At 70.7% G+C, this 112,853-nt stretch carries 105 protein-coding genes and 3 pseudogenes; 67 read left to right on the forward strand and 41 right to left on the reverse strand.

Going from position 1 to position 112,853, the window contains the following annotated elements; genetic code table 11:
• Positions 1 to 13: 13 nt before the first annotated feature.
• Positions 14 to 361 carry a hypothetical protein gene (locus tag JGS39_RS40480; RefSeq protein WP_236063063.1) on the reverse strand — a complete coding sequence of 116 codons (348 nt, stop codon included), beginning with the start codon at positions 359 to 361 and terminating at the stop codon, positions 14 to 16.
• A gap of 186 nt (positions 362 to 547) precedes the next feature.
• Here JGS39_RS40480 and JGS39_RS40485 point away from each other — a divergent pair, with 186 nt between their 5' ends.
• The gene (locus JGS39_RS40485) at positions 548 to 760 is read left to right on the forward strand and encodes a hypothetical protein (protein ID WP_236063065.1); all 213 of its coding nucleotides are present in this window, start codon (positions 548 to 550) and stop codon (positions 758 to 760) included.
• A gap of 82 nt (positions 761 to 842) precedes the next feature.
• Here the strand turns inward: JGS39_RS40485 and JGS39_RS01500 are convergent, their stop codons facing one another.
• Positions 843 to 1,262, reverse strand: coding sequence for a winged helix-turn-helix transcriptional regulator (locus JGS39_RS01500; RefSeq protein ID WP_219566725.1), 420 nt, complete (start codon positions 1,260 to 1,262; stop codon positions 843 to 845).
• A 100-nt stretch (positions 1,263 to 1,362) separates the two neighbouring features.
• Between JGS39_RS01500 and JGS39_RS01505 the strand changes: the two genes are divergently transcribed.
• The 4 genes and pseudogenes from JGS39_RS01505 (at position 1,363) to JGS39_RS01520 (ending at position 3,890) form a co-directional block, all read left to right on the forward strand.
• Positions 1,363 to 2,220 (forward strand): alpha/beta fold hydrolase, encoded by an 858-nt coding sequence (locus tag JGS39_RS01505; RefSeq protein WP_219566726.1) that lies wholly within the window; start codon positions 1,363 to 1,365, stop codon positions 2,218 to 2,220.
• A gap of 33 nt (positions 2,221 to 2,253) precedes the next feature.
• Positions 2,254 to 2,544 (forward strand): annotated as a pseudogene (locus JGS39_RS41805) (Tn3 family transposase); the annotation flags it as partial.
• A gap of 25 nt (positions 2,545 to 2,569) precedes the next feature.
• Positions 2,570 to 3,292: a hypothetical protein gene (locus tag JGS39_RS01515; protein ID WP_219566727.1), complete on the forward strand. Its 723-nt coding sequence runs from the start codon at positions 2,570 to 2,572 to the stop codon at positions 3,290 to 3,292.
• A complete protein-coding gene (locus JGS39_RS01520; RefSeq protein WP_236063066.1) occupies positions 3,279 to 3,890 on the forward strand; it encodes a Fic family protein in 612 nt (203 codons plus the stop codon). Before JGS39_RS01515 ends, JGS39_RS01520 begins: the two co-directional genes overlap by 14 nt.
• A gap of 327 nt (positions 3,891 to 4,217) precedes the next feature.
• On the opposite strand, the gene JGS39_RS01525 is transcribed toward JGS39_RS01520, so the two are convergent.
• Positions 4,218 to 6,068 (reverse strand): serine hydrolase domain-containing protein, encoded by a 1,851-nt coding sequence (locus JGS39_RS01525; RefSeq protein ID WP_219566728.1) that lies wholly within the window; start codon positions 6,066 to 6,068, stop codon positions 4,218 to 4,220.
• A gap of 183 nt (positions 6,069 to 6,251) precedes the next feature.
• Between JGS39_RS01525 and JGS39_RS01530 the strand changes: the two genes are divergently transcribed.
• The 4 genes and pseudogenes from JGS39_RS01530 to JGS39_RS40495 all read left to right on the forward strand — a co-directional run.
• Complete coding sequence (locus tag JGS39_RS01530; protein WP_219566729.1) at positions 6,252 to 7,361, forward strand: NAD(P)H-dependent flavin oxidoreductase; 1,110 nt, start codon at positions 6,252 to 6,254, stop codon at positions 7,359 to 7,361.
• The gene (locus tag JGS39_RS01535; RefSeq protein ID WP_219566730.1) at positions 7,358 to 8,899 is read left to right on the forward strand and encodes an acyl-CoA synthetase; all 1,542 of its coding nucleotides are present in this window, start codon (positions 7,358 to 7,360) and stop codon (positions 8,897 to 8,899) included. Before JGS39_RS01530 ends, JGS39_RS01535 begins: the two co-directional genes overlap by 4 nt.
• A 106-nt stretch (positions 8,900 to 9,005) precedes the next feature.
• Complete coding sequence (locus JGS39_RS01540) at positions 9,006 to 9,248, forward strand: hypothetical protein (RefSeq protein WP_219566731.1); 243 nt, start codon at positions 9,006 to 9,008, stop codon at positions 9,246 to 9,248.
• Positions 9,218 to 9,439, forward strand: a pseudogene (locus tag JGS39_RS40495) (ionic transporter y4hA); the annotation flags it as partial. The gene JGS39_RS01540 and the pseudogene JGS39_RS40495, both read left to right, overlap by 31 nt.
• A gap of 5 nt (positions 9,440 to 9,444) precedes the next feature.
• On the opposite strand, the gene JGS39_RS01545 reads toward JGS39_RS40495, so the two are convergent.
• Complete coding sequence (locus JGS39_RS01545; protein WP_219566732.1) at positions 9,445 to 11,862, reverse strand: penicillin acylase family protein; 2,418 nt, start codon at positions 11,860 to 11,862, stop codon at positions 9,445 to 9,447.
• 150 nt (positions 11,863 to 12,012) lie between these two features.
• On the opposite strand from JGS39_RS01545, the gene JGS39_RS01550 reads away from it, so the two are divergent.
• Positions 12,013 to 13,512, forward strand: a complete 1,500-nt coding sequence (locus JGS39_RS01550) for an acyl-CoA synthetase (RefSeq protein WP_219566733.1) — start codon at positions 12,013 to 12,015, stop codon at positions 13,510 to 13,512.
• Positions 13,513 to 13,529: 17 nt separating this feature from the next.
• On the opposite strand, the gene JGS39_RS01555 is transcribed toward JGS39_RS01550, so the two are convergent.
• Both JGS39_RS01555 and paaK read right to left on the reverse strand, forming a co-directional pair.
• Positions 13,530 to 14,321, reverse strand: coding sequence for an SAM-dependent methyltransferase (locus tag JGS39_RS01555; RefSeq protein ID WP_219566734.1), 792 nt, complete (start codon positions 14,319 to 14,321; stop codon positions 13,530 to 13,532).
• 147 nt (positions 14,322 to 14,468) lie between these two features.
• Positions 14,469 to 15,764 carry a phenylacetate--CoA ligase PaaK gene (gene paaK / locus JGS39_RS01560; protein WP_219566735.1) on the reverse strand — a complete coding sequence of 432 codons (1,296 nt, stop codon included), beginning with the start codon at positions 15,762 to 15,764 and terminating at the stop codon, positions 14,469 to 14,471.
• A 179-nt stretch (positions 15,765 to 15,943) separates the two neighbouring features.
• On the opposite strand from paaK, the gene JGS39_RS01565 reads away from it, so the two are divergent.
• Positions 15,944 to 17,467 carry an alpha/beta fold hydrolase gene (locus tag JGS39_RS01565; RefSeq protein WP_219566736.1) on the forward strand — a complete coding sequence of 508 codons (1,524 nt, stop codon included), beginning with the start codon at positions 15,944 to 15,946 and terminating at the stop codon, positions 17,465 to 17,467.
• A 23-nt stretch (positions 17,468 to 17,490) separates the two neighbouring features.
• On the opposite strand, the gene JGS39_RS01570 is transcribed toward JGS39_RS01565, so the two are convergent.
• Positions 17,491 to 19,125 (reverse strand): FAD-dependent oxidoreductase, encoded by a 1,635-nt coding sequence (locus tag JGS39_RS01570; RefSeq protein ID WP_219566737.1) that lies wholly within the window; start codon positions 19,123 to 19,125, stop codon positions 17,491 to 17,493.
• A 263-nt stretch (positions 19,126 to 19,388) separates the two neighbouring features.
• Here JGS39_RS01570 and JGS39_RS01575 point away from each other — a divergent pair, with 263 nt between their 5' ends.
• The 7 genes from JGS39_RS01575 (at position 19,389) to JGS39_RS01605 (ending at position 24,712) form a co-directional block, all read left to right on the forward strand.
• The gene (locus tag JGS39_RS01575) at positions 19,389 to 20,510 is read left to right on the forward strand and encodes a SchA/CurD-like domain-containing protein (protein ID WP_219566738.1); all 1,122 of its coding nucleotides are present in this window, start codon (positions 19,389 to 19,391) and stop codon (positions 20,508 to 20,510) included.
• Positions 20,511 to 20,586: 76 nt separating this feature from the next.
• Entirely contained in the window at positions 20,587 to 21,021 is a 435-nt protein-coding gene (locus JGS39_RS01580) for a cupin domain-containing protein (protein WP_219566739.1), read from the forward strand.
• Positions 21,018 to 22,286, forward strand: coding sequence for a beta-ketoacyl-[acyl-carrier-protein] synthase family protein (locus JGS39_RS01585; protein WP_148018246.1), 1,269 nt, complete (start codon positions 21,018 to 21,020; stop codon positions 22,284 to 22,286). The genes JGS39_RS01580 and JGS39_RS01585 overlap by 4 nt, the downstream gene beginning before the upstream one ends.
• Positions 22,283 to 23,524, forward strand: a complete 1,242-nt coding sequence (locus tag JGS39_RS01590; protein ID WP_219566740.1) for a beta-ketoacyl synthase N-terminal-like domain-containing protein — start codon at positions 22,283 to 22,285, stop codon at positions 23,522 to 23,524. Before JGS39_RS01585 ends, JGS39_RS01590 begins: the two co-directional genes overlap by 4 nt.
• Before the next feature lie 37 nt (positions 23,525 to 23,561).
• Entirely contained in the window at positions 23,562 to 23,819 is a 258-nt protein-coding gene (locus JGS39_RS01595) for an acyl carrier protein (protein WP_219566741.1), read from the forward strand.
• Between the two features lies 1 nt (position 23,820).
• The gene (locus JGS39_RS01600; protein ID WP_219566742.1) at positions 23,821 to 24,300 is read left to right on the forward strand and encodes an SRPBCC family protein; all 480 of its coding nucleotides are present in this window, start codon (positions 23,821 to 23,823) and stop codon (positions 24,298 to 24,300) included.
• A gap of 79 nt (positions 24,301 to 24,379) precedes the next feature.
• The gene (locus tag JGS39_RS01605) at positions 24,380 to 24,712 is read left to right on the forward strand and encodes a TcmI family type II polyketide cyclase (protein WP_148018250.1); all 333 of its coding nucleotides are present in this window, start codon (positions 24,380 to 24,382) and stop codon (positions 24,710 to 24,712) included.
• A gap of 65 nt (positions 24,713 to 24,777) precedes the next feature.
• Here the strand turns inward: JGS39_RS01605 and JGS39_RS01610 are convergent, their stop codons facing one another.
• The 3 genes from JGS39_RS01610 to JGS39_RS01620 all read right to left on the reverse strand — a co-directional run bounded on the left by JGS39_RS01610 (position 24,778) and on the right by JGS39_RS01620 (position 28,721).
• Positions 24,778 to 25,839, reverse strand: a complete 1,062-nt coding sequence (locus JGS39_RS01610; RefSeq protein ID WP_219566744.1) for a methyltransferase — start codon at positions 25,837 to 25,839, stop codon at positions 24,778 to 24,780.
• A gap of 35 nt (positions 25,840 to 25,874) precedes the next feature.
• Positions 25,875 to 26,951 (reverse strand): right-handed parallel beta-helix repeat-containing protein, encoded by a 1,077-nt coding sequence (locus JGS39_RS01615; protein WP_219566746.1) that lies wholly within the window; start codon positions 26,949 to 26,951, stop codon positions 25,875 to 25,877.
• A gap of 144 nt (positions 26,952 to 27,095) precedes the next feature.
• Positions 27,096 to 28,721 (reverse strand): acyl-CoA synthetase, encoded by a 1,626-nt coding sequence (locus tag JGS39_RS01620; protein WP_219566748.1) that lies wholly within the window; start codon positions 28,719 to 28,721, stop codon positions 27,096 to 27,098.
• A 165-nt stretch (positions 28,722 to 28,886) separates the two neighbouring features.
• Between JGS39_RS01620 and JGS39_RS01625 the strand changes: the two genes are divergently transcribed.
• The 8 genes from JGS39_RS01625 to JGS39_RS01660 all read left to right on the forward strand — a co-directional run bounded on the left by JGS39_RS01625 (position 28,887) and on the right by JGS39_RS01660 (position 36,818).
• The gene (locus tag JGS39_RS01625; RefSeq protein ID WP_219566750.1) at positions 28,887 to 29,687 is read left to right on the forward strand and encodes a crotonase/enoyl-CoA hydratase family protein; all 801 of its coding nucleotides are present in this window, start codon (positions 28,887 to 28,889) and stop codon (positions 29,685 to 29,687) included.
• A gap of 16 nt (positions 29,688 to 29,703) precedes the next feature.
• A complete protein-coding gene (locus JGS39_RS01630; RefSeq protein ID WP_219566752.1) occupies positions 29,704 to 30,645 on the forward strand; it encodes a Zn-ribbon domain-containing OB-fold protein in 942 nt (313 codons plus the stop codon).
• Positions 30,646 to 31,698 carry a thiolase family protein gene (locus JGS39_RS01635; RefSeq protein WP_219566754.1) on the forward strand — a complete coding sequence of 351 codons (1,053 nt, stop codon included), beginning with the start codon at positions 30,646 to 30,648 and terminating at the stop codon, positions 31,696 to 31,698.
• Entirely contained in the window at positions 31,691 to 32,857 is a 1,167-nt protein-coding gene (locus tag JGS39_RS01640) for a thiolase family protein (RefSeq protein ID WP_219566756.1), read from the forward strand. The genes JGS39_RS01635 and JGS39_RS01640 overlap by 8 nt, the downstream gene beginning before the upstream one ends.
• 111 nt (positions 32,858 to 32,968) lie before the next feature.
• A complete protein-coding gene (locus JGS39_RS01645; protein ID WP_219566759.1) occupies positions 32,969 to 33,208 on the forward strand; it encodes a DUF397 domain-containing protein in 240 nt (79 codons plus the stop codon).
• Positions 33,209 to 33,310: 102 nt separating this feature from the next.
• The gene (locus tag JGS39_RS01650) at positions 33,311 to 33,718 is read left to right on the forward strand and encodes an ACT domain-containing protein (protein WP_219566760.1); all 408 of its coding nucleotides are present in this window, start codon (positions 33,311 to 33,313) and stop codon (positions 33,716 to 33,718) included.
• Between the two features lie 84 nt (positions 33,719 to 33,802).
• Entirely contained in the window at positions 33,803 to 34,303 is a 501-nt protein-coding gene (locus JGS39_RS01655) for a hypothetical protein (protein WP_018550733.1), read from the forward strand.
• 133 nt (positions 34,304 to 34,436) lie between these two features.
• The gene (locus JGS39_RS01660; protein ID WP_236063068.1) at positions 34,437 to 36,818 is read left to right on the forward strand and encodes a glycoside hydrolase family 95 protein; all 2,382 of its coding nucleotides are present in this window, start codon (positions 34,437 to 34,439) and stop codon (positions 36,816 to 36,818) included.
• On the opposite strand, the gene JGS39_RS01665 is transcribed toward JGS39_RS01660, so the two are convergent.
• Positions 36,794 to 39,007, reverse strand: a complete 2,214-nt coding sequence (locus JGS39_RS01665) for a terpene synthase family protein (protein ID WP_219566764.1) — start codon at positions 39,005 to 39,007, stop codon at positions 36,794 to 36,796. The genes JGS39_RS01660 and JGS39_RS01665 overlap by 25 nt on opposite strands.
• A gap of 403 nt (positions 39,008 to 39,410) precedes the next feature.
• Between JGS39_RS01665 and JGS39_RS01670 the strand changes: the two genes are divergently transcribed.
• On the forward strand, positions 39,411 to 40,742 hold the full coding sequence (locus tag JGS39_RS01670) for an N-acetylmuramoyl-L-alanine amidase (protein ID WP_219566766.1): 1,332 nt from the start codon (positions 39,411 to 39,413) through the stop codon (positions 40,740 to 40,742).
• Positions 40,743 to 40,840: 98 nt separating this feature from the next.
• On the opposite strand, the gene JGS39_RS01675 is transcribed toward JGS39_RS01670, so the two are convergent.
• The gene (locus JGS39_RS01675; protein ID WP_219566768.1) at positions 40,841 to 41,980 is read right to left on the reverse strand and encodes an aminoglycoside phosphotransferase family protein; all 1,140 of its coding nucleotides are present in this window, start codon (positions 41,978 to 41,980) and stop codon (positions 40,841 to 40,843) included.
• 231 nt (positions 41,981 to 42,211) lie between these two features.
• Between JGS39_RS01675 and JGS39_RS01680 the strand changes: the two genes are divergently transcribed.
• Positions 42,212 to 43,708, forward strand: a complete 1,497-nt coding sequence (locus JGS39_RS01680) for a DNA-binding protein NsdB (protein ID WP_219566769.1) — start codon at positions 42,212 to 42,214, stop codon at positions 43,706 to 43,708.
• Between the two features lie 95 nt (positions 43,709 to 43,803).
• Here JGS39_RS01680 and JGS39_RS01685 read toward each other — a convergent pair whose 3' ends face one another.
• Positions 43,804 to 45,264 (reverse strand): PP2C family protein-serine/threonine phosphatase, encoded by a 1,461-nt coding sequence (locus JGS39_RS01685; protein ID WP_219566771.1) that lies wholly within the window; start codon positions 45,262 to 45,264, stop codon positions 43,804 to 43,806.
• Between the two features lie 324 nt (positions 45,265 to 45,588).
• Positions 45,589 to 45,882 (reverse strand): alpha-amylase inhibitor, encoded by a 294-nt coding sequence (locus JGS39_RS01690; protein WP_219566773.1) that lies wholly within the window; start codon positions 45,880 to 45,882, stop codon positions 45,589 to 45,591.
• 218 nt (positions 45,883 to 46,100) lie between these two features.
• On the opposite strand from JGS39_RS01690, the gene rpmG reads away from it, so the two are divergent.
• Positions 46,101 to 46,265, forward strand: a complete 165-nt coding sequence (rpmG, locus tag JGS39_RS01695) for a 50S ribosomal protein L33 (RefSeq protein ID WP_148018267.1) — start codon at positions 46,101 to 46,103, stop codon at positions 46,263 to 46,265.
• Between the two features lie 67 nt (positions 46,266 to 46,332).
• Complete coding sequence (locus JGS39_RS01700; RefSeq protein WP_219566775.1) at positions 46,333 to 46,596, forward strand: type B 50S ribosomal protein L31; 264 nt, start codon at positions 46,333 to 46,335, stop codon at positions 46,594 to 46,596.
• A 216-nt stretch (positions 46,597 to 46,812) separates the two neighbouring features.
• Here JGS39_RS01700 and JGS39_RS01705 read toward each other — a convergent pair whose 3' ends face one another.
• The 3 genes from JGS39_RS01705 to JGS39_RS01715 form a co-directional block, all read right to left on the reverse strand.
• Positions 46,813 to 47,490, reverse strand: a complete 678-nt coding sequence (locus JGS39_RS01705) for a YoaK family protein (RefSeq protein ID WP_372456124.1) — start codon at positions 47,488 to 47,490, stop codon at positions 46,813 to 46,815.
• A gap of 98 nt (positions 47,491 to 47,588) precedes the next feature.
• Positions 47,589 to 48,962, reverse strand: a complete 1,374-nt coding sequence (locus JGS39_RS01710) for a cryptochrome/photolyase family protein (protein WP_219566777.1) — start codon at positions 48,960 to 48,962, stop codon at positions 47,589 to 47,591.
• A gap of 68 nt (positions 48,963 to 49,030) precedes the next feature.
• Entirely contained in the window at positions 49,031 to 50,560 is a 1,530-nt protein-coding gene (locus tag JGS39_RS01715) for an SDR family oxidoreductase (protein WP_219566778.1), read from the reverse strand.
• Positions 50,561 to 50,784: 224 nt separating this feature from the next.
• Here JGS39_RS01715 and JGS39_RS01720 point away from each other — a divergent pair, with 224 nt between their 5' ends.
• The 6 genes from JGS39_RS01720 (at position 50,785) to JGS39_RS01745 (ending at position 54,597) form a co-directional block, all read left to right on the forward strand.
• Positions 50,785 to 51,510: a VanZ family protein gene (locus JGS39_RS01720; protein WP_372456125.1), complete on the forward strand. Its 726-nt coding sequence runs from the start codon at positions 50,785 to 50,787 to the stop codon at positions 51,508 to 51,510.
• Positions 51,511 to 51,646: 136 nt separating this feature from the next.
• Positions 51,647 to 52,429 (forward strand): DUF4389 domain-containing protein, encoded by a 783-nt coding sequence (locus JGS39_RS01725; protein ID WP_219566782.1) that lies wholly within the window; start codon positions 51,647 to 51,649, stop codon positions 52,427 to 52,429.
• Positions 52,430 to 52,470: 41 nt separating this feature from the next.
• Positions 52,471 to 52,986: a DinB family protein gene (locus JGS39_RS01730; RefSeq protein WP_219566784.1), complete on the forward strand. Its 516-nt coding sequence runs from the start codon at positions 52,471 to 52,473 to the stop codon at positions 52,984 to 52,986.
• Positions 52,987 to 53,014: 28 nt separating this feature from the next.
• Entirely contained in the window at positions 53,015 to 53,527 is a 513-nt protein-coding gene (locus tag JGS39_RS01735) for a GNAT family N-acetyltransferase (RefSeq protein WP_219566786.1), read from the forward strand.
• Positions 53,528 to 53,661: 134 nt separating this feature from the next.
• Positions 53,662 to 54,108 carry a nitroreductase family deazaflavin-dependent oxidoreductase gene (locus tag JGS39_RS01740; RefSeq protein WP_219566788.1) on the forward strand — a complete coding sequence of 149 codons (447 nt, stop codon included), beginning with the start codon at positions 53,662 to 53,664 and terminating at the stop codon, positions 54,106 to 54,108.
• A 90-nt stretch (positions 54,109 to 54,198) separates the two neighbouring features.
• Positions 54,199 to 54,597, forward strand: coding sequence for a DUF6221 family protein (locus JGS39_RS01745; protein WP_219566789.1), 399 nt, complete (start codon positions 54,199 to 54,201; stop codon positions 54,595 to 54,597).
• Positions 54,598 to 54,700: 103 nt separating this feature from the next.
• Here the strand turns inward: JGS39_RS01745 and JGS39_RS01750 are convergent, their stop codons facing one another.
• Positions 54,701 to 54,889, reverse strand: coding sequence for a DUF6381 family protein (locus JGS39_RS01750; protein WP_219566791.1), 189 nt, complete (start codon positions 54,887 to 54,889; stop codon positions 54,701 to 54,703).
• Positions 54,890 to 55,043: 154 nt separating this feature from the next.
• Here JGS39_RS01750 and JGS39_RS01755 point away from each other — a divergent pair, with 154 nt between their 5' ends.
• On the forward strand, positions 55,044 to 55,517 hold the full coding sequence (locus JGS39_RS01755; RefSeq protein ID WP_219566793.1) for a carboxymuconolactone decarboxylase family protein: 474 nt from the start codon (positions 55,044 to 55,046) through the stop codon (positions 55,515 to 55,517).
• Between the two features lie 66 nt (positions 55,518 to 55,583).
• Entirely contained in the window at positions 55,584 to 55,916 is a 333-nt protein-coding gene (locus tag JGS39_RS01760) for an NIPSNAP family protein (protein ID WP_219566795.1), read from the forward strand.
• Between the two features lie 42 nt (positions 55,917 to 55,958).
• Here JGS39_RS01760 and def read toward each other — a convergent pair whose 3' ends face one another.
• On the reverse strand, positions 55,959 to 56,618 hold the full coding sequence (def, locus tag JGS39_RS01765; protein WP_219566797.1) for a peptide deformylase: 660 nt from the start codon (positions 56,616 to 56,618) through the stop codon (positions 55,959 to 55,961).
• Between the two features lie 110 nt (positions 56,619 to 56,728).
• Here def and JGS39_RS01770 point away from each other — a divergent pair, with 110 nt between their 5' ends.
• Complete coding sequence (locus JGS39_RS01770) at positions 56,729 to 57,280, forward strand: winged helix-turn-helix domain-containing protein (RefSeq protein WP_219566799.1); 552 nt, start codon at positions 56,729 to 56,731, stop codon at positions 57,278 to 57,280.
• A 44-nt stretch (positions 57,281 to 57,324) separates the two neighbouring features.
• Here the strand turns inward: JGS39_RS01770 and JGS39_RS01775 are convergent, their stop codons facing one another.
• Both JGS39_RS01775 and JGS39_RS01780 read right to left on the reverse strand, forming a co-directional pair.
• Entirely contained in the window at positions 57,325 to 57,753 is a 429-nt protein-coding gene (locus tag JGS39_RS01775) for a pyridoxamine 5'-phosphate oxidase family protein (RefSeq protein ID WP_219566801.1), read from the reverse strand.
• Positions 57,744 to 58,160, reverse strand: a complete 417-nt coding sequence (locus JGS39_RS01780; protein WP_219566918.1) for a MerR family transcriptional regulator — start codon at positions 58,158 to 58,160, stop codon at positions 57,744 to 57,746. The genes JGS39_RS01775 and JGS39_RS01780 overlap by 10 nt, the downstream gene beginning before the upstream one ends.
• 52 nt (positions 58,161 to 58,212) lie before the next feature.
• On the opposite strand from JGS39_RS01780, the gene JGS39_RS01785 reads away from it, so the two are divergent.
• Positions 58,213 to 59,328, forward strand: coding sequence for an alkene reductase (locus JGS39_RS01785; RefSeq protein WP_219566803.1), 1,116 nt, complete (start codon positions 58,213 to 58,215; stop codon positions 59,326 to 59,328).
• Positions 59,329 to 59,383: 55 nt separating this feature from the next.
• Here the strand turns inward: JGS39_RS01785 and JGS39_RS01790 are convergent, their stop codons facing one another.
• Together JGS39_RS01790 and JGS39_RS01795 are read right to left on the reverse strand one after the other, a co-directional pair.
• Positions 59,384 to 60,022: a DUF1707 SHOCT-like domain-containing protein gene (locus JGS39_RS01790; RefSeq protein ID WP_219566804.1), complete on the reverse strand. Its 639-nt coding sequence runs from the start codon at positions 60,020 to 60,022 to the stop codon at positions 59,384 to 59,386.
• 85 nt (positions 60,023 to 60,107) lie between these two features.
• Positions 60,108 to 61,760: a penicillin-binding transpeptidase domain-containing protein gene (locus tag JGS39_RS01795; protein ID WP_308120114.1), complete on the reverse strand. Its 1,653-nt coding sequence runs from the start codon at positions 61,758 to 61,760 to the stop codon at positions 60,108 to 60,110.
• A gap of 214 nt (positions 61,761 to 61,974) precedes the next feature.
• Between JGS39_RS01795 and JGS39_RS01800 the strand changes: the two genes are divergently transcribed.
• Both JGS39_RS01800 and JGS39_RS01805 read left to right on the forward strand, forming a co-directional pair.
• Positions 61,975 to 62,847 (forward strand): LysR family transcriptional regulator, encoded by an 873-nt coding sequence (locus JGS39_RS01800; RefSeq protein ID WP_219566920.1) that lies wholly within the window; start codon positions 61,975 to 61,977, stop codon positions 62,845 to 62,847.
• A gap of 23 nt (positions 62,848 to 62,870) precedes the next feature.
• Positions 62,871 to 63,758, forward strand: coding sequence for a serine hydrolase (locus JGS39_RS01805; protein ID WP_505391873.1), 888 nt, complete (start codon positions 62,871 to 62,873; stop codon positions 63,756 to 63,758).
• 91 nt (positions 63,759 to 63,849) lie between these two features.
• On the opposite strand, the gene JGS39_RS01810 is transcribed toward JGS39_RS01805, so the two are convergent.
• Positions 63,850 to 64,557, reverse strand: coding sequence for a DUF2470 domain-containing protein (locus tag JGS39_RS01810; protein WP_219566810.1), 708 nt, complete (start codon positions 64,555 to 64,557; stop codon positions 63,850 to 63,852).
• Between the two features lie 310 nt (positions 64,558 to 64,867).
• Here JGS39_RS01810 and JGS39_RS01815 point away from each other — a divergent pair, with 310 nt between their 5' ends.
• The 3 genes from JGS39_RS01815 (at position 64,868) to JGS39_RS01825 (ending at position 66,902) form a co-directional block, all read left to right on the forward strand.
• Positions 64,868 to 65,389 carry a hypothetical protein gene (locus JGS39_RS01815; protein WP_219566812.1) on the forward strand — a complete coding sequence of 174 codons (522 nt, stop codon included), beginning with the start codon at positions 64,868 to 64,870 and terminating at the stop codon, positions 65,387 to 65,389.
• A gap of 281 nt (positions 65,390 to 65,670) precedes the next feature.
• On the forward strand, positions 65,671 to 66,333 hold the full coding sequence (locus JGS39_RS01820; protein WP_219566922.1) for a class F sortase: 663 nt from the start codon (positions 65,671 to 65,673) through the stop codon (positions 66,331 to 66,333).
• A gap of 149 nt (positions 66,334 to 66,482) precedes the next feature.
• On the forward strand, positions 66,483 to 66,902 hold the full coding sequence (locus JGS39_RS01825) for an SRPBCC family protein (protein ID WP_219566814.1): 420 nt from the start codon (positions 66,483 to 66,485) through the stop codon (positions 66,900 to 66,902).
• Between the two features lie 51 nt (positions 66,903 to 66,953).
• Here JGS39_RS01825 and JGS39_RS01830 read toward each other — a convergent pair whose 3' ends face one another.
• A complete protein-coding gene (locus JGS39_RS01830; RefSeq protein WP_219566816.1) occupies positions 66,954 to 67,196 on the reverse strand; it encodes a hypothetical protein in 243 nt (80 codons plus the stop codon).
• A gap of 197 nt (positions 67,197 to 67,393) precedes the next feature.
• Between JGS39_RS01830 and JGS39_RS01835 the strand changes: the two genes are divergently transcribed.
• Positions 67,394 to 68,122 (forward strand): DUF4232 domain-containing protein, encoded by a 729-nt coding sequence (locus JGS39_RS01835; protein WP_219566818.1) that lies wholly within the window; start codon positions 67,394 to 67,396, stop codon positions 68,120 to 68,122.
• Between the two features lie 18 nt (positions 68,123 to 68,140).
• On the opposite strand, the gene JGS39_RS01840 is transcribed toward JGS39_RS01835, so the two are convergent.
• Positions 68,141 to 69,358, reverse strand: coding sequence for a PucR family transcriptional regulator (locus JGS39_RS01840; protein ID WP_219566819.1), 1,218 nt, complete (start codon positions 69,356 to 69,358; stop codon positions 68,141 to 68,143).
• Positions 69,359 to 69,497: 139 nt separating this feature from the next.
• Between JGS39_RS01840 and JGS39_RS01845 the strand changes: the two genes are divergently transcribed.
• From JGS39_RS01845 to JGS39_RS01860, 4 genes and pseudogenes are all read left to right on the forward strand, one after another.
• Positions 69,498 to 71,027 carry a long-chain-fatty-acid--CoA ligase gene (locus tag JGS39_RS01845; protein WP_219566821.1) on the forward strand — a complete coding sequence of 510 codons (1,530 nt, stop codon included), beginning with the start codon at positions 69,498 to 69,500 and terminating at the stop codon, positions 71,025 to 71,027.
• Positions 71,028 to 71,196: 169 nt separating this feature from the next.
• Positions 71,197 to 72,069, forward strand: a complete 873-nt coding sequence (locus JGS39_RS01850; RefSeq protein WP_219566823.1) for an alpha/beta hydrolase family protein — start codon at positions 71,197 to 71,199, stop codon at positions 72,067 to 72,069.
• 114 nt (positions 72,070 to 72,183) lie between these two features.
• A complete protein-coding gene (locus JGS39_RS01855) occupies positions 72,184 to 73,590 on the forward strand; it encodes a carboxylesterase/lipase family protein (protein ID WP_219566825.1) in 1,407 nt (468 codons plus the stop codon).
• A gap of 759 nt (positions 73,591 to 74,349) precedes the next feature.
• Positions 74,350 to 75,848, forward strand: a pseudogene (locus JGS39_RS01860) (pectate lyase family protein).
• Between the two features lie 58 nt (positions 75,849 to 75,906).
• Here the strand turns inward: JGS39_RS01860 and helR are convergent.
• The 6 genes from helR to ligD form a co-directional block, all read right to left on the reverse strand.
• Entirely contained in the window at positions 75,907 to 78,051 is a 2,145-nt protein-coding gene (helR, locus tag JGS39_RS01865; protein ID WP_219566924.1) for an RNA polymerase recycling motor ATPase HelR, read from the reverse strand.
• A gap of 341 nt (positions 78,052 to 78,392) precedes the next feature.
• Positions 78,393 to 78,809 (reverse strand): helix-turn-helix domain-containing protein, encoded by a 417-nt coding sequence (locus tag JGS39_RS01870; protein ID WP_371930459.1) that lies wholly within the window; start codon positions 78,807 to 78,809, stop codon positions 78,393 to 78,395.
• Between the two features lie 133 nt (positions 78,810 to 78,942).
• Positions 78,943 to 79,353, reverse strand: coding sequence for a VOC family protein (locus JGS39_RS01875; protein ID WP_219566829.1), 411 nt, complete (start codon positions 79,351 to 79,353; stop codon positions 78,943 to 78,945).
• A 91-nt stretch (positions 79,354 to 79,444) separates the two neighbouring features.
• Complete coding sequence (locus tag JGS39_RS01880; protein ID WP_219566831.1) at positions 79,445 to 79,969, reverse strand: GNAT family N-acetyltransferase; 525 nt, start codon at positions 79,967 to 79,969, stop codon at positions 79,445 to 79,447.
• A gap of 53 nt (positions 79,970 to 80,022) precedes the next feature.
• Positions 80,023 to 80,826: a methyltransferase domain-containing protein gene (locus JGS39_RS01885; protein ID WP_219566833.1), complete on the reverse strand. Its 804-nt coding sequence runs from the start codon at positions 80,824 to 80,826 to the stop codon at positions 80,023 to 80,025.
• A 78-nt stretch (positions 80,827 to 80,904) separates the two neighbouring features.
• Positions 80,905 to 81,873: a non-homologous end-joining DNA ligase gene (gene ligD, locus JGS39_RS01890; RefSeq protein ID WP_219566835.1), complete on the reverse strand. Its 969-nt coding sequence runs from the start codon at positions 81,871 to 81,873 to the stop codon at positions 80,905 to 80,907.
• Between the two features lie 457 nt (positions 81,874 to 82,330).
• On the opposite strand from ligD, the gene JGS39_RS01895 reads away from it, so the two are divergent.
• Both JGS39_RS01895 and JGS39_RS01900 read left to right on the forward strand, forming a co-directional pair.
• On the forward strand, positions 82,331 to 85,729 hold the full coding sequence (locus tag JGS39_RS01895) for a CARDB domain-containing protein (RefSeq protein ID WP_219566837.1): 3,399 nt from the start codon (positions 82,331 to 82,333) through the stop codon (positions 85,727 to 85,729).
• Positions 85,730 to 85,916: 187 nt separating this feature from the next.
• Positions 85,917 to 87,956 (forward strand): prolyl oligopeptidase family serine peptidase, encoded by a 2,040-nt coding sequence (locus JGS39_RS01900; RefSeq protein WP_308120116.1) that lies wholly within the window; start codon positions 85,917 to 85,919, stop codon positions 87,954 to 87,956.
• A gap of 44 nt (positions 87,957 to 88,000) precedes the next feature.
• On the opposite strand, the gene JGS39_RS01905 is transcribed toward JGS39_RS01900, so the two are convergent.
• A complete protein-coding gene (locus JGS39_RS01905; RefSeq protein WP_219566841.1) occupies positions 88,001 to 88,459 on the reverse strand; it encodes a nuclear transport factor 2 family protein in 459 nt (152 codons plus the stop codon).
• Positions 88,460 to 88,588: 129 nt separating this feature from the next.
• Positions 88,589 to 89,269, reverse strand: a complete 681-nt coding sequence (locus tag JGS39_RS01910) for an ArsR/SmtB family transcription factor (protein WP_219566844.1) — start codon at positions 89,267 to 89,269, stop codon at positions 88,589 to 88,591.
• 65 nt (positions 89,270 to 89,334) lie between these two features.
• Here JGS39_RS01910 and JGS39_RS40500 point away from each other — a divergent pair, with 65 nt between their 5' ends.
• The 5 genes from JGS39_RS40500 to JGS39_RS01940 all read left to right on the forward strand — a co-directional run bounded on the left by JGS39_RS40500 (position 89,335) and on the right by JGS39_RS01940 (position 94,597).
• Positions 89,335 to 91,191 carry an isocitrate lyase/PEP mutase family protein gene (locus JGS39_RS40500; protein WP_236065682.1) on the forward strand — a complete coding sequence of 619 codons (1,857 nt, stop codon included), beginning with the start codon at positions 89,335 to 89,337 and terminating at the stop codon, positions 91,189 to 91,191.
• 21 nt (positions 91,192 to 91,212) lie between these two features.
• Positions 91,213 to 92,046, forward strand: a complete 834-nt coding sequence (locus JGS39_RS01925) for a M20/M25/M40 family metallo-hydrolase (protein WP_308120119.1) — start codon at positions 91,213 to 91,215, stop codon at positions 92,044 to 92,046.
• 85 nt (positions 92,047 to 92,131) lie between these two features.
• The gene (locus JGS39_RS01930) at positions 92,132 to 92,683 is read left to right on the forward strand and encodes a YciI family protein (RefSeq protein WP_219566846.1); all 552 of its coding nucleotides are present in this window, start codon (positions 92,132 to 92,134) and stop codon (positions 92,681 to 92,683) included.
• 228 nt (positions 92,684 to 92,911) lie between these two features.
• Positions 92,912 to 94,009, forward strand: a complete 1,098-nt coding sequence (locus JGS39_RS01935) for a serine hydrolase domain-containing protein (RefSeq protein WP_236063086.1) — start codon at positions 92,912 to 92,914, stop codon at positions 94,007 to 94,009.
• 138 nt (positions 94,010 to 94,147) lie between these two features.
• Positions 94,148 to 94,597, forward strand: a complete 450-nt coding sequence (locus tag JGS39_RS01940) for a spore-associated protein (protein WP_219566850.1) — start codon at positions 94,148 to 94,150, stop codon at positions 94,595 to 94,597.
• Between the two features lie 155 nt (positions 94,598 to 94,752).
• On the opposite strand, the gene JGS39_RS01945 is transcribed toward JGS39_RS01940, so the two are convergent.
• Positions 94,753 to 95,643, reverse strand: a complete 891-nt coding sequence (locus JGS39_RS01945) for an LLM class F420-dependent oxidoreductase (RefSeq protein ID WP_219566851.1) — start codon at positions 95,641 to 95,643, stop codon at positions 94,753 to 94,755.
• 64 nt (positions 95,644 to 95,707) lie between these two features.
• Entirely contained in the window at positions 95,708 to 96,547 is an 840-nt protein-coding gene (locus JGS39_RS01950; protein ID WP_236063087.1) for a GH25 family lysozyme, read from the reverse strand.
• A 263-nt stretch (positions 96,548 to 96,810) separates the two neighbouring features.
• Between JGS39_RS01950 and JGS39_RS01955 the strand changes: the two genes are divergently transcribed.
• Positions 96,811 to 97,329 carry a GNAT family N-acetyltransferase gene (locus JGS39_RS01955; protein ID WP_236063077.1) on the forward strand — a complete coding sequence of 173 codons (519 nt, stop codon included), beginning with the start codon at positions 96,811 to 96,813 and terminating at the stop codon, positions 97,327 to 97,329.
• Positions 97,330 to 97,464: 135 nt separating this feature from the next.
• On the opposite strand, the gene JGS39_RS01960 is transcribed toward JGS39_RS01955, so the two are convergent.
• Together JGS39_RS01960 and JGS39_RS01965 are read right to left on the reverse strand one after the other, a co-directional pair.
• Positions 97,465 to 98,190, reverse strand: coding sequence for a class I SAM-dependent methyltransferase (locus tag JGS39_RS01960; RefSeq protein WP_219566853.1), 726 nt, complete (start codon positions 98,188 to 98,190; stop codon positions 97,465 to 97,467).
• A gap of 128 nt (positions 98,191 to 98,318) precedes the next feature.
• Positions 98,319 to 99,398: a hypothetical protein gene (locus tag JGS39_RS01965; protein WP_308120121.1), complete on the reverse strand. Its 1,080-nt coding sequence runs from the start codon at positions 99,396 to 99,398 to the stop codon at positions 98,319 to 98,321.
• 308 nt (positions 99,399 to 99,706) lie between these two features.
• On the opposite strand from JGS39_RS01965, the gene JGS39_RS01970 reads away from it, so the two are divergent.
• From JGS39_RS01970 to tpg, 5 genes are all read left to right on the forward strand, one after another.
• Positions 99,707 to 99,910, forward strand: coding sequence for a cold-shock protein (locus JGS39_RS01970; RefSeq protein WP_136326921.1), 204 nt, complete (start codon positions 99,707 to 99,709; stop codon positions 99,908 to 99,910).
• A gap of 129 nt (positions 99,911 to 100,039) precedes the next feature.
• Positions 100,040 to 100,999: an SDR family NAD(P)-dependent oxidoreductase gene (locus tag JGS39_RS01975; protein WP_219566857.1), complete on the forward strand. Its 960-nt coding sequence runs from the start codon at positions 100,040 to 100,042 to the stop codon at positions 100,997 to 100,999.
• An 84-nt stretch (positions 101,000 to 101,083) separates the two neighbouring features.
• The gene (locus tag JGS39_RS01980; RefSeq protein ID WP_219566859.1) at positions 101,084 to 101,452 is read left to right on the forward strand and encodes a type 1 glutamine amidotransferase family protein; all 369 of its coding nucleotides are present in this window, start codon (positions 101,084 to 101,086) and stop codon (positions 101,450 to 101,452) included.
• A gap of 153 nt (positions 101,453 to 101,605) precedes the next feature.
• Positions 101,606 to 103,765 (forward strand): telomere-associated protein Tap, encoded by a 2,160-nt coding sequence (gene tap / locus JGS39_RS01985; RefSeq protein ID WP_219566861.1) that lies wholly within the window; start codon positions 101,606 to 101,608, stop codon positions 103,763 to 103,765.
• A gap of 3 nt (positions 103,766 to 103,768) precedes the next feature.
• Complete coding sequence (gene tpg, locus JGS39_RS01990; RefSeq protein WP_219566863.1) at positions 103,769 to 104,323, forward strand: telomere-protecting terminal protein Tpg; 555 nt, start codon at positions 103,769 to 103,771, stop codon at positions 104,321 to 104,323.
• A gap of 51 nt (positions 104,324 to 104,374) precedes the next feature.
• On the opposite strand, the gene JGS39_RS01995 is transcribed toward tpg, so the two are convergent.
• Positions 104,375 to 104,629 (reverse strand): hypothetical protein, encoded by a 255-nt coding sequence (locus JGS39_RS01995; RefSeq protein ID WP_219566865.1) that lies wholly within the window; start codon positions 104,627 to 104,629, stop codon positions 104,375 to 104,377.
• Between the two features lie 314 nt (positions 104,630 to 104,943).
• Here JGS39_RS01995 and JGS39_RS40505 point away from each other — a divergent pair, with 314 nt between their 5' ends.
• Positions 104,944 to 105,051: a DUF6131 family protein gene (locus JGS39_RS40505; protein WP_236063091.1), complete on the forward strand. Its 108-nt coding sequence runs from the start codon at positions 104,944 to 104,946 to the stop codon at positions 105,049 to 105,051.
• A 331-nt stretch (positions 105,052 to 105,382) separates the two neighbouring features.
• Here the strand turns inward: JGS39_RS40505 and JGS39_RS02000 are convergent, their stop codons facing one another.
• Positions 105,383 to 106,288 (reverse strand): NAD-dependent protein deacetylase, encoded by a 906-nt coding sequence (locus tag JGS39_RS02000; RefSeq protein ID WP_219566867.1) that lies wholly within the window; start codon positions 106,286 to 106,288, stop codon positions 105,383 to 105,385.
• 358 nt (positions 106,289 to 106,646) lie between these two features.
• On the opposite strand from JGS39_RS02000, the gene JGS39_RS02005 reads away from it, so the two are divergent.
• The 3 genes from JGS39_RS02005 to JGS39_RS02015 all read left to right on the forward strand — a co-directional run bounded on the left by JGS39_RS02005 (position 106,647) and on the right by JGS39_RS02015 (position 108,495).
• Positions 106,647 to 107,474, forward strand: a complete 828-nt coding sequence (locus tag JGS39_RS02005; RefSeq protein ID WP_219566869.1) for a class I SAM-dependent methyltransferase — start codon at positions 106,647 to 106,649, stop codon at positions 107,472 to 107,474.
• A gap of 125 nt (positions 107,475 to 107,599) precedes the next feature.
• Complete coding sequence (locus tag JGS39_RS02010; RefSeq protein WP_219566871.1) at positions 107,600 to 107,980, forward strand: VOC family protein; 381 nt, start codon at positions 107,600 to 107,602, stop codon at positions 107,978 to 107,980.
• A gap of 59 nt (positions 107,981 to 108,039) precedes the next feature.
• A complete protein-coding gene (locus JGS39_RS02015; RefSeq protein ID WP_219566873.1) occupies positions 108,040 to 108,495 on the forward strand; it encodes an SRPBCC family protein in 456 nt (151 codons plus the stop codon).
• 66 nt (positions 108,496 to 108,561) lie between these two features.
• On the opposite strand, the gene JGS39_RS02020 is transcribed toward JGS39_RS02015, so the two are convergent.
• A complete protein-coding gene (locus JGS39_RS02020; RefSeq protein WP_219566875.1) occupies positions 108,562 to 112,467 on the reverse strand; it encodes a glycoside hydrolase family 2 TIM barrel-domain containing protein in 3,906 nt (1,301 codons plus the stop codon).
• Between the last annotated feature and the right edge of the window lie 386 nt (positions 112,468 to 112,853).

The raw sequence follows: 112,853 nt of genomic DNA on the forward strand, positions 1-112,853 counted from the left end.
CGAGAAACAGTGCCTAGGGCACCTCGTCGCTGAGCATCGCCCCCTGGGTCGATCTGACGGTGGTCGCCGGCGTGCTCGGCCTGGTGGCCGCCACCGCGTGGGCGAGTGCCTGGCGGGCAGGCAGGCTGCGTACGGTCGACGCGCTCGCCGTCGGGCGCACCGCATAGGCGGGGCGCGGCCGGTGGGCGGCCCGCGCGGCCGGACGCCTGCCCTTGGCGCCGCCTGTCGCTCTGGGCCTGCCCCGGCCCTTCGCACGGCCCGCCCGCGCGCCGGCCATGGGCGCGGCGATCCTGTTCGGCACCGTCGCCGCCACGTTCACCGTGGGGATGGGCGCCTCGCTCGGCCAGGTGATGAAGGCCAAGGCCCACGCCGCAGCCGATGTCGTCGTGCCCGCACCCCTGACGGACTTCGGACCCAAGGCCCCGGAAGCCCCGGTATCTCCGGCCCGGACAAGCAGTCCAAGGCGGATCCCGTCGCGGTCGCCGCGGCCATCGAGTCCGCCGAGGGAACCCGGAACCACTACCGCGCCGCGACGGTGCGGGCGACCGTGTCCCGCCTGACCGGCACCATCGACGTGATCGTTTTCACCGGCGACGCCTCCTGGGGACTCCGTCTTCCCGATTCCGTCATCGCCGCATACCACGGGGCTCAGTTGCTTCCGCTCGCACTCGGGGGCCTGCTCATCGCCGCCCTGGGCGCGCTCCTGTCTGCCGCCTGGGCCGCCGGGTCCCGGACCGTCACGGCCCTGCGGATCGAATAGGAGGGCCGGGTTCCGAGACCGCGTCCGTTGCCGGAGCCGACCGCGTGGAGATCTCGAAGCGAGCGCGGGGCCGGGACCCCGGCTATGCCTCCTCGGTCTCCCCGGCCTCCTGGTCCACGGCGTAGTTGGCGCGGTCGATCTCGGCCATATGCTCCTCCGCCCAGGTCCGCAGCCCTGCAAGCACGGCCTCCAGGGACAGCCCGAGACCGGTGAGCCGGTAGAAGACCCGCGGCGGCACGGTCGGTTCGACCCGGCGCGACACCAGCCCGTCGCGGGTCAGGCTCCGCAGCGTGACGGACAGCATCTTCTGCGAGACGCCGGGCATCCGGCGCCTCAGCTCCGCGAAGCGCACCTCTTCCGGTGCGGCATCGGCGAGCGTCCTGACTGCCATGGAAGTCCATTTCGTACCCAGGCGGTCCAGCAACTGCCGCGTCGGGCACTGGGGATCGAACAGATCGCCGCGTACCCCGTGCTGGGCGGCCCGGGGTCCTGGGGTGGTCACCTGTGGCTCACCACCTTCCCTCAAAGTGCCGTCTGGGCAACGGCCGGACAGTTACCTATCGTTCTGTGGTCACCAATGGTAACCACCCCAAGGATCCGTCATGCCCGTCACCACCGCACACCACCTGCGCCGCATCGCAACGAACGGCGTCGAACTCGACGTCGCAATCGCCGGGGACGGACCCGCGGTTCTGCTGCTGCACGGCTTCCCGCACACCTGGCAGCTCTGGAGCGGCATCATGGGCCGGCTGTCCGGGCAGTACCGGGTCATCGCCCCCGACCTGCGAGGCTTCGGTGCCAGCGAACGTGCCGTCGACGGCTACGACGCGGGTACCCTCGCCGCCGACGCCGAAGGGCTGCTCGACGCACTCGGTGAGACCTCGGCAGCCGTGGTCGGCATCGACGCCGGCGCCGCTCCCGCCGCCATGCTCGCGCTGCGCCGGCCCGGCCTCGTCCGGCGCCTGGTCGTGATGGAGGCGCTGCTCGGCCGTCTGCCCGGAGCGGAGAGCGCGTTCGCGGGCGGTGCCCCGTGGTGGTTCGGCTTCCACGACGTCCCCGGACTCGCCGAGACCGTCCTGGCGGGCAACGAAGCCCCGTACATCGAATGGTTCCTCGACTCCGGCACGCTCGGGCGGGGCGTACCCGAGGACATCCGTGCGGCCTTCGTCCACGCGTACACGGGGAGCGAGGCCCTGCGCTGTGCGTTCTCCTACTACCGGGCCCTGCCCACCAGCGCGCAGCAGTTCCAGGACGCCGTCGCCACGGCCCGGCTCACGATGCCCACGATGGCCATCGGCTCGCACCCCGTCGGCACCGCGCTCGAACGTCAGCTCCGCCCCATCACCGACGACCTGACCGGACATCATCTCCAGGACTGCGGCCACATCATCCCCCTCGACCGCCCGCACGACTTGCTCGCGCTCCTTGCCCCGTTCCTCTCCGCCGATCCGCCGCAGTGACCGGACCGGACCGGAGCGGAGCCGAAGCCGAACGGGGCGGTCGGCGGCATCGCCCACCACCACGTCCCGGACCCGAGCATCGCGCTGTTCACGCACTTCGTACCGTGCGGAGCGCGGGAGGCCGTCTACAACATGGAGGGCCTGCTCAAGAACACCTCCGAGGTCCGCCCGACACCTCGCGCAGGTCTCCCCGTACCTGGCCGAGCACATCGGACAAGCCGACGCGGTCCGGAAAACCGTTCGCGGTCCCGGGGTATTGAGCCGAGACTGACGGGTCGATCACATCGGACAGGAAGAGTGACCAGCCCTGACGTACAACCGTGACACCCTGCCCTTCCCCGACAACCGTGTGCCCCGCGCCCCCTACGAGGAAATCTGGAACTGGGATGAATTCGACCCGGCCCGCCACTCGTTCGCCTGGGACGAGGATGAGGAAGCCCGGCTTTGCTCGCTGGTCCGCGAATGGGTGCCGCCCGTGCTCTCCGGTATGGCCGGCTGGTGGCAGGCAGAACACTGGTGCGAGAGTCAGGTGAATGCGATCATCCGGGAGCGATACGGCTCCTGGGCGTGGGGGTGGAGCTGGTGCTACCGCGACGGCGGGCCCATCGGCAACTGGGGCGGCGGGTCGAGCTCGGTGACGACCCCGGACGAGACCGCGGAACGCGTCGTGGCCGCGCTGTTGGAGTGGCGGGTGTGGTTGGAGCGAATGGCCCAGCGTTTCGCCGAACTGGCCCCGCCGCCGGACGCCTCACCCGAGGATCGCAGCTGGCACCTGGAGCGGGCCTGCGTCCGCCTCGTGACCCACACGCTGGACTCGGGCGCGGACAACGCCTGGCGCGGCCAGACCTCGATCGTCCTGGTCTGGTTCCTGACCAGCGCCGGCGTGGACCGAACCGGGGCCGCGCAAGCAGTGGAAAACGCGATCGGCGGCCGGTTCGAGAGCTGGGTCTACCCGAAACGGACGCTGATCGAATCCGTCGGCGAGGATCTGGCCGTCGGCCTCACCGGCCACGCCCCGTACCAGGACCACCGTGACAGGACGGTTCTGGAGGAACTCCATGACCGCTACTGACAGCCTTTCGGCCTGGCTGCGCGTGCGCCGCGAGGTCGACTGGCAACACGCACCGGCCCTGCGGCGGATCCTGCCCGACCGCGATGGGTTCCGATCCTGGTGTGAGGGACCGGTGCGCCGGCGCGACCCGATTCGCGCCGGGCGTCTGCTCGCCGCACACACCCTGGCCCGAGAAGATGCCGCACGCGAGAGCCCGCTGGACTTCGCCCTGCTGGCCGGTTGGCAGCGCGAAGTCCTCGCTGCGCCAGAGGCACCGTTCCGCGTGAGCGACGCCTATGCGAAGGCCGGCCGCGAGCGCTACGGTCTGACCTCCCACACGCAGGACGATTTCGATTGCTGCCTGCGCGGGACGACCGACCAGGACCTCCCACTGGCGGCGCGCGCGGCCCGTGCCTACCTCGATGTGGCGTTCTTCCACCCCTTCACCGATGGCAATGCCCGCGCCGCGCTGTTGACCTTGGTCCATGTTCTGGCGCGGGAGGACATCGTCCTTCCTGAGGTCGGCCCTCTCCAGACCATCCGCTACGCGGATGATCCGGCCGGTGCCGCCGACCTCGCCACTCTCATCGGGATGCTCAACCGCCTCCACCGGCGCTGAAGCCCGGCGAGAGCACCGACAGCTCCACCGACGACTCCCGCCGGGCTCCAACAGACCATCTTCTGTTCCTGCGTCTGTTCCTGCAGGACCTGATCGCCATGGCCGGCGAGCTCCGCAAGCGGGAGACCGGCTTCACCTCGCTGCACGAGCGCCTCGACACCACCACCGGCGGCCGGCTCGTGTTCCACGACTGCGCCGCGCCGGCGGAGTTCATCCGGGAGCTGATCGTCTCCGGCACCCGGCGAGGGCCTTGCCGCCGCCCGGGCGCGCGGCAAGGCCGGCGGCCGGCCAACCGTTGTCGGGCTGGACCCCTTCCTCGGGTACCGGTCAGTTCGCGGATGCAGCCCAGCCGTTCGCCTCGATGCGCCGGGCGTCGGACGGCCGGCCCTCGTCGAAGACCGTACGGCCACCGGCCTCGACCTTGATGGCGTCCACGTACACCCCGCGGCCGACGTACAGCTGATCGGTGGCGTACCGCCAGCGCAGCCGCAACTCCCGGCCGCCCCACTGTGCGAGGTCCGCCTCCAGACGGTGCCATACCCGGCCCGACCAGCCGGACACCGAGCCCGTCGGATGCGGCTCGGGCTGCTGCTGCCCCTTCGGCGAGGCCGGACCGGTGGTGAACGGGACCGGCTGCCAGGTGGTCCCGTCGTCCGTGGAGGCCTCCAGGAAGAGGAAGTCGGAACCTGGCTCGGTGTCCCACCACAGCGCGCAGCTCAGCCGGGCCCGTGCGGCGGCGAGCGGCAGCGGCGGGAGCGCCAGGGTGGCCGACGAGGCGTTTGCCAGGCCGGAGAACCACGCCGTACGGCCCCGGGCGGGCCGGACCGCGACCGCCCGGGCCATCTGGTTGGCGGTGGCGACACGCGGTGCGCTGCCGGAGCGCCAGCTGCGCACCGGGTGCACGGAGTTGCCCAGCACGATCAGGAACGAGTCCGTGGTCGGGTCGAGCACCAGGCTGGTGCCCGTGAAGCCGGTGTGGCCCGCGGTGCGGGGGGTGGCCATCGCCCCCATGTACCAGTGCTGGTAGAGCTCGAAGCCGAGGCCGTGCGCGTCACCGGGGAACGCGGTGTTGAAGTCCGTGAACAGCAGGTCGACCGATGCTGCGGAGAGGATCCTCGCGCGGCCGTAGACCCCGCCGTTGAGCAGGGTGCGGGCGAGGATCGCCAGGTCCCAGGCGCAGGAGAAGACCCCGGCGTGGCCCGCGACACCGTCCAGACTGTAGGCGTTCTCGTCGTGCACCTCGCCCCAGACCAGTCCGCGCTCCAGTCCGGACCAGGGGAGCCGGGCGTCCTCGGTCGCGGCGATCTTCGGCTTCCAGGAGGCCGGCGGGTTGTAGCGAGTGCGGTGCATCCCGAGCGGAGCGGTGATCTGCTCGCGGAGCAGTACGTCCTCGGTCAGTCCGGTGATCTTCTCCAGTACCAGCTGGAGCGAGATCAGGTTGAGGTCGGAGTAGAGGTATGCCGTGCCGGGCGGGTTCGCCGGTACCTCGTTCCAGATCAGCTCCAGCTTTCCCTCGCGGGTGGGCGCCTTGTAGAGGGGGATCCAGGCGCGGAAACCCGAGGTGTGCGTGAGCAGCTGACGGATGGTGATGTCCTGCTTGCCGCCGCCGGCGAATTCGGGGAGGTAGGAGGCGACGGGCGCCTCCAGCTCCAGCTTGCCGCGTTCGATCTGCTGCACGGCCAGGATCGACGTGAACAGTTTCGACACCGACGCCAGGTCGAAGACGGTGTCCTCGGCCATGGCGATCTGCTGGTCGGCCGGGAGCTCCACGCCGGTGTCGGTCTTCTCGTCGTACGCCGCATAGCGCACCGCCTTGCCGATCGGCCGGTGCAGCGCCACCGTTCCGCCCCGCCCTGCGAGCAGGACGGCGCCCGCGTACCACGGGTGCTTGGGGGAGTCGGCGAGATACTTCTCCGCCTCGGTGACGAGTTGGTCGAGCGGCTCCTGAAGCAGTCCCGCACGGGCGGCGGACCCGCGCCGCAGCGTCGGCCTGCCCTGCCCCGACGGCGCCCCCGCCGTGGTCCCTCTGCTCATGTCCGACGACCCCGCCCCCGACTCCGTGGCAGACGCCACCGTCGCGAACGGGATGGGCGCCAGGGCGAGTGCGCCGCCCAGGGCCAGCATCCCACCGCCCAGCCTCCGCCGGCTGATGCCCCCGCCCGCCGTGTCCTCGGTCATCCGGAACCCCTTCCCCATGTCGTGAAAGTAACTTTCGAAATATCTTCCGAGACTGAAACTTCCTGCCGAAGCAGAGAGTACTGTCACCCCCCGCCGTCCCGTAGGCCCCGGGATCACAAAGAATCTGACACTGCATCAGAAAATCTCTTCCCTCGGTTGTCTGACTGCGGCATCCTGCCGCCCATGGAGACGGAGCTGAGTCAAAAACTGGGGATCGAGCACGCCATCTTCGGCTTCACGCCGTTCCCGGCGGTGGCCGCGGCCATCACCCGGGCCGGTGGATTCGGCGTACTCGGCGCGGTCCGCTACACCGCACCCGACGACCTCGCACGCGACCTCGACTGGATGCAGGAACACACCGACGGCAAGCCCTACGGTCTCGACGTCGTCATGCCCGCGAAGAAGGTGGAGGGCGTGAGCGAGGCCGATGTGGAGGCGATGATCCCGCCCGGCCACCGGCAGTTCGTCCGGGAGACCCTCGCCAAACACGGCGTCCCCGAACTCGCCGAGGGCGAGGCGTCGGGCTGGCGCATCACGGGCTGGATGGAGGAAGTCGCCCGCAACCAGCTGGATGTGGCGTTCGACTACCCCATCAAGCTGCTCGCCAACGCGCTGGGCTCACCGCCCGCCGACGTGGTCGCCCGCGCCCACGACCAGGACGTCCTCGTCGCCGCGCTCGCCGGAAGCGCCCGGCACGCCCGCCATCACGCGGACGCGGGCATCGACATCGTCGTCGCCCAGGGATACGAAGCGGGCGGCCACACCGGCGAGATCGCCTCCATGGTTCTCGTCCCGGACGTCGTCGACGCCGTGGGGCCGCTCCCGGTTCTCGCCGCGGGAGGCATCGGCAGCGGTGAACAGATCGCCGCGGGGCTCGCCCTGGGCGCACAGGGCGTCTGGCTCGGCTCCCTCTGGCTCACCACCGAGGAGGCCGACATGCACTCCCGGGCCCTGACCGCCAAGCTCCTGGCCGCGGGCTCCGGCGACACCGTCCGCTCGCGCGCCCTCACCGGCAAACCCGCGCGCCAGCTCCGTACCGAATGGACCGACGCCTGGGACGACCCGTCGGGTCCCGGCACCCTGCCCATGCCGTTGCAGGGGCTCCTGGTCGCCGAGGCCGTGTCCCGAATCCAGAAGTACGAGACGGGCGCCCTGCTCGGCACACCCGTCGGCCAGATCGTCGGCCGGATGAACACCGAACGCAGCGTGCAGGCCGTTTTCGACGACCTGACCAGCGGCTTCGAACGAGCCATCGACCGGATCAACCGCATCGCCGGACGGAGTGCCTCATGAACCAGCCGCCCAACGGCTTCTGGGCCCAGGCCACCGCCGACCCCGACCGCACGGTCCTGATCGCGCCCGACGGCGGGACGTGGACGGCGGGGCGGCTGCACGCCGAGGCCAACCGCATGGTCCACGGACTGCGCGCGGCCGGACTCGAAGAGGGCGACGCCTTCGCGGTCGTCCTGCCCAACGGCGTCGAGTTCCTCACCGCGTACCTCGCCGCCTCGCAGGCCGGCTTCTACCTCGTGCCCGTGAACCATCACCTCGTCGGGCCTGAGATCGCCTGGATCGTCTCCGACTCCGGCGCCAAGGTGCTCATCGCCCACGAACGCTTCACCGAGGCCGCGACCGCCGCCGCCGACGAGGCGAAACTGCCCGTGAGCCACCGCTACGGCGTCGGTGCGGTCGACGGCTTCCGCCCGTACGCCGAACTGCTGGAGAACCGGCCGGTGTCGCCCCCGGAGGGCCGCACGCTCGGCTGGGTCATGAACTACACCTCCGGCACCACCGGCCGGCCGCGCGGCATCCGCCGCCCGCTGCCCGGCAAGCTTCCCGAGGAGAGCTACCTCGGCGGCTTCCTCGGCATCTTCGGGATCAAGCCGTTCGACGGCAACGTCCACCTGGTCTGCTCGCCGCTCTACCACACGGCCGTGCTCCAGTTCGCGGGCGCCGCCCTGCACATCGGCCACCCTCTCGTCCTGATGGACAAGTGGTCGCCCGAGGAGATGCTGCGGGCGATGGACACCCATCGCTGCACCCACACCCATATGGTCCCCACCCAGTTCCACCGTCTGCTCGCCCTCCCCGACGAGGTCCGGCAGCGGTACGACGTCTCGGCGATGCGCCATGCCATCCACGGCGCCGCCCCCTGCCCCGACCACGTCAAACGGGCCATGATCGACTGGTGGGGCCGGTGCGTCGAGGAGTACTACGCGGCCAGCGAGGGAGGCGGCGCCTTCGCGACCGCCGACGACTGGCTGAAGAAGCCGGGCACCGTCGGCCGGGCCTGGCCGATCAGCGAACTCGCGGTCTTCGACGACGACGGCAACCGGCTCGGCCCGGGCGAGCTCGGCACCGTCTACATGAAGATGAGCACCGGCGGCTTCAGCTACCACAAGGACGAGGGCAAGACGCGGAAGAGCCGCATCGGCGACTTCTTCACCGTCGGTGACCTCGGGATCCTGGACGAGGACGGCTATCTCTTCCTCCGCGACCGCAAGATCGACATGATCATTTCCGGCGGGGTGAACATCTACCCCGCCGAGATCGAGAGCGCCCTGCTCAGCCACCCCGCGGTCGCCGACGCCGCCGTCTTCGGCATCCCGCACGCCGACTGGGGCGAGGAGGTCAGAGCGGTCGTCGAAGCCGCCGAGGGACACGAGGCGGGTGACGAGCTCGCCGCCGAGATCCTCGGACACTGCGACGGGCTGCTCGCCGGGTACAAACGACCCAAGACCCTCGGCTTCATCACGACGATGCCCCGCGACCCCAACGGCAAGCTGTACAAGCGACGGTTGCGCGAGCCGTACTGGGAGGGGCACAGCTGACGGCCCGGTGCACGACAGAGAGCGGATCGGATCGTGGAGCTCGCTCCGGGCGTCCCTCCCGGCGAGCGGCGAGCGGCGCGCGGCCCGCTCCGGCAGCGTATGGCCCATGAACGCGAGCGCGACGGTCCGGTCACCGGCGACCCGGTGGACCGTGGTCGTACCGCTGGTCGCCGCGCTCGCGCCGGTGTTCGGCTGGGGTCGTGAGCTCCCGCCGTTCGCCGCGGCGGTGGTCGCCCTCTGTCTCTGCGGCGCCGTCCTGGCCGCGGTGCACCACGCCGAAGTGGTCGCCCACCGTGATCGAGGCGGCGCTCATCGCCACTCGGCTCGGCCACGACCAGCATCGGCCTGACGATCCCGGCCATCGCGCTCGCCTCGATCTGGCTGTCAGGACCGCTCCACCTCGGGCTGAGCGCCACGCATATGGTGCTGCTCGCGCTGACCGTGGTGGTCGGCGCGCTGGCCGTTGTACCCGGGCGCGCCACGCTGCTCCAGGGCGGCGCGCACCTGTCGGTCTTCGCCGCGTTCGTCTTCCTCGCGATCAGGCGTCAGTGGTGCTCGCGCACCCGCACCACCTTCAGGGCGGGCGAACGCGCGATGTCCTTCTCGCAGAACCGCGACGTCACCCAGCGCTCACCCGAGTACAGCTCGGTCTGATCGCTGTAGTGGCGCGACGCCGGGTTCGACGACTGTGCGTACGTGAGCAGGGTGCGCGCCACGGGGCAGGGGCCGCCGTCCCAGCCGACCGCCTGGATGTAGCTGGAGCCCGTCGAGATGTCCGTGTACCCCCCGGCTGCCGCGTCCCACACACCCTCGGTCTTGTTCCAGATGCCCAGGGCCTCCGTACCGCCGCCGATCGGGATGCGCCGCGCACCGCGCAGCACGGACTGGTGCTCACCCAGCGGTGCGTCGAGCGCGATCCCCGCACCCCTCAGTTCGGCCACCGCGTCGGCGAGGGCGGTGAGGACGCCCGGAGCCGCGGTGTCGAGCGTGTTCGGCGTGCCGACGGGATCGGCCGGGGAGAACGGCACCTTCCACAGTGCGGACGCCGGCACGGCCACCGCCCTGCGCCAGAAACGGTCGAAGAGCAGCGCGCCCCGGCTTCCCGTGTCCACCTTCCGGTCCCAGTCGCGCAGCACCGGGCAGGCCGCCGACACGTCCACCGGTGAGCCCGTGCTCCCGGGCGTCGTGCCACCGGGCAGCGCAGCGCAGGCACCTGCCAGATCGGCCGCGGCCAGGTCACCGGCGGGCGCCCGGTTCGCGAACTGCTGCGCCTGCAGATCGGCGACGGTCAGCCGGCCGCCTTCCGCCATCGCGGAGACGTCCTCGACGGCGCCGCGGGTCCGCATGGAGCGCGGGGTGCCGACTGTCCCGAAGACGCGTTCGTACCCGGTCAGCGGCGTGTCGGCGTTGGTCAGCCAGGCGCTGTCGTTGGAGTTCTCGACGTACGGCGCGTTCTCCACGGTGGGCATCCGGCCCGGGCCGAAGATCCCGGGCTGTACGGCGTCCGGGTCCGACCCCGGCGCGCAGTCGCTCCGCGAACCGTCCAGCACGGCGAGCCCCGATGTCGGGTAGGTGGCCCTGCCCAGCGGCGTCGAGCAGCGCTGCGCGAGCTCGTCCGTGATCCTCGGCAGCACCTGCGACTGGGAGAAGAGCGTGTGCCCCGTGGAGTCGGCCGCGATCGTGTTGACCCACGGCAGCCCCTGCGTACGGCGCAGCGCCTCCTTGATGCCGGCGGTGCTGTGGGCCTTGCTGAACCCGAGCGCGGTGTCTCCCGAGCGGAGGTTCACCGCGTTCGGGTCGCCCAGCGCGTACGCGGTCGTCCGCGTCCAGGGCAGCGGCAGACCCGCACCGAGCGACGTGACGACGGGACCGTAGCGGGTCCACCACTGGGTGCGCGTCACCTTCCGGCCGTCCCCGACGTCGACGGAGACCGTGCGCTGCGTCATCCGCTCCGGCTTCCCGTCCACCACGTACACGGCCGGATCGGCCGGATCGAGGGTCAGCTGATGCAGGTTGAGGGTGACGCCCGTGGCGACCGTGTGGCTCCACGCCACGTGCGCGTTGTGCCCGATCGACATGGTCGCCGAGCCCAGCAGCGAACCGCCCGCCACGTTCAGTTCTCCGGGGATCGTCTGCTGGGACTGCCAGAACCGTCGTCCGCCCTGCCAGGGGTAGTGCGGGTTGCCGAGCAGCAGCCCGCGCCCGCCCGCCGTCGTACTGCCGCGGAACGCCACGGCGTTGGACCCCATGTCCGCGTTCTGCGTCGACAGCAGCCGTGCTGCCGCGTCGGCCGCGTCGTCGGGCGAGGGGGGCGTGGGAGCCGGGGCCGGTGTGGCGGCGGGCGGCTCTGCGGCCGTGATGCCGTCGATACCCCGGCCCTGGCCCCCGAGCACGGAGAGCGCGAAGGCACGCTCCGTGACGTCGAGCGTGGTCACCGGGCGAACCCAGCGGGCGCCCCGGCAGGCGGGGTCGGTGATCCGGTTCTGCGCCAGCCAGGCGTTGTAGCCGGCCGCCCAGCCCCGCTGGAGTTCCTTCGTGGCCCGGCTCGGTCCGGCGGGGGCGGGCACCTCCAGAAGCTTCTCCACGGTGCGGCTGTCGCGTACCCCGCGGAAGAACAGGTCGCTGGACAGGTTCTTGGTCGCCGAGGACAGCGAGCCGTCCGGCGCCGCGTCCGGTCCGAAGTACCGGGACCGCTCCCCGCGCAGCGTGACGAAGCCGTCGGCGAGCGTGCACACCTGGTCGGCGGCCTGAGCCCAGCCGTTGCCGAAGCCCAGATTCGCGTAGTCCTTCGCCACGATGTGCGGAATGCCGTACTCGGTGTAGCGGATAACGGCGGACAGTCCGCCGCCCGACGGATGGTGGGAACGGGTCGTGTGCGCCGAGGCCGGTGGCAGTGACGCCGACACGGTGAACAGCGCGAGACCGGATACGGAGAGAATCCTCAGACGGTTCCGGAGGGGCAACGGTCCTCCCAACTCTGCGGGTGCGAAAGACGGTTACTCAGGAGTTCGAGATGGCAGGGGCAACTCAGCCAGCACTCCCGTACGTCTGTCAACATCCCGGCCGGAATCCGGACCCTTGACCCCGGCGGCCAGGCCGCACAGGATCACGCCATGACCGGTGTACGCAGCAGCACAGTCGACGGCGTCGTGACCCGCAGCGCACGGCGCACCCCCGAGCGGACCGCCCTGCGGTACGCCGACCGGGCCTGGACCTACCGCGGGCTCGACGAGGCGGTCGGCACCGCGGCCGCCGTCCTCATGGACGGCCACGGACTGCGCCCGGGGGACCGGGTCGCCTCGTACGCCCACAACTCCGACGCGTACCTGATCGCGTACCTCGCCTGCGCCCGGGCCGGGCTCGTCCATGTGCCGGTCAACCAGAACCTCACCGGCGAGGACCTCGCGTACATCCTGAGCCAGTCCGGCAGCTCCCTGGTGCTCACCGACCCGGACCTCGCCGGCCGCGTCCCGCCGGGGTACGCCGTACGGCCGCTGCGCGACGCCACCGGCTCGCTCCTGGCCGAACTCGATACCCCGCGCCCGTTCACGTCCGCGCACGAACCGGCGGCGGACGACCTCGTCCAGCTGCTGTACACCTCCGGCACGACCGCCCTGCCCAAGGGCGCGATGATGACGCACGGAGCCCTCGTCCACGAGTACGTCAGCGCCGTCACCGCCCTTGATCTGCGCGCCGGCGACCGGCCCGTGCACGCCCTGCCGCTCTACCACTCCGCGCAGATGCACGTGTTCCTGCTGCCCTACCTCGCGGTCGGCGCCGAGAACACCGTCCTCGACGCGCCGGACGCGGGCCGGATCTTCGACCTCGTCGAGTCGGGGCAGGCCGACAGCCTCTTCGCCCCGCCGACCGTCTGGATCGGTCTCGCCAACCACCCGGACTTCGCGGTCCGGGACCTCGGAGGTCTGCGCAAGGCGTACTACGGGGCGTCGATCATGCCCGTCCCGGTACTGGAACGCCTGCGCGCCCGCCTTCCGGATCTCGCGTTCTACAACTGCTTCGGCCAGAGCGAGATCGGCCCCCTCGCCACCGTCCTGGGCCCGGACGAGCACGAGGGCCGGATGGACTCCTGCGGCAGGCCCGTCCTCTTCGTCGAGGCGAAGGTGGTCGACGAGAACGGCGAGGACGTCCCCGACGGTACGGCAGGCGAGGTGGTCTACCGTTCGCCCCAGCTGTGCAGCGGCTACTGGGACAAGCCGCAGGAGAGCGCCGAGGCGTTCCGCGACGGCTGGTTCCACTCCGGCGACCTCGCCGTCCGTGACGCGGAGGGCTACTTCACCGTCGTCGACCGGGTGAAGGACGTCATCAACTCCGGCGGCGTCCTGGTCGCGTCCCGCCAGGTGGAGGACGCGCTCTACACCCACCCCGCCGTGGCCGAGGCGGCCGTCGTCGGACTGCCCGACGAGCGCTGGATCGAAGCCGTCACCGCCGTCGTCGTGCTGCGCGGGGACGCGACCGAGGCCGAACTGATCGACCACGCCCGCGAGAAGCTCGCCCACTTCAAGGCCCCGAAGAGGGTCGTGTTCGTGGACGGCCTCCCGCGCAACGCCAGCGGAAAGATCCTCAAGCGGGAGCTCCGCGACCGCTTCGCCTGAGCGAGCCGGCCCGGTTCCTACCCGCGGACGCGGGCGACACCGACATGGAAGCTGTCGGTGGCGTCCCTGCTCTCCGGAACAGCCGCGCCCGGGTACCACCGGGGCGCCGTGACCAGACCCGGATCGACCAGATCGAGCCCGTCGAAGAACCGTGCGACCTCCGGCCCCGTCCGGGGCCGCAGAGCGATGCCGCTCGACCGGTACTCGTCCGTCCTGTCCTGCTCGTCGGAGAGGAAGTCCTGGGTGAAGTGCGAGAGCACCAGACAGCTTCCCGGGGCCAGCGCGTTCAGCAGCGTGCGGGTGATGCCGTACGGGTCGTCCTCGTCGGGCACGAAATGCATGAGGGCGATGAGGGACAGCGTGACCGGGCGGTCGAAGTCCAGCACAGTACCCGCGTGTTCGAGGATCTTCGCCGGCTCGCGCACGTCGGCTTCGAGGTAGTCGGTGGCTCCCTCCGGGCTGCTGACGAGCAGCGCCTCGGCATGCCGCAGGACGATCGGGTCGTTGTCCGTGTAGACGACCCGGGCCGCCGGGTTGATCTCCTGAACCACCTGATGGAGGTTGGGCCGGGTGGGTATGCCCGTCCCGATGTCGAGGAACTGGTCGATGCCCGCCCGCGCGGCCCAGCCCGCCGCCCGGTGCATGAACGCCCGGTTCTGCGCGACGGCTTCCTTGGCTTCGGGCGGCATCTGCTCGCCGAGCGCCTGATCGACGGGGTAGTGGTCCTTGCCGCCGAGAAGGTAGTCGTAGACGCGCGCCGGGTGCGGCCTGCTGGTGTCGATCCGAGCCTTGGCCGGGCCTGTCGTCATGGCGAGCTCCAAGTCCTTCGGTACGGGAGAACAGGCGGAACGGGCGGAGCGGGCCGGGCGCTTGCGTGCCCCACCCCCGATGCATCCTGTCACAGCAACCACAGCCGAATCGTGAGGAGTTGTGCCGGTAACCGCCCCGATCAGCCGTCAACTGCCCCGCTGCTCGCGCTCGTCCACGATCCTCCTGAACTTGCCGACGGACCTCTCCAGCGTCTCCGGATCGAGGATCTCGACCCCGACCGAGACCCCGATCCCGTCCTTGACGGCCGCCGCGACCGAAGCGGCCGCCGCCTCCCGCTGCTCCGGTGTCGCGCCTGCCCGGGCCTCGGCCCGCACCGTCAGCACGTCCAGCCGCCCCTCGCGGGTCAGCCGCAGCTGGAAGTGCGGCGACACCCCGGGCGTACGGAGCACGATCTCCTCGATCTGCGTCGGGAAGAGGTTCACCCCGCGCAGGATCACCAGATCGTCGCTGCGCCCGGTGACCTTCTCCATGCGCCGGAAGACCCGTGCCGTGCCGGGCAGCAGCCGGGTGAGGTCGCGGGTCCGGTAGCGGATCACCGGCATGGCCTCCTTGGTGAGCGAGGTGAACACCAGCTCACCCTCCGCCCCTTCGGGCAGCACCTCGCCGGTGAACGGGTCGACCACCTCGGGATAGAAGTGGTCCTCCCAGATGTGCAGTCCGTCCTTCGTCTCCACGCACTCCTGCGCCACTCCCGGGCCCATCACCTCGGACAGCCCGTATATGTCGACCGCGTCGATCGCGAACCGCTCCTCGATCTCACGGCGCATCTCCTGAGTCCACGGCTCGGCCCCGAAGATCCCCACCTTCAGCGACGTCGTCCGCGGGTCGACGCCCTGCCGTTCGAACTCGTCCAGGAGCGTCAGCATGTAGGACGGCGTCACCATGATGATCTCGGGCCGGAAGTCCTGGATCAGCTGCACCTGCCGGGCCGTCATGCCGCCCGAGGCCGGGATGACCGTGCAGCCGAGCCGCTCCGCGCCGTAGTGCGCGCCCAGCCCGCCGGTGAACAGTCCGTAGCCGTAGGCGACATGGACCTTCTGCCCGGGCCGCCCGCCGGCCGCCCGGATCGAGCGGGCCACCACGTCGGCCCAGGTGTCGAGGTCCTTCTCCGTGTAGCCGACGACCGTCGGGCGGCCCGTAGTCCCGCTGGAGGCATGGATCCGCCTCACCTGCTCCTCGGGTACCGCGAACATCCCGAACGGGTAGTTGTCGCGCAGATCGGCCTTGGTGGTGAACGGGAACCGGGCCAGATCGGCCAGCGAGCGGCAGTCGTCCGGACGCAGCCCCGCCCGGTCGAACGCCTGCCGGTAGTGACCGACCCGGTCGTACGCATGGTGCAGGGTGGCCCGCAGCCGTTCCAGCTGCAGCACCGCCAGCTCCTCGCGGCCCATCCGTTCCGCCGCGTCCAGCAGAACTCCCATGCCGATCTCCCTCTTCCTTGCACCGTGCAGACGACCGATCATTCGGTCGTTCCTTCCGGGAGCAGTAATTCAGGATCTTCCCCGGTGTGGCAAGAGGTGCGGCGTATCCGATACGTGCCACGGATACGCCCGTACCGAACACGGCTGCGTCACCCGGTCGGCCCTGTTTGGATGGGTCCATGCCGACTTTCCACACGTACGACGGGACCGAGCTCGCCTATCGCGTCATGGGGGAGGGCGAGCCACTGATCTGCCTGCCCGGCGGCGCGATGAGAGCCGGCGCCTACCTCGGGGACCTCGGCGGGCTCTCTGCCGTACGGCAGCTGGTCGTGCTCGACCTGCGCGGGACGGGGGACTCCGCGGTACCGGACGACATCTCCACCTACCGGTGCGACCGGCTCGTCGAGGACGTCGAGGCGCTGCGCCGGCATCTGGGGACCGACCGTGCCGACCTGCTCGCCCACTCGGCGGCCGGGGATCTCGCCGCGCTCTACGTGGCACGGTACCCGCAGGCGGTGCGGAGCCTGATCCTCGTCGCACCCACCACGCGGGCGGTCGGCTTCCCGTTCGTCGAGCGCGAGGCCCGGGAGGCCGCCGCGCTGCGCAGCCCGGAACCTTGGTACGCGTCGGCGCTCCCGGCCCTGGAGGAGATCTGGGCAGGACGTATGACGGACGAACTGCGCGCAGCGGCGAGGCCGTTCCTGTACGGGCGCTGGGACGCCGCCGCGCAGTCCCACGCCGCTTCGTCCGCGCAGCAGATCAACTCCGAAGCGGCACGGGCCTATTACGGCCAGGGGGCGTTCGATCCGGCCGCGACGGTCGCCGCACTGCGGACCCTTGCGCCACCCGTGCTCGTCCTCGCAGGTGAGTACGACGGCGTGACGACGCCCGACCGTGCCGCCGAACTGGCCGCACTCTTCCCCGAATCGGAGTTCGCCGTGCAGCGCGGCGCCGGGCACTTCCCCTGGCTCGACGACCCGGGGGCCTTCGTCCGGACCGTCACCGCCTTCCTGGACCCGGACGTGCACAGCGTCCAGGCCGGCGGGATCCGGCTCGCCCACCGCATGTGGGGCGACCCGTCCGCACCGCCCGTCGTCCTCGTCCACGGACGGTGCGGCTCCAGCGCCACCTGGACCATCGTCGCCGAACGGCTCGCCGTCCGGCACCGGGTGTACGCCTTCGACTTCCGCGGCCACGGGCTCAGTGACTGGCCCGGCCGCTACTCCTTCGAGCTGTTCCGCGACGACCTGCACGCCTTCCTGGAAGTACGCAACCTCGCCGGTGCCACGGTCGTCGGACACTCCATGGGCGGCGCCGCGGCGTATCTGCTCGCCGAGCGGCAGCCCGGACTCATCGGCCGCCTCGTCATCGAGGAGGCGCCGCCGCCCTTCCCGCTCGACCCGCCCCGCGCAGCCGCCGAACGCCCCGGGGAGGAGCTGGACTTCGACTGGTCCCTGGTGCCCTCCACCGACGCCCAGCTCAACGACCCGGATCCGGCAGGCCGTGAACTCCTCGGCGAGATCACCGCCCCCACGCTCGTCATCGGCGGCGGGCCCAGGAGCCAGATCGACCAGGACGACATTGCCCGGATGGCCCGCTCGATCCCCGGTGCGCGGCACGTCACCATCGACGCGGGCCACCTCGTGCACACCGAACGGCCGGAGGAGTTCCTCGCGGCCCTCCGGTCGTTCGGTGTGGGCTGAGCCGTTCGCGGCCCTCCTCGGCGTCAGTCCCGGCGCAGCAGCGCCACCATGACCTCGTGCAGCGCCGCGTCGGCGTCCTCGACACCCGACTCCGCACGCCAGGCGACGAACCCGTCGGGGCGCACCACCACGGCGCCCTCGGCGCTCGTCCCGTGCGCCTCGGCCCAGTCGGCACCGTCCTCCGGCTCCAGGTCCCCGCCCGGGCCCGTGCCGATCCCGAACGCGTCGAGCCGCACCCCCAGCCGTTCGCCGACCCGGGCCGCCGCCCGCCGCCACGCCACGTCCGCGGCGTCGGTCAGCAGCACGAACGACCGCTCGTACAGGTCGAGCGTGGAGATCCGCTCACCGGCCCGGCGGACCCACAGATGCGGCGCCCTGCTGCCCGGTTCACCCGCCAGCTGCACGCCTTCGGGCACCACGGGCCACTCCGGGCCGATGCCCAGCACCGCGCCGTCGACATAGCGGTAGCCCAGCGCCACGTTCAGCATCCCGCCGCGCTTACCGCCGCCCACGGTCGGCGCAGGCGCGTACCCCGGGTGGCTGTGCTCGCCCGAACGTGCCGAGGCCCGCTCGCTCGTCGCCCGGGCCACCGGCCGCCGCTCCGCCTCGTACGTGTCCAGCAGGCCCGGGCCCGCCTCGTCGCGCAGCACGGCCGCGAGCTTCCACGCCAGGTTGTGCGCGTCCTGGATGCCCGTGTTGGAGCCGAACGCCCCGGTGGGCGACATCTCGTGCGCCGAGTCGCCGGCCAGGAAGACGCGGCCCCGCGAGTACCGGTCGGCCACCCGCTCCGCCGCGTGCCACGGCGCCTTGCCGGTGATCTCGACGTCGATGTCCGGCGCCCCGACCGCCTTGCGGATGTGTGCCACGCACCGCTCGTCCGTGAAGTCCTCCAGCGTCTCGCCCCGGTCCGGCTGCCACGGCGCGTGGAACACCCACTCCCGCTCGTTGTCCACCGGCAGCAGCGCGCCGTCCGCCTCCGGATTGGTCAGGTAGCACACGATGAAGCGCCGGTCGCCCAGCACCTCGGCGAGCTGCCGGGACCGGAAGGTGATGCTCACGTTGTGGAACAGGTCACCGGCACCCGAACGGCCGATGCGCAACTGCTCCCGGACCGGGCTGCGCGGGCCGTCGGCCGCGATCAGGTAGTCCGCCCGCACAGTGGTGTGCTCGCCCGTCTCCCGGTTCTTCAGGACCGCCCCGACCCCCGCCGCATCCGGGTCGAACGAGAGCAGCTCGGTGGAGAACCGCAGATCACCGCCCTGCTCCCGGGCCCGGTCCAGGAGGACCGGCTCCAGGTCGTTCTGACTGCACAGGCACCAGCCGCTCGGGCTGAAACGGGCCAGTGCGCCACCCGGGTCGATTTCCTTGAACAGCCACTCCTGGTCGTCGCCGGTCAGTGAACCGGCTTGCAGAATGCCGTGGTTCTCCGCCAGGACGGACGCCGCGGCACGGATCTGCGGCTCCACCCCCGCCCGGCGGAAGATCTCCATCGTGCGGACGTTGTTGCCGCGGCCCCGTGGATGTGTCGAAGTGGCGGCGTGCTTCTCGACCAGCAGGTGCTCGACGCCGAGCCGGCCGAGGAAGAGGGACGCGGAAAGGCCCACCAGGGAGCCGCCCACGATGAGGACCGGTACTTGGACGTCGACGTTCTCGTTCATTGAGTCGCTCCAGCTCGGACGCCGTACAGATGCAGTGTCCATGCCCGTGTCGGAGCCTTGCGGGAGCGGTTCGGACGCCCGCTCACCTGAACGGTTCATAAATCTCGCGTCAGCCGGACCAGCGATTCACGATCGGTCACGGAGACGTCGCCCACGGTCCGGGCGGACCGTGCGCATCCGCCGGGAGATTCCCCGCTCCGACCCCCACACGACGGTTCCCACCGGCCCGGCCGGTTCTCGCCTCGTCCGAAGGAGTTCGCAAGATGACCACCACGCTCTCGGAACGGACCTCCCAGTCCGCCTTCGACGGATCAAGGCTGCGGGTCATCCTGCTGCTTGACCTGCACGACGGCGCCCAGAAGCAGTTCCTGGAGGCGTACGAGCACATGCGCAACCAGGTCGCCTCGATCCCCGGCCACATCAGTGACCAGCTGTGCCAGTCCATCGAGAACCCGTCGCAGTGGCTCATCACCAGCGAGTGGGAGAGCGCGCCGCCCTTCCTCGCCTGGGTCAACAGCGAGGACCACGTCGCCACGGTCCAGCCCCTGCACAGCTGCGTACGCGACACCCGCTCGCTGCGCTTCAGCGTCCTGCGCGAGACCGGCGCGGCCTTCGAGGAGAGCTTCGAGCCCGTCAAGGGCGGTCTCCAGGCCGCGCCCCGCCTCGGGGACGGGGTCGTGCGCCACGCGCTGACGTTCACCGTCAAGCCGGGCACCGAGGAGATCGTCGCGAAGATCCTCGCCGACTACGACTCCCCGCAGGCCCGGGTCGACGAGCACACCCGACTGCGCCGCACCTCGCTGTTCTTGCACGGCAACCGGGTGGTGCGTGCGGTCGAGGTCGAGGGCGACCTCCTCGCGGCCCTGCGGCACGTCTCCCGGCAGCCCGAGGTCCGGGCCGTGGAGGAGGCGATCAACCCGTACCTGGAGCAGGACCGCGACCTGGCCGACCCCGACTCCGCCAGGATGTTCTTCACCCGGGCGGCCCTGCCCACCGTCCACCACGTGACGACGGGCCGCCACGCAGCCGGGGAGCGCAAGCGCCACGCGCTGTTCTACCAGGCCAAGGAGGGCTGCGGAATGGCGCTGGCCCGCCTCCTGGCCGAGCACGACGAGGAGGAGGCCGACAACACCGGCAGCCCCATCGAGAGCAGCACGATCTTCCAGCGCGACGACATCGTGGTCCGTCTGCTGGAGGTGGGCGGCCCGCTCGACGCGCAGCCCGCCAAGGCCCTCGGCATCCACGGCCCCGGCAAGGCCGCCCGGCTCGCCCGCCTCCTCGACGGCGAGGCGAACGCCGTGCCGTCGAGCGACGAGGACGCCGCACGATTCCTGGCCCGGTCCGAGATGAAGCTGATCACCGACCGGCGGGCCGCGGAGTCCTGAGCCGCGCAGCAGCACCCTGGGGGGTTCTCGCTCAACCCGTCGACACAACGCGCCATGCGCCAGGAGGAAAGCAGCCATGACCATCCACCGGCCACGCATCGTGGACCTCAGTGAGACCCAGCCCAACACCAGGCGCGGGGGTGACCTGCGCGCCCTTCTCACCCCGACGGCCGTGGGCGCCACCAGCGGCTTCATGGGGCTGGCCATCATTCAGCCCGGCGACCGCATCGCGGAGCACTACCACCCGTACTCCGAGGAGTTCGTCTACGTCGTGGACGGGCTGCTCGAAGTGGACCTGGACGGCGAGCCGTACGCGATGCGGCCGGACCAGGGACTGCTGATCCCCCTGAACGTACGCCACCGCTTCCGCAACGTCGGTGACGTCGAGGCGCGCATGGTCTTCCACCTCGGCCCGCTCGCGCCCCGTCCGGAACTCGGTCACGTCGACACCGAGGTCACCGAGTCGGCGGAGCGGGGCGCGCCGCCAGAACGAACCGAGGCAGCCTCATGACCCGGCGTGTGGCCGTCACCGGCGTCGGCGTAGTCGCCCCGGGCGGCATCGGCACCCCGGCCTTCTGGGACCTGCTCTCCAACGGCCGCACCGCGACCCGGGGCATCACCCTCTTCGACCCGGCCGGCTTCCGGTCCCGGATCGCCGCCGAGTGCGACTTCGACCCGGCGGCGTACGGGCTGGACGAGGAGGAGGTAGCCCGGGCGGACCGCTACGTGCAGTTCGCGATGGTGGCCGCCCGCGAGGCCCTCGCCGACGCGGGCCTCGACCCGGAGCGCACCGACCCGTGGCGCATGGGCGTCTCGCTCGGCACCGCGGTGGGCGGCACCACCCGGCTGGAGCACGACTACGTCGCCGTCAGCGGCAGCGGAGCACGCTGGGACGTCGACCACCGCCCGGCCGGGCCCCATCTGGAGCGCGCCTTCTCACCCAGCTCGCTTGCCGCGGCGGTCGCCGAACAGGTCGGCGCGCACGGACCGGTGCAGACCGTCTCCACCGGCTGCACCTCCGGCCTGGACGCGATCGGCTACGCCTTCCACTCCATCGAGGAGGGCCGCGTCGACGTGTGCATCGCCGGGGCGTCGGACTCCCCGATCACCCCGATCACCGTCGCGTGCTTCGACGCGATCAAGGCGACCTCGGCCAACAACGAGGACCCGGAGCACGCTTCCCGGCCCTTCGACTCCCGCCGCGACGGCTTCGTGATGGGTGAGGGCGGAGCCGTACTCGTCCTGGAGGAACTGGAGCACGCACGCGCCCGCGGCGCGACGGTGTACTGCGAGATCGCGGGCTACGCCACCTTCGGCAACGCCTACCACATGACCGGGCTGACCCCGGAGGGCCTGGAGATGGCCGAGGCCATCAACCGGGCGCTCGGACACGCCGGCATCGCCGCCGCGGACATCGACTACGTCAACGCGCACGGCTCGGGCACCAAGCAGAACGACCGCCACGAGACCGCCGCCGTGAAGCGGGCGCTCGGCGCACACGCCCACGACGTACCGATGAGCTCCATCAAGTCGATGGTGGGTCACTCGCTCGGGGCTATCGGCGCGATAGAGATCGCCGCCTGCGTACTCGCCCTGGTCCACCAGACCGTACCGCCGACGGCGAACTACGAGTCCCCGGACCCCGAGTGCGACCTCGACTACGTACCCCGCACCGCACGACCCCTGAAACTGCGCAGCGTCCTGTCGGTCGGCAGCGGATTCGGCGGATTCCAGTCCGCGGTGGCCCTGACCAGAAGCGGTGGGAGGACACCATGAGCAAGGCCCGGCAGCCCCGCCAGACCGTAGTCACCGGCATCGGCGTCGTCGCCCCCAACGGCACGACCACCGAGGCCTTCTGGAAGCGGACGCAGGAAGGCATGAGCGTCCTGGACCGGGTCACCCGTGAAGGGTGCGAGGAACTGCCCCTGCACGTGGCCGGCGAGGTCCGGGGCTTCGACCCGGTCTCGCTGATCGAGGAGCGCTACCTCGTACAGACCGACCGGTTCACACACTTCGCGATGGCCGCGGCCGACATGGCGCTGGACGACGCCAGGCTGGGCCGCGCCGACTACGAGGACGCCCCGTACAGCGTGGGCGTGGTGACCGCCGCCGGTTCGGGCGGCGGCGAGTTCGGCCAGCGCGAACTGCAGCGACTGTGGGGCCAGGGTTCCAAGTACGTCGGCCCCTACCAGTCGATCGCCTGGTTCTACGCGGCCAGCACCGGCCAGATCTCCATCCGCGGCGGCTTCAAGGGGCCGTGCGCGGTGGTGGCCAGCGACGAGGCCGGCGGCCTCGACGCCCTGGCGCACGCCGACCGGTCCGTCCGGCGCGGCACCGACGCGGTGGTGGTCGGCGCGGCGGAGGCCCCGCTCGCGCCCTACTCCGTCGTCTGCCAGCTCGGCTACCGGGACCTGAGCGCCGCCGAGGAGCCGACGCGGGCCTACCGCCCGTTCACCTCGGACGCCTGTGGATTCGTGCCCGCCGAGGGCGGGGCGATGTTCGTGGTCGAGGAGGAGACGGCGGCCCGGGAGCGCGGCGCCCGGGTCCGGGCCGAGATCGCCGGTCACGCGGCCACGTTCACCACCGCGATGCGCTGGGAGGAGTCCCGCGAAGGGCTCGCCCACGCCATCGAGGGCGCGCTGCGCGAGGCCGGCTGCGCCCCCGAGGAGATCGACGTGGTCTTCGCGGACGCCCTCGGGGTTCCGGAGGCCGACCGGGCCGAGGCACTGGCGCTGGCCGACGCGCTGGGCGCGCACGGCCGCCGCGTCCCGGTGACCGCGCCGAAGACCGGTATCGGACGGGCCTACTGCGGAGCCCCCGTTCTCGACGCGGCCGCCGCCGTCCTCGCCATGGAGAACGGCCTGATCCCGCCCACGCCCAACGTCTTCGAGGTGTGCCACGACCTCGACGTCGTCATGGGCCGCGCCCGCCCCGCCGAGCTGCGCACGGCCCTCGTGCTCAGCCGCGGCCTCATGGGCTCCAACGCGGCGATGGTGCTTCGGCGCCCCGCGTGAACCCCACCGACCACCCCCGTGAGAAGGAGAAGCCCTCATGACCGACCGACTGACGTACGAAGAGCTCGCGTCCCTGATGAAGAAGGGCGCCGGACTGACCGTCGACCACCGCGAGATGGAGAACCGGTCCGACACGGCCTTCGACGAGTTCGGCCTCGACTCGCTGGGCCTCCTCGGCATCGTCGGCGTACTGGAGAACCGGCACGGGCGCCCGCTGCCGGCCGACGCCGACCGCTGCAAGACCCCCCGCGAGTTCCTCGACCTCGTCAACAACAGCCTCATGACAGGAGCCTGAAGTGTCCGGACACACCGAGAACGAGATCATCATCGCCGCCCCCCTGGACCTCGTCTGGGACATGACGAACGACCTGGAGAACTGGCCCCGGCTGTTCAGCGAGTACGCCTCGGTCGAGGTCATCGAGCGCGACGGTGAGCGGACCACCTTCCGTCTGACCATGCACCCCGACGAGAACGACAAAGTATGGAGCTGGGTCTCCGAGCGCACCACGGACCGCCTCGGACGCACCGTCAGCGCCCGCCGCGTCGAGCCCGGCCCGTTCCAGCACATGGACATCCACTGGGAGTACGCCGAGGCTCCCGGCGGCACGCGGATGCGGTGGACGCAGGACTTCGCCATGCGCCCCGACGCCCCGGTCGACGACGCGTGGATGACCGACAACATCAACCGCAACTCCCGTGTCCAGATGGAACTCATCCGGGACAAGATCGAGCAGCGCGACCGAGAGCGACGCACGGCCGCCGTCCCGGCCAACTGACACACCGTCCGCCGACGGCGGTCCGGGGCCCGGCCTCCCCGGCCGGGCCCCGGACCGGGTACCAGAAAGGCACCACCTGATGCACCACGCTCTGATCGTCGCCCGGATGGCGCCGGAATCCGCGCCGGACATCGCCGAGCTGTTCGCCGCCTCCGACAGCAGTGAGCTGCCGCACCTGGTGGGCGTCACCCGGCGCAAGCTGTTCCAGTTCGGCGACGTCTATCTGCACCTGATCGAGTCCGAGCGTCCGCCGGGCCCGGAGATCGCCAAGGTGACGGGCCATCCGGCGTTCAAGGACATCAGCGACCGGCTCACCGCCTTCGTCAGCCCCTACGACCCGCAGACCTGGCGGGGACCGAAGGACGCGATGGCGCAGGAGTTCTACCGCTGGGAGCGCGACTCCACCGCATGACGAGACGACGGGGCCCCGGGCCCGGCCGCTGGGCCGGACCCGGGGCCCCGTCATGTGCGGACGCGTCAGCCGGGGACCACGCACTCGAACGCGTGGAGGTACGGGTTGACCGGCCGGATCTCGCCGATGGCCAGCCCGGCGCCGGACAGCCGGTCGACCAGGCTCTGCCGGGTGTGCTTGGCGCCGCCGACGTTCAGGAGCAGCAGCAGGTCCATGGCGGTGGTGAACCGCATCGACGGGGTGTCGTCGACGAGGTTCTCGATGACGACGACCCGGGCCCCGGGACGTGCCGCGGCGCAGACGGACGCGAGCGCCCGGCGGGTGCTGTCGTCGTCCCACTCCAGGATGTTCTTGATGATGTAGAGATCGGCGGCCACCGGAATGCCCTCGCGGCAGTCTCCGGCCACGATGGACGCCCGGCCCGCGAGCGAACCGCCGTCCCGCAGCCGCTCGTCGGCCCGTGCCACCACACCCGGCAGGTCCATCAGGGTGCCGCTGACCGACGGGTGCTTCTCCAGCAGGCTCGCCAGCACGTGCCCCTGACCACCGCCGATGTCGGCGACGACCGACACCCCGGTGAGGTCGAGCAGGGCGGCGACGTCCAGCGCGGACTGCATGCTGGACGTCGTCATGGCCCGGTTGAACACCTGGGCCGACTCGTGGGCGTCCTGGTGGAGGTAGTCGAAGAACTCCTTGCCGAACACGTCCTCGAAGACGTTGCCGCCGGAGCGCACCGCGTCGTCCAGCCGGGGCCAGACCTCCCACGTCCACGGCTCCGTGCACCACAGCGAGATGTCCCGCAGGCTGTGCGGGTCGTCCTCGCGCAGCAGTCGTGACATGTCGGTGTGGGTGAAGGTGCCGTCGGCGTTCTCGGCGAAGATGCCGTAGCAGGACAGGGCACGCAGCAGCCGCCGCAGCGGCCCCGGTTCGGTCTTCACCACGGCGGCGAGCTCGTCCGCGGTGGCCGGCTTCTCACCCAGCGCGTCCGCGACGCGCAGCCGGGCGGCTGCGCGCACGGCCGCGGAGCGGGCGGCCCCGAACACGATCTCGCGCAGCCGCATGGCCGGCTGCGGGGTGGGGACCGGCTGGACGGGAGTGGTGGTGGGGGTGGTGCTCACGGTGGTCATGCCGTCTCGCTTCTCCTTGTGCGGGGGGACACCGGTCAGCACATTCCGGCCGGTGCGGAGGTGGTGCAGACATTGCCGGTGAAACGGTTGCCCGTGCCGGCGGTGTCCTGGTCGGCCAGGTCCGCCGGCTGGTTGCCCAGGACGGTGTTGTCGCTGATGGTGTTGTCGGTGTTCTTCGCTCCCACGAAGCTCTTGAACAGCACGACGCCGCCCGAGAGCGGGGTGGCACCCACGTTGTCGCGGATCACGTTGGACCGCACCTCGGTGGACTCGGTGCCGGTCAGGACGATCCCGGAACCCTGGATCGCGGGCAGCCGCTCGGTGGCGGCGCAGAACTTGTTGTTGCCGATGATCCGGTTCGACCGGACGGTCATGGCGCCGGCCTGCGGTGTCCCCTCGTCGCCCACGACGAACACGCCGCTGCAGTTGGCGGTGAAGGTGTTGTGCTTCACCATCAGGTTCCGTACGCGCCGGGCGGTGAACCCGATCCGGTTGTCGGTGAGGGTGTTGCCCCGGACCCGGGTCCCGCCGGTGTCGGTGGCACCGCCCTCCTCGTCGACGCTGTTGGCGACGAAGATGCCCGCGTCCCCGTTGGAGCGGGCGGTGTTGTGCCGGAGGTCGGAGCGGGTGGACCGCTGCTGCGCGATGCCCCAGACGCCGTTGGACGCGGCGGTCACCGAACGGACCTCCAACCCGTCCGTCCAGGACGCCCAGATGCCGCTCCTGGTGAACCCGGACACGGTCAGGGACCTGATGGACACGTCGTCCACGGTGTCCTGTGCCGTGCCCAGGACACAGATCCCGTTGCCTGCCTTCGCGCAGGCGTTCTGGGTCCGGTCCTCGCTCGCCCCGGGCCGGATGACGGTACGGCCCCCGGAGCCGCGCAGGGTCAGTCCGGGTGTCGTGATCAGCACGCTCTCCCGGTAGGTGCCGGGCCGGACGACGATGGTGTCACCGGGCTGCGCGGCGTCCACCGCCGCCTGGATGGACTGGCCCGGACGCACCACGTGGCCGCCGGCGGCGGCGGCCGGGCCGGACGGGGCGACGACGCCCAGTCCGACGGCCGAGGCGGCTGCGATGCTCACGAGGCTGGTGATGTGTCGTTTCCTCATGAGCCGAAGCTAGGGGCGATCACCCCCCGATGCCACGCAGGGTGCCCGGTTGGACACGGGCCGTGCCCGAATGGCTTACGCCGCGGCGAAGGCCCCGCGTCCGTCGTGGACGCGGGGCCGGGCACTCGGGTGATTCGTCCCGTCTCAGCCGGCGGCCGGGCGGGGTGCGACGACCGTGCGGGCCCACCGGTAGTCGGCCTTGCCGCTGGGGGAGCGCTGGATCTGCGGGGCGATGACCAGATGGCGCGGGATCTTGTAACCGGCCAGCCGGGTCCGGCAGTGCGCCTGGACGTCGTCGAGCGAGGGGGCCTCGGCGCCCTCGCGCAGCTGCACCACGGCGGCGACCCGGTTGCCCCACCGCTCGTCGGGAGCGCCCGCGACCAGCGCGTCGTACACATCCGGGTGGGACTTGAGCGCCTGCTCGACCTCCTCCGGGTACACCTTCTCGCCCCCGGTGTTGATGCACTGCGAACCCCGGCCGAGCACCGTCACGATGCCCTCGGCGTCCACCGTCGCCATGTCGCCGAGCAGCACCCACCGCTCGTCACCCTTGCGGAAGAACGTCTCGGCGGTCTTGCCCGGGTCGTTGTAGTAGCCGAGCGGCACGTGACCGCGCTGGGCGATCCGCCCCGGCTCGCCCGGCACCACCGGTTCGTACGTCGCCGGGTCGACGACCGCCGTACGCGCGTTGACCCTGAGACGGAAACCGTTCTGCGGACCGGAGTCGGCGGTCGCCGTGCCGTTGAAGCCGGACTCGGAGGAGCCGAAGTTGTTCAGCAGCATCACATGCGGCACCAGCGACTGGAACTCCGCCCGCACCGAGTCGGACATGATCGCGCCCGAGCTGGAGACGGAGAACAGCGCCGAACAGTCGGTGCCCTTCAGCGGCCCCTTCAGCGCGTCGATCAGCGGCCGCAGCATCGCGTCGCCCACCAGCGACACGCTCGTGACCTTCTCCTTCTCGATGGTGCGGAGCACCTCGTGCGGCACGTACTTGCGATGGACGACGACCCGCTGACCGAAGTTGAAGCCGATGAACGCGGTGAGCGTCGAGGTTCCGTGCATCAGCGGGGGAGTGGGGAAGAAGGTGATGCCCTCCCCGCCGGCCGCCACCCGCTCGGCCAGCTCCTCGGGGGTCTTCACCGGGTCGCCCGTCGGTGCGCCGCCACCCAGGCCGGAGAAGAACAGGTCCTCCTGGCGCCACATCACCCCCTTGGGCATGCCCGTGGTGCCGCCCGTGTAGATGATGAACTGGTCGTCGGCCGAGCGGGCCGGGAAGCCCCGCCCCTCGCCCCCGGCCGCCTCCGCCGCTGCGAACGCGACCGCGTCGGGCCCGGGCGTGCCGTCCGCCGACGCGCCCACCCGCACCAGATGGCGGAGCTTCGGCGCCTGCGGGGCGGCGGCGGCGACGCGCCCGTCGAACTCCGCGTCGAAGACGAGCGCCGCCAGATCCGCGTCACGGTAGAGGTAGACCAGCTCCTCCTCCACGTAGCGGTAGTTGACGTTGACGGGGACGATGCGTGCCTTCATGCAGGCCAGCACGGTCTGGAGGTACTCGATGCCGTTGTAGAGGTGCAGCCCGAGATGCTCGCCGGGACCGATGCCCGCCTCGATGAGGTGGTGGGCGATGCGGTTGGCCGCGGTGTCGAGCTCCGCGTACGTGAGCCTGCGTTCGGCACCTGTTCCGGGATGGTCGAGGTAGACGAGCGCCTCGCGTTCCGGGACAGCGTCGACGACCGATTCGAACAGGTCGGCAAGGTTGTACTCCACCGTTCCTCCTGACCCCGGTTGCTGAGTGGCTCGGCGGTCATTAGAGCGCCGACCGGCACAAGTGGGAAGAGGGCCCGGGAAGAAATCTGACTGACTGTCAGAAAACTATTGAACTGCTTCCCCACTTACTGCAACCTGTTCTAGCCTTGAGACGGGAGACAGACCATGGGCGGTACGGAACACCTCACCGTGCAGCGCGAAGGCGCCACACTGGTGCTCACCCTGAACCGGCCCGAGAGCAAGAACGCGCTCTCGCTGCCGATGCTGGTCGGCCTGTACGACGGCTGGCTGGCCGCGGACGAGGACGAGGAGGTCCGCTCCGTCGTCCTCACCGGAGCCGGCGGCTGCTTCTGCGCCGGCATGGACCTCAAGGCCCTCGCCGGCAAGGGAATGGAGGGCGAGCAGTACCGGGACCGGATGACGGCCGACCCCGATCTGCACTGGAAGGCCATGCTGCGCCACCACCGCCCCCGAAAGCCGGTCATCGCCGCTGTCGAGGGCCACTGCGTGGCCGGCGGCACCGAGATCCTGCAAGGCACCGACATCCGCATCGCCGGCGAGAGCGCCACGTTCGGACTCTTCGAGGTCCGCCGCGGCCTCTTCCCCATCGGCGGGTCCACCGTGCGGCTGCCGCGCCAGATCGCCCGCACCCACGCGCTCGAGATGCTGCTCACCGGCCGCCCCTACTCGGCGGACGAAGCGGCCCGGATCGGGCTGATCGGCCGAGTCGTTCCCGACGGCACCGCCCTGGAGGCGGCCCTGGCCGTCGCCGAGCAGATCAACGCCTGCGGCCCGCTCGCCGTCGAGGAGGTCAAGGCCTCGGTGTACGAGACGGCGGAGATGACCGAGACCGACGGCCTCGCCGCCGAACTCAAGCGCGGCTGGCCCGTCTTCGCCACCGCCGACGCCAAGGAGGGCGCCCGCGCCTTCGCCGAGAAGCGCCCGCCCGTCTACCGGCGGCACTGAACCATAGGAGGCACCTGTGCCCGACATCCTCAGCGCACCGCTGGTGGTCGAATTCCCCTTCACCCGCTCCCTCGGCCCGGTCCAGAGCGCCTTCCTGACCGGACTGCGCGAACGCACCGTGCTCGGCGTCCGGACCGGAGACGGCAAGGTCCTGGTCCCGCCCGTCGAGTACGACCCCGTCACCGCCGAGGAGATCCAGGACCTGGTCGAGGTCGCGGCCACCGGAACGGTCACCACCTGGGCCTGGAACCCGCACCCGCGCCGCGACCAGCCGCTCGACACCCCCTTCGCCTGGGTGCTCGTCCGCCTCGACGGCGCCGACACCGCGCTCCTGCACGTCCTGGACGCACCCGGACCCGACGCCGTCCACACCGGCATGCGCGTCCGCGTCCGCTGGGCCGGGACCCGCACCGGCGCCATCACGGACATCGCCTGCTTCGAGCCGTACGAGGGTGAACCCGGCGGATCCGCCCCGCACGACGGCGAGTTCGCGGACCCGGTCACCGGCATCGTCACCCCCGCACGCCTCGACTACACCTACTCGCCGGGTCGCGCGCAGAGCGCCTACCTCGAAGCGCTCGCGGGCCGGCGCGTCGTCGGGGAACGCTGCCCGTCCTGCCTCAAGGTGTACGTCCCGCCGCGCGGCGCCTGCCCCACCTGCGGCGTCGCCACCGACGAACGGGTCGAGGTCGGGCCCCGCGGCACGGTCACCACCTTCTGCGTGGTCAACATCAAGGCCAAGAACCTCGACATCGAAGTGCCCTACGTCTACGCCCACATCGCCCTGGACGGTGCGGACCTCGCGCTGCACGCCCGGATCGGCGGCATCCCGTACGACCAGGTGCGGATGGGGCTGCGGGTCGAACCCGTCTGGTCCGAGGGAAACCGCCACCCCGACCACTACCGGCCCACCGGTGAGCCCGATGCCGACTACGACGCGTACAAGGAGCTGGTCTAGATGCGAGACGTAGCGATCGTCGCCTTCGCGCAGACCGACCATCTGCGGCGCACCGACGAACTGTCCGAAGTCGAGATGCTCATGCCCGTCCTGCACCAGGTCCTCGACGCCACCGGCCTGAGGACCAGCGACATCGGCTTCACCTGCTCCGGCTCCAGCGACTACCTCGCCGGCCGCGCCTTCTCGTTCACCATGGCGCTGGACGGGGTGGGGGCGCACCCGCCGATCTCCGAGTCCCATGTCGAGATGGACGGCGCCTGGGCCCTGTACGAGGCCTGGGTGAAGATCCAGACGGGCGAGGCGGACACCGCGCTCGTCTACGCGTACGGGAAGTCCTCGCCCGGCCAGGTGCGCGACGTCCTCACCCGGCAGCTCGACCCGTACTACACCGCTCCGCTGTGGCCCGACTCCATCGCACTCGCCGCGCTCCAGGCCCAGGCGCTGATCGACGCGGGCGACACGGACGAGACCGCGCTCGCGGCCGTCGCCGCCCGCAGCCGCGCGGACGCCGCGGACAACCCGCACGCGCAGCTCAGCGGGCCGGTCCCGGCCGGCGACTACCTCGTCCAGCCGCTGCGGACCGGCGACTGCCCGCCCGTCGGCGACGGTGCCGCCGCTGTGATCCTGGCCGCCGGGGACACCGCGCGGGCCCTGTGCGACCGGCCCGCCTGGATCCGCGGCATCGACCACCGCATCGAGGCCCACGGCCTCGGAGTGCGCGAGCTCACCGAGTCGCCGTCGACCCGGCTCGCCGCCGAACGCGCCGGGGTCTTCGAACGCCCCGTCGACACCGCCGAGTTGCACGCCCCGTTCAGCTCCCAGCAAGTGGTGCTGCGCAAGGCGCTCGGCCTGGGCGACGAGGTCAGGGTCAACCCGTCCGGCGGCGCGCTGGCCGCCAATCCGGTGATGGCAGCCGGGCTGATCCGCCTCGGTGAGGCCGCCGCCCGTATCCACCGCGGCGAGTCCGACCGGGCGCTCGCCCATGCCACGTCCGGCCCGTGCCTCCAGCAGAACCTGGTCGCCGTCCTCGAAGGGGAGAGTGCTCATGCCTAAGGAGCCCGTGGCCGTCGTCGGCATCGGCCAGACCAAGCACGTCGCCGCCCGCCACGACGTCTCGCTCGCCGGCCTCGTCCGCGAAGCGGCCGTGGCAGCCCTCCAGGACGCCGGGCTGACCTGGGCGGACATCGACGCCGTCGTCATCGGCAAGGCCCCCGACTTCTTCGAGGGCGTGATGATGCCGGAGCTCTACCTCGCCGACGCCCTCGGCGCGGTCGGCAAGCCTATGCTCCGCGTCCACACCGCGGGCTCGGTCGGCGGCTCGACCGCGCTCGTCGCCGCGAACCTCGTCGCGGCCCGCGTGCACCGGACCGTCCTCACGCTCGCCTTCGAGAAGCAGTCGGAGTCCAACGCCATGTGGGGCCTCTCGCTGCCCATCCCGTTCCAGCAGCCGCTGCTGGCCGGCGCGGGCGGCTTCTTCGCACCGCACGTGCGGGCCTACATGCGCCGGACCGGGGCGCCGGACACCGTCGGCTCCCTCGTCGCGTACAAGGACCGGCGCAACGCGCTGAAGAACCCGTACGCGCACATCCACGACGCGGACATCACCCTGGAGAAGGTCCAGGCGGCGCCCATGCTCTGGGATCCCATCCGCTACTCGGAGACCTGCCCGTCCTCCGACGGGGCCTGCGCGATGATCCTCACCGACCGCGCGGGCGCCGCCCGTTCACCGCACCCGCCCGCCTGGGTGCACGGCGGTGCGATGCGCAGCGAACCGACCCTCTTCGCCGGCAAGGACTTCGTCTCGCCGCAGGCCGGGAAGGACTGCGCCGCCGATGTGTACCGGCAGGCCGGGATCAGCGACCCGCGCCGGGAGATCGACGCCGTCGAGATGTACGTGCCCTTCTCCTGGTACGAACCGATGTGGCTGGAGAACCTCGGCTTCGCGGGCGAGGGCGAGGGCTGGAAGCTCACCGAGGCCGGAGCCACCGAGCTCGACGGCGACCTGCCCGTGAACCCCTCGGGAGGCGTGCTGTCCACCAACCCCATCGGCGCCTCCGGCATGATCCGCTTCGCCGAGGCCGCCCTCCAGGTACGGGGTCGGGCGGGAGAGCACCAGGTGGACGGGGCGCGGCGGGCCCTCGGCCACGCCTACGGCGGCGGCGCCCAGTTCTTCTCCATGTGGCTCGTCGGCGCCGAACCGCCCACGGGCTGACACCGGGACCCTCCCGGACAGGCCGCGCCCGACGCGCACCGCGGCCTGTCCGGGAACACCCGCGATGACTAGGCTCTGTCCCGGCCGCAAGGACGAGCGGAAGGAGCCGACGTGGCACCCAGGACTACGCCCCAGTACTTCGCCCGCTGGGGCAAGCCGGAACTCGACCTCGGCAACGCCCGGTGGCATTCCGGCAGTCAGGGCATCGGAGACGTCCAGATCGCCTTCGTCGAGGGATTCATCGCGATGCGCAACGCCGGGCGCACCGGCAGCCCGCCGCTGGTCTTCACTCCCGCGCAATGGCGCACCTTCGTCGTGAACGCCCGGCACGGCGGGTTCGACCCGCGGTGACCGGCCTCCGAGGAGCCACCCGGGCCGCCCGGACCGGTCGCGGGGCCCCGGCCCCGCGACCTCACGAGCGGCGGGGCGCACACCTTGGGTAGCGTGGCGGGTGTGACCGGTGAAAGTGATCTTCGCGTCCTGCTGAGCGATCTGCGTCCGGAGCTGCACCCGGGGCGCTACGTCTACGCGACCGCGCCCGACGGACGCGTACCCTCCGGTGCCACCCCGGTCGTCACGGTCCGTGAGGCCGAAGGGCTCACGCTGGTACTCCCCGAAGCCGAAGCCGTGGCGGTGGGGCTGCCATACTCCTACGTGACCGGCTGGATCACTCTCCGTGTGCACTCGGCCCTGGAGGCCGTCGGGCTGACCGCCGCCGTCTCGCTCGCCCTCACCGACGCGGGGATCAGCTGCAACGTGGTGGCCGGGTTCCACCACGACCACCTCTTCGTCCCGTACGAGCGGTCCGCCGAGGCGGTCGCCGTGCTTGAGGCACTGGCCTCGGAGTCGGGCACGGGGTGACCGGGGGTGTTGCCGGGGCCGGGGCGGCACAGGCCTGCCCGGGCCCGGCTCGGCGAGGCGGCCCCGGACACGTAACATGTCTGCATGTCCTTCCTCCGCCGCCGTAGCGCCGCCACACCCGCGGGCCCCGACTTCGACGTCCTGGCCATGGACCCGGGCGACTGGCCCGGAAACCTCGGCGCCGGTCTGCTGCCCGCTCCCGACGGCAGCTGTCAGGGCGTGTTCCTGCGCTACGACCTGTTCGGCGGCCGCGGCCCCGCGATGATCATCGGCAACCTCCCGGAGGGCTCGCCCGCCCGCGAGACGGAGGAGGGCCAGGTCCCCTTCGAGGTCGCCCAGCTGCTGCTCGCGCTGGAGAACGACGAGCCGGTCGAGGTCACCGGCACCGAGGACATGCCCGTGATGCAGGGCGACAACCTGCTGATCGTGCGCCGGGTGAAGCTCTCCGAGAGCCGAATCTCCTGCGTGCAGTTCGACCGCAGCGACGGTGTCCTCGTCACCATCGCCAGCTGGGACCGGCCGATCACCGATGATCTGTACACGCTGCTGAAGCCGCTGCCAGCCGAGCTCTTCCAGCAGGGCTGAGCCGGCCCCGGCCGCCGTTCGGCCGCGCCATTTCCGTCCAAGTACACGCGGCCTCTGTCCAAGAGGTCGCTTTGTCGTGCGCCTTGTCGGGGCAGTCGTCGGACCTCTAGCGTCGTTCGGCATGACATCCGGGATGACACGACGTACCACTGTGAAGACGGCGATCGGCGTAACAGGGGCTCTGGCGTGGGGAGTTCCAGCTCTCTCCGGAACGGCAGCCGCCTCCGGCACCTCCGATGAATCGGAGACTGCTGAGCGACAGGCGGAGCTGCCGAACCCGGTACTCCACTACCGGGCGCCCGCCGCGGACTGGGAGCGCGAGTCGCTGCCCATCGGCGGCGGGGCCCTGGGCGCGAGCGTGCACGGAACCCTTGCCTCCGAACTCCTCACCCTCAACGAGAAGACTCTCTGGACCGGCGGGCCCGGCTCGGCCCAGGGATACGACTTCGGCAACTGGACCGCCCCCAGGCCGGGCGCCCTCGCCGGAGTGCAGGAGCGCCTCGACCGAGAGGGGTCCCTCGGTCCCGACGCCGTGGCCGCCGAACTCGGACAGCCACGCCGCGGCTACGGCGCCTACCAGGTCTTCGGGGAGCTCCACCTCGACGTACCGGACGCACCGGCCGCCCCCGACGCCTCCTACCGGCGCGCCCTGGACCTGCGCACCGCCCTGGCGTCCGTGGCCTACACCCACGAAGGGGTGGCCCACAGCAGGGAGTTCTTCGTCTCCCACCCGGGTTCCGTCATCGCCGGCCGGCTGACGGCGGACAGTCCGGGGCACGTGGCCTTCACCCTGCGCTACACCTCCCCGCGGAGCGACTTCACCGCCTCCGCCGCCGGAGACCGGCTCACCGTCCGCGGCGCGCTCCAGGACAACGGACTGCGCTTCGAGGCCCAGATCCGTGTCCGCACCTCGGGCGGCGAGGTCACCGCCGGGGCTGACGGCAGTCTCACCGTCACCGGAGCCGACCACGCGTGGTTCTACCTGGCGGCGGGCACCGACTACGCGGACACCTACCCCGCCTACCGGGGCGAGGACCCGCACCGGAAGGTCGCGGCCGCCGTCGACACCGCCGCGGCCGCCTCGTACGAGAGCGTGCGCACCGCCCATGTGAACGACCACCGCACCCTCTTCGACCGCGTCGCCCTCGACATCGGCCAGGACCTCCCCGACCTGCCCACCGACCGGTTGCTGAGCTCCTACACAGGATCGGGGAGCGCGGCGGACCGGTCCCTGGAGGCGCTCTTCTTCCAGTACGGCCGCTACCTGCTCATCGCCTCCTCACGGGCCGGCTCGCTGCCCGCCAATCTCCAGGGCGTGTGGAACAACGCCACCAACCCGCCCTGGTCCGCCGACTACCACACCAACATCAACCTCCAGATGAACTACTGGCTCGCCGAGGTCACCAACCTGGCCGAGACCACCGCACCCTACGACCGCTACGTCGAGGCGATGCGTGAACCCGGCCGCAGGACGGCGAAGGAGATGTTCGGCACCGCCGGCTGGGTCGTGCACAACGAGACCAACCCGTACGGCTTCACCGGCGTCCATGACTGGTCCCCCGCTTTCTGGTTCCCCGAAGCGGCCGCCTGGCTCACCCAGCAGATGTACGAGCACTACCGCTTCAGCGGCTCCACCGGCTACCTGCGCTCCACCGCCTACCCGGCGATGAAGGAGGCCGCCGAGTTCTGGCTCGCCAACCTGCGCACGGACCCCCGCGACGGACTGCTCGTCGTCACCCCGAGCTACTCGCCCGAGCACGGGGACTTCACCGCAGGGGCCGCGATGTCCCAGCAGATCGTCCACGACCTCCTCACGAGCACGCTGGAGGCCGCCCGCACCCTCGGCGACGCCCCCGCCTTCCGCGACCGTCTCGAAACGGTCCTCGACCGCCTTGACCCCGGCCTGCGCACCGGGTCCTGGGGGCAGCTCCAGGAGTGGAAGACCGACCGTGACGACCCGGCCGACACCCACCGTCACGTCTCGCACCTCTTCGGCCTCCACCCCGGCCGGCAGATCGAGGCGGGCAGCACCTGGGCCGAGGCCGCCGCCGTCTCCCTGAGAGCCCGCGGGGACGGCGGCACCGGCTGGTCCAAGGCCTGGAAGATCAACTTCTGGGCGAGGCTGCGGGACGGCAGCCACGCCCACAAGATGCTCGCGGAACAGCTGAAGAGCTCCACCCTGCCCAACCTCTGGGACACCCACCCGCCGTTCCAGATCGACGGGAACTTCGGCGCCGCCTCGGGCATCGCGGAGATGCTGCTGCAGAGCCAGCACGACACCGTCGAGATCCTGCCCGCTCTGCCCGCCGCCTGGCCCGACGGCTCCGTGCGCGGACTGCGCGCCCGCGGTGGCTTCACCGTCGACATCGAATGGGCCGCCGGAAAGGCCCGCCGTGTGGTGATCACGGCGGGCCGCACCCGTGAAGTGACCGTACGCAGCACGCTGTTCACGAGCGGCGAGAAGGTCATCAGGGCCCGGGCGGGACGCCGTTACACGCTGACCCCCGAGAGCTGAGCGAACAACGAAGTCACCTGCGCCGCCGAGGTGCCGATCCCCGTGGGACCGCTCAGGTGCCACGGGGCCGCGGTGCCCCGGCGCAGATCCTCCTCGCGGTAGCGCCTGCAGTCCCGGTGCCAGATCAGGATGCCCGCGATCCAGTGCTTCAGCTCCAGCACGTAACCGGCGAGGATCTCCCTCGCCTCCGCGTCCAGATCGAAGTCGTCGAACAGCACCGGGAGTTCCTGCTCGGCGACATGCAGGAACTGGCGCAGCCGCGAGTTCATCAGGTCGTGCACGATCCTCATCGCCGTCGGATAGTCCACGGCGAAGAAGTTCTGCACGACCAGCACACCGTTGTGCACCTCACCCTCGTACTCGATCTCCTTCTGGTACGAGAACAGGTCGTTGAGCAGCGCGGCGTAGTCGGCCGCCGCGTTCTCCAGGGAGCGCAGCGGGCCGCTCGCGTAGATCTCCGGCGGTACCTTCCTGCCGTGCCCCAGCCGGCACAGACTCATCGTCAGATCCGAGCCGAACGTCATGCGCCGCATCTCGACGTAGTCCACCGGGTCGGGAATCCGGTTCTGTGCCTGGTTCGCCAGCTCCCACAGCCAGCTGGCGGTCATGTCCTCGATGGACGTGCGGAACGCGCGCCTGGCGCTGTCGTCCATCGGTGCGCTGGTGCGCTCCCACAGGTCACCCAGCCCGCGTTCCAGCGCGTTGACGGGCTCGGGCGGCGCGGACCCGTCCAGCGGCATGAAGAGCGAGAGCCGCTCGTTGGCCAGCCGGGCCCCCGCCAGATCGCGGGCCCGCCCGTGCACCACGGGGAACCAGTCGTCGCCGTAGGTCCCCCACGCCAGCCACTGCGAGGACAGGTCGAGCTCGTCGGGGGTGGCGTCCGGGTGGATGCCGGCAGCGCAGAGCGGCAGGTCGATCGCCCGCAGGCGCTCCTCGTCCCAGATGTGCGAGCCGGGCACCCCCGGCTGAGCCTGGAGGATGCCCACCCGGTCCGCCCAGCTGACCATCCGCTCCCGGGCCCCGTCCAGGTGCGGACTGAGCGTCGTGCCGAACGGCAGGTCGAAGTCGGGCAGCAGGGACGGCCCGACGTGCTGGTAGGGCAGATGCGTGTGACTGCGCGCCCTCGCGGACTCCGAGCGGGGAGTGAGACGGATCGACGCGGCGGCCATCCCGAAGCCCGGCTCGGCCTGTCCGGCCCCGCCGTCGTTCATGTAGCGGCTGGAGCGCATGTGCCACTCGTGGCCACCGGACTGCCAGTCCTGAAGCCCCTTGACGTACGCGAGCACCGCCGCCGTCTGTGCCGCGTCGAGGCCCTTCCCCGCGCAGAGCGGGCCCAGTTCGGTCAGTGCCGTGTTCTCGAACTGCTGCAGCCGGGACGTCAGCAGATCATTGACCGCCTCGGCGGCCTCCTGCGTCGAACAGTCGAGGAAGCGCTCAAGGACCAGAACCCCGTTGCTGTTCTCGCCCTCCTCCTCGACCTCCCGCTGGTACGAGAACAGGTCGTTGCGCAGATGGACGCCGTCGGAGAACGCGTCGCGCAGGACACGCAGGGCCCGTTCACCGGCGACGGCCTCGGGTACCTCCGCAGCCGCCGCGTACTCCACCAGCCCCGCCGACCAGGGGGCGCCGCCCACCTTTCGCCGCATCTCGATGTACTCGACGGGGTTCGCGATGCGGCCCTCGTTGATGTTGGCGAGTTCCCACAGCGACTCGTTCAGCAGGTTCTCCGTCGCCTCCGCGAAGCGCACCCGCCACGCGTCCGACATCCCCGGCACCGTCCGCGCCCACAGATCCGCCAGCCCCGCCTCGACCGGGTTCTCCGGCTCGGGCGTCGGCGCACCCCGCTCCATCGGCATGAACGCGGGCAGCCGGTCCAGGTAGCGCTTGCCCCCCTCACGGTCCGGGGTGCGCTTGAACAGCTCCAGGAAGTGGTCGTCGAAGAAGAAGACCCACACATACCAGTCGGTGACCAGGGACAGCGCCTCGGCCGAGCAGTCGGGGTGGGTGTACGCGCACAGCAGTGCGTAGTCGTGGGAGTCGAGGTCCTTCTCCTCCCAGATGCCGGACCCCTCCAGCATCCCTATGGCCCGCGCCCACGTCTTCGTGTGCTGCCGCGCCTCCTCGACGTGCGGGTTGAGGCGCGCCGGGTACGGAACGTAGAAGTCCGGCAGGGTGAAGGGCTGTGCCATGTGCGTCCGGCCTTTCGGTGAGCCTCCGCGTGAGCGTCACGCGGATCGTTCGTGTCCGCGCCAGCACTACCCTTCGGCCGTTCGAGGCACGCACAGCCGCCATTAGTCACACAAGAAGTGCGCTCGTTCGAGGGATGGACCGGGGCCGCTCCGGCCGGCCGGCCCCTGCGTAAAACTCAGGTAACACGGCACCGCCAGAATCCCGTTGCCGCTTTCCCTTCGCAGGTCAGAGCACCTGCCAGTGGTCTGGTCCACTGGCTCGACCCGCGGCCCCCACCACACCCTTGACGTGCCATCACCTCAGGTCAGAGAGTGTGCGCGCACAACGGAACGCGAGATCGGAAACACGAACACCTCTCGACACGCACGGCTCGGGAAACGCCCAGCTCCAAGAAGGGTTGTCATGACGTCCAAGCAGAGGACCGGACGCGCACTCGCGCTGACCACCGTCGGCGCACTGAGTCTCGCGCTGCTCAGTCCCGCGGCACACGCGGGCGCGGACGGGGTACGGCCTCAGTGCCCGCGCGGTCTGGACTGCGACTGGGTCCCGGCCGCCTACCAGCAGACCGGCGATCCGGCCGACAAGGAGACGTACGGCAACTACGACACCGCGGACCGGCCGCACAGCAACAAGATCAAGTTCATCGTCCTCCACGACACGGAGGAGGACTTCGACACCACGCTGAAGATCTTCCAGAACCCGCTGAAGCAGACCTCGGCCCACTACGTGGTGCGATCCGGCGACGGACATGTCACGCAGATGGTGAAGAACGAGGACGTCGCCTGGCAGGCCGGGAACTGGTACGTCAACAGCCACTCGATCGGCATCGAGCAGGAGGGCGTCGCCACCGAGGGCGCGAAGTGGTACACCCCCGAGATGTACCGCTCGACGGCAGCGCTGGTGCGCTACCTCGCCGCCAAGTACGACATCCCCCTGGACCGCCAGCACATCATCGGTCACGACGGGGTGCCGCCCACCAGCGCCGCCGGCACCAAGGGCATGCACTGGGACCCGGGCACCTACTGGGACTGGAACCGCTTCATGGCGCTCCTCGGCAGGCCCACCGTGCCTACCGCCCGCAAGGGCAGCGAACTCATCACCGTCAGCCCGCGGTTCAAGGACAACCAGCAGGCGTTCCGCGACTGCGAGAAGGGCATCGACCTCCCCGTACAGGGCTCCAGCGCCGTGCCGCTGCACACGGAACCCTCCGAGGACGCGCCGCTCTTCTCCGACCCGGGCCTTCACACGGACGGCTCTCCCGGCACCAACTGCGCCGCCGACTGGGGCAGCAAGATCAGCGCCACCCAGCAGGCGGTCGTCGCCGACCACGCACCCGGCTGGACGGCGATCTGGTGGTACGGCAAGAAGGCCTGGTTCAGCACTCCGGCCCGTACCCGCACCACCACCCCCACGTCCGGCTACGTGGTCAAGCCGAAGGCCGGCAGGGCGGAGGTGCCGGTGTACGGGGTCGCGTACCCGGAGAAGTCCGAATACCCCGCCGACTTCGCGGACCAGCGGGTGGGCACGGCCCTGCAGTACACCATCAAGGCCGGCCAGTCCTATCCCGGCGGCGGAGAGGCCCCCACCGGCTTCTTCTACGCACCGACGATCGACTCCTCCTACCCCCTGGACCACGCCTACTTCCGGGGCAAGGAGAAGTACGTGACGGTCCAGATCGGGCACCGCATCGCCTTCGTGAAGGCATCCGACGTGGACATCGTCCGCGCACACTGAGCGGATTCACCTCTCCGAGGGTGCAGGGCAGCACAACAGCGCGCTGCGGGCCCGGTGTGTCGGCACCGGACCCGCAGCGCGCATCCCCGTCGGACAGGTCAGCGAGTGCCGACCGCGGCTCGAACCGCACTCCGCGCCATGGCGCAGTCGTCGTGCAGGCGGCGCAGCAGCAGCCGTTGCTCCTCACCCGAGGAGAGCGCACCCGGACGCTCCTGCCCGGTCCGGGCCGGTGCGCTGGTGTCCCGCATGGCCCGCTGCAGGGCCGTCTCGTACGTACGGATCTCCCGCGTCAGCACGAGCATCAGATTGACCAGGAACGCGTCCCGCGCGGCGGGGCCCGCGACCTGGGCCAGCTGGCTGATCTGACGCCGCGCCACCGGCGCGTCACCCAGAACCGCCCAGAGCGTCGCCAGGTCGTAGCCCGGCAGGTACCAGCCTGCGTGCTCCCAGTCCACCAGTACCGGACCGGTGGGCGACAGCAGGATGTTGGAGAGCAGCGCGTCACCGTGGCAGAACTGCCCCATGCCCTGGCGGCCGCCGGCGTGAGCGAGGCCGTGCAGGAGCTTCTGCAGGTCCCCCAGATCGCGGTCGGTGAACAGACCGAGCTCGTGATAGCGCGCGATCCGTGCGGCGTAGTCCAGCGGGGCGTCGAACAGACCGCCCGGCGGACGCCAGGCGTTGACCCTGCTGACCGCGCCGAGCACCGCACGCAGATCCGCCCGCGGCGGGGCCTCGGACGGGTGCCTGGTCAGCGCCGCCACCCGCCCGGGCATCCGCTCGATGACCAGGGTGCAGTTCTCCGGATCCGCTGCGATGAGCCGGGGCACCCGGACCGGCGGGCGGTGCCGGACGAACGCCCGGTATGCCGCTATTTCGTGGCGGAACCGCTCCGACCACGCGGGGGAGTGGTCCAGTAAACACTTGGCGACCGCGGTCGCGCGGCCGGTGGTACCGACGAGGAGCACCGAACGGCCGCTGCGCCGCAGTACCTGTACCGGGTTGAACTCCGGGCAGATCCGGTGCACCGAGGCGATCGCCATCCTCAGCTGAGCACCCTGCGGACCGGACAGGTCCAGTCTTCCGCTGAGCGAGGGGGCGCCCGGCCCTGCCACGCGCCGGGTCCGGCCGATGCCGGGCGCGGGGACGGCGGCGCGGGGGTCGAGATACGGTCCGCCACCCGCTCCCAGGGGACGCAGCGGCCGGGGCGGGGCGGACACGGAGGACGATGCTGTGTACATGGGCGAGACAGATCCCTTCGTGCGCCGACAAGTTGCGTGCGCCGCCCCGGCCGGCGGCCGTTCGGCACCCTGGGGAGTACCTAGGGCTGCCGGGCGGGGTGGCGCACTCCTACCTGACACCGGCGTGCCGGTGGCAGAGAACATGGCGCCCCCTGGCGAAGGCTGGCGAATAGTCGCAGGGCATCTGACAGGGGGTTACTGTCAACACAGCCGAGAACCTGGGGGCTTGACGTGACCGGAGAACCCAACACCCGCCTTTCCGACCTGTTCGGCCTTGCCGGCTGGTCCAAGGGCGAACTCGCGAGAATGGTGAACAGGCAGGCGGCGGCCATGGGCCACCCCCAACTGGCCACCGACACCTCGCGCGTGAGGCGATGGATCGACATGGGGGAGTCCCCGCGCGATCCGGTGCCCGAAGTGCTGGCAGCCCTGTTCACCGAGCGGCTCGGTCGTGTCGTGACCATCGAGGACCTCGGGTTCGGCCGACGCGGGCGTGTGGGGAAACGGCGAGAGGCCGGGACGGATGACAATCCCGACCAACTCCCGTGGGCGCCCGAGCGGACGGCAGCGGTCCTCACCGAATTCACGGGAATGGACCTCATGCTCAACCGACGCGGCTTGGTGAGCGCGGGTGCCGCGCTCGCCGCCGGCTCCACGATCGCCGGCCCCATGCACGACTGGCTGCACACCGACCCCGTACTGGCGGCCGACGCCCCACGTATCGACGATCCCGTGCACGCGGACCCGGCCGGATACGACCGGTACGAGGCCGCGCCCATCGGCTCGGAGGAGATCGAGGCGCTGGAACGCTCCGTGGAGGTGTTCCGCGCCTGGGACGCCTCCCGCGGCGGAGGCCTCCAGCGCAAGGCAGTGGTGGGCCAGCTGAACGAGGTGGGCGGCATGCTCGCCTACCGCCACCCCGACCACCTGCAGCGCCGCCTCTGGGGCGTCGCCGCCAACCTCGCCGTGCTCGCGGGCTGGATGTCCCACGACATCGGTCTCGAACCCACCGCCCAGAAGTACTTCGTCATCGCCGCGCACGCCGCGCGTGAGGGAGGTGACCGCCCGCGGGCGGGCGAGGCGCTCTCCCGGGCAGCCCGGCAGATGGTCCACCTGGGCCGTCCCGACGACGCACTCGACCTCATGAAACTCGCCAAGTCCGGATCGGGCGACATGGTCCTGCCACGAACCCAGGCGATGCTGCACACCATCGAGGCCTGGGCGCAGGCGTCCATGGGCCGGGGGCAGGCCATGCGGCGCACCCTGGGCCGGGCGGAAGAGCTCTTCATCTCGGACAAGGGCGATGTGCCACCGCCTAGTTGGATGCAGATGTTCGACGAGGCCGATCTGCACGGCATGCAGGCCCTGGCGTTCCGCACGCTGGCCGAGCACGACCCCTCGGCCGCCGTCATCGCACAGCGCCACGCGAAGCAGGCGCTGGAACTGCGGGTCAACGGACGCCAGCGGTCGAAGATCTTCGACTACATCTCGCTCGCCTCGGCCTGCTTCATCGCAGACGACCCCGAGCAGGCCGACCGCTACGCACGACTGGCCCTGGTGACGATGGGGGAGACCTCCTCGCACCGCACCTGGGACCGGCTGCGCGAAATGTACCGGCTGACGGGCCAGTTCGCGGGCTACGCGAAGATCGAGGACCTGCGTGCGGAGATCCAGCTCTCGCTGCCCCAGAGCTCCGTCATCAAGAGGCCCAGGAGTTCGGAGATCTGATCCTTGGCGGCACGAGGACGAGACGCTGTCAGGATGAGGCGCCCCGTGGGAATGCCGTCGTCCCCTTCAGCGCCCGTCCTTCCAGATCGATGCGGCTACGCGCCGATGCGAGCGATCAGCACGCACGCGTCGTCCAGTCGCTCGGTGCCGCCGAACTCCTCGGCGACGGTGCGTACGCATTCCTGCGCCGTACGGGCCTCGGCGAAGCGCGGCGCGAGTCCGAGCAGCGTTTCCGTGCCCGGGCGGAGACCGTTGTGCATGCTCCCGGTGCCCCGGGCCAGCCCGTCGGTGTGGAGTACCAGCACGTCGCCGGGCAGCAGGTGTACTTCGTCCTGCTCGTACGCGACCCCGGACGCCGCTCCGAGGAGCACTCCGTCCGGAGGGGGTACCGGGCGCCCGACGCCGTTGCGGAAGAGCAGGGGCGCCGGGTGCCCGGCCTGTGCCCAGTCCAGCCTGCGGGTGGCGGGGTCGAACCGGCAGCACACCGCGCTGCCCAGTGCGGGCTGGATCGATGTCTGCAGTAACTGGTTGAGGTGCCCCATCAGGGCTCCGGGTTCGATCCCGGCCACCGCCATGCCGCGCAGCGCGCCCAGGATCATCGCCATGGCGGAGGTCGCCTGGATGCCGTGACCGGTCAGATCGCCGACGGCGAGCAGCGAACGGCCGTCCGGAAGCTGCATCGCGTCGTACCAGCCGCCGCCGATCAGGGCGCTGGAATCCGACGGCAGGTAGTGGGCCGCGATGTCCAGCGACCCGGGCCCCCGGTCGGGGAGGGTGAGCGAGCCCCGCCACGGGGGAAGCACGGCCTCCCGCAGTTCCACGGCCATCCGGCGCTCGGTCCTGGCGATGTGCTGCTGCCGCTCGAGCGAGTCCTGGGTGCGGTGCACCACCTGCTGGCTGCGGCGCAGCGCGCTGACATCGCGCAGGACCGCCCACATGGAGGCCGTGCAGCCGTCCGCGTCGAGGACGGGTTCGCCCATCATGTGAAGGGTCCGCAACTGCCCGTCCGTGCGCAGGATGCGGAACTCGCCGTCTATCGGTTTGCCGTCGACCAGGCAGTCGGTCACCAGGGCCGTGAGCAGCGGCTGGTCCTCGGGCAGGAGCACGGAGGGCAGGTCGTCCAGGGAGAGCGGTCCGGCCCCGGGTGTGCGGCCGAAGATCTGGAGCAGTTCGTCCGACCAGCTCACCTCGTCGGTCAGCAGATTCCATTCGGCGCTGCCCACCCGGCCGATGAGCGAACCCGGCTGCTCGCCGGCGGGCGGGGCCTGGCGGGCGGGCTGGGCCGCCCCGGCTGCGAACTGTTCCGCGGCCCCGGAGGGCAGCCCCTGCCTGAGCTGTCCCAGATGTGCGCCGAGATCATCGAGCTGATGGACCGCCAGATCGCACAGTGCACGCTGCCAGCGCAGCTGCGGGTCGTCCTCGTCGATGAGGACGGTGTCACGCCGCACCGCGTCCACGTCTCCCCGCAGCCGGTGCGTCCGGTTGATCAACGCGTCGACGGCAGCACTTTCGGACGGGTGGGGGGCGGGGCGGTCCGCAGGCGGGTGGGGCGGCATGTCGTACTCCGATACAGGCGCGGTACAACCAGGTCTGAGGGTGGACCGGATACGACTGTGGCACAGCCGACACGAGCCCGTAAGGGGTTTGGCAACACTCGAGGCGTTCTTGCGTCCGGCATATGTCAGCGGCTGATCGGAACCCGATTCCGTCGAACACCCTTGCTGTCTGCGGGCGTTGATGCAAGTCACCCGGCGCTCGATGGCTGATGTGCGCCCGTGTGCGCCGTCCTCGCGCGGTGCGCGCGGGCCGTGTGCGGGCATATGCGGGCCGGAGCCCCCGCCTGGGCGGGGGCTCCGGGGGTGATGACCGTCTCCGTGGTGTCAGCAGAGGGCGATGCGGCCGTACGAGCCCATCTTCCACTTCCACTCGAGGGTCTCGCCGGGCGAGGTGGTCCAGCAACTCCTGTCGGGGCCGTTGTTGATCACCAGTTGGATGTGCATGTTCCGGCCGCAGTTGTTGGTCGTCCAGGCCGTCTTGTTCTGCTTGATGACGTCGCGCGCCACGCAGGCGGGCGCGGTGTCGCCGGCGGCCGCCGCGGGGCCTGCCGCGGTCATGCAGGTGGCTGTGATCATCGCGGTGGCCGCGAGAGTGGTCAGGGTGTTCTTCAGGCGCATGGCTCACGTTCCTGGGGGAGGCCGGCTGAATTGCCGGGCACAGCGGTCAACGAGCGTGGCGGCCCCGCGTGACGGCCGCCGAAGGGTGCTCGGGCGCCCGGTGGGAGGTGGTGGGCGGTCCGGGAATGCGCCGGGGTGCGCCCGCGTTGCACGAGCAGAACGAAAACGAATCCCGTTACCACTAAGAGTGGGATCGGTACAGGAGCCCGGAGGTGCCCATGGCCCGCAGTGAGACCCGTCCCGTCGTCACCCTGCGCTCGACCGCCGGAACCGGTCGGAGCTATGTGACGCGCAAGAACCGCCGCAACAACCCCGACCGTCTGGTGCTGCGCAAGTACGACCCCGCCGCCGGCCTGCACGTTCTGTTCCGCGAGGAACGCTGACCGTCCGCCGGCCGCTGCCGGACGGCCCCTGCCGTCCGTCCGTTCTCGTACCAGGGAAGGAATGTCCATGAAGTCCCGAATCCACCCCGCCTCCCGTCCAGTGGTCTTCCGCGACCGCGCCGCCGGAGCGGCCTTCCTCACCCGTTCCACCGCGGACTCCGATCAGCGGGTTACGTGGGAGGACGGCCGGAGCTACCCCGTCATCGACGTGGAGACCTCGTCGGCGAGTCACCCGTTCTACACGGGCACCCGTCAGGTGCTGGACCAGGCCGGCCGGATCGAACAGTTCAACCGCCGTTACGGCAGCGGAGTGCCCGCCACCGGGGAGTGAAGCCGCGGTCCTCGTGGCCGGTGAGCGAGGCCGTGTCCTCGCGACCGGGCGTCCGTGCTCTGGATCACAGTCCGGGCTGCGGATTCCCGGGAACGCGGTCAGATGATTTATCGTTCACCTATACGTGGATGACGCGCTGAGCGCCCACACCAGAACCGCCCCGGCTGGAATCCCCCGATCCGGCCGGGGCTTCCCCTTGTCCGGGGCGTGCCCGACCTACGCCCGGACGGCCCGCCGCCCGGCCGCTTCGACGAGGAGCGCCGCGGCCGCCAGTCCCGCCGCAGCCACGGCACCGGACGCGGGCCACAGGCGCACCGTCAGCGCGGCCGACGCCGCGCCCGCCACGACCGCGAGCAGCCGGCCGGCCACCCAGCCGTCACCCGGACGACACGACCCGAGGGCCAGCCGCCCGACGAGGGACGTCAGCGTTCCGGTGAAGTAGTTCGTGGGCGTCGCCCGGACACGGCCCTGGATGCCCATCGCGAGCCCCATGACGACCAGGAGACCCAGCCGGTCCGCGTCCGACGTGATCAGGCCGCACGCCCACAGCACGGCGCCGGCCGTGAGCAGCACCACCTCGGCCAGCAGCATGACGGGCAGCCGCCACCACGTCCGCTCACCCGCCACGGCGCCCCAGGCCACCCCGCATCCGTACGAGACCAGCGCGGTGACCACGCGCAGCACGACCGACTCCTCGCCCGCACCCGCGGCCGCGGCGCCCAGCAGTACCAGGTTGCCCGTCATCACGCCGGCGAAGACCTGGCCGACGCAGATGAAGACGAAGGCGTCCGCCGCCCCCGAGGCCGCCGACAGCAGCAACAGCGCCGCGTGGGCGCGGGGACCGTCCGCGGTGTCGCGGGCGGCCGGTTCGGCGGATGCGGGGGAAGTCGGCACGACAGCATCCTCGCCGCCGTCCGTCCGGCCGTACGGTGTTGCTCGCGGCGCGGCGCGGCGGATGCGGCACCGGGGCTGCACGCCCGCACACACGGCCATCAGTCCAGGCCGCGCGCCTTCCTGAAGCGGGCCAGCCCGTCCGCCAGCTCCACCACCGGCTGCGGATAGTCCGGCCGGTCGTGCGCCGGCCCCCGCAGCTTCCACGGCTCGTGCACGGCGGCCCCGGACACCGCGGCCAGTTCCGGCACCCAGCGGCGGACATAGCTGCCGTCCGGGTCGTACCGTTTGCCCTGAACCACGGGGTTGAGGACCCGGTTGGGCCGGCTGTCCGTCCCGGTGCCGGCCATCCACTGCCAGTTCAGCTGGTTGTTGGCCACATCGCCGTCGACCAGCAGGTCCAGGAAGTGCTGTGCGCCGATGCGCCAGTCCACGTACAGCGTCTTGGTGAGGAAGCCCGCGGTGAGAAGCCTCCCGCGGTTGTGCATCCATCCCTCGTGGCGCAGCTGGCGCATCGCCGCGTCGACCACCGGGTAGCCGGTGCGGCCCTGCCGCCAGGCCTCCACGTCCTTGCTCGCGTCCGCCCCGGAGCGCCAGTGGTCGTGCCGGGTGCGGTAGTCCTGGCGGGACGCGGCGGGCCGGGCCGCGAGGACCTGATGGTGGAACTCGCGCCAGCACAGCTGCCGGACGAAGGCCTCGGCCCCCGCACCGCCGGCGGAGCGGGCCCGGTGGATGAGTTCGACGGGGGACAGGGTGCCGAAGTGGAGATGTGGCGACAGCCGGGACGTGGCGTCGCCGGACAGGTCGTCGTGACCTTCCTCGTACCCCGCGAGCCCGTGGCGCCGCCATGCGGTCAGCTGCTTGCGGGCCTGCCGCTCACCGCCCTCGGCCAGGCCCTCCGACACCCCGGACACCGCGCCGCGGGCCGGCACCTTCTCGGACCCCGGGCCGTCCGGGACCCGCACGGTGCGGGGCGCGGCGAATGCATCCCGTACCCGCTGCGCCGACCAGCGCCTGAAGTACGGCGTGAACACGGCGAAGTGGTCGGACGCCGCAGGCGTCACGGCACCGGGGGCGACGGCGGTGACCACGCCGTCGTGGACGTGCAGCCGCGTGCCGCCGGACTCCAGGGCCTCGCGCAGCCGCTCCTCACGCCGACGCGCGTAGGCACTGACGCCGGCCGCGACATGGACGTCCGCCGCACCGGTCTCCGAGACGATCCGGCCCACCTCCCCGACGACGTCGCCCGAGCGGACCAACAGCCGGCCGCCCCGCTCACGCAGCCCGGCGTCCAGGTCGCGGAGACAGTCGGAGAGGAAAGCCAGACGGTTCGGGGCGGCGAACCCGGACTCCTCGATCCCGCTGTCGCGGACGAACAGCGGCACGATCTCGTCCGAGGAGGCAAGGGCCGCCCGTAGGGGCGGGTGGTCGTGCAGCCGGAGGTCGGAAGTGAACAGGACGACCGCTACGGTCATGGTGCAACTCCTGGGGAGGCCGGGAAACTGCCATGCTGCCGTCCCCGGGACCGTCCGCGGGCGCACGGTCAGGGCGACACCGCCGCGCTCCCCGGTTCGGGTGACGGGAGGTCCGCCGCCGTACGGGCGATGTTGCGGGCCATCCCACCGAAGACGAGGGAGTGGAAGGGCCACACACTCCACCAGTACGCGTGACCGAGCAGCCCGCGCGGATGGAACAGGGCCCGCTGACGGTAACGCGACCCGTTCCGGCCGTCGGGCTCCACAGCCATCTCCAGCCACGCCAGACCAGGCAGCCGCATCTCCGCCCGCAGCCTCAGCAGGCGGCCCGGCTCGATCTCCTCGACGCGCCAGAAGTCCAGTGAATCGCCCACCCGCAGCCGGTCGGTGTCCCGCCGTCCGCGTCGCAGACCCACCCCTCCCACCAGCCGGTCGAGCCACCCGCGCACCGCCCAGGCGAGCGGGAACGAATACCAGCCGTGCTTGCCGCCGATCCCCTCGACGACCCGCCACAGTGCCTCCGGGGACGCGTCGACATCGCACCGGCGGGCGTCCGTGTACAGGCTGCCGCCGGCCCAGTCGGGATCCGTGGGCAGCGGGTCGCTGGGCACTCCGGGGACCGACGCGGACGACCACCTGGTGGTGACCCGGGCCTCCCGGACCCGTTGCAGTGCCAGCCGCAGTGCCTTGTCGAGGTCGAAAGGGTGCCCGGGGCCGTCGGGAACGTAGGCGGCGATGTCGTGCTCCCGGCACACGACCTCGTACCGCAGCGACTCGGCGAGCGGGCGGGCGATCGACCGCGGTACGGGTGTGACCAGCCCGATCCAGTGGCTGGACAACCGGGGTGTCAGCATCGGCACGGGCAGGATCAGCCGGCGCGGAAGGTCCGCGACCTCCGCGTACCGCTGCATCATCTCGCGGTACGTGACGATGTCGGGCCCGCCGATGTCGAAGGTGCGGTTCACCTCACGCGGCATCCGGGCGCTGCCCACCAGCAAGCGCAGCACGTCCCGGACCGCGATCGGCTGGATCCGGGTGGACACCCAGCTCGGCGTCACCATGACGGGCAGCCGCTCCGTCAGATAGCGCAGCATTTCGAAGGAGGCCGAACCGGATCCGATGATGACGGCGGCCCGCAGCGCGGTGGTCGGGACGCCGGACGCCAGCAGGATCCTGCCGACCTCGGCCCGCGAGCGCAGATGGGGTGACAGCTCCTCTTCCGGTACGCCGGACGGGGTGAGTCCGCCGAGGTAGACGATGCGGCCGACCCGCGCCTCCTTCGCCTGCTCGCCGAAGACCGTGGCCGCCCTGCGGTCCGTCTCCTCGAAACCACCGCCGGACGTCAGGGCGTGCACCAGGTAATAGGCCACGTCGATGTCCCGCATCGCGGGGGCGAGCGACCGCGCGTCGGTGACGTCGCCGCGGACGATCTCCACCTCACCCGCCCACGGGTAGTCCCGCAGCTTCTCCGGGCTGCGCGCCAGGCAGCGCACCCGGTACCCCGCCGCGAGCAGCTCCGGGACCAGACGCCCACCGATGTAACCGGTGGCGCCGGTGACCAGGCAGTGCAGAGACTGATTCCCGCGGTCGCTCGTCATGAGATCTCCGGATCGGTTTCGTCCAGCCGTGTCCGCCGGGCCGTTCGCGTGCCCGCACGTCCGGTCAGTCTGGCCCGCGCCAGCCCGCGTCGCACCACGCCGGTGCCGGCGGCCGGCGCGCAGGTGGCAGGTGTGCTGCGGCCGGTCGGGGGCATCTGTCGCCCATGGACGCAGAGGCGGGAAGAGACGCGCACAACGGGACACGGCACAGGGCATGGAGTCATGTGCTGCTTCAGGTCACCATTCTGGTGGCGGTCATCCTGGCCATGGTCGGGTTCTCCGTCGTGCTGGCGAAGGTGACACTCACACCCTCGCCCGCATCGGAGGATCTCGTCACGTCGAACCTCCACCCCGGACGCTCGCTGCGGCAGTACGCCGAGGACTACACCTTCCTCGCCGCGTGCAAGCAGGGCGGCGGCAACATCGTGCTGGGCATGCCGTTCGGCGTGCTGCTGCCCGTCCTCGTGCCACGACGGCTGCGCATGATCCGCATGGTCCTGCTGACCGTTCTGGTCATCGTCGTCGTCGAACTCGTCCAGGGAGCGCTGGTCGCCGGGCGGGCCTTCGACATCGACGACGTCATTCTCAACACGGCGGGTGCACTGTTCGGCTATCTGGTGCTGGGGCGGCGTCTGAGCCACCGCTATCACGTGCTGGCGGCCGAACCGTGGCGCGAGCCCGTCCCGGTCCCGGCCCGGCGGAGCAAGCCCGACGGCCCGAGGACCGGAAAGGCGACCGGGAAGTCGACCGGGAAGGCGACCGGAGAGTCGACCGGAGAGTCGACCGGGAAGTCGACCGGGAAGGCGACCGGAAAGGCGACCGGGAAGCCGACCGGGAAGCCGACCGGAAGGCCGACCGGGAAGCGAACCGGGCGGGCGGCCACGTCCTGGACGAGGGTGCGGCAGGACGTACGCGCGCGCCTCACCCGCGGGCGCGACCGTAAGAGCTGACCCGGCGCAGCAGCGGGAAGGCCGGCGGACACTCGATCGGCCCGTCGCCGATTGCAGGCAGCCCCGGGTGGTCCCAGCGTGAGATGACGCCGCACTGTCCCGCCGGCGTACGGATCACCCGCCGAAGGGGAGCGACATGGCCGACGCGCAGTGGAGTCCGGGGCGCAGGGCCGCGGACGCCGATGAGTTCCTGCCGGTGCTGGACATCATCGAGCCGGCCCGGCAGCGCCGTCTCACCGTGCTGTTCCGTCTGCTCCTGCTGATCCCGCACTTCATCGTGCTGTTCTTCCTGGAGATCGCGGCGTTCTTCACCGTCGTGTTCGGCTGGTTCGCAGCCCTCGTCCTGGGACGGCTGCCCGAACCCGCCTTCCGCTTCCTCGCGGCGACCCTCGCCTACCGCACCAGGGTCGCCGCGAGCAGCATGCTCCTCGTCGACAGCTACCCGCCGTTCACCCTGACCCAGCCGCCGGCCTATCCGGTCCGCATCGACGTCCGCCCGACCCAGCTCAACCGGCTGGCCGTCTTCTTCCGGCTGATCCTGGTGATCCCCGCCGCCATCGTGCAGAGCCTCGCCACGTACGGGTGGTGGGCGCTGGCGATCGTGTGGTGGATCATCACCCTGGTCCTCGGACGCATGCCCCGACCGCTCTTCGAAGCCACGGCGGCCACCCTCCGCTACGAGACGCGTGTGTCCGCCTACGTGACGATGCTCAGCCCCGCCTACCCCAAGGGCTTCTTCGGCGAGGACGCGCTCTCCGTCCCGGAACAGCAGGGGCGTTCGGCGACCAGGCCCCTGGTCATGAGCACCGCGGGCAAGGCGCTGCTGGTCCTCTTCCTCGTCGTCGGGCTCATCGGCAGCATCACGACCTCCGTGACCAGCTCGTCGTCCGACGACACGGATTACGGGATGCACGCGTAAAACACTCGTGCGAACCGTGGCTCGACCGGCATGATCGTCGGATGACATGGACAGCACCTGAAACCACCCGTACCGACGGTTCGCTCGTGGCCGCCGAGCGGGAGATGCTCACCGGGTACCTGGGATGGTTCCGGGCCACCCTTCTCCAGAAGTGCGCCGGCCTGACCGGCGAGCAGCTTGCCGAGCGGACCACCCCGCCGTCGAACCTCTCCCTGCTCGGACTCCTCCGCCACATGGCCAAGGTCGAACGCACCTGGTTCCGGCAGCGGTTCGCCGGCCAGGATCTCGCCCCCATGTACGACCCGGAGAAGGGCAAGGACGCGGACTTCGAGGACCTCGATCCGGCCCGGGCCGCCGAGGACTACGCCCGGCTGGTCGAGGAGTGCCGCCTGGCGGACGAGATCATCGCCGCTGCGTCGTTCGACGACACGTTCGTCCACAACGGCGAGGTCTTCTCGCTGCGCCTGGTGCACGTCCACATGATCGGCGAGTACGCACGCCACATCGGCCACGCCGATCTGGTGCGCGAGCGCCTGGACGGAGTGACCGGGGACTGAGGCGGACGGACGGACGGAGGACGACGCCATGGTTGACCAGTGGGTGAGGCTGGAGCTCGACCTGAACGCATTCGACGCGGACCGGTTCGAGGCGTACGTGACCAGGTGCCTGGACGAGGGCATCCGTCTGACGACGCTCGCCGAACTGGGCGACACCCCGGAGCACCGGCGCGCGCTGTACAAGCTCAACAAGGAGTGTTCGGCCGACATCCCGGAACGGGGCGAGTTCTTCTCGTACGAGGAGTTCTGCACCCGCCGCTTCGACGCACCTTCGTACGATCCGCGCGGCGTCGTGCTCGCGCTGGACGGCGACGACTGGATCGGTATGGCGGCCACCTCCCGCCACGAGGACTTCCTCTTCAACGAGATGACCGGGGTGAGGGCCTCCTACCGGGGCCGGGGCGTCTCCGTCGCCATGAAGACCTTCGGGATGCGGTTCGCCGCGGTGTGCGGTGTGCGCAGGATCCGTACCTTCCATCATCCGGCGAACGACAGCGCCATCGGGATGAACCGCACCATGGGGTACACCGACACCGGATGAGCCGGGCCGGACCGTTCGCACGGACCGACACGTCGGGGGAGCGGGGTTTTCCGGCGGCCGGTGATGTTGAAGCCATGATGAGGGGGCGCGGCCGACGAGCGCCGCGACCGGACGTCGACGACGGGACAACTGCCATGCCGCTTCAGGGCGAGTACGAACCGAGCCCCACCCCTCAGGTCCGTGACCAGGTCGAGCAGTACGAGAGCTCGGGCGGGACGAAGGGGACGACCATGCGGGGGATGCCGGTCATCGTCCTGACGACGCTCGGCGCCAGGAGCGGGAAGATCCGCAAGACACCCCTGATGCGGGTCGAGCACAACGGCTCGTACGCGGTGGTCGCCTCACTGGGCGGGGCTCCGCGCCACCCCGTCTGGTACCACAACCTCACCGCCGACCCGCGTGCCGAACTGCAGGACGGCTCGGTGCGCCGGGACATGACCGCCCGTGAGGTGACCGGCGACGAGAAGGCGCTCTGGTGGGAGCGCGCCGTCGAGGCGTACCCCGACTACGCCGACTACCAGGAGAAGACCGACCGGGAGATCCCCGTCCTCGTGCTGGAACCGGTGGCCGCCGGCCACTGAACACCACGGGCACGAGCACTGAATGGGCGACGGGATACGCTCCAGCACGGCTCCTGAGGTGTGGGGCCGAGCGGAAGGATGCACAACCAGATGACAGACAACTCCGAGCTGGTCGCGTTCGTCCGGGCGCGCCTCGACGAGGAAGAGGAGGCCGCACGTGCGGCCGGCGGCCAGGGGTGGCGGTGCCCGGCCGAGGTGCCCGGCGAGATCCACGACCGGACCGGTGCCATCGCGTTCACCCTGAGGACGCACGGCTACGACCACCACATCGCTCTTCAGGACCCCGCGCGAACTCTCCAGCGCATCGAGACCAACAGAGTGCTCCTGGACGAGTACGCGGAGGTCGCCGCCCTGGACGTCGACCGCCCGCAGCGGGACTTCGCCTCGGGGAGGGCCTTCGGGCTGGGGTTCGTCGTCCGGCAGATGGCCGCTGAACACGCCGGGCACCCCGGTTACCAGGTGAAGTGGCTGCCCCGGTTCACGCAGTAGGCACGTCGTGCCGGGAGACGGCTCGCCTCTCCCGGCACGGTGAAACGCCCGGGCCTCCGGGGCCCGGGCCGGCCGCTGCCGCCCACGGGCGGCCGTCGTCCGGTCAGAGCGGGTTCGTGCCGCCTTCGCCCTTCGTGGAAACCTGATCGCTCCGCTCCTGGAGCCGGCGCGCCTTGTCCTCCAGGCGCCGGCGCTCCTGCGGATCGGAGACGCGCTCGGCCGCCTCCTTCATCTCCTGCGCCTTGGCGCGAATGCGCTCCGCGCGGCCGCCGGTTTCATCCGCAACACTCATGATCACTCCTGGGTCTCGGGGGGAGAGCCGACCCCACCAGCGAATCAGCGCGCCTCCGCACCTGCATCTCGAACGGTCACACGTCGCTACGGAATGCGGTGCGACCTGCTCTGTCGGACAGTGGTACCCATCGACGACGGCACGGGAGCGCACCATGAATGCTCGCTTGAACCTGTTCGCCAACGCGGCCGGGGCCAAGTTCTTCAAGTACATCAACTCGGCGGACAAGGTGATCGTGGGCTCGACCCTGCCCGCCGCCACGCAAGAGCTGGTGAAGCTCCGTGCGAGTCAGATCAACGGCTGTGGTTTCTGTACCGACATGCACACCAAGGACGCCACGCACGCCGGGGAGACCGCGATCCGTCTCCACATGGTCGCCGCCTGGCGGGAGGCGACGGTGTTCACCGAGGCCGAGCGCGCCGCGCTGGAGCTGGCGGAGCAGGGCACCCGCATCGCTGACGCGGCGGGAGGTGTCACGGACGAGGCCTGGGCGAACGCGGCCAAGCACTACGACGAGGACCAGCTCGCCGCCCTGGCGATGCTCATCGCCCTCATCAACGCCTACAACCGTGTGAACGTCATCGTCCAGCAGCCCGCGGGTGACTACCAGCCGGGCCAGTTCGGGTAGCCGGCCCCGGTGATCCGGCACGGACGGAGCCCCGGTCCCGCCGGTCGCTGAGGCATCATGGGGTCAGTGATCACCATTCATCTGAAGTACGAGATCGACCCCGACCGCATCGAGGACTTCGAGGAGTACGGCCGCAGATGGGTCGCCCTCGTGAACCGGTTCGGCGGCACCCACCACGGCTACTTCCTGCCCAGCGAGGGTGACAGCGACATCGCCTACGCGCTCTTCTCGTTCCCCGGCTTCGCCGCGTACGAGCGTTACCGCACGGACAGCGCCACCGATCCCGAATGCCAGGCCGCGTTCGAGCTGGCGCGTCGCACCGGATGCATCCGGCGGTACGAACGCCGGTTCCTGCGCCCCCTGGACACCGAGACGACGGAGGCCCCCGGCCATGCCTGACGGCAGGCCTTCCGCGCAGCAGGGGTGCGGGCCGGCTCCGCGCTACTTGCCGAGCTCCTCGGCCAGGGCCGCCCGTCGGGCGAACAACTCGTCCTTGGACGCCGCCATCTCACGGAGGGCCGTCTTCCGGTCCCGCTGGGCGAGCCGGTCCAGATACAGCCGGCCGCGAAGGTGGTCGGTCTCGTGCTGAAGGCACCGCGCGAAGTATCCCCGGCCCTCGATGACCAGGGGCTCACCGTTCCTGTCCCGGCCGCGTACGACGGCGCGGTCGAGGCGGGGCACCATCCGGTAGGGCCCCGGAACGGACAGGCATCCTTCGGACTCCTCGATCAGACGGCGCTGCCCGGCCGCAACCTCCACCAGGACCGGGTTGGCGATGTGCCCGACATGCCGTACCCCCCACTCGTCGGTGATGTCCCACACGAACAACTGCAGGTCCACGTCGACCTGGTTGGCGGCGAGGCCCGCGCCTTCCGCCACCTGATTCGTGGCGAACATGTCGTCGATCAGGCGCGACAGCTCGGGCGTGCCGAACCGGGTGACCTCCTGGCAGCGGCGCCGCAGGATCTCCTCGCCGACGACGGTGATGCGGCGTACCGAACCCCGCGCGGCCTCCGGGGCGACCCGCGGGTACGCGTCCACAGGCTCTCCCAGCAGACGCACCCGGCGGTCCTGCGCAGTGTGGTCGAACCGATCCGCCATGGAGTATCAACGCCTTCCGTGCATGCCCGCGGACGGCCGGAGCTTCGGGACCCCGGCCGGCCTGTGGCGCCACTTGACCGAATGCTTTGCAAAGTAGCACCCTTTGCAAAATGAGCGACGAGAACCGCCAAGTCCCCTGCGTGGACCCCCTGCTGCACCGTGCCCGCCCGCGCCTGCCCGACCACCCGGTGCGCGTGGCGCTCCTCGACCTGCTCGCCGAGGTCGGCACGGTCACGTCCACCCAGGCGGCCGCCCGGCTCGGCCACAGTTCCGGGCTGTGCTCCTTCCATCTGCGGCAGCTGGCCCGGCACGGCCTCATCGAGGAGGCGCCGCACAGCGGTGGCCGCGTGCGGCCGTGGCGGCTTCGCTGGGCGCCCGCCGAGGAGGGGCCCGAGGAGTTCGCAGTGACGGCACGCGGACTGGAGGACGAGAGCTACCAGCACTGGCTGGCGCACCGGGACGAGGCGCCGGGCGAGTGGCGGCACGACGAGTCGTTCAGCGCCGTGGTCCACCTCACCCCGGCGGAGACGGCCGAACTCGCCGCCTCGATCCGCCGCCTGCTCGCCGGCTACCGCGACCGGGACGAGGACCCTGCGGCTCGGCCCGCCGGTACGGTGCCCGTCGCCGCGATCACCCGGCTGTTCCCTCTCATGGGCAGCTGAGCCCCCACGCCCGTGCGCGGGGAAGTGCCATGAGGGTTGAGGCCTCAGGCTCCGCCCAGATCGGCGCTGAGCCAGTGCTCGGGCCGCATGTGGATGACCACCTGCTCACCGTGCTCCCGCCACGCGAAGTCGACGTAACCGTCGACCTTCTCCGGCGGGAGATAGCGCGACGAGATCTCCACCAGCTGCTCGCGGGTGGCGTCGCGGGTCGTGATGACGCCGCCCTCGACGGAGACGTAACGAACGGTCGGCGTGACCCGTTCGACCATCATGGAGAACCGGCCGGCCGCGGCGATCGAGACTCCCTTCAGTGAGTCGCGGCCCGTCATGATCCACAGGTCGCCACCTGGTTCGTACATGTACCAGATCGGCACGACGAGAGGGGCCCGGCCCTCCTTGGCCGAGGTCACGGCCAGTGCCGCCACATGCGGCTCGGCCAGGAACTGCTCGCGTTCTTCACGGGTCAGAGGCACGGGGGAACTCCTTCGTGTTCGTACCGCTTCTTGTCCGGCTGTGCGGGGACACCGCCTGCCGCCGTGTCGATGACGTCGTCCAGGACCTCGCGGGAGCGGCGGAGGTCGTCGATCATGCGGTCGATCCGGTTCCGCTCGGTGGTGAGCTCGTCGACCAGGGCGGGAGTGGCCCGCAGGGAGGGACCGCCGTCCTCGTCGCGCATGCAGGGCAGGATCCGCGCGATCTTCGAACTGTGCAGACCGGCCGCGTAGAGCTCCTGAATGCGGATGACCCGGTCGACGGCCCTCTCGGGGTAGTCGCGGTGACCGCCCGGCGTCCGGTCGGCTGCCAGCAGCCCCTGCTCCTCGTAGTAGCGCAGGGAACGCTCCCCGACACCGGTACGAGCCGCCAGTTCCCCGATCCGCATACGCACCCCAGGACTTGAATCTCACATCAATGTCAGGTTCTACGTTACCGGCATGACGCACACACAGCAGGAATCCTCCGCATCCCGGCTCTTCGAACCTGCCCGGCTCGGTGGCATCGGACTGGCGAACCGGCTGGTCATGGCTCCGCTGACGCGGAATCGCGCCGGGGCCGACGGCGTCCCGGGAGAGCTGATGGCCGCCCACTACGCACAACGCGCCTCGGCCGGTCTGATCATCGCCGAAGGCACGACCCCGAACGCCGTCGGGCAGACCTACCCGCATATCCCGGGCATTCACAGCCCCGCGCAGATCGCCGGATGGCGTCGGGTGACCGACGCGGTGCGTGCGGCTGCCGGCCGGAGCCCGATGTTCCTCCAGTTGCAGCACGGCGGCAGGGTCGGTCACCCCGACACCAGCGGTCACCTCCCGCTCGCACCGTCCGTCGTGCGCTTCCCGGAGACGCTTCACACACCGGGCGGGCTCCGGGACGGCGTCGCGCCCCGAGAGATGTCGGCGCGGGACATCAGGTCCACCATCGCCGACTTTGCCACGGCGGCCCGCAACGCTGTCGAAGCGGGCTTCGCCGGCGTGGAGGTGCACTCGGCCAACGGCCATCTGCTGCACCAGTTCCTGGCCGGGAACACCAACCGCCGCACCGACGCCTGGGGCGGCCCGGCAGCGAACCGCATCCGCTTCACGGTGGAGGTGACGCGGGCCGTCGCGGAGGCCATCGGTCCGGAGCGGGTCGGCGTACGTATCTCGCCCGGGGCGGACGTCAACAGCGTCGAAGAGGGCGACACCGAGGACCTCTACGCGGCTCTCCTGCCCGCACTCGCGCGCGTCGATCCCGTCTATCTGCACGTGGTCCACGCCGATCCGCAGCAGCCCCTCTTCTCCCGGCTCCGCAAGGCCTGGCCCGGCACGCTGATCGCCAATCCGGCGCTGTCGCGGGAGGAGGCAGCGGCTGACGGCGGCATGGAGCGAGGGGAGCGGCTGCTGGCCGAGGGGGCCGAACTGATCGCCCTGGGACGCGGGTTCCTCGCCAACCCCGACTTCGTCGAGCGACTGCGTACGGGCGCACCGCTCAACGAGATCCGTCCCGAGTTCCTGATGCACGTCCACGGCGAGGAGGGGTACAACGACTATCCCGTGCTCGCGCGGCTCTGAACGGTGCGGGCCGGGAGCCGACCGGCCCGCACCGTTCCGGGCGGCGCACGGTGTGTCACCTTCCGCTGTTCCCCGGTGGGCGGCGGCGCATCAGTTCCGAGAGCTTGCGCCGAGGGGGCCGGGCGGTGATGTCGCCGCCGCGGGACTGCCCCGTCAGCCGCACCTGGAGGACGGGGTGAGCGGCCGGACCGGGCTGCGGACTGATCTTGATCTCTCCGCTGCTGCGTACCAGTCCGTCCGTGTCGACGACGACGCCCGGCCTGGTCACGAGGATCAGGTTTCCTCCCAGCCGCAGGTCGAGATCGATGTGCAGGGTGCTGTGGGTGATCACCGCGTCGGTGAAGTCCAGCTTCGCCTCGCAGAACATCAGCCGGAGCTCGATCCGACGCGGCACGAGCCAGCGGCCGGTGCGGCTGACATCGCCGAAGCGCTGATCGATCCTGACCAGGTCCTTGGCCTGCGGCGGCATTCCCTCCGAGGGCAGATCGGCGGTCAGCAGGGCGAGCTCGCCCTGGGTCCGGGCGGAGAGCGCGGCGTCCAGGCGCTCATCCAGCTCGGCCGCGGTGATCCGGCCGTCGCCCGCGGCCACCTGGAGAACCTCGACCACCTGGTCCCGTTCCCGGTCGGATGCCCGCAGTCCGGGCTGTGCGTCACGTTTTGAGGAGTCGTCAGCCGACTGCAGTTCACCCGTCATACCTGCATTCTGGCCGTGGGCCCGCAGTCCCGCAACGTTCTTGATCGCGAGCGCGGTGGGCCTGCCGGCAGGCATCGTTGTCCGCTCAGCGGGCCAGGTTGCGCAGGAATCGTGCGGCGACCGGGCCCGCGTCCGCGCCGCCTGACCCTCCGTCCTCCAGGAGTACCGCCCACGCGAGGTCGGAGTCGCCCTGATAGCCGATCATCCAGGCGTGGGTGCGCGGCGGCTTCCCGGTTCCGAACTCCGCCGTTCCGGTCTTCGCGTGCGGCTGCCCGGGCAGCTCCCGCAACGCGCGGGCGGATCCCGAGGTCACCGTGGCACGCATCAGCTCGCGGAGCTGACCGGCGACCTGGGCATCGAGCTCCGCCGGAGCGGTGTACTTCTTCTTCACCGCGTCCGGCACCAGAACCGGCTGGCTGAACGCGCCGTTCTTGACCGTGGCCGCGATGGAGGCCATGACCAGCGGCGATGTCTGCACCCGTGCTTGGCCGATGGTGGCCGCGGCCTTGTCGTTGTCACTCGTCGTGACCGGCACACTGCCGTCGTACGTGGTCGTTCCCACGTCCCAGCTGCCCCCGATCCCGAATGCCTGGGCCGCATCCCGCAGATCGGTGTCGGCGAGCCGGCTGCGGGCGTTGACGAAGTACGTGTTGCAGGACTGCGCGAAGACATCGGTGAACGTCGAGCCGGCCGGGAGCGAGAACTGCCCCTGGTTCTCGAAGCGCTGGCCGTTGACGTGGGCGAACTTCGGGCAGGCCGCGCCGTCTGCGGGCCGGGTGCCGCTCTTGAGCAGAGCCGCCGTGGTGACCACCTTGAACGTGGAGCCGGGCGGGTAGCGCCCTTCGAGCGCACGGTTGAGGCCGCCGGGCCGGTTGACCGCGGCCAGAATATGGCCGTTGCGCGGATCGATGGCGACGAGGGCCGCGTTGTGATCAGTCTCGGCCACGGCGTCGGCTGCCGCCGTCTGGATGCGTGAGTCGATGGTGGTACGTACCGGACGGCCCTCGGCGGACCCGGCCGCGCCGAGGTTCTTGAGAGCGAGTCCGCTCTGCCGGTCGGCCACTACAAGGGACTTGCCCGCCTTCCTGCCTCCGGAGAGCACCTTGTCGTACCGGGCCTCAAGACCCGAGGTGCCCTTGCCGCTGACCGGGTCGACGGTTCCCACGAGCGACGCGGCCCGCAGTGGCCGGCCCTGGCTGTCGAGCACCTTCGCCCGGGTGTCGTCCGCCTTGAGTGCGAGTGTCTGCCCCGGCTTCAGTTCCGGGTGGATCATCGGCGAGGTGAATGCGACCTTCCATGTCCCGGAGATCCGGTTCACCTGTGCCCGGGAGCGCCAGGTGACCTTTCCCGCTCCAGGAACCTCCATGGCTACGGAGAAGGGGAAGCGGACCTTGCCGTCCCCCTCCTTCTCGCCGCTGTCGTTGACGATGGTGGTTCGGGAGGGCTTGAGGTTGGTCAGCACCGAGGTGAGGAGCGACGCGGCGTTGTCAGGGGTGTCGGTGTGGCCCGCGGCCCCCTTCGCGTCGTGCTTCTCCCATGCCGCGAGGAAGGCCGCCAAGGGCTTCCGGGCGGCTGTGAGCTGTGGATCGTCCTCTTCCGCGTCGCCGCCCCAGAGGCTGTACGCGCCGTACCCGCCTCCGGCGAGCAGGGCGAGGGCCACGAGGATGGCGAGTTGCCGGCGTCCACGGCGCCTCGGCTCGTATCCCGTGTGGGTGTTCCGGCTGCGGGCACGCGTCAAGGTGCTCTCCGTTCCGATTCCGTCCGATCGCCCGCCGGAGACCACCCCCGGCGTCGGCGAGGGCGCACATGTGCGGGCGGCCCGTCCACCGTCCTGCCGAAGCCCTCGCGGGCAACCCCCGCCGGGAGTCAAACCCGCCGCCTGACCGCATGTCGAATACGCTCTCGACATCAGGGCGATTCGTAAGCCGTATCGCCGCATGTCAGGGGGGACAGTGCTGACCGAACGGCATCTGGAAATCTTTGTCGCGCTGGCGGAGGAAGAACACTTCGGCACCGCCGCTCAGCGTGTGGGCATCACGCAGCCACCGCTGTCGCAGGGCCTGCGCCGGCTGGAGACCCTGCTCGGAGTCCGCCTGTTCGACCGTGAGCGCGGGGTGTCCCTCACCGAGGAGGGGGCGCTGCTGCTGCCACACGCCCGCCGGGCCCTGGCCGCCCTTGCCGAGCTGCGGGAGACCGGTGCCCGCGAGCACGCGGACGGCCGGCGCCTGCGGCTCGGGCTGGCCCCCGAGGTGCCGGCACCCCTCGCAGCCGATGTGGCGTCCGCGCCCGTCCGGGCCGGCGAACGGACCCGGATCGGGATGGTGACGGCGTCAACGGCCGCGCTGCTCAGCGATGTCGAGGCCGGACGGCTCGACCTGGCGGTGATCCGGCACCCCTCCGTACTGCACGGCCTGGCCGCCGGTCGCGTGATCCTGCTGCCGACCTGGGTCCTTGTCCCCGTGGGCCGCCAACAGGCCGGTGAAGCAGTGCCGTTGGACCTTCCCTTCGCTGTGCGTCCGCGCGCCGAGGCACCCGCGGCCCACGACCTGTTCATCGACACGCTGGCCAGCCGCGGGCGCCGGGTGGACACCGTGGCGGTCGCCGACGATCGTGCCGGCCTCGCCCTGGTCGCATCGGGCCAGGCGGTCCTGGTCACGGCGGACGACGCGCTGACAGCCTCCGGAGTCGTGCGCCGGGCGGCGACGGATCCGCCACTGCCCCTACGGCTGCGCGTGGCCTGGAACCCACGACGTTCCGGTTCGGACGGGACGGCCGCGACGGCGCGACTCCTCGAGGACGCCCTGGCCCGGAAGGCGGCACGGTGACGGGCCTGCGGCGCGGCAGTGGCGTGGAACGCACCATCCGCGGCATGTTCGACGACGCGGGAGTCCGCGGCTGGCTGCACGTGGCGGAACTGCACCGTCCATCGGCCAGCGTCGCGATCGATCCCGACGCCCGACTGCCCATCGGCTCGGTCTACAAGGTGCCCCTCATGGTCGCCTTCTGCCGGCTCGCGGATGCGGGGCTGATCGATCCCCGCCGCCGGCTGACCCTGGACCCGACGGACCGCGTTCCCGGCCCGACCGGCGTCTCCCTCCTCCGGGACCCCGTCACCATGTCACTGCGCGACCTGGCGACACAGATGATGAGCATCTCCGACAACACCGCGGCCGCCGCCGTTCTCCGGGAGGTCGGCGCCGACGCGGTCGACGCCATGTGCCAGGAACTCGGCATGCCGGGCACACACATCCACGGAGGCGTCGTCAGCACGTTCAGCCGGCTCGTCGCCGAAACGGGTGCCCGCTCGCTGGACGCCGCCCTGGCGCGCGTGAGCGACAACGACGCCGTCGTGCCGGCGGGCGTGTACGACCCGGCGTTCAAGGCCTCCAGTACGGCGTCGGACCTGGCATGCCTCCTGCGCGCGATCTGGACCGGACAGGCCGCCTCCGAGGAAAGCTGCGCCCTCATCCGCGAGGTCATGCGCAGCCAGCCGTGGACGCACCGGCTCGCCTCCGGCTTCCCCTACGACGATGTCACCGTCTACGGCAAGACCGGCACCTTCGGGGCGTTGCGCCACGAGGCGGGCGTCGTCGAACTCGCGGACGGCAGCGCCTATACGGCGGTGGTGTTCACCCAGGCGGCCCGGGCCGACAACAAGCTGCCCCGCGCCGACGCCGTGATCGGCGCAGCGGCGCGGGCCGCTGTGGAGGAACTGCGGGGAACCCAGGGGACTTGAGCGGAAGCTCACGTCGCGGAGGTGCCGGTGTGACGGAGCCATGGCCGGCGCCGGACTTCCGCGGACACGGCGAACCGGACTCCGTACGTCTTCAGGCGAACAGCCGGCTGGGATGGGAAGCGCGACGGGCGGCCGTCAGCAGGGCGTGGATCCGCGGCGCGGCCTGGTTCATCCCGGTCACGGGCGTCGCGAACGGCAGCCGTACGTCGCGCCGCTTGCGGGCGTACTCGAGGCGCAGGGTGATGCCGTACCGGTCCAGCGCCACCGGGAGGGCGCGCAGCATGCTCTTCTCCGGCGCGGGGCGCACGAGGCGCAACAGGAGCGGCACGAGTTCCGCGTGACTGTCCATCAAGTGGGTCAGCATGTCCGCCTCGTGCGGGGCGACCGGATCAGGGGTGGCGGTCTGCAGCGCGGACAGCGGTACGAACGTGCGGCCCCCGCCGTCGTCGAGAACCGCCTGGCCGAACTCCATGCAGACGCTGCTGGTGGCTTCCGCGTCGTACGGCGCGGCCAGCAGCCCGGTCATCGTGACCCGGGCGCGCAGCCGGTCGCGCACGGGCGTGGGGGCGACATCCGTGAACTCCAGCCGGACCGGGACGGGCGCGGCCGGATGAGCGGGGCCGGTCCCGGACGGCTCGTGGAGGTGGACATGGCCCATCGCGGCCGTGCCGTCGAGGCGATGGACCTCGACGGGGTCGAGGCCGTCACTCACCACCGTCATCGAATGGGCTCCGGTGAGGATCGACAGCATGCGCTCGGCGGGGGTCGGCTGCGTGATGCGGGCGCTGAAAGGGCGCATCCAAGGTCTCCTGAGGGGAGGTGGCGAGATCCGGATTACTTAGGTATGCCTAACCTAACCCATGCGCGGGGGTGGAGAGGCTGAGGGAGCGGGATGTGGCCGGAACGCGACGCGGGGGAGGCGGGATCGGGCGCGCGTGTACCGACGTCCCGTGGGGGGCGTGAGGGTACTGCTCCATTCAGCGCCGCCCCGGCCGAGGCCAAGTGGCGAGCCGTTCGGGCGGCATTTAGCGTCACCCAGGCCGAGGGGCATTGCTCGCCAGTGAGGACAAAAGGTCCACAGCTGCTTCTCGAGAACCCGGAGAACCATCATGCGCGTGATACGTGTCGCTTCTGTCGCCCTGCTCGGTGCCGCCGCTCTCGGAGCCGCTGCTCCGGCGGCCCTTGCCGACGACGGGAACCACAACATCACGTCGTTCGGCTTCACCGTCTCCCCGTCGACGGTGGCCCCCGGCGGCACCGTGACCCTCAACGCGACCGGGTGCGAGGTGCCGTCCGTGACCGTCAGCTCGGGAGTGTTCGACACCGTCACCCTTGAGGAGGGTCACTCGGCCACCGCGCGCGTCGATGACGACGCCAAGCCCGGCGCCGAGTACGACGTGACCTTCGACTGCAAGGGGGAGAAGGGCACCACACCGCTCACGATTCGCGAGGGATCGGGCCACAACGACCACACGGGCTCGGTGATGCCGGGCAACGGCGTCCGGGCCGGAGCCGGTGGCAGCCTCTCCGGCATGAGCCCGGGCGAGGTCGGTGCGGGAGCCGCCTTCGTCGCGGGCGCGCTCGGATTCGGTGCCTACAAGATGCGCCGCCGTTCCGGCAGCGACGCCTGACCGCGAGAGGCGCTGAAGGTCCGGGCCCTGCCTAGGGGCCCGGTCCGGGGACCACAGGACCGAAAAGCGGAGAAGACGTGCACAGAGCCGTGTGGCACGAGTGGATCGAACCCGCCGAACCCCCGAAGCCGGCCCGCCAGCGCCTGTTCGGCCGGCGTAAGGCCGTCGACGCCCGGGACGAGCGGGACCGGCGGGACGAGCGGGGCCGCCGGGATGAGCGGGACCGGCGGGATGAGCGGGACCGGCGGGGCGAGCGGGGCCGCCGGGACGAGCGGGGCCGCCTGGAGGGAAGCAAGAAGGGCGGCGGCCTTCGGGTACCCGGCTGGGGCACCCTCGTCGTCGCCCTGCTGCTCGGCCTGGCCCTGATCCGGCACGGCCTCGGTGGCGACGGCCCCCCGCAGCCCGCGTCGGCGGCCGGCGACCGGTCCGGCGGCTCCGGTGCAGGTACCTGGCCGCAAGGGCCGCCCCCCGAGCCGCTCACCCGCGCCCTGCCCGAACGGATCACGATCCCTTTCCTCGACGTCGACGCTCCCGTCGGAAAGGTGGGCCTCGGCGCGGACGACTGGATCGGCGTACCGCCCCTGGCGGACAACAACCTGGCGGCCTGGTACGACGGTTCCGTCACTCCCGGCGAGTCCGGTACCTCCGTGCTCGTGGGCCATGTGGACAACAAGGCGGGCCCTGCCGTCTTCTACGGGCTCGGCGCCCTGACGAAAGGACGCCGCATCGAGATCGCCCGCACCGACGGCACCACGGCGGTCTTCTCCGTCTATGCCGTCGAGGTCGTAAGCAAGGCCGCATTCCCCGCAGACCGCGTCTACGCGAACACCTCCGAACCGGAACTGCGCGTACTCACCTGCGGTGGCGGCTTCTCGCGGAAGGCCGGCTACGAGGGCAACGTCGTGGCCTACGCGCGTCTCACGTCCGTCCTCCAGGAGGGGTAGCCGGGATCGCGCGGCCAAGGCGCTGGAGGGCGGCCGCGGCGCACGCGTGGCGCGCTTCAGGGAGCACAGTCGCAGGGCGACCCGGGCGCGGCAGGACGTGTCCGTTTCCTTCAAGAAAATGATGGAAGCGACCCGATATTCTCGCCGCCATGCAGAGCACCGGTAACGAATCGCGCCACATCAGTATCCGTATCGCCAGCCCGGCCGAGACCGTTTACGCCTTCGCCTCCGATCCGGCCAACCTCCCTGCGTGGGCCCAGGGGCTGGGCGGCTCCATCGAGAAGATCGACGGCCGGTGGGTCGCGGAATTCTCACCCATGGGACGGGTCGTCGTCGCCTTCACGCCCCCCAACGAGTTGGGCGTACTCGACCACGACGTCACGCTGCCGTCCGGGGACACCGTCCACAACCCGGTCCGCGTCATCGCGGACGGCACCGGCAGCGAGGTCGTGTTCACCCTGCGACGGCGGCCGGGAATGAGCGATGACGACCTCCGGCGCGACGCCGACATGGTCGCCGCCGACCTGGTGCGGCTCAAGGAGCTGACTGAGTCCCCGGAACGCTCGTGACGCCCGGCCGGCACGCCGTTCGGCGCGGACAGGGCCGGGTGCCGCGTGCTGTCAGGCCCGTACGTCCGGCCACGGTTCAGGCGAGAGCGCCACGAGGTCGTACTGCGGGCACGGCGTCGTGAAGCACTGCTTGGGTGCGGGGACGCAGACGTAGCCCAACGGCGCCGGGACGGAGGCGCAAGGACCGGCCTGTGCCCGGGAGGAGCCTTCCGCGGCGTGCGCCGGGCCGGCCGGGACGAGAGGCAGGGCAGTCAGCGCGACCGCCGAAGCGGCGCGCAGCAGGATATTCATCACGAAGGACAGGCATAGCCGCCGTCGTGCCCGGACGACAGGCTCAGGCAGCCCAAGTCACCCGCCCGGGTGGACGATTCCCCCGCAGAGCGGGCTTCTGACCGTCGGACGGTGCCGGTGCACGTTCCCACCGCCTCCCTTCCCGGGCCGGCCCGCCGCGGAGCGGGTTCAAACGGTTCGGAATCGAGCAGGTGAGTGATATGAGTTCACTCGCGCGCACCACCCCACCACCGTTCGAGCGACCGGCCCGGACGCGTGGCGGGAGGACGGGCCGGAGGGCTCGCCCGTTCCGCCGCCATCTCCTCGTCCCGGTCGCGATCGCCTCCGTCACCCTTGTGGCAGCCGGCTGTGGCGGTACCTCGGACTCGGCCTCACCTTCCGGGGCGGCGGCCTCCGTCCCGGCCGAATCCGCCCCCGGAGCGGAAAGCCCATCGGCGGCGGGCTCCACCTCACCGGCCGCGGATGCGGGCACCCCCGACGCACCCGCCGACCAGGATCACGCCGACAGCACGCCCACAGCCGCCTCAGGCGCCCGTCGCTGCACGGCCGCCGGGCTGACCATGCGCCTCGGCCGTGCCGACGCCGGCGCGGGCCAGATCCACTACCTGCTCACCTTCGTGAACAAGTCCACCACCGCATGCGCGCTGCGAGGCTTCCCGGGTGTCTCACTGATCAAGCGCGACGGCAGCGCGATCGGTGTGCCCGCCGAGCGCGAGGGCGCCGCGCGGGGACAGACGGTGATCGGCCCCGGCAGGACGGCGGAGGTCACCCTGCACACCCTGAACCAGGGCATCAACGGTTCGGGCTGCTGGAGCCGGCCCGACTACCTGCGGGTCTATCCGCCGGGCTCCAAGGACGCCATGACGCTGCGGACCTCCCTCCTCCACGTCTGCGGCGACCGCTTCACGACCACAGCGGTGGCCGGCTGACGAGGTGTGAGCGGAGCCTCAGGGCGTGCGGAGCTCGAGCGCGCGCACCGAGGCGTAGAACGCGGCGACATCGGCCGGCCGGAACAGCGAGCGGCCGGTGAGGCGGGAGACACGGTCCAGCCGGTTGCGGACGGTGTTGCGGTGGCAGTACAGCGTCTCCGCGATCTCCGTGGTGGAACCGGTGTCGGAATCCAGCCACGCGGTGAGGGTCTCCATGAGGTCCTTGCGGTCCGGCGCGGCCAGGACGGGGTCGAGGAGGGCGACGGCCAGCCGCAGCGCCAGATCGTGCCCGGCCGCGACCAGGGCCGCGGCCGGATCGTGGTCGAGCGTGACCGCCCGGTGCGTGCCGGCGGGCAGCGAGGCCTGGGCCAGAGTGGCCAGACGAAGGGCGTCCGCGCTCTCGCGCAACCTTCCGTACGCGGGACTGAGACCCGCACGCCCCGCGACCGCGGCGCCGACGACGCCCAGCACGAGCGCCGGTCCCGGCACACGGGAGGGACCGGAGGCGACCGCCGGGTCCGGCAGCGCCACGATGCCCGCCAGGCCGTCGGGACGAGGGCGCCAGGCGGAGCGCAGTCCGTTCCGTAGCAGAGCCTGTTCCATCGCGGTGACGTCGCTGTGCTCGGCGACGACGCAGATGTACGGCCCCTGTTCGGGCAGGCCCAGGGAGGCGCCGGTGCCGCCGAGCATCGCCCAGTCGGCGGTCTTGCCGTTCAGGAGCGCGTCGAGCAGCAGCAGCCGCTGCAGTTCATCGGCTCGCGCCAGGCCGACCAGCGTCTCCCGGTAGACGTCGTTGACCGTCTGCGATGCGGCGTCCAGCAGGGACCAGATCGACATGGAGGCCTGCGCGATGTCGTCCATCGTCGTGCCTGGCTGCTCCTTGGCGCGGTCGATGAGGGAATGCGCCAGCAAGCGGTAGCCGATGCGGAAGGCATGCAGGACCGCGTCGACCGGAACGCCCTGCGTGGCCCGCCGCCGTACACACTGCCGGGTGGAGTCCGTGCGCATCGGGCGGCGGTCGGCCATGCACGTCAGCTGCTCGTACAGATTCCGCTCGTTGAAGTCCCGTACGTCGGCCTGGACCTCCCGGCTCAACCGGGCGTAGGGAGGGATCTCGGCGGTGATCGTGCGGAACAGGTCGTCAGCGAGGACGTCGACCCGCTCCAGCAACTCCGCGGCACATACCGACAACAGCGGAGGAACGGTCAGACCGCCATCGGCGTGCTGCTCTGGCATGCCGGTCAGCATACGGTTCACTGCCCGGTCCGCAATTGTGCGGTCGCACAAGGCGGAAGCCGTACCCGAGGTCGTCCGCCCACCGCGTTCCGCGCCTGTTGTGCCTGAGCATTTCCTCACGAGCCGCTGAGGAGAACTGATGCTGAATCTGTCGTCCCTGCTGGAGCACAGCGCCCGGGAACACCCCGGCCGAATCGCACTGGTCCTCGGTGACACCCGTCTGACCTACGCCGAGCTGCTGGCACGATCCCAGGACATCGCCGGAGCGTTGCGGCGCCGCGGGATCGGCAGAGGCGACAGGGTGGCGCTGTCCTGCCCGAACGTGCCGGACTTCCCGGCCGCCTACTTCGGCATACTCCGCGTCGGAGCGGTCGTGGTGCCGCTCAATGTGCTCCTGCGGCCGCAGGAGGTCGCCTACCACCTCACCGACTCCGGGGCCAGAGCCCTTCTCTGCTACGAGGGCACTCCGCAGCTGCCCCTGGCCGAGGTGGGGAAGGCGGGATTCGACCAGGCGCCCGACTGCGAACACCTCCTCCTGCTGCACGGGATCGAACGCACGGGTCCCGCCGACGCCCGGTCCGCCGACGCGGTGGCCACCGCTGCGGAGGACACCGCAGTGATCCTCTACACCAGCGGCACGACTGGACGGCCCAAGGGCGCCGAACTCACCCATCGCAACATGGTGATGAACGCCATGGTCGCCGACCGGCTGTTCACAGCGGCCGACGACGAGGTGATGCTTGCCGCCCTCCCCTTGTTCCACGCCTTCGGTCAGAGCGCGGTGATGAACATGGGCATGCTCAGGGGTGCCACCCTCGTTCTGCAGCCCCGCTTCGACGCCGAGGAGGCCCTCCGGCTCATGCACCGCGAGGGGGTCACCTTCTTCGCGGGCGTGCCGACGATGTACTGGGCCCTGCTCGGCGCGCTCGGCACCCTGGACGAACCGGCGGCACCCACGCGTCTGCGCACCGCCGTCTCCGGGGGCGCCGCGCTGCCCGTCGAGGTGCTCCAGCAGTTCGGGAAGGCCTTCGGCGTGGGGGTGCAGGAAGGCTACGGACTGTCGGAGACCTCGCCCGTTGCCTGCTTCAACCCGCCCGGACTGCCGCCGAGGCCCGGGTCGATCGGCCGGCCCGTGTGGGGTGTGCAGATGAAGCTCATCGACGACGCCTGGCAGGACGTTCCGGCGGACGGCCGGGGCGAGATCGCCATCCGCGGACACAACATCATGAAGGGCTACTACCGGCGGCCCGACGACACGGCCTCGGTGATGAACGACGGCTGGTTCCGTACCGGAGACATCGCACGGCGTGACGCGGACGGCTACTACTACGTAGTGGACCGGGTCAAAGACCTCATCATCCGCGGTGGTTTCAACGTCTACCCGCGCGAGATCGAAGAGGTACTGATCACACACCCGGCCGTGAGCATGGCCGCCGTGGTGGGCGTACGGCACGCCACGCACGGCGAGGACGTCAAGGCGTTCGTCATCCCGGTGCCAGGCACGGAGCTGAGCGAGGCGGAACTGATCGCCTGGTGCCGCGAGCGCATGGCCGCCTACAAGTACCCGCGCAGCGTGGAATTCCGCGACAGCCTGCCCCTGACGTCCACCGGCAAGATCCTCAAGCGCCGGCTGACGGCCGGGAACGCCGGGGAAGCAGGCCCGGCCTGATCAGCCACCCCTGCGCGGGCGCCGTGCACAGCCGCTCCGGCGCACAGGACGGCCGGTGACAGGCGCGATCGCACAGAAACGGAGGCCGGTCTCGTCCCAAGGACGTGCCATCGAGCACCGATGTGATCCGGAAGAATCCCTCAGTTCGCCCCGACGTCAGGAGACGCCCATGTCGTGGAGAAGGAAACTGCTCGTCCCGTTGGCCGCACTCACCCTCGTACTGTCCGCGTCGGCCGCTGCGGGCGCAGCGCCGGCCCCCCTGCCCACCGGTCCCGCCACGGCCTCGGCCACGAGCGACTTCGGCGCCCCCGGGCCCTACGCCACCGCTGTGGAAGTCGGGCCGATCACCACCCTGTACTACCCGCGTGACATCGCGAACAGCGAGCGCCGCCACCCCGTGATCGTGTGGGGCAACGGAACCAACGGCATACCCCTCGTCTACCGGGACCTGCTGCTCCACTGGGCCGGCCAGGGGTTCGTCGTCGCCGCGGCGAACACTCCGCAGTCCAACCTCGGCATCTCCATGCGCGCCGGCATCGACATGCTCACCCACAGGAACGCCGACCCGGGCAGCATCTTCCACGACCGCGTCGACCTGGAACACATCGGCGCGTCGGGGCACTCACAAGGGGGTGCTGCAGCCATAGTCGTGGGCGCGGACCCCCGCATCGACACCATCCTGCCCATCCAGCCCGGCCCGCTCGCCAACATCAACGCCGTGCACGTCCCCGCACTCCTCCTGGCCGGTGAGAAGGACAGCATCGTCTTCCCCTTCCTGGTCAAGGCCTTCTACAACGCCGCCGATCACATCCCGGCCCTCTACGGCGAGCTGCGCGGGGCCGACCACTTCACGGTCGTGGGCGACCCCGGCCCGTTCGCCGCGCCGACCACTGCCTGGTTCCGCGCCCAGCTCATGGGTGACGAGACGGCCCGCGCCCAGTTCTTCGGCCCCGGGTGCGGGATCTGCACCGATACCACCACGTGGTCCGACGTCCGCCGCAACAGCCTGGCCCTGAGCATTCCGGCGGCGACGACCCCGTAACGGGTTCCCGCCGCCCACCGGCACCGTCATGCTTGCGGTGCCGGTCTTCCGTATCCGCCTCCCCCGTGCGCTCCGGCGACGGGGGAGGCGGGCACACCTCGTGAAAGGACCGACATGGACGCCATCGCGACCACCTGCCGAGGCCGGGTCCGGGGCCGCGTCCGGGACGGAATCGCCACCTTCCTCGGCATTCCCTACGCTGCCGCCCCGTTCGGGCCCCATCGCTTTCGCGCCCCCGCACCCGTCGAGCCGTGGGAAGGGCTGCGCGACGCGCTCGACTACGGGCCGACCGCTCCGCAGCGCCCCTACCGTCCGCCCCTCGACCGGTTGATCCCCGACGTGGACATCCCGGGGGAGGAGTGCCTCAACCTCAACGTCTGGACTCCGGACCCCGGCGGGGGACCGCTGCCGGTGATGGTGTGGATCCACGGGGGATCCCTGCGGAACGGCTCGGGCGCCGTGCCCCTGTACGACGGCCGGGCCTTCGCACGCGACGGCATCGTGCTGGTCACAGTCAACTACCGGCTCGGAGTGGAGGGGTTCGGGGTGTTTCCCGACGCACCCGACAACCGGGGCCTGCTGGACCAGATCGCGGCCCTGGGCTGGGTCAAGGAGAACATCGCGGCCTTCGGCGGGGACCCGGAGAACGTCACGGTGTGCGGCGAGTCCGCCGGGGCTGTCAGCATCGCCGCCCTGATGACCAGCCCGCGCGCGGCCGGCCTCTTCCGCCGGGCGGTCCTGCAGAGCGGCCCGCCGCAGACGGTGCCGCGCACCCGGGGCGTGAAGACCGTGCGTGCGATGGCGAAGGCGCTGCGGGTGCCCGCCACGGCGGAGGCGTTCGCCGCGGTGGACCGTGAGCTGCTGCTGGACGTACAGACCGAAGTCGTCGGCAAGGCCGATCCGATCAGCGGGGGACCCGGCTTCCACCTCGTGGTCGACGGGGACGTGGTTCCGGCTGAACCGTCGCTGCCCACCGTCGATCTGCTGATGGGCTGCAACCGGGAGGAGTACCGGCTGTGGTTCGTGCCGAGCGGGATGGTGGACCGCGTCAACGCCCTCTCGCTCCGGCTGGCCCTGCTGAAGTTCCGGGTCCCGGGAAGCGTCGCCAGGCTGTACAAGGCGTCCAGACCGGGCGCGAAGCCCGGGGAGATCCTCGGCGAGATGGCTACGGACCTGCTGGTGCGGGGACCGCTCAACCGGCTCGCCGACTCGCGGCCGGCCCGGACGTTCCTGTACGAGTTCGCGTGGCCCTCGCCCGTACTCGACCTGGGCGCCTGCCACGCGTTGGAGATCGGCTTCGTCTTCGACAACCTCCGCCACGGTGAAGCGCTCACGGGCCCGGATGCTCCTCAGCCGCTGGCCGACGCCATGCACCGGGCCTGGGTCGCGTTCGCTTCCTCGGGTGACCCGGGATGGTCCGCCTGGGACGGGAGCCGGCCGGTGATGGTCTTCGGCCATCCCGACGCGGGTGTAACCCTCGCGCCGCGCCAGGAGGAACTGCGGGCCTGGCTCCAGCAGTAGGGCCTGTCCGGACCCTGATCCACGGCACCGGGGTCCGGACAGGCCCCGGTGCCGTGGACCGGAGTCCGGACAGGGCTTGATGGCCGAATAGTCGCCGCGGACGACAGATCTGACGGCTTGGTGCGCGCCGGACCGACGCGACCTGGCTACTCCCGATAGAACGCGCTTGCTCCTGCGAGATCTCACGCTCGGAAGACGTTCTCCAGTGGCCCCGGCGCTCGCCGGCTGTGCCGCTCATTTTCCTCTAAATCCAGCAAACATGGGGCAGTTGACGAAGCAGTTGAAGCGCTTCACCGGGTGAGCGCGTCCAGAGTCTTGCCAGCCCAGCGCGCGCAGTCCTATTCTCACGACGAGAAAGCGCTTTCCATTCAGTAGGTCCCGTTCCGGTGGCAGTGGAGTCATGGCAGGGCAGTTGCCGCGACCCCGTGAATGCCAGGGATCCGGAACGGGACCGCACCCACGGTGCCGGCACGTCATGGGGTCACGAACCACGCCATGGTGACGACGCATCGAGCCGTCCTTCGCGGGTTCGAGGGCGGCGACCCCTTACGGCGGCGGTGATCCCGCGGCCGGTACCGGCGTACGCGCAGCTTCAGGTCGCAAGAGAGCGGCCCGCCCCATCGCACCGACGAAGAGCACGTGCCACCACGCCGATCAGGGCCTGTCCAGTGAGAACGGCAGTCTACGGACGGACTGCCGAAATGACATGGGCATGCCAGTTTGCGCCCGGCCTTCGAAGACGAACAGGGAGATACCATCATGAAAAGACGAGTCGCACTGCGCCTGTATGCGGCGCTGACCACGGCCACCCTCGCCGCCGCGACCGGTGTCGTCGTGTCGATGCCGTCGGCATCGGCCGCGACCACCGGCGCCACCGGCTACGCGACGCAGAACGGCGGGACCACCGGCGGTGCGGGCGGACAGACGGTCCGGGCCACCACGGGCACCGCGATCCACCAGGCCCTGTGCGGCCGGGCCAGCAGCAGCACCCCCATCACCATCGAGGTCGAGGGGACGATCAACCACGCCAACACCACCAAGGTGTCCGGCGACAGCTGCAACACCGCGGCCGGTGTGATCGAGCTCAAGCAGATCAGCAACGTCACGATCGTCGGAGTCGGCAATGGGGCCGTGTTCGATCAACTGGGCATCCACATACGCCAGTCCAGCAACATCATCATCCAGAACGTGACGGTCCGGAACGTCAAGAAGTCGGGGTCGCCCACGTCCAACGGCGGTGACGCCATCGGCATGGAGAGCGACGTCCGCAACGTCTGGGTCGACCACAGCAGCCTCGAGGCGTCGGGAGGGGAGTCGGAAGGTTTCGACGGCCTCTTCGACATGAAGGACAACACGCAGTACGTGACGTTGTCCTACAGCACCCTGCGCAACTCCGGCCGCGGCGGTCTCATCGGGTCGAGCGAGACCGAACTCTCCAACGGCTTCGTCACGTTCCACCACAACCTGTACGAGAACCTCGACTCCCGCACGCCCCTGCTGCGGGGCGGCATCGCCCACATCTACAACAACTACTACGTGAAGCTGAACGAGTCCGGGATCAACTCCCGTGCCGGGGCCCGCGCGAAGGTGGACAACAACTACTTCAAGGACTCCAAGGACGTCCTGGGCACGTTCTACACCGACGCCCCCGGATACTGGCAGGTCAGCGGGAACACGTTCGACAACGTGACATGGTCCGCACCCGGCAGTGAGAACAACCCGGCCGGTCCCGACCCGAAGTCCAACACCACCGTCAGCATCCCCTACGCGTACAGCCTCGACGCGGCATCCTGCGTGCCCGGCATCGTGGCCCAGACCGCAGGCGCCAACAAGGGCCTGAAGGTGTCGGACGGCAACTGCTCGACCCAGACGCCGACCCCGGACCCCCGACCGGGACCAACCTCAGCGTCGGCGCGGGTGCCGACGGCTCCAGCAAGGCCGACGGAACGAGCTACGGCAACGTGCGGGACGGTGACCTGAGCACGTACTGGTCGCCCGCCGGCGCGACCGGCTCGGTCTCGGTCAAGTGGGGCACCGCGACCTCCGTCTCCTCCGTCAAGATCCGGGAGGCTTCCGGGTCCGCCGGCAGCATCGGGACCTGGAAGGTACTGAACGGCGACACCGGCGCGGTGCTGGCCACCGGTACCGGAGCGGGTGCCATCTCGATCCCGCAGACCTCGCTGCGCAAGATCACCTTCCAGATCACCGGCTCCACCGGCACCCCGAAGATCGCCGAGTTCGAGACCTACGCCGGGTAGCGGTGCGCGGCGACAGTGTCCCGTCGGCATGACCGCCGTGGCGGCCGTGCCGACGTCGTCACGGCCCGGTGAGGACGACGAGCCGCTGTGTCGCGCGAGTCATCGCTACATAGCGGTCGACCGCGCCTTCGACGCCCGTGCCGAACTGCTCCGGATCGATGAGGACGACCAGGTCGAACTCGAGGCCCTTCGACAGTTCAGGGGTCAGCGAACGGACCCGGGGCCTCGCCCGGAACGTGGGATCGCCGATGACGCAGGCGATCCCCTCGGCATGCGCGGCGAGCCAGTTGTCGAGGACCGCGTCGAGTTCGTCAGCGGATCCGTGGACCACGCGAACGCCGCTGCTGCGGACGGAGACCGGCACGTTGGCATCGGGGAGCGCGGCCCGGATGACCGGCTCGGCCTCCGACATGACCTCTTCCGGCGTCCGGTAGTTGATGCTCAGGGACGCCTGGTTGATCCGGTCGAACCCGACACGCTCCAGTCGCTCCTGCCAGGACTCCGTGAATCCGTGCCTGGCCTGCGCGCGGTCCCCGACGACGGTGAAGCTCCGGGACGGGCAGCGGAGCAGCAGCATCTGCCATTCCGCGTCGGTCAGTTCCTGGGCCTCGTCGACGACGATGTGCGCGAACGGCCCGGCGAGCAGGTCCGGTTCGCCCCCGACGCGTGCGGATCCGTCGACCAGGGTGTCCTTCAGATCCTGGCCCCGCAGCATCGTGACGGCGCCTTCACCGTCGGCATCGGCTTCGAGCAGGGAGTCGATGACATGAGCCATGTGCTCACGCTCGGCCGCGACCTCCGCGGCGTGCCGCCGCCTGCGCAGTGACGTCTCCGGGTCGCCGAGCCGCCGGCGTGCGGCGTCGAGGAGCGGCAGGTCGGAAACCGTCCAGGCCTGGGCGTCCGCGCGCTGGAGCCGCGACACGTCGTCGCGGCTCAGCCCGGGAGCACAGGTGCGCAGATACGCGGGCACCGACCACAGGTCCCCGACCAGATCGGCCGCTTCGATCAGCGGCCACGCACCGTCGAATACCGCGAGCAACTCCCGGTTCCGCACAAGGGAGTTCCGGAGAAGGTGCTCCGGAACGTCGCCGTTGTCCCGGTCCACCAGGATCGTGACCAGCTCCTCCAGGATCTGGTCACGCGCCTCGTTGTGCGGGATGCCGGGTGCCGCTTCGAACGCCACCGCCCAGTCGGCCGCGCTCAGCCGGATGTCGGACCACTGGGTCGTTACCGTCATCGCCTTGGCGGGGGGTTCCTCGTAGAAGCTGACAGCGGCCTCGATGGCCTTCACCAGATCCGCGGACGACTTGAGCCGGGCCACCTCCTGGTCGGCCTCGGCCCCTGCCGCGGCTCCCTCGGTGACGAGGTCGCGCAGGGTGCAGGTCTGCACGCCCTCCTCGCCGAGGCTCGGCAGGACGTCGGCCACGTAGCCCAGGTACGGCTCGTGCGGACCGACGAACAGCACGCCGCCGCGATGGTGGCCGAGGCGGGGGTCGGAGTAGAGGAGGTACGCGGAACGGTGCAGGGCGACGACGGTCTTTCCGGTGCCCGGGCCCCCGTCGACGATGAGCGCCCCGCGGGACCCCGCACGGATGATGGCGTCCTGGTCGGCCTGGATGGTGCCGAGCACATCGCGCATCCGTGCCGACCGGTTGCCGCCGAGCGTGGCGATGAAGGCGGACTGGTCGTCGAGCGCCGCGTGCCCGGCGCCCCCGTCAGGCGTGAACACCTCGTCCCAGAAGTCGCTGACCCGGCCGCGGGTCCAGCGGTACCTGCGGCGGCTCGCCAGGCCCATCGGATTGGCGTGGGTGGCTCCGAAGAAGGGCTCGGCCGCGGGGGAGCGCCAGTCGAGCAGCAGCCGACGGCCTGTGCTGTCCGTGAGGCCGAGCCGCCCCACGTACACGGGCTCGGGGTCGTCCGCGCCGACCATGCGCCCGAGACAGAGGTCCAGGCCGAACCGGCGCAGCGTACGCAGCCGGGCGGTCAGCCGGTGGATCTCGATGTCCCGGTCCATCGCCTGGCGGCCCATGCCACCGGGCGACCTGCGTTCGGCATCGAGACGGGCGGAGAGTTCGGCGACCGACTGTTCCAGGCACTCGGCGATGGCCGCGAAGTGCTCATCGTCGGCGGCGGTCAGCTGGGGGTCGGCCTTGAGGGCGAGCCGCTCGGGCAGATCGAACGCGCTGATGGTCAAGGGGTTCAGGAGGTTCATGCCATCAGCTCCGATCCGTGGTCGAGCCCGGGGAGCGGGGCGGTGCGCATTCCAGCGCCCCGTCGTGCGGTGCCCACAACCGCACGGCGGGTCCCACGACCGGGTCGCCCTCGTGGCACGACCCGTGAACCGGCACAAACATATGCACTGAGTGAATCTCCCGTTTCCGCAGCTTCCGGCGTCGTCGGCTTCGGCGCCGACGAGTGATTCTGCGGTATGACCAGGGCCTTGCGGCAAGCCCCCCACTGCGCTATAAGTTGAAAGTGGCAAGAGGTGGGTCGTCCCTTTGCCTTCACTCCCGGCAGTGTCCGGTGATACGCCGCAATCCCTCCTCAGGCCCGTGTGCCGGTGAGCCCGGCTGTCTTCGCCGCCTGTTCCGGCACCCATGGCCTCATGTCCGCCACAGTGTCCACGGCGCGGTGGCGGTAGGCGCGGGGCGGCATGCCGACCAGCTCGGTGAAGTGCGTACGGAAGACATCCGGCGACGAACAGCCGACCATGCGGCGGATATCGGCGACGCCGAGGTCGCCGTTGAGCAACAGGGCGGTGGCACGCTCGATGCGACGGGCCGTCAGATACGCGTACGGGGACTTGCCGTAGGCCAGCCGGAACTGGCGGCTGAGATGCCCGGGCGGCATGCCGGCGCCGCGGGCGAGCGCTTCGACGTTCAGTGGCTGTGCGTACTCCCGGTCGATCCGGTCGCGTACGCGACGCAGTCGTGCGAGGTCACTCAGGTGCTGTGCCGTCATGCGGGCACGCCCCCACGCGGGAAGACACATGTGAGCTCCGTTTCGTCGGCTTCCGTGCGTGCCTGGAATGCGGTGGTGCCCCTCACGGAGGCGGGCCGCCCCCGCCGGATCGTCGGCCCGTCGGCCCGTCGGTTCAGCGAAGTTCCTGGATGCGGACCAGGTTGCCCGCCGGGTCACGGAAGGCGCAGTCGCGGATGCCGTACGGCTGCTCGGTCGGTTCCTGGACGACCTCCGTGTCGCTCGCCCGTACCTTCTCGAACACGCCGTCGAGGTCCGGTGTGGCCAGCAGGATCCATCCGTAGGTGCCCTTGGCCATCATTTCGGTGATGGTGCGGCGCTCGTTCTCGGTGATGCCGGGGTCGACGGCCGGCGGCGCCAGCAGGATGGATGTGCTGGGCTGCCCGGCGGGCCCGACCGTGATCCAGCGCATCTTGCCCTGCCCGACGTCGCTGCGGACCTCGAAGCCGAGAACGTCGCGGTAGAAGGCCGCGGACGCGTCCGGGTCATCGTGCGGAAGGAAGCTCGTGTGAATGCTGATGTCCATGGCGATCATGCTAGATCCGCCCCCGCGACCCGCGCTTCTCGATTCCTGATCGGTTCCGCCGGATCGTCCTTCGGCGCCGATGCCGACGCGGCTACTTTGTACGTCCCGGTGCGGGCTTCTCGAGCAGTGTGAACGACTTGGGTGTGCCGCCCGGCTGCGGCTTGCCCTCCTTGTGCCCCACCACCTGATACCCGGCGCCGAGGTAGTACGCCTTCAGGCGGGCGTTGCCGGCCAGGCAGTCCAGACGTACGAAGAGCCGGCCCGACTCGGCCACGCGGCGCTCCGCCCTGCTCAGCAGCTGCCTGCCCGTCCCGGACGGGACACGGCTGTGATCCACCATGAGCCGGTGCACGTAGCCGGCCGTCGACGACTGCGGCCCCCAGGCCTCCTCGTCCTCCCACCACAGCTCCCAGGCCCCGACGACACGGCCGGCGGCCTCCGCGAGCCACACCTCCCCGGTCTCCATGACCCGGCGGAAGTGGTCATCGCTCAGCTCACCCGGACGCCACTGCCCAGTGACGCCCCGGGCGAGCATCCAGCGCGCGGCGTCGTCGCGCAGCCGCACGACGGCGGCAAGGTCGCCGTCATCGGCAGGACGGACGTGCAGATCGCTCATCTCGCGATCCTCGCACGGGTGTTCCAGCCGATCGGCGCCAACATCCGTGCGAGTTACGGGCGCCGCCCCCACGCGGAGACCATGGGGGCGGTGGCGAGGTCGAGGCGGCCGGTGGCGACGTTGGCCAGGTGGCCGTCGATCTCGTCGTCGGTGGCGAGTCCTTCCGACACCAGAAGGCCGCGGATCTGCCGCACGGTCGCGGCCTCCAGGACGCAACAGGCCGGTGAGGTGATCGGGAAGTACGCGTCGGCCTGTACGTCCTCCAGGCCGGATTCGCGCAGCAGCCTGGGCAGGGTCCGCCCGTACGTGAGGTCCGCGCCCCGGGCTGCCATCAACGCGCGGAAGCCGGAGCGCAGCCGGTTGGCGAGCCGCTGTTCCGGACCGGACTCGTCGGGGCACAGCAGCGGCTGCAATCCTGGGTCGGCGTCCTCCAGGAGCAGCCGGCCGCCCGGCCGGAGCGCCTGGACCATGCGCCGCAGGGCCTCGGCCCGGTGGGTGACGTGCACCAGGACCAGCCTGGCGTGGACCAGGTCGAAACCGCCGGGCGGCGGCGGGTCGGCCGCCACGTCATGGCGCAGCACCTCGACCACGCCGTCGGTGACGCCCTCGGTCCACGACACGTCGATGTCGGTGGCGATCACCTTTCCGGTCGGGCCGACCCGCTCGGCCAGCCCCAGGGGTACGGAGAGAGAGCCGGCGCCGACCTCCCAGCACCGCATGCCGGTGGTGACGCCGAGCCGGTCGACATGCCGGAACGTCACCGGATCGAAGAGCTCGCTGAGAGCCCCGAAGCGGATGCCCGCCTCCGACTGCCGGTTGTCCAGAAGGTAGCCGCGCTCCGCGTCGTGTTCAGCCATGGCGCGATCCTGTCAGAAGCCGCAGTCGGGGCACGGGCTGCCCGGCTCGCGTCGGGGGACGCCCCCGCGCCGGCTCTGTCAGTCGAGGCGGGTCAGGTCCGGTCGCAGCCGTTGCCAGACCGGATGGCGCAGCCGGCCGGCCCTGGTCCACTCCGTCGCGGTGACCTCGGCGACCAGCCGCGGCTCCACCCAGTGCGCGCCGGCCACGTCGACAGGGTCGGTGAACGGGGACGAGGACCGTGCGATGACTGCGAAGTACGCCGTGAGTTCGCTCTGTTCACGCTCGGACATTCCCGACCCCACCGATCCCGCGTACCGCAGACCGCTGGGCCCGGTGACGCCGACGAGCACCGCTCCCGGCACACCGGCCGCTGCGCCCCGTCGCTGGGTCCAGCCACCGATGACCACGTCCAGGGTCTCCACCCGCTTGGTCTTGCGCCAGTGAGCCGATCGGGTGCCGGGCAGATACGGGGAGGAGATCCTCTTCGCGACCACGCCCTCCAGTCCTTCACGGAGCACGGCGTCCCACACCTGCGATCCGCGCCCGTGCACGTTCGACGGCGTCGACCAATGCGCCCCGTTCAGCCCGGGGGCGGACAGGATCTCGCGACGCTCCCGGTACGTCGCACAGAGCAGCCCGAGGCCGTCGACGTACATGACGTCGAAGATCATCAGATGGGCAGGGCAGTCCAGCGCAAGGCGGCCGGCGCGCCGTGCGTCGCCCACGCCCATCCGGCGCTGGAGCAGGCCGAAGTCGGACCGTCCGGAAGCGTCCAGGGCCACGAGTTCACCGTCCAGGACCACGCCGCGCCCCCGCAGTTCGCTGCCCAGGGCCTGCAGTTCCGGATACGTCACCGTGATGTCGTTGCCCGCCCGCGAGGCCAGTCGCGCCGATCCGTCGCCCGTCGCGGTCAGGACGCAGCGGACACCGTCCCATTTGGTCTCGAACGCCCAGTCCGAGTCGGGCTCGGGAAGCGGACCCGGCACGGCCAGCATGGGGGCGATCGACGGCGGCGACCAGAGAGGGCCGGGAGGAATCGGAGCCATAACCTCGATGATCGAACGTTGCGCGGGACTGCGCAGGACTGCGCGCAGAACTGTGCGTAGCGATGGAGAACCACGCAGACCGGGGCGGCAGGTGTTCGTCCGCAGGGAGTTGCGGACGTCGTTGCCCCGCTGCGATCCGGTACGCGGCGCTGAGCAGCGCAAACAGTGGTGGGCAGGGGATAGCGGTGTGAGGACCGTTGACAAAAGCGTGACCTGCTAGAAACCTGTCACCGCAGCGCCGCAAAAAATGAATCAGATCGCTCAAAAAGCGAAGTGATATGCGCGAGTTTCCGGCGGGCGGCCTGCTTTCCCTCCTGCCGGCGTCCCCGATCGCCCCCATCGGTGTACCGGCAGCCCGCAATCCGGCCTTGCCCGGCCGTACGACGCCGCGCGCGTCGTACGCCGGCGATGCCCGTACGCGCTCCCGGTCCCGTGGCCCCACGGAACAGAGGACAGCATGAGATGGAAGCAACTAGGACGGCGGCTGGCCGTCGGTGCGGTGACCGCCGCGCTGATGACCGTCGGGCTTCTGCCGGTCGCCGCCTCGGCAGCCGTACAGGTCCCCGACCTCGCCCTCGGCAAGCCGGTGACGACCAGTGGTGCGCACGGCGCCTACCCGGCCTCCAACGTCGCCGACGGCAGCCAGCAGACGTACTGGGAGAGCACGGGCACGCTCCCGCAGTGGGTGCGGATCGACCTCGGCAGCCGGTTCGACATCGACCAGGTGGTGCTGAAGCTTCCGGCGACCTGGGAGGCCCGGACCCAGACCATCGGGATCCAGGGCAGCACGGACGGGAGTACCTTCAGCACGCTGTCCGCCTCCGCCGCCAGGGAGTTCAGTCCGGCAGCGGGCAATACCGTGACCGTCGGATTCGCCGCCAAGGAGGCCCGGTACATCCGCGTACAGGTGACCGCCAACAGCGGCTGGAACGCCGCGCAGCTCTCCCAGGTCGAGGTCCGCGGTGAGGACACCGGGAGCGACCCCGGCCCGTCGCCCGCCATCGGGTCGAACCTGGCGCTGAACAAGCCGATCGAGGCGTCGTCGTCCGTCCAGACCTACGTTGCGTCGAACGCCAACGACGACAGAACCGGCACGTACTGGGAGTCCGGCGGCCACCCCGCCACGCTGACGGTGAAGCTCGGCGCCGACGCCGACATCGAGGCCGTCGTCGTCAAGCTCTCCCCGGACCAGGCCTGGGCGACACGTACGCAGAGCATCGAGGTGCTCGGCCGCGCACAGTCCGCCACCGGCTTCACCCAGCTGAAGGCCCGGAACGACTACGTCTTCGACCCCTCGGCCAGCGAGAACACGGTCACCATCCCGGTCACCGGACGGTACGCGGACGTGCAGCTGAAGTTCTCCTCCAACTCGGGCGCCCCCGGCGCCCAGGCCGCCGAGATCCAGGTCGTCGGCACCGCCGCCCCGAACCCGGACCTGACCGTGTCCGAGCTGACCTGGTCTCCCGCATCACCGTCCGAGAAGGACGACGTCACGGTCGACGCCACCGTACGCAACACGGGTACGGCGGCGGCCGCGGCGACGACCGTCGACGTCAGCCTGGAGGGCGTGGCCGCAGGCAGTGCTCCGGTGGGCGCCCTCGCCGCCGGTGCCTCGGCCACCGTGCGGATCGACGTCGGCAGAAGGGCCATGGGCGCCTACAGTGTCACGGCAGTCGTCGACCCGACCGACACGATCGTCGAGAAGGACAACAGCAACAACAGCCGCACCGCCGCCACGAAGCTCGAGATCGGGCAGAGCCCGGGCCCCGACCTGGAGGTGCTCGGTATCACGTCGACCCCCTCGAACCCCGCGGTGGGCGCCTCGGTCACCTTCTCCGTGTCCGTGCACAACCGCGGTACCACAGCGGTCGGTTCGCCCACGGTCACCCGTCTCCTGGCGGAGAACACCACCCTGAACGGCGCCACGGGCCCGATCCCCGCCGGGGGCACGGTCACGGTGGCCATGAGCGGGACCTGGACCGCGAAGAGCGGCGGCGCCAATCTGACCGCCACGGCCGACGCCACCGGTGCCGTCACCGAGACCAACGAGAACAACAACGTCTTCTCGCGCGCCATCGTGGTCGGCCGTGGGGCCGCGGTCCCGTACACCGAGTACGAGGCGGAGGCCGGCGCATACCGGGGCACGCTGCTGACATCCGACCGGGAACGCACCTTCGGGCACACCAACTTCGCCACCGAGTCCTCCGGCCGGCAGTCCGTCCGGCTGGACTCCACCGGCCAGTTCGTCGAGGTCACCTCGACCGTGCCGTCGAACTCCCTCGTGGTGCGCAACTCCATACCCGACGCGCCCGGCGGCGGCGGGACGGAGGCCACGATCAGCCTCTACGTCAACGACACCTTCGCCCGGAAGCTGACCCTGTCCTCCAAGCACAGCTGGCTGTACGGCGACACGGACAGTCCGGAGGGCCTGACCAACACGCCGCAGGCCGACGCCCGCAGACTGTTCGACGAATCCCACGCACTGCTCGGCCAGTCCTATCCCGCCGGAACGAAGTTCCGTCTCCAGCGTGACGCGGGCGACTCCGCCTCGTTCTACGTCATCGACCTCGTCGACCTGGAACAGGTGGCTCCGGCAGCCGCCCAGCCGGCCGGATGCACCTCGATCACCGCCTACGGAGCCGTCCCCAACGACGGGATCGACGACACGGACGCCATTCAGCGGGCGGTGACGGCCGACCAGAACGGCGACATCGGCTGCGTATGGATTCCGCCGGGGCAGTGGCGGCAGGAGCAGAAGATCCTGACCGACGACCCACTGAACCGGGGCCAGTACAACCAGGTCGGCATCAGTGACGTCACGATCCGCGGCGCGGGCATGTGGCACTCCCAGCTGTACACCCTGACCGCGCCTCAGGACGCCGGCGGCATCAACCATCCGCACGAAGGGAACTTCGGCTTCGACATCGACGACAACACCAAGATCTCGGACCTGGCGATCTTCGGCTCCGGCACCATCCGGGGCGGAGACGGCAACGCCGAGGGCGGCGTGGGCCTGAACGGGCGCTTCGGCCAGGACACCGAGATCACCAACGTGTGGCTGGAGCACGCCAACGTGGGCGTGTGGGTCGGCCGGGACTACAGCAACATCCCGGAACTCTGGGGACCCGGTGACGATCTCCGGTTCACCGGCATGCGGATCCGCAACACCTATGCGGACGGCATCAACTTCGCCAACGGAACCCGCAATTCGACGGTGTTCAACTCCTCCTTCAGGAACACCGGAGACGATTCGCTGGCCGTGTGGTCGAGCAAGTACGTGAAGGACCCGTCCGTGGACATCGGCCACGACAACCACTTCCGCAACAACACCATCCAGTTGCCCTGGAGGGCGAACGGCATCGCGGTCTACGGCGGTTACGGCAACACGATCGAGAACAACATCATCTCCGACACGATGAACTATCCCGGCATCATGCTGGCCACGGACCACGACCCGCTGCCCTTCTCCGGAGAGACGCTGATCGCCAACAACGCGCTGCACCGCACGGGCGGAGCGTTCTGGGGCGAGGCCCAGGAGTTCGGTGCCATCACCCTGTTCGCGGCCTCGCAGAACATCCCGGGCGTCACCATCCGCGACACCGACATCTACGACTCGACCTACGACGGAATCCAGTTCAAGTCGGGCGGCGGCTCCGTGCCGGGAGCGCAGATCAGCAACGTCCGCATCGAGAACTCCGTCAACGGGTCCGGAATCCTGGCCCACGGCGGCGCGCGCGGCAGCGCGACGCTGACCGGTGTGACCATCACGGGCTCTGCCGATGGTGACGTGGTGGTCGAACCCGGATCCCAGTTCGTCATCAACGGCAGCGCAGGGAAGGAGACGACCCGCAGGTAGGTCCGGCCAGCCGCGACCGACACCCGCGACCGACACCGGTCCCCGTTCTGCGGCCACCCGACCCGACCTCGGCCGCCCCCGCCGGCACGCCATCCGGGCGTGCCGGCGGGGGAGCGGAGCAGGGTTCCGCCGGCCGTGAGCGTGGGATTCGGACACACCGCGCCCTGCGAGCCTGCACAATTCTGTGGTGATCAATGATGACCCGTACCTGTGGCTGGAAGACATCGAGAGCGAGGCCGCGCTCGCCTGGGTGGCGGAGCGCAACGCCGAGACGGACGCCGCTCTGGCGTCCGGCGCGGGGTTCGCCCCGCTGAAGGAGCGCCTGCTGGAGGTGCTGGACGCACCGGACCGGATTCCGTATGCCGCGCGCCACGGCGAGTTCCTCTACAACTTCTGGCGTGACGCCGGGCATGCGCGGGGAGTGTGGCGGCGCACGACACTGGAGCAGTACCGGACGGACGCTCCCCGGTGGGAGATGCTCCTCGACGTCGACGCGCTCGCCGCGGCTGAGGGAACGAAGTGGATATGGGCCGGTGCACGGGTGCGCCACCCCGACTGCGGCCGGGCCTTGGTCAGCCTTTCGCGTGACGGCGGAGACGCCGTGGTGGTCCGCGAGTTCGACCTCGGCACCCGGACCTTCGTCGAGGACGGATTCCAGGTGCCGGAGGCGAAGACCCGGATCGGATGGATCGATGCCGACACCGTGTTCGTCGGCACGGATTTCGGGCCGGGCTCCCTGACCGAGTCCGGCTATCCGAGGACGGTCCGCCGGTGGCGCCGCGGTACGGCCCTGGAGGAGGCCGATCCGGTCTTCGAGGGTGAGGCGCGAGACGTGGCAGCCGGCGGCTGGCACGACTCCACACCCGGGTTCGAGCGGGACTTCGTCTACCGGTCGATGGACTTCCACCACAGCGAGATGTATCTCCTCACCCGCGAGCCCTCGCTCATCAGGATCGCTGTTCCGGACGACGCCGACGCGTACGCCCATCGCGAGCATCTGATCGTCAGCCTGAAGTCCGACTGGATCGGACACCGCGCGGGTTCCATGCTGGCTTTCGGCTTCGACGCCTTCCTGGCGGGCGACCGGACCCCGGAGGTGCTGTTCACACCGGACGCCCGGACCGCCCTGGCCGGGCACACGTGGACCCGGCATCATCTGATCCTGGAGACGATGCACGACGTCAGCACCCGCATCGAGGTACTCACCCCGTCCCCCACCCCCGGCACCGGGTGGGCGCGGGCGCCGCTCGCGGACGTCCCGGCGCTGTCCGCCGTCAGCGTCGTGGACACGGACCCGGACGTCTCCGACGAGTTCTTCCTCGACGTGTCGGGTTTCCTGCAGCCTTCCACGCTCTACCGCGGGCGGGTCGGGGGAGAGACGGAGATCATCAAGCAGGCCCCGGCCCGCTTCGACGCCGCCGGTCTCGGTGTGGAGCAGTTCTTCGCCATCTCGCAGGACGGTACGAAGGTGCCGTACTTCGTGATCGGCCCCCGCGACGTCTCCCCGGGCCCCGGTCCCGCCCTCCTCTACGGCTACGGCGGATTCGAGGTCTCGCTCACCCCCTTCTACGGCGCGGTGACGGGCCGGGCATGGCTGGAGCGTGGGGGCACCTACGTGATCGCGAACATCCGAGGCGGCGGCGAGTACGGCCCGGGCTGGCACCGGGCGGCACTCGGCGCGGACCGGGTACGGGCCTTCGAGGACTTCGCGGCCGTCGCCACCGACCTCGTCGCGCGAAACATCACCACCCCGGCCATGCTGGGCGCGGCGGGCGGCAGCAACGGCGGACTGCTCATGGGCGCGATGGTCACCCGGTACCCGGAGCTGTTCGGCGCGATCGTCGCGCAGGTCCCCCTGCTGGACATGCTCCGCTTCCACGAACTCCTGGCCGGTGCCTCCTGGATCGCCGAGTACGGTGACCCGGACGACCGGGCCGATCGGGTGCACCTGCACGCGCTGTCCCCTTACCACCGGCTCGCCGCGGACCAGGCCTATCCGCCCCTGCTCCTGACGACCTCCACCCGTGACGACCGGGTTCACCCCGGCCACGCCCGCAAGGCCGCCGCACGGCTGCGCGAACTCGGCCACAGGGTGCTGCTCCACGAGAACACCGGCGGCGGCCACGCGGGCGCGGGCGACAACGAGCAGTCCGCCCACAACAACGCCCTCATGCACACCTTCTTGTGGAGCCACCTCGCACGGCCGGCCCCACCCGCCCCCCGCTGACACGGCAGACCACGCATCTCGGGCGGATCGGCGCCCGGGACGCGCTACGACGTGCAGGCTTCGGCGATCGACAGGCTGTTCTCGTAGAGGTGGTGCCGGGTGACGCGGCCGTCCTCGACGGTCAGGTGCAGAGCGAACGGGCCTGCGAAGGACTTGCCCGTCGCCCGCACGGTTCCCGACAGGTGCCCCATCAGGACGGCGTCGGTGCCGTCGACAAGGAACGTGTCGACGGACGCCCGCGCGTCCTCCGGTACCGTGTGCGCCGCCAACTCCGCGGACTGGGCGGCACATTCGGCGGCCGTGGACCGCGGGCGGATCCACGGGACCACAGGGTTCGGCGCCAGCAGCCAGTCGACCTCGTCGGCGAACAGCGCGGCGATCTGCTCGGTGTCCCCGGCCAGCCGTGCCGCGAGGAACGCGGCCACTACGGCCCGGGTGGCTTCGGCGACGGAACTCGCGTCGGCGGCCGGACTCGGCTTGCCGGAGGTGGGCTTGACGGCCATGGCGGGCTCCTTGCGGTCAGTGGGCTGCCGGCGGGGGTCCCCGTCGCCGTGCCCGATCCTGCCGTGGGGGAGAGGAACGGTCGATTACCCCGGAGGTAATCCGCGGCCGGGGCGCACCCGCCGCGCCGCTCAGCCGACCTCCGCACCCAGCAGCTCCCGGAACGACTCGGCCCCCGCCGGCGTCACCTTCACCGCCCGCCCTGAGCCGATCCGCCGTACCCACTGCCGCTCCAGCGACGTGGCGCACAGGGCCGCTCCCACCGCTCCGGCCAGATGCGACCGGCGTTCCGTCCAGTCCAGGCAGCTCCGCACCAAGGGCCGACGCGCACCCGCGGGGTGCCGGTAGCCCAGCGCGTCCGCCAGCCAGTCCCGGCCCGCCGGGGTGACGGACAGCCCCGCGTCCTCGGAGACCAGGCCCCGGGAGATCATGGCATCGGCCAGGGTCACACCCAGTTCACCGGCCAGATGGTCGTAGCAGGTCCGGGCTCGCGCCTCGGCACCCGCCCGGCCGGACCGGGGCAGGTTCCGGGGGCGGGAGGAAGCGGCGGGGGCGTACGAGGCAACGGCCTCGATCAGGGCGGCCGCCTCCGGGCCCGCCAGCCGCACATAGCGGTGCCGGCCCTGCCGTTCCTCGGCCAGCAGGCCGCCCTCGATCAGGCGGGACAACTGCTCGCTCGCCGTGGACGCGCTGACCCCGGCGCTCCGTGCGAGCTCGCCCGCGGTCCAGGCCCGGCCGTCGAGCAGGGCCTGGCAGAAGGTGGCCCGGGTGCGGTCGGCGAGCAGGGACGCGGTCTCGGCGATTGAGGACATGCGGCCATGATGCCGCTGCGACGGTTCGGGCTGCGCCGAACCGTCGCAGCCCTACCTTCGGAACCATGACGCACACGACGCACGAGTTCGATCGCTTCGAGGACGTACGGGCGGCCCTTGCCGATCCGGCCCTCGTCCCGGAGCGGCCGGCCGCGGCAGACGGCCCGCCCGGGGCGAGTGTCGCCTGGCTGCGCGCCACAGTGGCCCGGTTCAGCCACGGAGAGCCACACCGGCGACGGCGCGCCCTGGTCGAGGCCGAGCTGGCCCGTCTCGCTCCGGAGTCGCTGCGACAGGCGGCAGCCGTGGTGCCCGGCGAAGACATCCGGTTCACGGTGGTGCGTACGCTTGCCGCCGCCCTGGGGATGCCGCGGCCCGCGGCCGTGGCGGAGGCCGTGATCGCGGTGGCCGGGGTCTACTTCGGCGGCGAGGACGCAGCCGCCGACGAGGCGGTGGCGAGGCTGGTGAGGTGGCCGGCGGCGCCCACAGAGGTCGGACCGGGCTCCACAGAGGACGGACCTGGTTCCACTCAGGTGGGGCCTGGTTCCACGCAGGTCGGACCTGGTTCCCCTCAGGTCGGGCCTGGCTGCACGTCGACAGAGGTCGGACCGGGCTCCACAGAGGTCGGGCCCGGCTGCACGTCGGCCGAGCCTGTGTCCACTCAGGACGGTCCGGGCTCCACGCAGCTCGCACCTGGCTGCCCGTCGCTCGAGCTTGTGTCCACGCAGGTCGTACCTGGCACTCCGTCGGCCGGATCCGAGCCCACGGCCGAACCGGTGCCTGTCCCGTTCGACGCCGCTCCGGAGTCCGCGGCCGGTCGCATCGGTCTGCTGGTCCAGGCGTGCGAGGCGACGGCCGCGCTCGTCGAAACCGCAGCCGGCGACGAGCGGCTTCCGCTGTCCCGGGTCCTGCGGGAGCGGCCGCCCGTACGGACCATGCGTCGCGTCGCCGCCGGAGCCACCTGTGTCGCGGGCCGGGAGATCGCCGAGGGCGACGTGGTGCTCCTCGACCTGGCGGCGGCCAACCGCGCGCATCCGGTGCCTCTCACCTTCGGCGCCCCGCCCCGCATCTGCCCGGGCAGGGCCCACGCCCTCGCGCTGGCCGACGGACTGCTCCGGCGCCCGCTCACCCCGTTCGCCCGCCTGCACCGTCGGGCGCACCCACTGCTGCTGCCCAACGCCTGGGACTACGCCTCCGCCGCCGCTCTGGCGGAACAGGGCTTCGCCGCCGTCGGCACCACCAGCCTGGGTGTCGCCGCTTCGGCCGGTCTGCCGGACGGGGCGGCCGCGACGGCCGAGGCGACCATGAGCCTGGCCCGTCGCCTCGGAAGGGGCCGATTCCTGTTCACCGTCGATGCCGAAGGCGGGTTCAGCGACGACGTGGCGGAAGTGGCCGCACTGGCACGGGCCCTGTACGAGGCGGGCGCGGCCGGCATCAACCTGGAGGACGGCCGCCCCGACGGCACACTCGCGCCGATGGAGTTGCACGCGGCGAAGATCGCCGCCGTCAAACAGGTGGCACCCGCGCTGTTCATCAACGCGCGTACCGACACCCACTGGGCGTCCAGCCACGAGGACGAGACCGCGACGCGCCTGGCCCTCTACGAACAGTTCGGCGCCGACGGGGTGTTCGTACCCGGGCTGTCGGATCCGGCCGCGATCGCCGAGCTGATATCGGCGCTCGTCGTACCGTTGAACATCCTGTACGCCCCGGGCGGGCCCACGCTTGCCGAACTGGCCTCGCTGGGCGTGCGCAGGGTCAGTCTCGGCTCGCTGCTCTACCGCAGGGCACTGGCGGCGGCCGTCACCGCGGCGACCGACATCCGGGACGGTCGGCCGACGGATCCGGCTGCCCCGTCCTACGCCGAGGTCCAGGCACTGGCGTACGCCCGGCAGGACCGGGACCCCGCGGCGGCGCCTGAGTGACCTGCGCGTTTTCCACTGCTGGTGGTGTTCCAGCCGGCCGAGGAACTGGCCGTCGGTGCCCGGGGCATGGTGGACGACGGGCTATTCGAACGCTTTCCCAAGCCGGACATCGTCCTGGGCCAGCACGTCGGACCGCTTCCCGCCGGATTCATCGGTCACGGCAACGGGCCGGTGATGGCGGCCGCCGACTCGGTGAACATCACCCTCCACGGCCGGGGCGGCCACGGGTCCAGGCCGGAAGCGTCCATCGATCCCGTGCTCATGGCGGCGAACGTGGTCACCCGGCTCCAGGGCATCGTCGCCCGCGAGGTACCGCCGGCGGAGACGGCCGTGGTGACGGTGGGGCGCCTGAAGGCCGGTACGAAGGAAAACATCATCCCGGAATCCGCCGAGCTGGGCGTCAACATCCGCGCTTTCACGCCTGCCGTACGCGACCTGGTCCGCAGCGCGGTGGAGCGCATCGTGACGGGGGAGTCGCGGACGAGCGGCGCGCCGAAGCCGCCGGACTTCACCTGGTTCGCCTCCGCCCCCGCGCTCGTCAGCGAGCCGGAGGCCACGAAGACGACGGTGGCGGCGTTCTCCGAGCACTTCGGCGCCCAGCGGCTGCTGCCGATGCCGCAGGTGAACGCGAGCGAGGACGTGGGTGTGTTCGGTGAGGCGCTCGGCGTGCCCACGGTGTTCTGGTTCTGGGGCGGGCTGGAGGCGGAATCGACGAGCGCGGCGTTCACCGAGGGACGCGTGGACGAGCTGCCGAGCAACCACTCGGCAGCTTTCGCCCCCGTCGTCGAGCCGACACTGAGCACCGGCGTGGAAGCGCTGGTCGTCGCCGCGTTGACCTGGCTCGGCAAGGTGTGACGGCAGCGCACCCACCCAGCGGGCCGGACGCTCATCGCGGAATACCGGCTCGACCCGGCTGCCCTCGGTCAGAGATCCTTCGGCCATGGAGTTCCTCTGTTACCACCGAGACCGGCCCGGCTCCCTTCCGCTGCGTGAAGAGCTGCAGGAAGAGCACTGGTCCTACATGGACCCGTATGCGAAGGAGATGATCGCCAGGGGCCCGACCTTCGCCCACGACGACGACGAGGTGCCCACCGGAAGCGTGCACATCGTCGACCTGCCCGGCCCCGCCGCTGCCCGCACGTTCGCCTTCGACGAGCCGAACTACCAGGCCGGTGTCTACCGTGACGTGCTGCTGCGGAGGTGGCGCAACCTGCTGGGGCGCACCATGTGGGACTTCCCCGGCGGTCACAGCGGCGGCAACCGGTACCTGGTGATCGGCCTCGGCGCGGGGGAGCCCGCAGACCTCGCGGTGCCGCCGCGCCGGGACGAGCTGATCGCTTACGGGCCGCTGCTTTCCGACGACGGTACGACCTGGCTGGGCACGGCGGCATTGATACGGGCGCCGGATCCGGACACGGCACGCGCCGTCCTGACGCCGGACCGGTACGCCGGGATCGAGGTGCATACCTGGGAGTTCGGCGGACGGCGCTGACAGCCCGCAGACGCGGCATCAAGCACCACGGCACAGCCCCGCAAGGAGCTGCGGCTCCGTGGTCTCGGCTGGATGGAGCAGGGCGACGCGCGGCTTGCGGAGCAGCGGGCGAAGCTGGATTCTCCACCGGGCTCACGTCTCAGGAGTACTTCCGTGCTGCTTCCAGGCTCCCCGCAGGTCCGCCTGCCCCTTGCCGCCCTGCTGGCCGCCGCCTGCACGGCCGGGCTGATGCTCTCTCCCGCCCACGCCGCAGAGGCCCCCGCCGACCACGACCGCGCGCTGCGAAGGCAGTTGCAGGAACTGACCGACGCGCCGGGCGGGCCGCCCGGAGTGATCGCCGTCCTCGAAAGGGAGCACCGCACCGAGGTCTTCCGGGCGGGCGTCGCCGACACCGGCGCCGTCCGCCCGATCGGGACGACCGACCACATGCGTATCGCCAGCACCGCCAAGGCGTACAGCGGCGCGGTCTCCCTCCAGCTCGTCGACCGGGGGAGGCTGCGGCTGAACGACACCATCGGCCAGGTGCTGCCCCGGCTGCCGCGTGCCTGGCACCGGGTCACACTGCGACAGCTGCTGAACCACACCAGCGGGCTGCCGGACTACACCGCGGACCCGGAGTTCCTGGCCCTGGTGACCGCGGACCCCCGGCGCCGATTCGACTCCCGGCGGCTGCTGGACTTCGTCGCCGCCGAGCCGCTCGCGTTCCGTCCGGGGGCCCGGTACGCCTACTCCAACTCCGACAACATCGCCGTGGCGCTGATGGCGGAGGCGGTGACAGGACGCCGCTACGAGGATCTGCTCGCCCAACTCGTGTACCGCCCGCTCCGGATGCGCGACACCAGCCTTCCGCAGGGCTACCGGATGCCCGAGCCGTACATGCACGGCTACGACGTCACCCCGCCGAACCCGCCCGAGGACGTCAGCGAGGTGCTCAGCGCCTCGGGGGTGTGGGCGTCGGGCGGGATCATCTCGACGCCGAAGGACATGACGTCGTTCATCCGTGGTTACGCCGGCGGGACGCTGATCACCGACCGGACCCGGCGTCAGCAGCTGAACTGGGTGAACGGAGCCTCCGAACCCGCGGGCCCGGGCGCGAACAAGGCAGGCCTGGCCCTCTTCCGCTACACGACCCGCTGCGGTGCGGTCTACGGCCACACGGGTAACTTTCCCGGCTACACGCAACTGGTCGCCGCCACACCGGACGGCAAGCGGTCGCTGACCTTCTCCCTGACCACCCAGGTGAACAGGACGAACAAGCCGGAACTGCTGCAGCGGCTGCGCACCGTGGAGGAGAACTTCGTCTGCGCACTCCTGCGCAAGCGGTGACCCGGGCGGGACGAGAGGCCCCCGAACCCCGTGAACCCCTCCCGCGGAACCCGCGGGCGTACCCGGCACAACCATCCCTGCCGCCCGCGAGTCCTAACAAGTGGGAGCAAACCGCTCCTGGAGACACAAGGGGGATATATGAGAAGCCTGCGTAATGTCGCGGTCGTCGGGGCGGTGGGCGCGCTGGTGGCGGGTGCCACGGTCATGGGCGCCACGGCAGCATCTGCCGCACCCAACGTCACACCTCAGGGCGTCTGCGGCAGTGCCTACAAGACCGTGAACTCGGTGCCCGTCGGCTCACTGGGCACGGTCTACCTGACGTATAACGCCAAGAACGGGAAGAACTGCGTCGCGACCATCCGTACCAACCCCGGTACGGCCAAGGACATGTCCACGTACATCTACGTGCCCGACACCGACGAGTGGGCCGGGGACTCCGGGAACTACACGTCGTACGCGGGGCCGGCCTACGTCTACGGCAAGGGCCACTGCGTGAGCTGGGGCGGCAACATCGCCAACGTGTACGTGTCCGTGGACAACTCCAACTGCGCCGCGCGCACGGAACACCGGGTCACGGAAATCCGCTGACCCGGTCGTACGAAGGGGGCGCTCCGGCCCGCGGACGGTGCGGCTGATGCCCATCTTCCCGCCGGGTCCCGGCCGCCGCCTCGCATCGTCCGGTCTACGGGACGATGCGAGGCGGCGGTCACGACCGGCGGACCGCCGCCTTCTGGAACCGCTGCCTACAACTCGTCCCCGAAGGCCGCGGCCAGGGCGCGCCACTCGGCTCGCGGCAGCCCCGCGCCGCCCCGGTCGGCGGTGAGTACCTGGAGAGCGACGTGATCGGCACCGGCGTCGAGGTACTGCCCGGCCCGTGTCCTCACCTGCTCGGCGTCGCCCAGGGCGAAGAGGGCGTCGAGGAGGCGAATGCTCCCGCCGTCCTCGAAGTCGCTCTCCGCGAACCCCAGCCGCAGCAGGTTGTCGGTGTAGTTCGGCAGCTGCAGGTACATCGCCAGCATGGTCCGCGCGGTGGTGCGCGCCCGGTCGAGGTCGGTGTCGAGCACGACGGAGAGTTCCGGGGCGAGCAGAGCGTCGGGGCCCAGTGCTTCGCGGGCTTCCGCCGTGTGCTCGGTGGTGACGAGATAGGGGTGGGCACCCAGCGCGCGCCCCGCCGCGAGCTTCAGCATCTTCGGGCCGAGCGCTGCCAGCACACGATGCCCGGGGTCCACCGGCGGGGTGGCGGAGTCCAGTGCGTCGAGGTAGGCGACCATCGCGCTGTACGGCTTCGCGTACTGCGGGACCATCGGACCGTGGCTGACGCCCAGCCCGAGGACGAGGCGCCCGCGGGCGTCCGCGTCGAGCCGCGCGATGCGGGCCGCCACATCCGCCGCGGGGTGGTCCCAGATACTGAGGATCCCCGTGGCGACGGTGATCGAACGGGTGGCGTCGACGACAGCGGCGGCATCGTCGGGCGAGGGACTGCCCCCGATCCAGAGCGTGCCGTACCCGAGGTCCTCGAGCTCGGTCACCGCCTGGGTGATGGCCGCCTTCCCCGCGTCGTCCGCCCGAGACCGGTGCAGGGCCCCGCTCCAGATGCCGATCCGCCCGAATGCGCCACGTGTGTCAGAAGTCATGCTGTGATCAACAGCGAATCGTGCCGGCTATTCCCACGCGGCGGGTGACGCCCCCGTCCGGCCGTCAGAGGGTGTTGTTGGCAAGGGCCAGAAGGCGGCCACTGTCCCCGCTGAACCGGTCGCGGTCCACCGCGCCGGAGACCCCGCTCACCGAACCTGAGTCGGTGTACTGCCAGAAGGTCCAGTACGGGAAACCGCCCGGGATGGAGGGACTGGACGCGCCGGTCCAGTGCGCGACGAACAGAGGACTGCGGGCGGACATGCCGCCCCAGCCGCCCGTGCAGGTGTTCCACCAGCTCGGACCGGTGTAGATGACGACGTCGCGTCCGGTCTTCGCCCTGTACGTGGTGGAGAAGTCGAGAATCCACGACCGCATGGCCGAGACCGACTTGCCGGAGCAGCCGCCTTCGAGGTCGAGCATGCCGGGCAGCGTCAGGTTGTCCCGCGACCAGCCCCCGCCGTTGCCCGCGAAGTACTTCGCCTGCGCCGCGCCGCTGGACAGGCCGGGACGGGCGAAGTGGTAGGCGCCTCGGATCACCTTTGCCTGGTGGGCGTGGAGGTAGTTGGCGCTGAACGTGGGGTCCTTGTACGTGGTCGACTCCGTGGCCTTGATGTAGGCGAACGCGATGCCGGCCGACTTCACCGACGACCAGTTGATCGTTCCCTGGTAGTGGGAAACGTCGATGCCCGCCTGGGTGGCCTGAGTGGACGCGCTGCCCTCGGCCCCGAACTCGATCTGGCGTGTGTCCGCCGTGAAGCTCTCCGCGTCCGCGAGATATCCGGCGCCCATGTATCCGTCGCCGAGGGGGATGGCGCTGCTGGAGGGCAGCGGCGCTGCTGCCGCCGTGCCGGAAGGAACTCCCGGGCCGAGGGCCGTGACCAAGCTGAACGCGCCGGCCACCATCAGCTTGCGCCGCATGGATCCGGGGCGGTGGGTTCGAGATGACAACGCAGTCCTCCTGGGTGACGGCCGAATTCGGGGAGCCGTGCGCCGCCGGTTCTCGTCCCGCCGACGTCACGTCCTGATGCAAAGAGTTACGAACGAGGAGAGGTTCGTCCCCCGGCGCGCCGCGGACGGGCCCCCGACGTGGCATTCGGATGACCCCGCGTGCGGGAGTGATGTGGGGGCACGTTCGGAAGAACGACATTGCATCCCGGGTGGTCCGCATGGATGCTGACTGGCCGGAGGCGATGAAGATGACCAGCGTGGTGTTGAAGCTGTCGGTGCGCGACCTGGTGCATGCCGACCTCGCGTCCTGCGGGTGGTCGGGGTCCGCACACCACCTGGCCGGCGTCGCGACGCAGCTGGAGCGTGCCCGGCTCGGCGAGGTCGACTACCTCGCGGTCTGCACTCCCACGGACGTTCCCGTCGCGAAGGCCGGCATCGACTACCGGGTCAAGGACGGCGTCGGCACCCTCTGGCAGCTGGCTGTCCACCCGGCTCTGCAGTCGTGCGGGATCGGCACCTTCCTCGTCGAAGCGGCGGAACTCCGGATGAGGAACCGTGGCCTCCGCCACGCCGAGCTCGGCGTGGAAGAAAGCAACCCCCGGGCCCGGGCACTGTACGAACGACTGGGATACGTCGCGTACGACCGCCGTCCCGACGCGTGGGACGAGCGGGCGCCGGACGGGTCGCTGCGTCGCTACGAGACGATGTGCACGCTGATGTGCAAGGAACTCCCGTAGGGTCCGGCCGCCCGATTGGCCCGTCCACGACCGCGTGGCCCCGCGCCCAGGCCCCCGCGCCCAGGCCCCCGAGCCCAAGCCTCCGAGCCTGCCGATCGAGGCGGTGCCGGAGCTGAACACCTTGAACACCCAAGATCACGGACGGCGTGCCAGGAACACGAACTCCCTTCCCGGCCGGTCGGGTGCATCGCGGACTTCCTCCACCACGTACCCCCGCGCGATCAGATCCTGCTCGACCTCCTCCCGTTCCCGGAAGCGCAACGTCGAATCCGACGTGAGGACCTGCCCGTCCGCCGCGAACCGGTAGGTCCAGCGGAACGTCACCAACGGCCCGCTGACCTCGACCAGCTCGACCCAGCTCTCGACCGGGCCGACGGACGGAATCCGCGTGACACGGTACGAGTGCTCGCGGGTCCACTCCTCCCAGGCACGCCCGGCCGGATCGCGCGTCTCGAAGACCAGGCGCCCGCCGGGCCGCAGCGCTTCATGCGCTCCCCGCAGCGTTCCCTCCCATGCTTCCGGGGCCGCGATGGCCTGGGCGACGTTCGCGGTCATCGTCGCGAGATCGACTTGGAGCGGGGGGAGGCCCGTCGCATCGCCATGGATCCATCGGACCCGTGCACCGTCCTGCTTGGCCCGGGCGACTTCGAGGGAGGCCAGGGCCGGATCAACGCCGACGACGTCGATCCCGCGGCCGGCCAGGAGAAGCGCGAACACCCCTGTTCCGCAGCCGATGTCCAGGACACGGCGTGCCTCGGCCTCCTCCGCGATCCTGAGATAGGCGGCGAGATCGGTGCGGTCGGGATCGAGCACATCGTAGAGCGCGGCGAGTCGTGGATGCGCGAAGCAGTCGTCAGCCATGCGTGCGAACGTACGCAGAACAGGGCTTCGGCAGCCACCGGGTTTCTGCCCCGGTCGACGGCGCGCGCGGCACGGCCCCGGCAAGGCGTACAGCGGACCGGTGGCGACGACAGCCCGGGCGCACCGGATCAGGACGCCCCGTCGGTCCCGTTCCCGGGGGACGTGCGGGCGAACCAGGTCCGGGTCTCGTCCGCGCTCAGGACACGGATGAGCTCGGCCGTGCCCGGCAGATGCGGGAAGAACCGGTCGGCGTTCCAACTGCGCCGGTACACCGGCTCGTCGAGCACCAGCAGGCGGTGTCCTTCCACCACAGGGATGTCGTCGGGCAGCCCCTCGTTCCAGATGCGCGCGCCGTCCGGAGCGAGGAGTTCGAAGGCTCCGGTCGCGACGGTCCCGGTGCGCCCCGTGGCGGGCTCGGGATCCGTGGCCAGGCGCACGCTCTCCGCGGACGGCGAGGTGCCGGCCACGTGGCCGCCGCCCACCAGGACGTGAGCGAGCAGCGTATGCAACTGGAAGTTGTCCCCGATACCGCCGATGCGGACTTCGAACCCCGTCCCGGTCGGCCGGTGCAGCACGATCACGGGCTCGTCGTCCAGAACCGCCAGCGCGTAGGACAGGCACTTCAGGTCGTGCCGCTCCAGGGCCTCCAACGCGCGGCAGGCGGGGAGGATCGCGGCGGCGTGGCGACGGCGCACCCCGGAGCTGCGGCACAGCACGGCCAGGGCCGGAGGCTGCCACTCCTCGACCGAGCACCAGGCCAGCGCGAGCCGCGTGGCCTCGGACGCGTCTCCGCCCAAGCGGGCCGGCAGCGCGTCGTCGATGATCTTCTCGTCAGGCTCCGGCAGTTCGTCCCCGGCCGCGCCGGAGGCGGTCCAGCGGCGGGCGAACTCCAGGGCGTCGAGCAGATCCTGGTGGACGCCGTCCAGGATCGGCCCGGCGCAGGCCGCCGGATCGGCCCCGCGCTCGGCGCAGAAGCCGGCTGCCATGGCCAGCATCGGCCGCGGTCCGGTGGGCGGAAACTCGGGGAGCAGCGCCGCCAGCCGGGGCCCGGCCAGAACGCACTCGGCGTCCGATGCCGCCTGGACACCGTTGATCACGGCGGTGAAGGCACGCCCCGTGCGGTCACCGTCGCGAGCGGCCACCGCCTCCTCCAGCTCGGACACCGTGGCGGCGAGACGCGAAGCCTTCCGCTTCCTGTTGAAGATCACCGGCACACCTTAGGCCCGAGGTCTGCTCTGCGTCATCAGGTCCGGACCGGCTGCGGCGCGGGGAGCCGAGGGCATGGCGAAGGCCGGCCAACCGGTCACTTCTGGACGCTGTCGCGGTGATCGCGCCGCCGGACCGGCGGCAACACTCCGTCAATCTCTGGTGGCAGCGGGCTTCGGCATGTAGCGTCTTTTCCAGATGCCGTGGTTCCCCAGCTGCCCGCGCTCCGCCGCGGGCGCTTTGCTGTACGGGGCCGGGGTATTCGCGGGTCCGTGTGGTGCGGATCCTGGAACGAACGAGAGGCACCGGCATGGCCAGCGGAACCGTCAAGTGGTTCAACGCCGAAAAGGGTTTCGGCTTCATTCAGCAGGACGGCGGCGGGCCGGACGTCTTCGCGCACTACTCGAACATCAACGCCACCGGCTTCCGTGAGCTTCAGGAGGGGCAGGCGGTGACCTTCGACATCACGCAGGGCCAGAAGGGCCCGCAGGCGGAGAACATCACGTCTGCCTGACCTCAGGGGTGAAGCGGGCCGCCGGAGTACGCTCCGGCGGCCCGTCAGACGTTCCGGGGCACTCGCACGTGGACACTCGCCATCAACGGCCTTGACTTAGAGCGCGATCCAGCGCCTAGCGTCACCGCCATGACGACACCTCAGCACAACATCGGGTCGGGTTTCGGTGCTCGCAGCACCACGGACGAGGTACTGAGCGGCATCGACCTGTCCGGCAGCACGGCGATTGTCACCGGTGGTTACTCGGGACTGGGCCTGGAGACGACACGAGCTCTGGCTGCGGCCGGTGCCCGCGTCGTCGTCCCCGCCCGCCGGCCGGAGGCCGCCCGGAAGGCGATCGAGAGCATCGACAATGCCGAGGCCGACGAACTCGACCTGTCCGACCTCGACAGTGTCCGCGGCTTCGCCGAGCGGTTTCTGGCCTCGGGCCGCACGATCGATCTCGTGATCAACAGTGCCGGGATCATGGCCTGCCCCGAGACGCGGGTCGGCCCGGGCTGGGAGGCGCAGTTCGCCACCAACCACCTCGGTCACTACGCGCTGGTCAATCACCTCTGGCCGGCTATCGCCCAAGGCGGCGCACGTGTGGTCGCCGTGTCCTCCGGTGCCCACGGGATGGGCGTGCGCTGGGACGACATGCAGTTCGAGCGCGGCTACGACCGATGGCAGGCGTACGGGCAGGCGAAGGCTGCCAACGTGCTGTTCGCCGTGCAACTCGACGCACTCGGCCGCGACGCCGGAGTCAGGGCGTTCGCGGTGCACCCGGGCAGCATCCTCACCCCTCTTCAGCGCCACCTCGCCAAGGCGGAAATGGTGGACGCGGGCTGGATCGACGAACACGGCAACCTGACCGATCCCACCTTCAAGACGCCGGCACAGGGCGCCGCGACACAGGTGTGGGCGGCGACGTCACCCCAACTCGTCGGCAGGGGCGGCGTGTACTGCGAGGACTGCGATGTGGCCGAGCCGGCCCGCGACGGCACGGAGGGCGGTGTGCACGCACACGCGACCGACCCCGAGCAGGCCGCTCGCCTGTGGGCGCTCTCGGCCGAGCTCACGGGTGTCGACGCCTTCGCGGCGGCCCGCTGACCGCACCGCTCCCCGCGCCGCGGTCACCGCCCCCGGCAGAGGGGAAGCGGAGAGCCCCGAACGGCCGTCGATATGATCGCGGCCGTGACCGCGCCGGAACCAACCATCGTCGCCACCTCGGGCGGACACCGTGCGGGAGGACGTACCGGCGTGATGTTCGATGCCCTCGTGCATCACGCCGTCGACCTTTCCGGGGCGCACGGCCGGCGCCCGCGTGTGATGTACGTGGGCACGGCGATCGGGGACGCCGAGCACTTCACGGCCCGCATGGCGGAGGCCGGCCGGACAGCAGGCTTCGATCTGACGCCACTGAACCTGTTCCCCATGCCCAACATGGAGGACGTCGGAGTGGGGCTGGTCTACCGCGGAACGGAACTGGTGGAGGCGGTGACCGAGGTCCCGGGCAAGGGCTCGTACGTGGTCGGGCGGGGAGGTGACAAGACGGTGGAGTAGCGCGTCGAGCCCCGCAGGCTGCCCGCTGTCTCGCATTGAGGCGCGAGCGCCCGAGGCCCACCGAAGTACGCCAAACGATCGAACAATGTGCGGCTAAAGTTCGTTCGGTGGGTGCTTTGGTGTAGCGTCCGAGAGTGATCGGGGAGGTTTCTGGTGTCTGAACTGTTCGACGCGGTCGATGCTCTCATCGCGGACCACTCACCTCTGCCGCCGCCCCAGGAACGGGAGCGTCTGCGCAAGGCCCACGGCCTGACACAGGAACAGGTGGCCGCCGCACTGGGCGTGCGCAGGGCGACAGTGGTGAGCTGGGAGAACGGCAGGACGGAACCGCGCCCGCCGCAACGCGAGGCCTACGCCCGACTGGTGAACAAGCTCGCCGAGCTGTATCCCGAGGCGTCCGCCCCGACGACGGCACCGGCGCGCGGCCCGGAAGCACCGGAAGCACCGGAAGCGCAGTCCGCTGCCGCACCCGCACCCGAAGTGCCCGCACCTGCCGCACCTGCCGCACCAGCGCCCGTGCTCGCGCCCGAAGCGCAGTCCCCTCCGCCCCCGGACCGGACCACGGCGACGCGCACGGCCTCACGACGTCCGTTGCCCGCGAAGACCGCCACGTCACCGTCGGGGACCGATCCGCGTTATGCGAACGGTCCCCTGGCCGTCGTCGACGTCGAGGACGGCCAGGTCGCGGCGTACTGCGTCGGCGGCCTCGTCCTGGACGTGCCCGCCAAGTCCGCCCCCGCCCTTGTCGAGTGGGTTCTGAGCGAAGCGAAGCTGGGCGCTCCCCGGCTGAGCCGCAACGGCAAGGACGCCGATCCCCTGATCGTCCTGACGCCCGCCGCGTGCGAACGCTACGGTCTGCCCCCGCAGCTCAGCGAGGAGGAACGCTCGGCAGGGCGGCTCCCCGAAGGCCACCGGGTGATCCAGCAGCTGTCCCGGGCGAACTGGCAGCTCACCCGCCGGGGTTTCGGCCCGTGGGCCCGTATCTACCGTCCCGCACAGGGCGGCAACCGCGCCTGCGTCCAGCTGTGCATTCCGTCATGGAACGCGCTCGACGCGCGCAGCTGGGGCAGTGCCGGGCAGCTCCCGGCCCCCGAACTCGCACGCCTCCTCGGCACCTACGCGACCCGTGTGATCACCCCCCGCGGTTCGACAGCGGTCACCGGCCTGGAGCTGATGACGGCGCTGCACCCGCCCACCCGGGCGAGCGAACCCGACCCCGCCGGCAAGCGGCACAGCGAGTACAACCCCGGCTCTCTCGGCAACGAGCCCGTGGACTGCGCCCCGTGCGAAGCACCCGACGGGCACCCGCTCCTGGCCGATCTGCCGCGATTCCATCAGCGCACCCCGGATCAGATGCTCATGGAAGAGGCGTACGACTGGGCGCGTCCGCTCACCGACGAAGAGTGCACCAGGCGGTACGTGGTCGGCATCGACGTCAACATGGCCTTCGCCGCAGCCGCCAACGGCACCACGGTGGGCCTGGGTGCGCCCACGCACCTCCATCACCCCGCCTTCGACCCGAAACTGCCCGGCTCCTGGCTCGTCGACCTCTCCCACATCGAGCTGGACGACCGCCTCCCCTCACCTTTCACCCCCCGGGGCGATCGCCCCACCGGGCCCGCCTGGTACGCGACGCCGACCGTGGCCTACGCCGTCGAACTCGGCTACCGGGTCGCCCCGTCCGAGGCCTACGTCCGTCACGACAACGGCCGCTACCTCGACGGCTGGTACAACCGTCTCCGCGATGCCTACATCGCGACGATGGCCGACCTCGGCGTCACCACCGGCCTGTCCCCGGCCGACTTCCTGACAGCGATGGACGGCTACAGGGAGCACGACCCGCAGATGGCGACCGTCCTGACCGCGGTGAAGGCCACTGTCAAGGGCGGCCTGGGCAAGCTCCGTGAACGCCCACGCGGTGAAGGCTGGAAGCCGGGCCGGCCCTGGCGGGCCCTGTCCCGCCCCACCTGGCGTCCCGACATCCGCGCCGCTGTCATCTCCAAGGCCCGCACCAACATGCACCGCAAGATGCTCAAACTCGCCGACGCCACCGGCCAGTACCCCATCGCGGTCCTCTCCGACTGCGCCGTCTACGCCAGCGACGGCCCCGGCCCCCTCGACTTCCTCCCCTACGAGGGCGACAAACCGCTGCCCGGCGGCTTCCGGCTCGGCGTAAGCCCCGGCATGGTCAAGCACGAAGGCACCCAGACCACCCTGTGGGCCGAAAGCGTCCACGAGGAACACGGGCAGGACGAGAATCTCGCCCGGTACATCAAGGACGGCCACGTCGCCCGCTCCGACAACGGGGAGTAACCGATGGGAAAGCTCGCCGACGGCCTCGACAAAGCCGTCCACGAAGCGTTCACGCGCCCGATCCCCAAGTCGGCCGGGGCACGCATGCGCTACCTCGTCAGACAGCTCAAATCCACCAGGGCCGCCGCCCAGCAGCTGGGGATCAGCCAGCGCACCGTCGAGCGTTACGTGAAGGACCAGATCAGAACACCACGCAAAGACCTCGCCGCACGCCTGGAACGCCAGGTCGCCGCACGGTGGCAGCCCAAGATCCGCGCCCAGGCCAAACAGAAGGCCGCCACCACCCACGGGATCGTGATCGACACCCGCGCACGCTTCGGTTACACCGCGGCCCCCGGCTCCACCGACGACGCCCGGCTGCGCCATCTCACGGTGGCACTCCCGCCCACCTACGCAGCCCGCCTCTTCGACGCACGCGACCAGGGCGCCACCGACGAACAACTCCGGAACATCGCGGCCGAAGCACTGCAGGAGACCTACTTCAAGGACGGTGGCCGCCGGGCGTCCGGACTCCTGGTGGAGTACACCGACGTCGAGCACATCGAGTTCGGTCTGTAGGTAAGGACCCCGCGCAGTGCAACCGGATGCGCATCCGGGTCGCGCCTCGGCTCACGTACCCCTCGGCACCTCGATGTCGTAGACCAGCGCGTACACGATGTCCCGGGCCTGACGCAGGTCGTAGCCCGTCGCGTCCAGGATCACCTTGAGTGCCCGGAAGGTGTCGCCGCCCAGCATGAACATGCGCGCGTCGGCCTGTGCCTCGGCCGGAACCGCGAGACTGCGGGCTCGTCGAGGATCCACGCTCCGCGGGATCTTCGGCAGCCCGCCCTCCTTCTTCCTGCCCCCGAACACTTCAGTCCCCAACCCCTCATCCGTACGGCCTGTTCGTGGAGCGCAATTCTATGTGGCCGGGCCCTCGGGCCGATTCGGGGTCCTCGCCACGGCCGGCAGTGGCGGTTGCGTCAGGAAGACGTGAGTGAACACGGAATTACGGGGCACGAGGATGGTCGGGACGGAAAGCTTATGGCTGCCGATTCCAGGTCGGCCATGTAGTACCGGTCGAATGCGAGGGCGTCGCTGCACAGCGGCGTTCCCGTAATCGCCTAAGAGACTTGATGATGGGAACTGACATGATTCTTCTCGGTGCAATACTGCTCATAATCGGCCTGCTGGTCGGTATGTCCTTGCTGACGACCATCGGCGGTGTGCTCGTCGTGGTGGGTGCCGTTCTGTGGATCCTTGGTGCCAGTGGGCGCAAGGTGGGCGGACGTAGGCACTACTTCTGATCCTCTCCAGCCGGCAGTAAATGGCTGAAGACAGTTATGTGCGGGTGGGCCGCGACGGCGTATCGTCGCGGCCCACCCGCACGTCACCGGTCATTCCTGGAATGAGTGAAGTGGAATTGTTCATGGGTGCGCGGTGAGAAATAGCTCATCGCGGAAGAGGGGAGTGCAGTCGGGGGCTTTCGGTTCACGAGGTCGACGGCACGGTTTTCACCGTACGGCCCGCATGGCGGAGGCCGGCCGGACATTCACCTTCGCCGACCCCGACGGCCACCCGGTCACGCTCCCGGACCGCATCTGACGCACCGCGACGACACCGCACGCCGCCCCCCGCTCACGCAGGCCCGGCCGCCTCTTCGCCGACGCCGATGCCCAGCCGGCCGGCCACGGTGGTCAGGGCCGCGCCGAGTGGGAGCGCGATGCGGGCGACGGCGTGCCGGTCGCCCCGGGTGAGGTCCCGGTTCACGATCAGTACGGGTTTGCCGTCCTGGGCTGCGTAGCGGACGAACCGGAGCCCGGACATCACGGTCAGAGAGGAGCCCAGGACCAGCAGCGAGGCCGCTTCACGGACCAGGCTGCGGCAGTGCTCGACCCGCTGTGGGGGCACGGCTTCGCCGAAGAACACCACGTCCGGTTTGAGGATGCCGCCGCAGAGCGTGCAGGACACCACGTGGAAGTCCCCGACCTGGTCGTCGGTGAGGTCGGCGTCCCCATCCGGATTGATCGCGGCGGCCACCGGCGCGAAACCCGCATTGGCTTCCTCCAGCCGCCGGGCAAGGTCGCGGCGCAGGCTCACAGCGCCGCAGGAAAGACACACGACCCGTTCCAGGCTTCCGTGGAGTTCCACCGCGTCCTCGCTGCCCGCGGCCTGGTGCAGCCCGTCGACGTTCTGGGTGATCACACCCGAGAGCAGGCCGTGCCGCTCGAACGCGGCCACGGCCCGGTGCCCCGCGTTCGGGCGGGCCCGGCCGAACGTACGCCAGCCGAGGTGGCTGCGCGCCCAGTACCTGCGGCGGGCCTGGGCGCCCGCCGTGAAGTCCTGGTACGTCATCGGAGTGTGCCGGCTCAGGCTCCCGCCCTCGCCCCGGTAGTCGGGGATGCCCGACTCCGTGGAGATGCCCGCCCCGCTGAGCACCAGCACACCGCCGGCGCGGAGCGCATCGGCGACCGGCTCCAGGTCGGTGGTGGCAGGAGGCAGATCTTCGGTGGGGGCCCAGCTCAGAGTGGGGCGCATACGCATCTCTTCAGGGTACGGAACCGGTGGCGGAACCCGCTCGCCCGCCCGGCTGCCCCGTCCTTCGCGGGCACCTCCGCCCGCCCGGCCACCATCAGTCATGACAGCAAGTGCGCGAACCATCACCTGGTGTGTGCAACGAGTGGTCCTCGACCCGGTGCGGCGCGCCTCGGCCGAGGCGGCGGCCGCGGGAGGAGGATCGGCATGGTCGGCGGGCCCGGCCACTTCGGGACGGGCCGGACGGCACCACACACACCGCGTCGAGAGGCCCGGCCTTGAAAGCATTGAGCGACCCGCTGTTCCAGTTCCCCACCGCCCGGGCGCCGGGGCTCATCAAGGACGGTCCGGTCGGACGGGCGGAGACGTGACCGGCACGCCCCGCGGGGCCGCGGCGGGCGACGGCCGCTACGGGGAGGCGTTCTTCCGGCCCGGACAGGCGGGGGAGGGGGAGCGCATCGACTTCGGGGCCCTCGCCTACGACGACTTCACCATGGCGCGTCTCCGGGCCCTCGGGGCCGGCCCGGGCTGGCGCTGCCTCGACGTCGGTGCCGGTACAGGCACGGTGTCCTGCCGGCTGCTGCGGGAGGCCGGGGTGGCGAGCGTGCTCGCCGTGGACCGCGACGTACGGTTCCTCGGAGACCGGCCCTTGCCCGGGCTCGATGTACGGGAGGCCGACATCACGCTCCCGGACTTCGCCCCCGGCCGGTTCCAGCTCGTCCACGCACGCTTCGTGCTGATGCACCTGCCCGAGCGCGACCGCATGATCACAGCACTGGCGGAGCTTGTCGCGCCCGGCGGAGTGCTGGTGCTCAGCGACGCGGTCGACCTGACGAGTGACCGGGCGCCCGGCACTCCGTACACCGCGGTGATGCGCGCCATGTGGCAGGGCCTGCGGACCGCGATCGGCACCGATGTCTCCTGGGTTCCGTCGTACCCGCAACTGCTGCGCGGGGCCGGGCTCAAGTCCGTCGCCGCCGAGATTTACGTGCCACCGCTGCTGCCGGGCAGTGCCATCAGCCGCTTCTGGGAGGACACCTGGGAGCGGAGCAGGGCCGCGATGCTCGCCACCGGCCTGGTCGACGACGCGGCCATGGACGCGGCGGTCCGCTACGTGAAGTCGGAGGAGTGTGCCGCCCTGTCGGCCGGCATGCTCACGGCCTGGGGCCGGAAACCCGAGGAGGACGCGGCATGAGGTACCCGACGCCGAGCGGCCGACTGCCGCTCGGCGTCGGCGGGCCCGGGTGTGCTGCCTCGGGACGCGGGTAGTCGAGACGACGTCCGGAACCCGGATGCCCGCGAAGCAGGAGGAGGAAGGCCATGGCAGTGCCGAAGACGAGCGTGCTGGTGCTGGACTGCGCGGAGCCGAAAGAACTGGCCGACTTCTACGCCATGTTGCTCAACGCGGAAGTCCGCGTCGGCGACGACCCCGATATCGTCGAGGTCGTGGGCCACCGCGGGGTGCATCTCGCGATTCGCAGGGACCACGGTTACGCGCCGCCGAGCTGGCCGCGGCCCGATGATTCCCAGCAGGCTCATCTGCGCATCCTGGTGGCACGGGAGGATCTCGACGAGGCGGAGCGTGAGGCCGTCGGTCTCGGCGCGCGCCCTCTGGGCGCGAAGAGCAACGACGGCGTCCGTGACGCGCGCCTCTATTCCGATCCGGCCGGACACCCTTTCACGCTCGCCCCGCCCGGCTGATCCCCCGGGCAGGACCAGCGAACCGCCGACGAACCCGCGAACCCACGAAGGAGTCCCGCATGTCCTCATCGATCGTTGAGACCGTAGATATGAAGGCCCCGGTGGCCATCAGCTGGGCACTGTGGAGCGATGTGACGCAGTGGCCCACGTTCCTGAGCCATGTCCAGCGTGTCGATCCGCTGGACGACCGCCGGTTCGCGTGGCAGCTCGCTCTGCCCGGGGTCGACAAGAGCTTCGTCGCTGAACTCACCGAGGTCGTGGCGCAGGACCGGATCGCCTGGAAGACGACGGAGGGCGTCCACCACGCCGGTGTGGTCACCTTCCATCGACTGGACGACGAGTCGAGTCGGCTGACACTGCAGATCGAATACGACCCCCAGGGGTTTGTGGAGCACCTGGGAGCCCTCACCAATCTGGACTCGGTTCTGGCCAACTACGACCTCGGTGAGTTCCAGAAGCTGGCCGAGCGGACAGCCACGGGCGACGTGCCCCTGGGCGGGCCCCGCCCGCGGTGACCCACCCGGGGTGCCCGGGGGCAGGTGCCGACGCCCGGCGGTGGGCGCCGGCACCTGCCGCAGCGGCTACTCCACCGCCGTCGGCCGGCGGGACAGGTCAGTCGCGTCCCGCACGTCCCTGAGCGGCCGAAGCCGGTATGTGTACGTGTAGTCCCGGTCGGCGAGCAGCTTGTACGCGTCGTGCGTGTGCGCGCCCCAGCTGTTGTCGCCGCCGACGCCCATCTGACGGTGGTTGACCCGCAGGATCACCTCGTCACGCGGCGTGAGCTGGTAGTCGTGCCGGGCTCCGACGGACAGGTCCTCCGGCGTGAAGTGGGAGGCGTTCACTTCCAGGAGCCCGTCGCCGCTGACGAGCAGGCCGCGACCGTGCCGGTCGGTGAGCGCCGCCCAGCGTACGTCGGTCCTGTTCCCGTTCTCCTGCGGCCGCAGGTACGGGCTCCACTGCCCGGTGACGGTTCCTGACCAACGCCCCACGTCCGTACCGTCCTTGCGGTCCCAGTGACTTTCGTCAGGGCCGCGACCGTAGTAGTGGAACTGCTCCAGTGCCGCGGGAAGGCGCAGGATCGTCCCGATCTCGGGGATGTAGGGGAGGGAGGGGTCTCCCGGAGCGAGCGTGTTGTCGACCTTGATCTCGCCGTTGCCGAAGACGGTGAAGGTCGTGGTGAAGGCCGAGGCGGTGCTCGTCGGCAGCGTCCCCCGCACCGCGATCTCGACCGCACGCCCGTCGAGCCCGCGCACCGTCACATCGGTCACCTTGCGCCGTGCACCCGCGTCCCGCCAGGTCTGATTGCGGGTGTGCTGACCGTTGCCGTGGTCGTTGTCGGTCGGGGCACGCCAGAAATTGGGCGCGGGGCCGGAAGCGAGGAGCTGCGTGCCGGCCGCCTCGTACGACGTGATGACACCGGTCGACTTGTCGATGACGACCTCGAAGCCGCTGCCGGTGACGGTGATATCGGAGTCACCGCTCCGGAACGACAGCTCGGGCACCTCGGTCAGCGGAACCGGCACGGGCTCGGGGCCACTCCCGCCGAGGGGCAGCTGCACCCGCGCCACCTCGAAGCCCTCGTCCGCCCACGGTGTGCGTTCCCTGGTCGTGAAGGACAGCTGCAGGAAGTACTCGGTACCGGGCGCAGCGTTGCGGGGCAGTTGCACCGGCAGCGTGATGGTCTTCTCCGCCATCGGGGCCACGTCGAGCTGGTTGCGGCGGATGCTGCCGCTCCGCACCGTCTCTCCGTCGGCGGAGAGTTCCCAGGTGCCTTTGTACGTACGGAGGTTGGTGAACAGGTTCTCGTTCGTGAGGGTGATCTCGCCGGGCGCGGCGCCGTCCGCACGGGTCGCGTGGATCGTCTGGTGGATCCGCTTGACCTCGGCGGCCTTGCCCGTGTGGCGGCGGTCGGGCAGGACGATGCCGTCACCGGCGAAGGCACCGTCGTTGGGATTGTCGCCCCAGTCGCCGCCGTAGGCGTGAAAGGTCTTGGCCCCAGCTTTCTTCTGCTCGTACCGGGCGGTCCGCGCGTCGAACCAGAAGCGCACGCCGTCGTCGCCGGGGCCACGCCCGTCGTCGGCGAGTTCGGCGGCCTTCAGGGCACGCGCGTACACCCGGGCCCGGCGGATCGTCCCGCTGAACTCCCTTGTCGGGTTCTCCACTTCACCGGCGAGGGAGAGCGAAGCGGTGTTGTTGCTGGGCTTGCGGTCGGTGTTCTTCGTGGCCTTTGCCTCGCCGTCCACGTACAGGGTCAGCATTCCCGCGTCCGCGTCGAAAACGCCCGCGACGTGATGCTCCTCGCCCGTCCAGCCGTCGTCCGGGGTCGTCCAGGAGGCCGCGATCCACTGCCCGTTCGCGTAGATGTAGAACTCCAGGCCCTTGTCGGCCTGCTTCAGCGCGTACTGGGTGTCGCCCTTCGCCAGGATCGGCTGGTGGAAGCCGCGGACGTGCGGGGTCAGCCAGGCCTCGAGGGTGAGCGACCCGGTCAGGTCGAGCCGGTCGTCGCGCGCGAATACGGTCGCGCCGCTGACTCCCCGCTCGTGGCTGAACGAGCCCGAGGGGTTGATGATCTCGCCCTTCAGGCCCGTGGGCCCGGTCTCGGTGAGCAGCTTGCGCGTAGGCGTCGGCCAGGTGAGCGCCTGGTCGACGAAGTCCCAGATCCAGCCGCCCTGAAGGACGTCGTAGCGGCGGATGACGTCCCAGTACTCCTTGAAGTTGCCGGTCGAGTTCCCCATCGAGTGGGCGTACTCGATCATGACGTAGGGGCGGGTGTCGGAGGTGTCCTTCGCCCGGGCCTCCACCCGGCTCGGCGACTCGTACATCCTGGAACGGATGTCGCTGGTGGCGGGGCCGTCGTCACCCTCGTACTGGATGACGCGGGTCGGATCGTAGGAGCGGATCCAGTCGTGCATGGCCCGGAACGCGGACCCCGAGCCGGCCTCGTTGCCCAGCGACCAGATGACGACGCAGGCGTGGTTCTTGTCGCGGTGGACCATGTTCTGCGCACGGTCTACGCACGCCTCGGTCCAGTCGGCCATGTCGGTCGGGTACCGGTCGCGGATGCCGTGCGTCTCGAGGTTGGTCTCGCCGACGAGGTAGAGGCCGTACTCGTCTGCGAGTTCGAGCCAGAGCGGGTTGTTGGGGTAGTGCGACGTGCGGACCGAGTTGATGTTCAGCCTCTTGATGAGCGTGATGTCGTCGACCAGGTCGGCGCGGCTGAGAGCCGAACCGCGCTCGGGGTGCATCTCGTGACGGTTGGTGCCGCGGAAGGTGACCGGCTGCCCGTTGATGCGCATCAGCCCGTCCCTGAGCGCGAACTCGCGCAGACCGACCCGGTGCGAGAGCGTCTCCACGACCTTGCCGGAGGGATCGCGGAGCTGAATGACGGCGGTGTACAGATACGGGTCCTCCGCGGACCACAGGCGTGGTGAGGGAACGGCCCTGGCGCCCGTGACGGTCACCTCGCCGCCTGCCGGCGCGGCGCGCTGGGCCAGCGGACGCGACCACACCGCGTGCCCGTCGGCGTCGTACAGCTGTGTCTCGACCGTGTGGGTGCCTGTGCCCGCGTTGCCCGTGGAGTCCCGTACGTGGGCGGTGACCGACAGTTCGGCGGTGGTCAACCCGTCCCCGAGCGGGGTGTCGAGCTTGAAGTCCCGCACATGGACGCCGGGCGTCGAGTACAGATACACCGACCGGAAGATGCCGCTCAGCCGGATCATGTCCTGGTCCTGGAGCCAGTCGCCGTCGGAGTAGCGGTAGACCTCGACGGCGATCTGGTTGGTGCCGTCCTTCAGGTACGGGGTGATGTCGTACTCGGCCGGGGTGTACGAGTCCTCGTGGTAGCCGGTCAGGTGGCCGTTGATCCATACGTAGTGGGCGGCCTTGACTCCCTCGAAGTGCAGGAACGTGCGCCGGTCCGCCCAGCCCCTGGGCACGGTGAAGGAGCGCCGGTACTGGCCGACGGGGTTGTACCGGGTCGGCGCGGCCGGAGGCTGGGCGTCCTCGCCGAGGCCGTTGGGGCCCCACCACGGGTAGGTGATGTTGATGTAGATCGGGTAGTCGTGGCCGTGCAGCTGCCAGGCCGAGGGGACCGGGGTGTCCTCCCAGGCGGAGTCGTCGAGATCGGTGCGGTAGAAGTCCGCCTTCTTGTCGGCGGGCCGGTCCACGTACGCGAACTTCCACGTCCCGTCGAGGCTCTGGCGCCAGGGGGACGTGGTGCGGTCGGCGGTGAGAGCCTGCTTGAGGTTCGCGTACGGCATGAGCGTGGCGTGCGGAGGCTCGGTGCCGAGCCGGAAGACATCGATGTGGCCGTTCCACTCGTCGCCGCCGGCCGGGATCCCGGCGGCGGCGCCGAACGCGTGGGCAACGGGCGGTGCGCCGGAAAGAACGAGGCCGCCGAGCACGGCGGCGCCCGCCTCGATGAGGCGGCGGCGGCTCACGTATCCGCGCTGAGGGTCGGAGTGGGGGGACGAGTTCGGGTGGGCCATGGCAGGGCCTTCCTAGTGCGCCAGGATGTGCAACTGGTGTGATGGGTGACACCTGTTGAGACGCGCCCACCCTAGAAAGGGAACACAACCACCACAATGACAACGTCAGATTTTGTTGTTTTCTGACGGCTGGGCGTTCTGGGCCGGACCGGACCGTGCGGCCCGCCTCGCCTGCTCCGGCCACCGTGACAGCAGCGGCTCGATCACCGCCCGCAACTCGGCGTCCATGATCCACGGTCGGGTTCCACGCCATGCGAATGGCCGAATAGGTACATGCGCGATGCCGGCCGGACCTCACGAATGCCGCGGCCAGGCCGGTCCCGGTGACGCGCGGTACGCCGGCGGGCGTGCCGGCAGGACCGGAATGTGCCGGGGCGCCCGCTGGT

It is taken from the genome of Streptomyces poriferorum, assembly GCF_019399235.1.
Taxonomy (GTDB): domain Bacteria; phylum Actinomycetota; class Actinomycetes; order Streptomycetales; family Streptomycetaceae; genus Streptomyces; species Streptomyces poriferorum.

Excerpts from the sequence above, each read along its gene's own strand:
- JGS39_RS01505 (WP_219566726.1), top strand. The coding sequence starts at position 1,363 with ATGCCCGTCACCACCGCACACCACCTGCGCCGCATCGCAACGAACGGC.
- JGS39_RS01520 (WP_236063066.1), top strand. The coding sequence starts at position 3,279 with ATGACCGCTACTGACAGCCTTTCGGCCTGGCTGCGCGTGCGCCGCGAG.
- JGS39_RS01525 (WP_219566728.1), bottom strand. The coding sequence starts at position 6,068 with ATGACCGAGGACACGGCGGGCGGGGGCATCAGCCGGCGGAGGCTGGGC.
- JGS39_RS01530 (WP_219566729.1), top strand. The coding sequence starts at position 6,252 with ATGGAGACGGAGCTGAGTCAAAAACTGGGGATCGAGCACGCCATCTTC.
- JGS39_RS01535 (WP_219566730.1), top strand. The coding sequence starts at position 7,358 with ATGAACCAGCCGCCCAACGGCTTCTGGGCCCAGGCCACCGCCGACCCC.
- JGS39_RS01540 (WP_219566731.1), top strand. The coding sequence starts at position 9,006 with ATGAACGCGAGCGCGACGGTCCGGTCACCGGCGACCCGGTGGACCGTG.
- JGS39_RS01550 (WP_219566733.1), top strand. The coding sequence starts at position 12,013 with ATGACCGGTGTACGCAGCAGCACAGTCGACGGCGTCGTGACCCGCAGC.
- JGS39_RS01555 (WP_219566734.1), bottom strand. The coding sequence starts at position 14,321 with ATGACGACAGGCCCGGCCAAGGCTCGGATCGACACCAGCAGGCCGCAC.
- paaK (WP_219566735.1), bottom strand. The coding sequence starts at position 15,764 with ATGGGAGTTCTGCTGGACGCGGCGGAACGGATGGGCCGCGAGGAGCTG.
- JGS39_RS01565 (WP_219566736.1), top strand. The coding sequence starts at position 15,944 with ATGCCGACTTTCCACACGTACGACGGGACCGAGCTCGCCTATCGCGTC.
- JGS39_RS01570 (WP_219566737.1), bottom strand. The coding sequence starts at position 19,125 with ATGAACGAGAACGTCGACGTCCAAGTACCGGTCCTCATCGTGGGCGGC.
- JGS39_RS01575 (WP_219566738.1), top strand. The coding sequence starts at position 19,389 with ATGACCACCACGCTCTCGGAACGGACCTCCCAGTCCGCCTTCGACGGA.
- JGS39_RS01580 (WP_219566739.1), top strand. The coding sequence starts at position 20,587 with ATGACCATCCACCGGCCACGCATCGTGGACCTCAGTGAGACCCAGCCC.
- JGS39_RS01585 (WP_148018246.1), top strand. The coding sequence starts at position 21,018 with ATGACCCGGCGTGTGGCCGTCACCGGCGTCGGCGTAGTCGCCCCGGGC.
- JGS39_RS01590 (WP_219566740.1), top strand. The coding sequence starts at position 22,283 with ATGAGCAAGGCCCGGCAGCCCCGCCAGACCGTAGTCACCGGCATCGGC.
- JGS39_RS01595 (WP_219566741.1), top strand. The coding sequence starts at position 23,562 with ATGACCGACCGACTGACGTACGAAGAGCTCGCGTCCCTGATGAAGAAG.
- JGS39_RS01605 (WP_148018250.1), top strand. The coding sequence starts at position 24,380 with ATGCACCACGCTCTGATCGTCGCCCGGATGGCGCCGGAATCCGCGCCG.
- JGS39_RS01610 (WP_219566744.1), bottom strand. The coding sequence starts at position 25,839 with ATGACCACCGTGAGCACCACCCCCACCACCACTCCCGTCCAGCCGGTC.
- JGS39_RS01615 (WP_219566746.1), bottom strand. The coding sequence starts at position 26,951 with ATGAGGAAACGACACATCACCAGCCTCGTGAGCATCGCAGCCGCCTCG.
- JGS39_RS01625 (WP_219566750.1), top strand. The coding sequence starts at position 28,887 with ATGGGCGGTACGGAACACCTCACCGTGCAGCGCGAAGGCGCCACACTG.
- JGS39_RS01635 (WP_219566754.1), top strand. The coding sequence starts at position 30,646 with ATGCGAGACGTAGCGATCGTCGCCTTCGCGCAGACCGACCATCTGCGG.
- JGS39_RS01640 (WP_219566756.1), top strand. The coding sequence starts at position 31,691 with ATGCCTAAGGAGCCCGTGGCCGTCGTCGGCATCGGCCAGACCAAGCAC.
- JGS39_RS01655 (WP_018550733.1), top strand. The coding sequence starts at position 33,803 with ATGTCCTTCCTCCGCCGCCGTAGCGCCGCCACACCCGCGGGCCCCGAC.
- JGS39_RS01660 (WP_236063068.1), top strand. The coding sequence starts at position 34,437 with ATGACACGACGTACCACTGTGAAGACGGCGATCGGCGTAACAGGGGCT.
- JGS39_RS01665 (WP_219566764.1), bottom strand. The coding sequence starts at position 39,007 with ATGGCACAGCCCTTCACCCTGCCGGACTTCTACGTTCCGTACCCGGCG.
- JGS39_RS01670 (WP_219566766.1), top strand. The coding sequence starts at position 39,411 with ATGACGTCCAAGCAGAGGACCGGACGCGCACTCGCGCTGACCACCGTC.
- JGS39_RS01675 (WP_219566768.1), bottom strand. The coding sequence starts at position 41,980 with ATGTACACAGCATCGTCCTCCGTGTCCGCCCCGCCCCGGCCGCTGCGT.
- JGS39_RS01685 (WP_219566771.1), bottom strand. The coding sequence starts at position 45,264 with ATGCCGCCCCACCCGCCTGCGGACCGCCCCGCCCCCCACCCGTCCGAA.
- JGS39_RS01690 (WP_219566773.1), bottom strand. The coding sequence starts at position 45,882 with ATGCGCCTGAAGAACACCCTGACCACTCTCGCGGCCACCGCGATGATC.
- rpmG (WP_148018267.1), top strand. The coding sequence starts at position 46,101 with ATGGCCCGCAGTGAGACCCGTCCCGTCGTCACCCTGCGCTCGACCGCC.
- JGS39_RS01700 (WP_219566775.1), top strand. The coding sequence starts at position 46,333 with ATGAAGTCCCGAATCCACCCCGCCTCCCGTCCAGTGGTCTTCCGCGAC.
- JGS39_RS01710 (WP_219566777.1), bottom strand. The coding sequence starts at position 48,962 with ATGACCGTAGCGGTCGTCCTGTTCACTTCCGACCTCCGGCTGCACGAC.
- JGS39_RS01715 (WP_219566778.1), bottom strand. The coding sequence starts at position 50,560 with ATGACGAGCGACCGCGGGAATCAGTCTCTGCACTGCCTGGTCACCGGC.
- JGS39_RS01725 (WP_219566782.1), top strand. The coding sequence starts at position 51,647 with ATGGCCGACGCGCAGTGGAGTCCGGGGCGCAGGGCCGCGGACGCCGAT.
- JGS39_RS01730 (WP_219566784.1), top strand. The coding sequence starts at position 52,471 with ATGACATGGACAGCACCTGAAACCACCCGTACCGACGGTTCGCTCGTG.
- JGS39_RS01735 (WP_219566786.1), top strand. The coding sequence starts at position 53,015 with ATGGTTGACCAGTGGGTGAGGCTGGAGCTCGACCTGAACGCATTCGAC.
- JGS39_RS01740 (WP_219566788.1), top strand. The coding sequence starts at position 53,662 with ATGCCGCTTCAGGGCGAGTACGAACCGAGCCCCACCCCTCAGGTCCGT.
- JGS39_RS01745 (WP_219566789.1), top strand. The coding sequence starts at position 54,199 with ATGACAGACAACTCCGAGCTGGTCGCGTTCGTCCGGGCGCGCCTCGAC.
- JGS39_RS01750 (WP_219566791.1), bottom strand. The coding sequence starts at position 54,889 with ATGAGTGTTGCGGATGAAACCGGCGGCCGCGCGGAGCGCATTCGCGCC.
- JGS39_RS01755 (WP_219566793.1), top strand. The coding sequence starts at position 55,044 with ATGAATGCTCGCTTGAACCTGTTCGCCAACGCGGCCGGGGCCAAGTTC.
- def (WP_219566797.1), bottom strand. The coding sequence starts at position 56,618 with ATGGCGGATCGGTTCGACCACACTGCGCAGGACCGCCGGGTGCGTCTG.
- JGS39_RS01770 (WP_219566799.1), top strand. The coding sequence starts at position 56,729 with ATGAGCGACGAGAACCGCCAAGTCCCCTGCGTGGACCCCCTGCTGCAC.
- JGS39_RS01780 (WP_219566918.1), bottom strand. The coding sequence starts at position 58,160 with ATGCGGATCGGGGAACTGGCGGCTCGTACCGGTGTCGGGGAGCGTTCC.
- JGS39_RS01785 (WP_219566803.1), top strand. The coding sequence starts at position 58,213 with ATGACGCACACACAGCAGGAATCCTCCGCATCCCGGCTCTTCGAACCT.
- JGS39_RS01790 (WP_219566804.1), bottom strand. The coding sequence starts at position 60,022 with ATGACGGGTGAACTGCAGTCGGCTGACGACTCCTCAAAACGTGACGCA.
- JGS39_RS01810 (WP_219566810.1), bottom strand. The coding sequence starts at position 64,557 with ATGCGCCCTTTCAGCGCCCGCATCACGCAGCCGACCCCCGCCGAGCGC.
- JGS39_RS01815 (WP_219566812.1), top strand. The coding sequence starts at position 64,868 with ATGCGCGTGATACGTGTCGCTTCTGTCGCCCTGCTCGGTGCCGCCGCT.
- JGS39_RS01825 (WP_219566814.1), top strand. The coding sequence starts at position 66,483 with ATGCAGAGCACCGGTAACGAATCGCGCCACATCAGTATCCGTATCGCC.
- JGS39_RS01835 (WP_219566818.1), top strand. The coding sequence starts at position 67,394 with ATGAGTTCACTCGCGCGCACCACCCCACCACCGTTCGAGCGACCGGCC.
- JGS39_RS01840 (WP_219566819.1), bottom strand. The coding sequence starts at position 69,358 with ATGCCAGAGCAGCACGCCGATGGCGGTCTGACCGTTCCTCCGCTGTTG.
- JGS39_RS01845 (WP_219566821.1), top strand. The coding sequence starts at position 69,498 with ATGCTGAATCTGTCGTCCCTGCTGGAGCACAGCGCCCGGGAACACCCC.
- JGS39_RS01850 (WP_219566823.1), top strand. The coding sequence starts at position 71,197 with ATGTCGTGGAGAAGGAAACTGCTCGTCCCGTTGGCCGCACTCACCCTC.
- JGS39_RS01855 (WP_219566825.1), top strand. The coding sequence starts at position 72,184 with ATGGACGCCATCGCGACCACCTGCCGAGGCCGGGTCCGGGGCCGCGTC.
- JGS39_RS01870 (WP_371930459.1), bottom strand. The coding sequence starts at position 78,809 with ATGACGGCACAGCACCTGAGTGACCTCGCACGACTGCGTCGCGTACGC.
- JGS39_RS01875 (WP_219566829.1), bottom strand. The coding sequence starts at position 79,353 with ATGGACATCAGCATTCACACGAGCTTCCTTCCGCACGATGACCCGGAC.
- JGS39_RS01880 (WP_219566831.1), bottom strand. The coding sequence starts at position 79,969 with ATGAGCGATCTGCACGTCCGTCCTGCCGATGACGGCGACCTTGCCGCC.
- JGS39_RS01885 (WP_219566833.1), bottom strand. The coding sequence starts at position 80,826 with ATGGCTGAACACGACGCGGAGCGCGGCTACCTTCTGGACAACCGGCAG.
- ligD (WP_219566835.1), bottom strand. The coding sequence starts at position 81,873 with ATGGCTCCGATTCCTCCCGGCCCTCTCTGGTCGCCGCCGTCGATCGCC.
- JGS39_RS01895 (WP_219566837.1), top strand. The coding sequence starts at position 82,331 with ATGAGATGGAAGCAACTAGGACGGCGGCTGGCCGTCGGTGCGGTGACC.
- JGS39_RS01905 (WP_219566841.1), bottom strand. The coding sequence starts at position 88,459 with ATGGCCGTCAAGCCCACCTCCGGCAAGCCGAGTCCGGCCGCCGACGCG.
- JGS39_RS01910 (WP_219566844.1), bottom strand. The coding sequence starts at position 89,269 with ATGTCCTCAATCGCCGAGACCGCGTCCCTGCTCGCCGACCGCACCCGG.
- JGS39_RS40500 (WP_236065682.1), top strand. The coding sequence starts at position 89,335 with ATGACGCACACGACGCACGAGTTCGATCGCTTCGAGGACGTACGGGCG.
- JGS39_RS01930 (WP_219566846.1), top strand. The coding sequence starts at position 92,132 with ATGGAGTTCCTCTGTTACCACCGAGACCGGCCCGGCTCCCTTCCGCTG.
- JGS39_RS01935 (WP_236063086.1), top strand. The coding sequence starts at position 92,912 with ATGCTCTCTCCCGCCCACGCCGCAGAGGCCCCCGCCGACCACGACCGC.
- JGS39_RS01940 (WP_219566850.1), top strand. The coding sequence starts at position 94,148 with ATGAGAAGCCTGCGTAATGTCGCGGTCGTCGGGGCGGTGGGCGCGCTG.
- JGS39_RS01945 (WP_219566851.1), bottom strand. The coding sequence starts at position 95,643 with ATGACTTCTGACACACGTGGCGCATTCGGGCGGATCGGCATCTGGAGC.
- JGS39_RS01950 (WP_236063087.1), bottom strand. The coding sequence starts at position 96,547 with ATGGTGGCCGGCGCGTTCAGCTTGGTCACGGCCCTCGGCCCGGGAGTT.
- JGS39_RS01955 (WP_236063077.1), top strand. The coding sequence starts at position 96,811 with ATGGATGCTGACTGGCCGGAGGCGATGAAGATGACCAGCGTGGTGTTG.
- JGS39_RS01960 (WP_219566853.1), bottom strand. The coding sequence starts at position 98,190 with ATGGCTGACGACTGCTTCGCGCATCCACGACTCGCCGCGCTCTACGAT.
- JGS39_RS01970 (WP_136326921.1), top strand. The coding sequence starts at position 99,707 with ATGGCCAGCGGAACCGTCAAGTGGTTCAACGCCGAAAAGGGTTTCGGC.
- JGS39_RS01975 (WP_219566857.1), top strand. The coding sequence starts at position 100,040 with ATGACGACACCTCAGCACAACATCGGGTCGGGTTTCGGTGCTCGCAGC.
- tpg (WP_219566863.1), top strand. The coding sequence starts at position 103,769 with ATGGGAAAGCTCGCCGACGGCCTCGACAAAGCCGTCCACGAAGCGTTC.
- JGS39_RS40505 (WP_236063091.1), top strand. The coding sequence starts at position 104,944 with ATGTCCTTGCTGACGACCATCGGCGGTGTGCTCGTCGTGGTGGGTGCC.
- JGS39_RS02000 (WP_219566867.1), bottom strand. The coding sequence starts at position 106,288 with ATGCGTATGCGCCCCACTCTGAGCTGGGCCCCCACCGAAGATCTGCCT.
- JGS39_RS02010 (WP_219566871.1), top strand. The coding sequence starts at position 107,600 with ATGGCAGTGCCGAAGACGAGCGTGCTGGTGCTGGACTGCGCGGAGCCG.
- JGS39_RS02015 (WP_219566873.1), top strand. The coding sequence starts at position 108,040 with ATGTCCTCATCGATCGTTGAGACCGTAGATATGAAGGCCCCGGTGGCC.
- JGS39_RS02020 (WP_219566875.1), bottom strand. The coding sequence starts at position 112,467 with ATGGCCCACCCGAACTCGTCCCCCCACTCCGACCCTCAGCGCGGATAC.